Genomic DNA, 112,826 nt, shown 5'->3' on the forward strand with positions numbered 1-112,826 from the left:
AGTTCTCAAGGAACGGTCGCTTCCTTTGTACTCACCCTCTCGGGCTTTCCTCCGGGCGCTTCCCTTCGGTCTTGCGTTTCCGACTCTATCAGATCTTTCCGATCCGATTTCCTCGGTGCTTTCCAGGTTCCCGCTTCCGCGTTTCCCTTTCCGGCGGTTCCGACTCTATCAGATCCTTTCGGGCCTGATCCCCGGTCAGCGGGGTTTGTCTTTGCGGCTGTTGGGCCGTTCCGACGTGTCCAACCTTAGCGCGTCCTCTCGGCGATTCCCAAATCGACGTCGTTGGAGTCGATCAGATCATCGAGTCCCAATTCGAATTGAATTCGGGCGTGCCGAAATCAACCCTGTCGGGAGGTCGAGCTGGTGGTTGGGTGCCGCTGCTGCGGCGGAAGTGCTGTCGAAGAACCGTTACGGCTCGGCGGCAACCCGAAGAACTTTACGGATCCGCCAGGGGGGTGTCAAGCGCCCCCTGTCAAGATCTTTTCGGCCCCGGTGTCAGTCCAGGTCGGTGAGGCGTCCGCCGGCGTCCGGCTGTGCGTGCTCGACCCGGCGCAGCAGGCGCGTGAGCACCTCGCCCAGCGCCGTGCGCTCGTCCGGTGACAGGTCCTGGAGGAGGTCCTCCTCGAAGACCGTCGCCAGGCGCATCGCCTCCAGCCACTTCTCTCGCCCCTCGGATGTCAGCTCCACGATGACGCGTACGCGGTTCGACTCGTCTCGCTCACGGGTCACCAGAGATTCGGCGACCATGCGGTCGATTCTGTGGGTCATCGCGGCCGGGGTGAGGCCGAGGCGCTTGGCGAGGTCGCTGGGGCCCAGGCGGTAGGGGGCTCCGGAGAGGACGAGGGCCTTGAGGACCTCCCACTCCGCGTTGCTGATGCCGAGGGCCGAGGTCTGCCGTCCGTAGGCGACGTTCATACGGCGGTTCAGGCGGGAGAGGGCCGAGACGATCTGCTCGACCTGGGGGTCGAGGTCCTGGAACTCGCGCTGGTACGCGGCGATCTGCTCTTCGAGGGTCGGCTCGCTGGGGCCGTCGGTGTCGCCCATGTGCGCAGTATCGCACGCCCGTTCTTTGCCTTGAAGTCCTTGGGTATGTACTCTTTAGCTTCGAACTTTAGCTTCGAAGTCTTCACTCCTAACTTGTGAGAGAGGTGAACGTGACCAGGGCGATGGGCGCAGCGATGCGCCGGATTCACGTGGGTAACGCACTCAGCGCGTTCGGGCTCGGCTTCACCGTCCCGTACCTGTACGTCTATGTGGCGCAGGTGCGAGGGCTGGGAGCCATGACGGCGGGTCTCGTACTCGCCGTCTTCGCTGTGGCCGCGCTGGTCGTGCTGCCGTTCGCCGGGCGGGCCATCGTCCGGCGCGGCCCGCTGCCGGTGTTGCTCGCCGCCCTGGTCACCGCCGCTCTCGGTGCGCTCAGTCTGGGGATCGCCGGCAGCGCGGCGGCCGTCCTGGTGTCGGCCTCCCTGCTGGGGGCCGGGCAGGCCGTGATGCAGCCGGCGCTCGCGACGATGATCGTCGACTGCTCGTCCGCGGAGACGCGGTCGCGTGCCTTCGCCATGCAGTTCTTCCTGCAGAACCTGGGGCTCGGCGTCGGCGGCCTCATCGGCGGACATCTGGTCGACACCACAAGCGCCGCCTCCTTCACATTGCTCTTCGCGATCGAGGCGGCGATGTTCCTGCTGCTCGTCGTGGTGATGACGACCGTGCGGATGCCGCACGCGCCGCGGATCGAGGGCGCCCCGCAGGCCTCGGGCCGGGGCAGCTGGAAGCAGTTGCTGGGCAACCGGGCCATGGTGCAGCTGTGCGTGCTGGGCTTCGTGCTGTTCTTCGCCTGCTACGGGCAGTTCGAGTCGGGGCTGAGTGCGTATGGGGTCGAGGCGGCGGGGATATCGACGTCCGCGCTCGGGACCGCGCTCGCCGCCAACACGCTGATGATCGTCGTCGCGCAGTTCGCCGTGCTGCGGTTCGTGGAGCGGCGCCGGCGTTCGCGGGTGATCGCCGCTGTCGGGCTGATCTGGGCCGTGGCGTGGGCCGTCGCCGGGTACGCGGGGCTGGGGCACGGGAGCCAGGAGATGGCGACGGCCGCGTTCGTCTCGACGTACGCGCTGTTCGGGCTGGGTGAGGCGATGCTTTCGCCGACCGTGGCCCCGCTGGTCGCGGATCTCGCGCCGGAGGGCATGGCCGGGCAGTACAACTCCGCGTTCGCCCTGGTCAAGCAGTTGGCGCTGGCTGTCGGGCCGGCGGTGGGCGGGCCGCTGGGGGCCTCTCTGCACGCGCCGTACATCGTGGCGTTCCTGGTGTTCTCGCTCGGGATCACCGTCCTGGCCGTGCGGTTGGGGCGGCAGCTGACCGAGATGCAGGACCAGCCGTGGCTCGGGAAGAGCCGGATCGTGGCGCGGGGTGGGGCGCCCGTTTCCGCGGACGTCTGATCGCGGTTCCCCCCGGGGCCTGTCGTCCGGGTCGGGCCCTAGGCGGTCTGGGTGCGGGGCAGGGCGAACTCGCACCAGACCGCCTTGCCGCCGCCGGGGGTGCGGCGGCAGCCCCAGTTCGACGCGATCGTGGCGACGATGGCGATGCCGCGACCCGATTCGTCGCCCGGTTCCGCGCGGCGGCGTCTGGGGAGGTGGTCGTCGCCGTCGGTGACCTCGATGATCAGCCGTCGGTCCGTGCGGCGCAGGCGCAGGCGCATCGGCGGGGTGCCGTGCTGGAGGGAGTTGGCGACCAGTTCGCTGGTGGCCAGGACTCCCAGGTCGTGCAGGTCGGCGGGGAAGCGCCAGCTGGTCAGGACACCGGAGGCGAAGGCACGCGCGCGGGGGGCCGCTTCCACACCGCCCAGCAGTTCCAGGGCGGCGTTGCGGAAGAGCTCGCTGTCCGGGCCGGTGCGCGCGGGATGCTGGAGGACCAGGACGGCCACGTCGTCGTCGTGGTCGGGTGTGACTCCCGCGGAGCGGACCAGGCGGTCGCAGACGACCTGGGGGGTGCCGGTGGCGCCGGCCAGGGCGCGTTCCAGGGCGGCGATGCCCTCGTCCAGGTCCGCGTCGCGCCGCTCGACCAGGCCGTCCGTGTAGAGCACGGCCGTGGAGCCGGGGGCGAGGGGGATCGAACCCGAGGCGTGCATCCAGCCGCCGGTGCCGAGCGGGGGGCCGGTGGGTTCCTCGGCGCGAAGGACCGTGCCCTTCTCGTCGCAGACGAGGATCGGGAGGTGGCCCGCCGAGGAGTAGATCAGCTTGCCCTCGTTCGGGTCGTGGATGGCGTACGCGCACGTGGCGATCTGGTTGGCGTCGATCTCGGCGGCCAGGCCGTCCAGGAGCTGAAGGACCTCGTGCGGCGGGAGGTCGAGGCGGGCGTAGGCGCGGACCGCCGTGCGGAGCTGGCCCATGACGGCCGCCGCGCGGACGCCCCTGCCCATGACGTCTCCGATGACCAGGGCCGTGCGGCCGCCGCCCAGGGTGATGACGTCATACCAGTCGCCGCCGACCGCGGCTTCCGTGCCGCCGGGGTGGTAGGTGGCGGCGATGCGCAGATCGTCCGGCTGTTCGAGCTCCTGGGGGAGCAGGGAGCGCTGGAGGGTGACGGCCGTTTCGCGCTGGCGGCGCTCGCTGGCGCGCAGGCGTTCGGCGGCTTCGGCGTGGTCGGTGACGTCGGTGGCGAAGACGAGGACACCGCGGCCGTCGCTGCCTCCCTTGCCGTCGCCCTGGGCGACCGGGGTGCAGGTGAACGTGTAGGAGCGGCCGTCGGGGGCCTTGCGGGACTTGACCGTACGAGGTCTGCCGCTGCGCTGGACCTGGTCCAGGAGGGGGAACAGACCGAGGGCGTCGAGTTCGGGAAGGGCCTCGCGGGCACGTTCGCCCAGGGGGCGGATGCCGAAGGCGCTGGTATAGGCGTCGTTGACGTAGGCGATGCGGTGCTCGGGCCCGTGGACCAGGGCGACGAGGGACGGGGCGCGGTCGAGGACCTCGCGCACCCGCAGGTCGTCGACGGCGGGAAGGGACGGTACCCCGTCGGTCAGTTGTTCGGCGCGAGCGGCTGGTACGGAGCCGTCCCCCCGCCGGTCCGGGGAGGCCGTCTGCTCGGTCCGCGCTGCGGCGCGGCGCTGCGTTCCGGGGAGCCGGGCGCTCCAGCGCGTGAAGTTCACGAATCCTTGCCTCGTGTAGTGGGCGGCGGCCGGCACCGGAACCGGCCGGGGCCCCGAGGGGCCCGCACCGGGGCGCGTAGTGGCGAGCCCGCGGTGGTGGACCAGTCTGGCAGGGCGCGGACCGGACCGACATCCGTCAGACGCCGGGCCGGCCGCTGGAGTTCCTGGGTCCGGTCAGGACGACCCCTTCGGGTCGTACGGGGGGTCGTGAGAAGGCTTTCCACCGGCCGCGAGTTCGAACTCCGCCCGAGGGTGTTCGAGTGAACCCAGGGAGACGATCTCCCGTTTGAACAGGCCGGCCAGGGTCCATTCGGCCAGCACCCGCGCCTTGCGGTTGAAGGTGGGCACGCGGCTGAGGTGGTAGGCGCGGTGCATGAACCAGGCGGGGTAGCCCTTGAGCTTGCGTCCGTAGATGTGGGCGACACCCTTGTGCAGGCCCAGGGAGGCGACCGAGCCGGCGTAGGCGTGTTCGTACGTCTCCAGTGGTTCGCCGCGCAGGGAGTGCACGATGTTGTCCGCGAGGACCTTGGCCTGCCGGACCGCGTGCTGGGCGTTGGGGGCACACTCACGGCCCGGTTCCCGGGCCGTGACGTCGGGGACGGCGGCGGCGTCTCCGGCGGCCCACGCGTGTGGTGCGCCGTCGACCGACAGTTCGGCCGTGCACGTCAGGCGGCCGCGGCCGTTGCGGGGCAGGTCGGAGGCGGCGAGCACCGGGTGGGGTTTCACGCCCGCCGTCCAGACGACCGTACGGGTGGGGAAGCGGGCACCGTCGCTGAGGACGGCGACCCGGTCGGCGCAGGACTCCAGACGGGTCCGCAGCCGGACGTCGATGTTGCGGCGGCGCAGTTCGGTGACGGTGTAGCGGCCCATCTCCTCGCCGACCTCGGGCAGGATGCGCTCCGATGCCTCGACGAGGATCCACTTCATGTCCTCGGGCTGGACGTTGTGGTAGTAGCGGGCGGCGTAGCGGGCCATGTCCTGCAGTTCGCCGAGTGCCTCCACGCCAGCGAAACCGCCGCCGACGAAGACGAACGTGAGGGCCGCGTCGCGGATCGCGGGGTCGCGGGTGGAGGAGGCGATGTCCATCTGCTCGATGACGTGGTTGCGCAGGCCGATGGCCTCCTCGACGGTCTTGAAGCCGATGCCGTGGTCGGCGAGGCCGGGGATCGGCAGGGTGCGCGAGACGGAGCCGGGGGCGAGGACGAGTTCGTCGTAGGGCAGCCGCTGTCCGCCCGTGCCCTCCTCCTCGGTGGCGAGGGTGGTGACGGTGGCGGTGCGTTTCGCGTGGTCGACGGCGGTGGCCTCGCCGATCAGGATCCGGCACCGGTCGAGGACGCGGCGCAGCGGTACGACTACGTGCCGGGGGGAGATGGCGCCCGCGGCGGCTTCGGGGAGGAACGGCTGGTAGGTCATGTACGGGTCGGGGGTGACGACGGTGATCTCCACCTCGCCCCGGTCCAGCTCCCGTTTCAGTCTGCGCTGCAGGCGCAGCGCCGTGTACATCCCGACGTAGCCGCCACCGACAACGAGAATGCGCGCACGTTCCTTCACCATCCCATGACGCACCCGTCGCTTGCGTTTGTCCACAGCCTCGACGGATTGTGTGACCGGAGCCGGAGAGCGCGCGGAGTTGGCCGGATTAGCGACCTGCAACGCATCAGCGCAGGTCAGAAGGGGTTGTGCAGGGGGCGCGCGGGGGCACATTAGGGACGTATACGGCCCGTACTCCGATCGGTGGGCGCTCCGTGCGGAACCTGCCCCTTCTGAATTGACTCCCTCTCAACTATGTTCGTGTGTCGACGGGGTGTAGGGGGATGCGCTCACCGGGTCCGCGACGGGCGGGCCGCGGACGGGCCGGTTCCCGCGTCCCGGCATCGAATGGCGGGGAGTCTCCGGGGGGAGACGTCATTACCGGGGGAATGCTTATGCATGTTCAGGACTCTCATTGGTCGCCCGCGTCCGCAGTCGCGGCGGGCGGTATGACGATGAGCGCGGCGGCGGGCGGCGGACGCGACGGATCGCGGACGACGCCGCTGCGCGTGGACGCTCAGCGCAATCTGGAGCACGTGCTGCGGGCGGCGCGCGAGGTGTTCGGCGAGCTGGGGTACGGCGCGCCGATGGAGGACGTGGCGCGGCGCGCGCGGGTCGGTGTGGGCACGGTGTACCGGCGGTTCCCGAGCAAGGACGTCCTGGTGCGGCGGATAGCCGAGGAGGAGACCTCCCGGCTCACCGACCAGGCACGGGCGGCGCTCGGGCAGGAGGACGAGCCGTGGTCGGCGCTCTCGCGCTTCCTGCGGACGTCGGTGGCCTCCGGCGCGGGGCGGCTGCTGCCGCCGCAGGTGCTGCGGGTCTCGGTCGAGGACGGCGCCGGTGGACCGCGGGTGCCGCAGCAGCGGACCCAGCCGGCCACGACGGAGCTGCGACTGGTGCCCGACCAGCCCGTCGCGGTGGCCTCGGTGCCTGCGGTCGCGGCCGAGGACGACGCCGGTACGGCTGCGCTGCTGGAGGTCGTGGGCCGGCTCGTGGACCGGGCGCGTGCGGCCGGTGAGCTGCGCGCGGACGTGTCGGTGTCGGACGTGCTGCTGGTGATCGCCACGGCCGCGCCCTCGCTGCCGGACGCGGCCCACCAGGCCGCCGCGTCGGCCCGGCTGCTGGACATCCTGCTGGAGGGGCTGCGCTCGCGACCGGCGTGAGCCGCCGGGACCGGGATCCGGGGCGGGCGAGCCCTGCCCTGGGAGGCTTCCGGGCCCGGGCGTGACGTCCGGGTCCGGAGCAGCGGGAAGCCGCCGGGAACGAGAGGGAGCCTTCCGGCCAACAGGCAGCCGCCCCGGAGCCAAGGGCGCCCCGGAGCGAGAGTTCGCCTTCGCGCCTTCCCCGAACGGCTGACGGCCAGTACTGCCGTGCGGCAAGTCCCCACGGATGAGTGATGATCCGAACTTCGGGGTTCCGACCGGAAATTCCTATGGCACGCTGACCAGGTGGTCTGGACGGATGGGGCGGCTGCCGGGGGCTTTCCGCGATGAGCGTTGACGGGCGGGACGAGTCCGGCGGTGGCGGACACGGCGACGCCGCGGCCGGCGACCCGGCCCCGCCGCAGGTGCCGAGTCAGGGCGGACGTGCGAGCGTGCCGCCCTCCGGGCACCCGGCCGACGGCTCGGTCCCGGCGCAGCGCGACGGACGCGAGGACGGCGCTCTGCCGCCCGAGCTGCCGACCTCCGATGCCGGCCTCATCGACCGGATGCGCGCGGGTGACGACACGGCGTACGAGGAGCTCTACCGGCGCCATGCTCAGGCCGTGCGCCGGTACGCGCGCACCTGCTGCCGCGACGCCCACACGGCGGACGACCTGACCGCCGAGGTCTTCGCCCGGATGCTCCAGGCCGTGCGCGGCGGCGCCGGACCCACGCACGCCGTCCGCGCCTACCTGCTCACCTCCGTCCGGCGCGTCGCCGCCGCCTGGACCAGGTCGGCACGGCGCGAACAGCTCGTCGACGACTTCGCCGTGTTCGCCGCCCAGTCCGCGCACGGGCCCGACGTGTCCGGCGACGACACGCTCGAACTGGGCGCGGACGTACGGGCGATGCACGAGGCCGAGCAGTCCATGGCCATGCGGGCGTTCCGGTCGCTGCCGGAGCGCTGGCAGGCCGTGCTGTGGCACACCGAGGTCGAGGACGAGACCCCCAGCGAGGTCGCCACGCTGTTCGGGCTGGACGCCAACGGCACGCGCGTCCTCGCCAGCCGGGCCCGTGAGGGCCTCAAGCAGGCATACCTCCAGGCCCACGTCAGCGCCACGCTCACCGGCGACAAGGGATGCGCGCGCTACGCCGATCAGCTGGGCACGTACGCCCGCGGTCGGCTGCGCACCCGGGCCGAGCGGGGGCTGCGCAAGCACCTGGAGGAGTGTGCGAAGTGCCGTCTGGCGGCACTGCAGATCGAGGAGGTGGCCGGTGGTATCCCGGCCGTCGTTCCGGTCGCCGTCATTGGCTGGTTCGGGGCCGCCGGGTACGCCAAGGCCGCCGGACTCATCGCCGGGGGTGCGGGAGTGGCCGGTGCGGCGGGGGCGGCCGCGACGGCAGGTGGTGCGGCAGGTGGTGCGGCCACTGCGGGTGGCGGTGCGGCCGGAGGCACTGCGGTGGGTGGCAGTGCGGCCGGAAGCAGTGCGGTGGGTGGCGGGGCGGCCGGAAGCAGTGCGGTGGGTGGCGGGGCTGCGGGTGGCGGGGCGGCCGGTGGTGGCGGTGGTGTGGCGGCCTCCGAGGGGATCGGCGCGCCGGTGAAGGCCGGTATCGCCGCCGGTGTGGTCGCCGTGGGTGTGGTGGCGACGGTGGTGATGGGACTGGCCGGCAACGACAAGCCGAAGGACGAGGCCAAGGCCGACACCGCGTCCCCCGCCCCGTCGTCGGTGGTGCACCCCGGTGACTCCACGCCACCGCCCCCCTCCCCGCCCGAAACCGGTCCACGATCGCGCCCCTCGGGGATCATGCCGCCGCGGGCCACGACACCCACGCCCACACCGACGTCCACGCCCACGTCCACACCGACGCCGACGCCGAGCACCACCCCGAGTCCGGACCCGGACCCGGACCCGGCGACGCCGTCCCCCACTCCGACCCGGACGCCCGGTCCGCCCGCATCGCCCGGGCCCACACCTCCTCCCGACCGCACACCGACGCCCACTCCCTCGCCGTCCCCGCCCGCCCCGGCCGTCTACCGGTGGAGCGAGCTGTCGTACGACGTAAACGGCGACGGCACGAAGCCCGAGATGCGGATCGGGTCGAGCGGCTGGGTCTGGAAGCGGTCCGGCCTGCGGGTCGGCGGCGAGCGGTACGGACACGGCGTCACCGTGCACGGCCGCTCGTCCGTCACCATCGACCTCAACCGCTCCTGCTCGTCGTACGACGCGCTCGTGGGAGTGGACGACATGACGCTGAGGCTCGGCGCGGTGCGCTTCTCCGTCTACGCCGACGGGACCAGGCTGTGGCGGTCCCCGCTGGTCGAGGGCGGCGACGCGGCCGTGCCCGTCCACGTGGACCTCACCGGCCGCAGCACGGTCCGGCTGGTGGTGGAGCCGCGCGGCGTCCTCGACGCCCTGATGGCGGTGGACTGGGCGGAGTCCAGGTTCACCTGCGGCTGACGGCAGGGCGGTTCAGGTCACCCGGCCGGTGGCGTACGCGACGCACGCCTCGTCCAGCTCGCGCAGGACGTCGTCAGCGGTGAGGGCCGCGCCCCGGGCACGCTCCGCCTCGCAGCGGGCCCGGCCCAGGGCGGCACGGGCAGCGGCCTCGGCGCGTTCGGCCGGGGGGATCTCCGGGATGGAGCGCGGACGCCCGGACCGCCAGTGGTCGCCGGTGCCGAGCAGCCGGGCCGCGCGCGGGAAGTCGCCGAGGTCGGCCAGCAGGCCCGCCGCGCCGTCCACGACCGTCGCCCGGACGACGTCCGAGCACCGCTTCTCCACCGCCTCGCGCAGGGCTTCGGTGGCCTTGGCCAGGCCGGAGCCCGGACCGGACTCCTTCGCGCTGATCGCGGCGTCGAGCAGGCGCAGCATCACCATGAACTGCGGCGGCGGTGTGCCGGGGGCGGTGTTGGCGAGGGCCTCCTCCCACCAGGCTCGCGCGCGGGTGGTGTGCCCGTCCTCGAAGGCCATCTGGGTGCGCATCAGCAGGATGTACGCCTTGGAGTCCCGTACGCCGTACCGCTCGGCGGCGGCGGTGGCCTCGTCCAGCGCGGACAGTGCGGCGGGCCGGTCGCCCGCACGGTAGGCGATCTCGGCGAGCCGGGCGATGAGGAACGGCGACTCGGCGTAGGCGCCCACCTCGTAGGCGAGCCGGAGTGCCTCCTCGTACTCTCTTTTGGCCTCGTCGAAGCGGCTGCGCACCATGGCGGCCTCACCGGCCGCACTGCACACCTGGGCGCGCAGCCAGCGGTCACCGGCACGGCGGCTGAGGACCCGCAGTTCCGCGAGGTCGTCGTCGACGCCCTCCAGGCCTCCGGGCCCGTCGACGACGGTGTGCGCGCGGAACATCAGGGCGACGGAGATCTCCCAGTCGCCGCCGTACGCACGGCAGTTGGCGACGGCGGCGTCCAGGACGGTCCGGACCTCGCGCTGGTCGCCCAGGTAGGAGGAGAGGATGGGGCAGACGAGTCCCGGGACACGGGCCGCGTGCGGGCCGCCTTCGGTGTAGTGGGCCCATACCCGCTCCATGTACGGCAGCCGCTCGGCGACGAACGTCTCCATCGGGGCCACTTCGGTCATGAAGAAAAGATGCAGCAGGCGCACGTCCATCCGCAGCGCGTGCAGCGGATGTCCCGCCTCCCCGTCCGACGCGGTGAGGAAGAGGTCTGCCTGGTCGGGCGGCACACGGCCCGACGCGTCCAGGGCCGCGCCCAGCTTCAGCGTCCGCTCGAGCCACTCCACGCCCTCGTGGCGGTAGTTGCGCAGCCACCAGAACCAGCCCATGGCCACGGCGAGGGCGGCGGCCTCCGCCTCGTCCCCCGCGGCGAGGGCCCGGTCGAGGGCCGCACGGATGTTGTCCAGCTCGGTCTCCAGGCGGGAGATCCACGGCAGTTGCGCGGCGGAGCGCAACTGCGGATCGGCCTGCTCGGCGAGCGCGCACGCCCACGCGCGGTGCCGTCGCTCGGCGGCTGCGCGCAGCGGCGGGTCGTCGGCGGCGCGCTCGACGGCGTACTCGTGGATGGTCTCCAGCATGCGGTACCGCATGGCGGGGGGATCCTCGTCAGCGCCGGGCGTCGCCACGACGAGGGACTTGTCGACGAGGGCCCCGATCAGCTCGGCGGCGGGCCCGGAGCACACGGCCTCGGCCGCCCCGAGGTCCCAGCCGCCCGCGAACACGGACACCTCGCGCAGCATCGTCCGCTCGGCGTCGTCGAGCAGGTCCCACGACCAGTCGACGACGGCGCGCAGGGTCTGCTGGCGGGGCAGGACCGTGCGGCTGCCGGAGGTGAGGAGGCGGAAGCGGTCGTCGAGGCGGTCGGCGATCTGCCGGGGGGTGAGCAGCCGCAGCCGGGCCGCCGCCAGCTCGATGGCGAGCGGCAGCCCGTCAAGCCGCCGGCAGATCTCCGCCACGGCCCGCTCGTCGCGGAGCACGGCCTGCGCGTCGGGACGGACGGCTGCGGCGCGCTCCGCGAACAGTCGGCGGGCGTGGTCGGGGCGCAGGGGCTCGACCGGACGGACCACCTCACCCGGCACACCCAGGGGTTCACGGCTGGTGGCCAGGATCGTGAGCCCCGGGCAGCGGGTCAGCAGGGCCTCCGCGAGGTGGGCGGCGGCGTCGATGACGTGTTCGCAGTTGTCAAGGATCAGCAGGAGGTCGCGCGGCGCGCAGAACTCGACGAGCAGCCCGACGGGGTCGTCCTGCACGGCGGTGAGCTCGCTGGTCATCAGCACGGTCTCGCGCAGACCGAGCGCACTGACCACCGCTCCCGGCACCGCCTCCGGCCGGTCGAGCGGGGCGAGCTCGGCCAGCCATGCCTGCGGGAGCCCGGCGGCGGCTTCCTCGGCGAGGCGGGTCTTGCCGGAGCCGCCCGGTCCGGTGAGGGTGACGAGTCGGGCCCCGTGCAGGTCGGAACGGATGGCGTCGATCTCGGGTTCCCGGCCGACGAAAGAGGTCAGGCGGGGGCGGATGGTCCCGGGGCGGACGCGCTCGCGCTCCGGCGCAGCGGGCGGCGGCTTCTCGTCCCTCGGGGCGGGGTCCAGCAGGTCGGCGTGGAGGGCGCGCAGTTCGGGCCCGGGGTCGGTGCCGAGGCCTTCGGCCAGGGCCCGGCGGACGTTCTCGTACGCGGCGAGCGCGTCGGCGTCCCGTCCGGTGTCGCGCAGGGCGCGGACGAGGAGCGCGTGCAGCGGTTCGTCGTAGGGGTGTACGGCGGTCAGTTCCCGCAGTTCCGGTACGACGTCCTGCGCGCGGCCGAGCCGTAGCCGGGCCTCCGCCCTGGCCCGGGTCGCCTCCAGACGCCTGGCCTCCGGGCGGGCGGCGGCGGAGCGGTCGGGGAGGTCGACGAGGGCGGGGCCGTGCCAGAGGGCGAGGGCGGCGTCGAGGTGCCGTTCCGCGCGCGCGGGGTCGTCGCCGGTCAGGGCGTCGGTGCCCTGCCTCACGAGCCGTTCGAAGACGTGGAGGTCGATGTCGTCCGCGGTGGCGGCGAGCCGGTAGCCGCCGGTCTCGGAGGTGACGGCGTCCCTGCCGAGGGCCCTGCGGAGTCGGCCGACGAGGGCCTGGAGCGCGGCCGGGGCGTCCTGGGGCGGGTCCTGCACCCAGACCTCGTCGATCAGCGTCCGGGAGGTGACGACCCGGGACGGGCGCAGGGCGAGGGCGGTGAGCAGTGCCCGGAGCCGCGGGCCGCCGACGGGTACGGCTGTGCCGTGCTCGTCCTCTGCCGTGGTGACGCCCAGGATTCTGTACCGCACCGGGTCATTGTCGCCGGGGTGGGGGCGAGGGGCGGGGGGTTTTCGGCGCGGGGCGTGGCCCCGGGGTCTGAGTGCGGTGCTGGGCGTCGCGTGTGCGGTGCTCGGCGTCGTATGTGCGGTGCCGGCGTCGTCGCAGGGGGTTGGTGGGTCCGCAGCCCGGCCTCGCCGCCGCAGGCCCCCTATAACCGCTGATCCGCCGCCTTCCGCCCGCGCAGGCCCCCTTACAACCGCTAAATCCGCCGCCCCCCACCGGCGCCCGCGCCCAACGCGCCCCGCTGCGGGGCTATGCCCGCCGGGACGGCGCGCTGCCGCGCCGGTGTGCCCGTCCAGCAGGTGCCGCGGCGGGCGAGGAGACGGCGCAGCCACAGTTCCAGGGAGACCAGGTCCGCGAGCCCGTCCAGGGGGAGGACTTCGCCCGCCGCCGCGCCGCGCAGCGCCTTGCGGACCACGCGGGCCTCGACCAGGCCCGCCTCCGCCAGCAGCGGCGTGTCGAACAGGGCGATCAGGGAGTCCGCGGCGACGCGCAGCCCCGTGCGCTCCGCGGCGGCCGTCGTCGCCTGGGTCGGGGCACCCCAGCCGGGCGGCAGTTCCCGGACCCCCGCCCCTTCCAGCACCGTTCGCAGGATCGCCGCACGCGCCCCGGGCCGCACCCGCAGCGCCTCGGGCAGGGCGCGGGCCGCACGGACGACCTGATTGTCGAGGAACGGCGCGTGCAGCCTCTGGAAACGGACCTCCGCCGCCTGTTCCAGCACCCTCAGGTCCGCCGCGTGCCGCGCCAGCGCCGCACGCGCGCGGAAGTCTCCGGGCCGCTGTCCCGGTCCGACCAGCTCCGACCGATGGGTCGACGCCTGAAGACGAACCGATACTTCAGCCAGTGCCTCACCGGTCAGCCAGCGCGCCGCCGGCCCGGGTCTTCCCCAGGTCAGCGCGGCGAGCGAGGCGTCCAGCGCACCGCCCGGCGCGTCGAGCCCGTCGTCGTTGCGGGGGTCGAGCAGGCGCTCGGCGAGGTTCTCCAGGCCCGACCGGTACGGCATGCGGGACAACCGCCGCGCCGCCGCGTACACGCGCGCGGGCACCAGCACCGATCCGTCGGCCTTGGCCAGCGCGGCGACCGGCCGCACGAGATGCCGCCGCCGGCGGTCCATCAGAAGGTCGGCCAGGCGCGCCGGATGGGCGTCCAGGACCTGGCGCGCGCCGTAGCCCGTGAAGTGGTCCGCGCTGCCCGCCGCCAGCCGGGCCCGATGGCGCGCCGCGGACACCAGGCACGGCCCGGGTTCGTCCGTCAGGGGTCCTTCCAGATCGGCGTACGGAAGGGTTCCCTCGTCGCCCGCCACGACGACGTGGTGCAGCCGCGGGTTCGCGGCCAGTGCGCCCGCCCGCTCCAGTTCGGCCTCGCGGCCTCCGACGGCGAGGTCGTTGAACGTGACGGCCAGCAGCCGCTCACCCGCGCCCGTGCCGTGTCCCAGCACGGTGCCCGGCATCCCGGGCAGGCCCGCGGCCAGCAGGGCCAGCGCCCCGGAGGCGGGCCCGCCGGACAGGTCCGCGCCGATCCCGGGCACCGGCATCCCCCGAGCGGCGCGCCGCTCGGCGGGCCCCATGCCGGGCACGGGCCCGGGGTCTATGTCGGCGCCGGGGACGTGCCGCGGCGCGGACAGCCGCGTCCGCACGGCCTCCACGAGCGCGTCGCGCACCGCGTCGACCGCGCTGTCGGGATCGGCCGGAGGCGCCGCCACGGCCAGCGAGGCGACCGGCTCGTACCCGGCGATCTCGCGCGCTCCGGCGCGCAGGATGAGGGCGTGCCCGGGCGGGATGCGCTTCACGCCGTCGTACGGCGTGGAGTCGTGCAGCGCGGCGGGCACATCGGGCGCCGCCAGCAGCGCGGCCAGGTGCCCGAAGTCGAGGTTGGCCTCGATGAGGTCGGCCAGCGGCAGCGCGGCGGTCGCGTACGCCGTACCGCCCGCCCAGGGCGTGTGGAACACCGGTCGTGCGCCCGCGAGATCACCGCAGACGGTGATCCGCCTGCCGACCTGGACGATCGCGGTGTAGCTGCCCGGCCAGGCGGTCAGGTGCCGAAGTGCCCCGCCGCGCGCGGCGAACAGCGCGACGCGCAACTGCTCGTCGGTGGCGCCGCAGATGCCGAGGACGGCGATCCTGGTCCGGTCGTCGGCCTTCACGACGCGCACCTCGTCGGGGCGCCAGTCGCCGACCGCCCACAGTGGATCGGGGTCGCCCCACAGGAGTTGGGACCCCACCGGGTGCAGCGTCTCGCCCTCGCTGCCGGTGGCCCCCGCCGAACCGGCAGCGACGGCTCCCGCGGCGGTGCTGCTCCATCCCACCAACCACCGCATCGCCGCCTCCACAGGCTGTGGACAACCAGTGCACCGTACGAACCGGTTCACCATGCTGCCATGAAGGAAGCGTTCCAGAGGGTGCCGACGCCGCTTGCGCTCCGTTGAATGCGCCCCGGCGGAGCCGCCCGCACCCCCGCGAACTCCCCGAACACCCGCCCGCCACAAGAAGATCCGGGCGGAAAGCCGGACGAATCCACGACGCGCAGCCGGAAGACCAGACGGAAGGGCCGACAAAAGAACCGGCGGAAGACCGGACGGAAGACCGACGGAGGACCGGGTGGAAGGCCACACGGAAGACCCCATGGAAGAACCGGACGGAGAAGAAGCCGGACCATACGCCGCGAAACGCGAAACGGGTGTCGCTGGAAAACCAGGAAGCGGCGAAGAATCAAGGCACGTCAGCGACATGTCTGCGGTACGACTGCGACACGAATGCGCCCCCGTAACGCGCCCCGATCGCGCCCCACGCGCTCTCAAGTGCCGTGGTCGGAGCCCTGATATCCGGCGACCAGCAGGGGCTGTTTTCGGCCAATTCGCCGTCACGCACGCAGCTTCGAACACGCTCCGTACAGGCTCGGCACCCAGTCACCCGGTCGCGCAGTCCGGGAGACGGAGCACGCCTCCCGGACCGTTCCGCCGCCCGCGGGGATGTAGGCGGCGGTGTCCCCCAGCCCACTGGATCCAGTACAGCGGGCCGACCCACGCAATGACCATGGAACCGCTCCCGCGATGGCCGGAGAAGAGCGCACGGACAGGCGCACGGCCACACAGTGGGAGCACGTCGCAACAGCCCGTATCTGAACCGCACTTCAGTACGGACCACAATCCCGCCAACCGGAACAATGCCCCTTAACGCTTGGGATGCGGCGAACTACGCTGGGTTTACGAATGCCGCGTGGTTATGCCAGTGCGGCAGCCGTCTGTGTCGAGGGGTGGCGCATGTCCAGGGAGCAACGCGGGCCGAACGAAAAACTCGGCGCCGTTCTCGCCCTCGCGGGAATCTCCAACGCGGGCCTCGCCCGGCGCGTCAACGACCTTGGCGCCCAGCGCGGCCTGACGCTTCGCTACGACAAGACGTCGGTGGCGCGCTGGGTGTCGAAGGGCATGGTGCCGCAGGGCGCCGCCCCGCACCTCATCGCCGCCGCCATCGGCCAGAAGCTCGGCCGCCCCGTGCCGCTGCACGAGATCGGCCTCGCGGACGCGGACCCCGCACCCGAGGTCGGCCTCGCCTTTCCCCGGGACGTGGGCCAGGCGGTGCGCTCCGCGACCGACCTGTACCGCCTCGACCTCGCCGGCCGCCGGGCCGGCTCCGGCGGCATCTGGCAGTCACTCGCCGGATCGTTCGCGGTGAGCGCATACGCAACGCCCGCCTCACGATGGCTGATAACCCCGGCCGACAGTTCGGTCGCGCGTGACGTGGGCCCCGGCGAGGGCTCCGGCGCACCGCTCAAAGTCGGCCACAGCGACGTACAGAAGCTGCGCGAGGCCGCCGAGGACGCGCGGCGCTGGGACTCCAAGTACGGCGGAGGGGACTGGCGTTCGTCGATGGTCCCCGAGTGCTTAAGGGTGGAGGCGGCCCCCCTGCTGCTCGGCTCCTACTCCGACGAGGTCGGCCGGGCCCTCTTCGGCGCCTCCGCCGAACTCACGCGCCTCGCGGGCTGGATGGCCTTCGACACGGGCCAGCAGGAAGCGGCCCAGCGCTACTACATCCAGGCCCTGCGTCTGGCCCGGGCGGCGGCGGACGTCCCCCTCGGTGGCTACGTGCTGGCCACCATGTCCCTCCAGGCCACGTACCGCGGCTTCGGCGACGAGGGCGTGGACCTCGCCCAGGCCGCCCTGGAGCGCAACCGCGGGCTGGCGACGGCCCGCACCATGAGTTTCTTCCGCCTCGTCGAGGCACGCGCGCACGCACGCGCCAACGACGCCCAGGCAGCCGGCGGCGCCCTGAAGGCGGCCGAGAGCTGGCTGGAGCGGGCCCGCCCGGGCGACAACGACCCGAGCTGGCTCGGCTTCTACTCCTACGACCGCTTCGCCGCCGACGCGGCCGAGTGCTACCGCGACCTCAAGGCACCCCGCCAGGTCCGCCGCTTCACCGAGCAGGCCCTGTCGAAGCCCACGGAGGAGTTCGTCCGTTCGCACGGCCTGCGTCTGGTCGTCTCCGCGGTCGCCGAACTGGAGTCGGGGAACCTCGACGCGGCGTGCGAGCAGGGGGTGCGGGCGGTGGAGGTCGCCGGGCGGATCTCCTCGGCCCGCACCACCGAGTACGTGAAGGATCTCCTGCACCGGCTGGAGCCGTACGGCGACGAGCCGCGGGTGGTCGAGCTCCGTGAGCGTGCCCGCCCCCTGCTGATGGCTCCCGCCTGAGCGGCTTCCGGGTCGCTGTGATCTTGTCCGCGCGGGTCGGCCGTGGCTGATCGCGCGGTTCCCCGCGCCCCTGGGGACGATGGTGCTCCCGGCGTTTGAAGGCGCTGTCAGTGGCACAGTGCACTATCGGTAGCGGGAGGTGGTGCAGGTGCGGACGGCGTACGACTGTGACGTGCTGGTGATCGGCGGCGGCATCGTCGGCCTGTCGACGGCGTACGCGATCACCCGCGCCGCGCCGGGCACACGTGTCACCGTCCTGGAGAAGGAGCCGGGCCCGGCCCGCCACCAGACCGGCCGCAACAGCGGCGTCATCCACAGCGGCATCTACTACCGCCCCGGCTCCCTCAAGGCGCGCTACGCGGTGCGGGGCGCGGCGGAGATGGTCAAGTTCTGCGCCGAGTACGACATCCCGCACGCGGTCACCGGCAAGCTGATCGTCGCCACCGACCGTGCGGAGCTGCCCCGCCTGCACGCGCTCGTGCAGCGCGGCCGGGAGAACGGCATCCCGGTCCGCGAACTGGGCGCGTCCCAGATCGCGGAGTACGAGCCGGAGGTCCGCGGCCTGGCCGCGATCCACGTGGGCACGACCGGCATCTGCGACTTCGTCGCGGTCGCCCGCCGCCTGGCCCACGGCTCGGGCGCGGAGATCCGCTACGGCGCCCGGGTGGTACGCGTCGACCGGCGCCCCGAGCGGGGGGTCGCCGTGCTCACGGCCGCGGGGGACGTCGTACGCGGGCGGGTCCTGGTGAACTGCGCGGGGCTGCAGTGCGACGAGATCGCCCGGCTCACCGGGGACGACCCCGAGGTCCGGATCGTGCCCTTCCGGGGCGAGTACTACGAGCTGGCCCGGCCGGAGCTGGTGCGCGGCCTGGTCTACCCCGTGCCCGACCCGGCGTTCCCGTTCCTCGGAGTGCACCTGACGCGCGGCATCGACGGAGGTGTGCATGTCGGGCCCAACGCGGTGCCGGCCCTGGCCCGCGAGGGATACCGGTGGAGCACGGTGAGACCGCGTGAGCTGGGCTCGACCCTGACCTGGCCCGGCTCCTGGCGGATAGCCCGCAGACACTGGCGGTACGGGGCGGGTGAACTGCGGCGATCCCTGTCCAAGAGGGCGTTCGCGCAGGCGGTGGGCAGGCTGCTGCCCGGGGTGTCCGAGGACGACCTGGTACCGACGGCGGCGGGCGTGCGCGCTCAGGCGGTTCTCCGTGACGGAACCCTGGTCGACGACTTCCTGATCCGCGAGGGCGCCAGGACCGTCCATGTCCTCAACGCACCGTCGCCCGCGGCCACGGCCTCCCTGCCGATCGGGCGGGAGGTGGCACGGAGGGCGCTGAGCGCGCTGTGAGCCGTTCCGAACCGGGCCTCGCCACGCGGGGACGCCCCCGGCGCGGCCCCGGCCCACCACCGCCCGCTTCGTGTCCCACCTCCGCCGTAAAATCAGAGGCACTGTGTCTGAGTCCGCGAACACCCCCGAAGTCCAGAGCCCGCACCCGCACACCCCCGGCGTCTCCGTCCGCCGGACCCGGGCCAAGGGAGAGCCGCGCTTCCCCGACGGCCCCAAGGCAGACCCCGCCGGTTCTCACTTCGAGCGGCGGATCCGGAGTTTCCAGCCGCGGCGCAGCCGTGTCACCGCCGGTCAGGCGGACGCGTTGCAGCGCCTGTGGCCCAAGTGGGGCCTCGACATCGACGGCGGACGGACCCTCGACCTGAACGACCTGTTCGGCAACGACAACCCCGTCGTCCTGGAGATCGGCTTCGGCATGGGCGAGGCCACCGCCCAGATGGCCGCCGCCGACCCCGCCACGAACATCCTCGCCGTCGACGTCCACACCCCCGGCCAGGGCAACCTGCTCAACCTCGCCGACCGCAACGGCCTGTCCAACGTCCGCGTCGGCAACGGCGACGCGATCATCCTGCTGCGCGAGATGCTCGCCCCGGACTCCCTCTCAGGCCTCCGCGTCTACTTCCCCGACCCCTGGCCCAAGAAGCGGCACCACAAGCGCCGGATCATCCAGCCGGACTTCCTCACCCTCGCCGCCCCCCGCCTCCGGCCCGGCGCGCTCCTGCACTGCGCCACCGACTGGGAGCCGTACGCCGAGCAGATGCTCGAGGTCCTCACGGCGCACCCCGACTTCGAGAACACGCAGGCGGACGGTGGTTTCGCGCCGCGTCCCGACTTCCGTCCGCTGACCCGTTTCGAGGGCCAGGGACTGGACAAGGGACATGTCGTGAACGACCTCCTCTTCCGCCGCGTACAGCACGTGGACCAGCCCCCCGCCGGCGCCTGACCACCCCTGGCACCTCTCCAGCCTGCGGACAGCGCCCATCCGTCGTTAGGGTCAATCCCGTGGCCACCAGCCTCCCGCATCCGTCGTACCCGAGCGGTCCCGCCGACGGCGTCCCCTTCACCGGTCCGGGCACGCCCGGCTCCCTGCGGCACGCCCACTGGTGGCAGCGCGCCTGGGTGCGCTACGGCGCGCTGAGCACGCTGCTCGCGATATCCGGCCTGGTCATCCTCGCCCTGGTCCGTGAGGAGACCGGTACGGAGGGGTTCCTGGTCGGGCTGGGGCTTGCCGTCCTGCCGGTGCCCCTGCTGATAGCCGCGTTCCGCTGGCTGGACCGGGTCGAACCCGGCCCCTGGCGGAACCTGGTGTTCTGCTTCGCCTGGGGCGCATGCGCGGCGGCGCTGATAGCGATCGTCGCCAACAGCTTCGCGACGAGATGGATAGCGACGGCGACGGCGGACCCGTCCAGCGCGGACACCCTCGGCGCGACGGTGATAGCGCCGGTGGTCGAGGAATCGGCCAAGGCGGCGGCCGTGCTCCTGGTCTTCCTCTTCCGGCGCCGCGACTTCACCGGCATCGTCGACGGCGTCGTCATAGCCGGGGTGACCGCCACCGGCTTCGCCTTCACCGAGAACATCCTCTACCTGGGCACCGCCTTCGGCACCGACCAGCTGACCGGCGGCAGCGGCATCGCCTCCGTCACGGCGGCGACCTTCTTCGTGCGCATCATCATGTCGCCGTTCGCGCATCCGCTGTTCACGGTCCTCACGGGCATCGGCTTCGGCGTCTCCGCGCTCTCGTCGGCCCGCCGGCCCGTGCGCCGGATCGTCTTCCCGCTGTCCGGGCTACTGCTGGCGATGGGCATGCACGCGATGTGGAACGGCTCGTCGGCATTCGGCGAGTACGGCTTCTTCGCCGTGTACGCGGCGTTCATGGTGCCCATCTTCGGGCTGCTGACGTGGCTGGTGATCTGGACGCGGCAGCGGGAGCTGAAGACCGTCCGGGCGGAGCTGCCCGCCTATGCCGTGGCGGGCTGGCTGACCCCGGCCGAGCCGTACGCGCTCGGCTCGATGCGGGCCCGGCGCATCGCCCGCCAGTACGCCCGACGCCACCTCGGCAGGGCGGCGGCCCGGGAGGTGGCCCGGTACGAGGCGTACGCGACGTCCCTGGCGTTCCTGCGGCACCGGGCCCGGCGGGGCGGCGTCCGGGCGGACTTCGCCGTGCGGGAGGGGGAACTGCTCGGCGAGCTGTGGCGGCGCCGGGAGGTGTCCCGGCCCGCGCTGGACCACGCGGCGCGGATCACCGCCCCTCCGGTCCCGGTGGTGGTCCCGCCCTGGCCGGTCCACGGGGTGTACGGACACGGGTACGGCTACGGCTACGCCCACCAGCCGACGCGCCCGACGCCGTACCCCGCGTACAACCCCTACCGCTCCTAGGACCTGCTCGGACCGGGCCTGCGGCCGATGCCGTACCCGGTTCGCACACCCTGAAGCTCCTGCGGACCGCTCAGGCCGAGGCCTCTGTGAGCCGCTCGGCCTCGGCCTCGGAGAGCGTCAGCTCCCCGACGCCTACCAGGGCGGGCAGCTGCTCCACCGTCCGTGCGGAAGCGATCGGCGCCGCCACGGTCGGCCGGGCGGCGAGCCAGGCGAGGGCCACGGTGGCGACGGGCACGTCGTGCGCCGCGGCGATCCCGTCGAGGGCGGCGAGCACCCGCCGCCCCCGCTCGGTCTGAAGGTGCCCGGCGGCACCGCCCGCCCGCGCGCTCTCCACCGTCGTACCGGGCCGGTATTTGCCGGTGAGGAAACCGGACGCGAGCGCGTAGTAGGGAACGGCCGCGAGACCGGCCCGCTCGGCGAGGTCCTGGAGCTCGCCCTCGTAGGTGTCGCGGGAGACCAGGTTGTAGTGCGGCTGGAGGGCGACGTAGCGGGCGAGCCCCTCGCGGTCGGAGAACTCCAGCGACGCCCGCAGCCGCTCGGCGGAGATGTTGGAGGCGGCGATGTGCCGCACCTTCCCTGCCTTCACGAGGGCGTCGAGCGCGCCGATGATCTCCTCGACGGGCACGTCGGGCTGGTCGAAGTGGGTGTAGTAGAGGTCGATGTAGTCGGTGCGCAGGCGCCGCAGCGAGGCGTCGGCGGCGGCCGTGATGTTGGCGGCGGACAGTCCCCGGAAGTCGGGGTGCCGGCTGACCTTCGTGGCGACGACGACGTCGGAGCGGTTGCCGCGGGCCTCGAGCCACTTGCCGAGGATGGTCTCGGACTCCCCTCCCCGGTTGCCGTCGGCCCACGCCGAGTAGACGTCGGCGGTGTCCACGAAATTGCCCCCGACGGCGGTGTACGCGTCGAGGACGTCGAAGGACCGGGCCTCGTCCGCGGTCCAGCCGAAGACGTTGCCGCCAAGGGCGAGGGGGAAGACCTCGAGGCCGGAGGAGCCGAGCTTGCGAAGAGAAGTCATGCCCCGCCAACGACCGTACGGGAGGACCTCATTCCGCTACGGACGCAAAACTCCCGTAATCACCGCGACCGAAGACCCGCAGCCCTGACGTCGGGGGGTCGTCGTCAGGGCTGCCGGTCTTCGGTCGCCGTGCTTCAACGGATGTGTGCCGCTTACGGGGTCAGTCCCTTGCCGCGCAGCCACGCCATCGGGTCGATGCCGCTCGCGGACCCGCCGGAGTGGACTTCGAGGTGCAGGTGCGCCCCGGTGACATTGCCGGTGGCGCCCACGCGGCCGATCACGTCGCCGGTGCTGACCTTCTGGCCGACGCTGACGCCGATGGAGGACTGGTGCGCGTACCAGATCTCGGTGCCGTCATCGAGGGTGAGGACGGTCTTGTAGCCGTAGGAGCCGTTCCAGCCCGCCTCGGCGATGGTGCCGCTGTGCACGGCCTTGATCGGCGTGCCCGTGGGGGCGGCGAAGTCGAGGCCGGTGTGGTAGCCGGAGGACCAGTAGGCGCCGGCCTGGCCGAACGTCGAGGTGAGGGTGTACGAGGAGGTCGGCAGGGTGAACTGCTTGGCGAGGGCGGCGAGCCGCTCGGCCTCGGCCTTCTTCCTGGCCTCTTCCTCCGCCTTCTTCTTGGCCTCTGCGGCCTTCGCCTTGGCTTCCTGCTCCGCCTTGGCCACCGCTTCCTTGGCCGCCTTCTCGGCGGCGTCCGCGGCGTCCTGGGCGGCCTTGGTCTCGATCTGGTCCTGCTGGTACTCGACCTGGGCCATGATCCGGGCGCGCAGCGCCTCGCCGGCACCGGAGGCGCCCTCGGCCTGCTCGGTGTCCGCCGTGGCGGTGCCGAGGCTGCTGAGCGGGGTTGCGGAACCTTCGGGGGTGTCGTCGTCCGAGATGAGGGAACCCACCGAGGGCAGGTCCGGAACGGAGATGGACACCGGGGGCTTGCCGGTCTGGGCACTGGCCATGCCGCCGGCACCCACGGCAGCTATGACACCGACGCCCAGGACGGTGGAGCTGCGGGCGAGACCTCCGCCGCGCTGCTTGGTGACGCGATGCCGGCCGCGGACGGGACGGATGGACTCCTCGGTGGGGTTCCACTCCTGGAACGGGCCCTCGTCGGTGCGCTGACCGCCGTAGCCGAAGGTGTCGGTGTCGCGCTTCGGCGCGTACGGGGCCGTGGGGGCAGGCCGGTTGGACGCCACGTGGGCGTACTCCTTTCCTTCCTTCTCGCCTACCGGGTTAGCTGACGGGTTCGGAGCAGGAAGGTCTCCTACGCGCGTATACCTGCCGTGCTTCCACGGTGGTATCCGCCCGATTCACCCCAAGTGGTGGTTCCCCGGTTCCCTTTCGGGATTCGGCGCGTGCGCACGGAGCCGCCTTCTGTGACGGCTGGGACGACCGCGCTGCGTTATCGAACGTTAATGGAGGCGCGAGGGGTATTCCAGCGATTCCGCTTGATCATTAACCTTTTTCGCGCGGACCAACCTGCCATGACCGCCTTAAATCGGGCGAGTTGACCACCATACAAGTGACCGAAGGGATTTGACGGTGCGTCAGTTGTTATGCGGAACGGGACGGTTCGCTCACCGACCGTAGCGGCCACCGGGAAAGCACCGAGGGCCGGAATCCTTTTGGATTCCGGCCCTCGGCCTTCAGTAGCGGGGACAGGATTTGAACCTGCGACCTCTGGGTTATGAGCCCAGCGAGCTACCGAGCTGCTCCACCCCGCGTCGTTGTGTCACCAGTGTACGCCATCCGCGGGACCGCTCGCGCACACCCTCCGTCCGGCCCGTGCTCAGCGGGCCAGGTGGCGGTTCGGGGCCTTGGCCCGCTCCTCGTGTTCCGGGAGTACGAGGACCTCCACACCCCGCGCCGACAGGAGGCCGCTGCCGTCGGCGTCCGTCACGAAAGTGTCCGGCTCGCGCCAGGCCGTGACGACCCGCCGCACCCCCGCGTCGAGGATCAGCCGGGCGCAGGGAGCCGGCCGGGACGCGCGGCGGGCGCACGGCTCCAGGCTGCTGTACACCGTCGCGCCGGGCAGCCGCGGGTCGGCCGGGTCGAGCTTCGCGAGGGCCGCCTCCTCGGCATGCACCACCGGGTCGCCGCCCTCGCGGGAGTGGCCACGGGCCAGTTCCGTGCCGTCGTCGGCGACCACGACCGCGCCCACACTGAACGCCGTGTCCGACGGAGGACAGCGCTCGGCCAGTTCGCAGGCGAGGGCCAGCCAGTGGTGATCGGCTGCGGCGGGCAGGGAGCCGGTGCCGGGGGCGGTCGGTTCGTAGCGCATCAGGACGACGTCCTCGATCTGCCGCGACTCCAGCAGCCGGAGCCGGCCGCCCTGGTAGCCGCCGGGGCCGAAGAGGCGGGGCGCACCGGGGTCGCCCACGAAGAGCGGGGCGAGCACCAGCTGGAGTTCGTCGGCCAGGCCCTGGGTGAGGAGCTGGGTGTGGATCAGACCGCCGCCCTCGACCATGAGCCGCCGTACTCCCCGGACGTCGTGCAGGTGCGTGAGCAACCGCCGCCAGTCGAGATCGGCGCCGAGCGGGACGACGTCGGCGGCGAGGCCGAGCGCACGGGCACGCTCGGCGCCCCGGTCGGTCGTGTAGAGGAGCTTCTCGCCGCCGGTGTGCCAGAAGCGTGCGTCCGGGTCGAGGTCGCCCGAGCCGCTGACCGCGACCTTGAGCGGGTACGCGGGCCTGCCCGCGGCCGTGCGGGCGGCCCGGCGCCGTTCCGAGTTCACCAGCAGGCGCGGGTTGTCGGCGCGGATGGTGCCGGCGCCGATCAGGATCGCGTCGACGTCGGCCCGGACCTCGTCGACCCGGTCGAAGTCGGCGGGGCCGGACAGCAACAGGCGGTCGGGCCCGGTGTCGTCCAGGTAGCCGTCGAGGGAGACGGCGGCGGACAGCAGGACGTACGGGTGAGGCATCGGTGCTCCGCGGCTGGTCGGGACTGCGGGACGGGACAGGGCTTGGTTCAAGTTTGAAACAAACCTACACTGGCGGCATGACGACTCGCTGGCTCACCCCCGAGGAGCAGCGCGCCTGGCGCGCCTACATCGCCGCCTCGCTGCTTCTGGAGGACGCGATCGACCGGCAGCTCCAGCAGGACGCCGGCATGCCGCACCTGTACTACTCCATCCTGTCCGTCCTGTCGGAGTCCCCGGACCGGCGGCTGCGCATGACCGATCTCGCCCAGCGGCTGAAGATCACGCGCAGCCGGCTGACATACGCGGTCACACGACTGGAGAAGGACGGCATGCTGCGGCGCGAGGCCTGCCGGTACGACAAGCGCGGCAGTATCGCGGCACTGACCGACGAGGGGTTCGCCGTGCTGGAGCGCGCGGCGCCCGGGCACGTCGAGACCGTGCGCAGCTCCCTGTTCGACCGGCTCAGCGAGGAGCAGGTGGGCCAGCTGGAGGAGATCTCCGCGGCGATCGCCCAAGGACTCCAGGAGGACGGGCCGCGGGCGGCTGTGGACGACGTTCCGTGGCGGCGGAGGTCTTCACCCCCCTGTTCGTGACCCGCGTCACAGAGGTCGGCCTCGCCATTGCTTCAAATTTAAAGCACGAGTAGGGTTCCGGACGTGGATCTGCTTCAAATCTGAAGCAGTACGGCTGTGCAGCCGAACAGGAAACGGACCCCGGAGGCCCCGCATGCCCGACACCCCCGCCGTCGTCGCCACCCCGCGCTCCCGCGTCCGGATCCCGCTGCGCTTCCACGACGGCTACGAGGCGGACGCCGAGCTCGTCACCTTCCACGGGCTGGCCGACGGCCGCGAGCACGTGGCCGTGGTCCTCGGCAAGCCCGGCCCCGTCCCGCTGGTGCGGCTGCACTCCGAGTGCCTGACCGGGGACGTCTTCGGCAGCGCCCGCTGCGACTGCGGCCCGCAGTTGCGCGAGGCGGTCGAGCGCATCGCCGAGCGCGGCGGCGTCCTCCTCTACCTCCGCCAGGAGGGCCGCGGCATCGGCCTCTACAACAAGCTCGACGCGTACGCCCTCCAGGACGAGGGGCTCGACACCTATGAGGCGAACGCGGCGCTCGGACTGCCGGAGGACGCCCGCGACTACACGGCGGCGGCCCAGATGCTCCGGGCCCTGGGCATCGGCGAACTGGACCTGCTCTCCAACAACCCCGACAAGGCGGACCAGTTGCGATCGCTGGGCGTCGACGTCCACGACCGGATCCCCACCGGCGTCTTCACCACCGCCCACAACGTCCGCTACCTGCGCGCGAAAGTGCTCCAGACCCAGCACACACTGCCGCTCGCGGCGCTGGCGGAGCTCAACGCGGGCTGACCGGCCGCCGGTCCGGCCGGGCACTGAACCGGGCTGCTTGCCCTTCGGTTCATCGGGTACAGCCTTTGCAAGAGGGCGACCTCATCAGTACCCACGCCTGTATGGAAGTGACCGTTTGTGACCGATCTCGGCGGCCCCGGCAACCACCGGGCGAAGGGACCGGGCGAGGGCCCGGAGGCCGTCGCAGCGCAGATCACCGATGCCGTGGAGAGCCTGGTGGCGCTGTGGTCGGTCGCCGCCCAGGAGGCGTCCCTGCGGCTGTCACCGCACCAGTTGCGGGCGCTGCGCACCGTGCAGGCCGCGCCCGGGCTGAACCTGACGGCCCTGGCGGACGGCCTGGACATCGGCCTCCCCACGGCCAGCCGTCTCTGCGACCGTCTGGCCGCGGCCGGCCTGCTGGAACGGGCGCCGCATCCCGACACCCGCCGCGAAGTGCAACTGTGTCTTACTTCACACGGACAGCGCGTCCTGGATGACGTCGCCGACCGTCGGACCCAGGCCCTGTCCACGGCACTGGCTGCCATGGAACCGGCCGAACGAGCAGCGCTGAGCAGAGGTTTGCGGGGCTTCCTGGCGGCCCGGACGACATGGTCGACGGACACCGACTGCGACAGCGACACCGACACCGACGAGAACCGCTGAGAAACCGGCCGGGCGCGCGGGCGGACCCGGAAATCGGCGCCAGTCGGCCGCCGTGGGCGTCAGGCGGCCGAGCCGACGCGGCAGCTGCCCCAGTTCGGCGGGCATCATGTACCAAGGCCCTCGCAGCACCCGCCGCCGTAGGGCGTCACGCACCCGCGCCCTCACAGCACCCGCCGCCGTAGGGCGTCACGAACCCGCGCCCTCACAGCACCCGCCGCCGTAGGGCGTCACGCGCCCGAGCCGTGGCGGCTCTCGCCGCCTGCGGTGAGGACCGCCACGCAGGTGTCGTCCCGTACCGGACGGGCCGCGCTCCCCGCGTCCCGGAGCACCACCGCGGCCGCCACCGCCGGGTCGCAGCCGGGCAGGACACCGTCGTCGGGCGGCGTCCAGCGGCTGGGCAGGCCGTCGCTGTGCAGCACCAGCAGACTGCCCGGGTGCCACGGCACACGCTGCACGGGCACGGACGCCGGCATCTGCGCGCCCACGATGCCGGGGTGGGACAGCAACGGCTTCCACGCGCCGTCGGTCCGCAGCCGGGCGCCGACGTTGCCGATCCCGGCGAAGCTCAACTGGGCCTCTCGCAGATCCAGTTGGGCCACCGCGACGGCCGCGCCCCGGGTGGGGCGCAGGGGCCGGCCCAGACTGCGCAGGATCTCGGCCGGCGGCAGGCCGCCCAGGCCGCGCAGCTCCTCCACCGCCGCGGTGGAGGCCTCGGCGGCCTTCGCCCCGTGGCCGAGCCCGTCGGCGAGCAGCAGGGTCAGACGGTCGCCGTGGCGCAGCCGGGCCCAGGCGTCCCCGGACTGCTCGGCCCTGCCCAGGGGGACGTTGACGCCCCCGGCGCGCGGCCCGGGCGGGGGCGGCCCCTGGTTGCGTGCGGCGGGCTCGTGGCCGATCCGGGCCATCACGACGGTGCCCCGGCCCGGCGCGCTGTGCAGGTCGAAGTCGTTCGCTATGCGCCGGCACGTCCCGAGTCCGGCGCCCAGCGAGGCGGCGACGGTCGTGGTGTAGCCGTCGCGCATCGCTGCCGCGACGTCCGGGATGCCGGGTCCGTGGTCGAGCGAGACGAGCTGCACGGCCGGCCGGTGGTCGCCGTCGTGCGCGCGCTCGACGAGGTTGATCAGCACCCGTCCGCCCTCGGCGTGCCGCAGCAGGTTGGTCGCCAGCTCCGTGGCCACGAGCGCGGCGGTCGCGGTCCGGTTCGCGGGCAGGCCGGCGCAGGCGCTGGCCTCCTCGGCCGCCACCCGCACGTCCCGTACCCGCGTGGAGTCGTCCTCCACCGGAACGTCCCAGACCCTGCTCATCACGGCGCCGTCCGGGAGGGCGGCACGACGGTGGCCCAGGCGGTGACGGTGACGGTGGTCCCCTCGCCGGGTCTGCTGTCCACCTCGAACTCCTGCACCAGCCGCCTGGCCCCGCTCAGGCCGAGCCCGAGGCCGCCGCCGCTGGTGTACCCGTCGGTGAGCGCCTGGTCCAGGTCTCGGATGCCGGGCCCGGTGTCGACGAAGGCCAGCCGCAGCCCGTTCGAGGTCCCGGCGGTCAGCGGGGTGATCTCCACATGGCCGCCCCCGCCGTGGACCAGGGTGTTGCGGGCCAGTTCGCTCGCCGCCGTGACGAGCTTCGTCTGCTGCACCAGCCCGAAGCCGAGCTCGGCGGCAGCCTGCCGGACCTGCTGCCGAACCCACGCCAGGTCGGCGTCCGAGCCGATCGGCAGGCTGGCCGGGCCGGCATGGCGGGAAGCCTGCATCATGGACTCCCCTCGCCCCGGCGGGCGGTGACGCCGAGGAGCTCCATCGCGCGTTCGACGTCCAGGGCAGTCCGCAGGCCGGGCAGGGTGAGCCCCAGCTCGACCAGGGTGATGGCCACGGCCGGGCGCATCCCGGCCAGTACCGTGCGGGCCGCCAGCAGCTTGGCTCCCGCGGCGATCTCGGCCAGGACCCGGCCCAGGAACGAGTCGACGATCTCCACCCCGGAGATGTCGATCACCACCCCGGTCACCCGGCTGTGCGAGATCCGGGCGGTGATGTCCTGCTGGAGCTGCTCGGCCATGCCGTCGTGCAACTCCCCCTGGAGGGTGACCAGCAGGACATCGCCCAGCTGGAGGACCGGCACGGTGAAGCCGTGTCCGCCCACGGGCCCGTGTCCCGCGATCCCGGTCACCGCGTGCCCGCGTCCGCCGCCGCGCCGGCCGCCCTCAGCGGTGCGATCTCGACCCCCTGCTGGCTGAGCGCGTAGGCGAGCGCGTCGGCCAGGCTGGAGCGGGTGAGCACCGTGCCGAGGTCGATGCCCAGGTGGACGATGGTCTGTGCGATCGCGGGCCGGATGCCGGAGACGATGCACTCGGCGCCCATCAGCCGTGCCGCCGCCACGGTCTTCATCAGGTGCTGGGCGACCAGCGAGTCGACCGTGGGCACGCCGGTGATGTCGAGGATGGCGTACCGGGCGCGCTCGGCGACGATCGCGTCCAGCAGGCTCTCCATGACGACCTGGCTGCGCGCACTGTCCAGGGTGCCGATCAGCGGTACGGCGACGGTGCTGTCCCACAGCTTGATCACCGGGGTGGCCACTTCGTGCAGCTGCTCACGCTGCCGGGCGATGAGTTCCTCGCCGGCGCTGAGGGTCGTCTCCATCACGACCAGGCGCAGCGTGCCCATGAGCACGGTCAGTGCCAGCACCGCCTCCTGCGCCTGGGGGCCGTCCGGTTCGGCGAACTCGGCGCGCAGCACTTCGGTCACCGGCTCGCGCAGGGCGGCGACCTCGTTGGCGACCCCGTCCGGGTCGATGCCCGTCCGGGCGCGGGACGCGGCCATCCGCCCCAACTGGTCACGCACGGCCTCGAATCCGGACGCACGGATGTCGTCCAGCCGGCCGGACGCCGACACGGCCGCCAGCGCCGCCGCCACGGCCCGGCCCGCCTCCACCGCCTCGTCCCGGGACACGGTGAAGACCGTGCGGAACAGCGCGGCGTCCGCCCACCGTTGGGCGATCTGCTCCCGGCGCCGTTCCAGGAAGGCGCTCACCTGGTACGCGACCGGCTCCTGTTCCGCGTTCTCTTCCGACACCGACACTTGTATCGCTCCCTTGCACGGGCCGGACCGAGGTCACGCGACGGCGCCTCAGCCGTTACTTGCCGTATGACAAACATTAGTGCCGACCTACGGCACCACCAAACAACTGCCGTCTGCCGCCCCTGACCTGCGCCTGCCCCATCCCTTACCGCCCACGCCAGTCCAGACACACCACGAGGGCGTCGTCGTCCGGGGTGGACCGGCCGCGGTGGCCCGTGAGTTCGCGCAGGATGGCCCGGGGCACGTCGGCGGCCGGCAGCAGCCGGGTGGACTGGATGGCCCGGGCCAGGGCGGTGTCCCCGTAGGCCTCGCCGCCCGGGGAGGCGACGCCGTAGACCCCGTCGCTGACGAAGACCAGCCGGTCGCCCGGCTCGACCCGGAACTCCTGGATCACGTAGTCGGTCTCCTCGAACATGCCGAGCGGCAACTGGGCGTCGAACGGCACCCGCTCCACCGCGCCCCGGCGCAGCCGCAGCATCTGCGGCGACCCGGCGTCCACCGCGCGCACCCGCCCGGTGGCCAGGTCGAAGTCGAGCATCAGCACGGAGAGGTAGCAGCCGCCCCGGTAGTGCGCGTACACCGCCTGGTCGGCCAGGGCCGCCTGGTCGTCGAGGGACAGCCCGGCCCGGCGCGCGTTGCGCAGCGCGTTGATCGCCAGGTTCGTCAACAGGGAGGCCTCGATGCCCTCGCCCATGCCGTTGGTGACGTAGAGGCTGAGCCGGTCGGCGGAGGCGGACCAGTCGAAGTTGTCGCCGAAGATCGCGTACGCCGGCTCCAGTTGCGCGCCCAGCTCGTACTCGGGGCGGGCGCAGGAACGGCCCGGCAGCAGCTGCCACTGCATCTCGGCGGCCAGCGTGAGCCGGTCCCGGCGGCGCGCCTGGAGGTACAGGTCGGTGTCGCGTTCGGCCACGACGACCTCGTGCCCGAGCACTTCGGCGATCTCGGCCAGCTCGTCCAGACAGCCCTCGGCGTGCTCCGCGCCCGGCAGGGCCACCGTCAGCACACCGAGGCGGTCGCCGCGCACGGTGACGGGCAGGTGCGCCCGTACGAGGTCGCCGGAAAGGGTCTCCACGTACGGCTGCTGCGCGCCGAAGGCCCGGCCCGCCGGGCTGTTGTGCGCGGACACCGGCTGCAGGGTGTGCGGGAGCACGGACACCGGCTGGAGCACCGTCAGTCCGTAGTCGGCCAGGAAAAGCTCGACGGAGTCCGCCGCGTACTGATCGGTCAGTACACGACGGACCGCGTCCAGCAGTTGATGGGGTGCCGCCGTACGCAGGGCGCGCTCGGCGGCCACGAATCTGCTCGTGATCGTGCTCACGGTGGTCCTTCACCATCCTCGACGGGACGCCGACGCGTCCTCGGAAACGGGTTCTCGTCCACGGGCCGGGAGGGGCCGGGCAGCGTGTTCCGGGCGGTTCACTCCGCGCCTAGTACGCTGACGGCCACCCCGGCGCCTGCGAGAGTGTGACTGTGACTTCCCTGCGATCCCGCCCCGAGCCCACCGAGGTCGCCCGTGTGACCTCCACGGCAGCGGAGTTGCTGGAAGTCCTCTGGGGCCGGGCCTCGACCGCGCCGGCCTCCGCGTCCCAGCTGCGGGTGCTGCTCATCCTCGAACACCACGAGGGCATCAACCTGCGGACGCTCGCCGACTCCCTCGCCTCCACACCGCCCTCGACCAGCCGGCTGTGCGACCGGCTGCAGGCGGCCGGGTTCGTCGAGCGCGAGGTCAGTCCGGCCGACCGACGCGAGGTGCGCCTGCACCTCAGCGGCCGGGGCCGCGCCTTCCTGGACGACCTGCGCGTGCGCCGGGAGGAGGCGCTGCGCGCGGTGCTCGACCAGATGCCCGCGGCGAAGCGGGTCGCGCTGCTGCAGGGGCTGGAGGCGTTCTGCGACGCGGCGGCGGCCCAGATACACGACGACTCCGAAGACTCCCGATCGTCCGGCGCCCGGACTGCCTGACCTACGTGCCGCCACCGAGCGGAATCGAACCTTCCGGCCCCTTCCCCGCGCGGGTTCGGCACGCCTAGGCTGTTGCCCTCCACCTATAGTTGTCAAACGACAACTGTCCGCTCCGCGAGCTTTCCGGTCCTCTCTCGCGCACCCCACCGCCCACCCTCCCTGCCCGTACCGTCGCAGTACCGGTCCGGGTACCCCGCCACCGCCTCGACCTGCGCCGACTGTGGTCAACGTCTCGCCGGGGCATATGCGGGACATGATCCGGGCGAGGGCGGGTAGCGGCGCTTGAGGTGGCCTGTCGGGGGATCGGAGCGGGCCGGACTGACAGGGAGGGCCCGTGACGGCGACCATGCGCATCGGCACGACGACGGATTCCGCCACCGACACCGGTGAGGAGCTGCCGCAGATCGCCGAGCCCCAGAAGCTCGCCCCGCAGGACGCGCGGGAGCTGACCGGACAGTTCCTCGACCGGCTCGCCGTGCTGGAGGAGGGCACGCCCGAACACCAGTACGCCCGCAACACGCTCATCGAGATGAACATGTCGCTGGTGCGCTTCGCGGCCCGCCGGTTCCGCACCAGCGGCCAGTCGATGGAGGACGTCGTCCAGGTCGGCGTCATCGGGCTGATCAAGGCCATCGACCGCTTCGAGGTCTCCCGCGAGGTGCAGTTCACCAGCTTCGCGGTGCCGTACATCATCGGCGAGATCAAGCGCTTCTTCCGGGACACGTCCTGGGCCGTGCACGTGCCGCGCCGCCTGCAGGAGGCCCGTACGGAACTCGCCAAGGCCACCGAGGAACTGGCCTCCCGCCTCGGCCGTGCGCCGAGAGTCTCCGAACTGGCCGCCCTGATGAACCTGTCCGAGGAGGAGGTCGTCGAGGCCCAGATCGCGGCCAACGGCTACGTGTCCTCCTCCCTCGACGCGACGGTCACCGGCGACCCGGACGAGAGCGAAACGACCCTGTCGGAGTTCATCGGCGAGGAGGACCCGGCCCTCGAACTCGTCGAGGACTTCCACGCCTTGGCGCCCCTGGTCGCCGAACTCGACGAGCGCCAGCGCCTCATCCTCCACCTGCGCTTCGTGGAGGAGCTGACCCAGGCGGAGATCGGTGCCCGGCTCGGCATCTCGCAGATGCACGTCTCCCGGCTGATCTCGCGCACGGTGGCACGGCTGCGCTCGGGGATGCTCACCACCGGCTGACCCGGCCCCCACAACGACAAGAGCCCCGGTCCGGATGATCTCCGGACCGGGGCTTTCCCGTAGGCCCTGTGGGACTCGAACCCACAACCAATGGATTAAAAGTCCACTGCTCTGCCAATTGAGCTAAGGGCCCAGGCGATGTTGCCCCCACGAGCATAGCCGGACGACGCCGAGTCTCCGATCGGGTATCCGGGTCCCGGCCGTGGCGAAGGGACGAACAGGGCCGATCAGGGCCCTGGAACGACCGGTTCGGGCGGGTCGGCGCCGTCCCGTGGATTCCGCGCCCCTACGACGGAGCGCCGTGGCCCGCCCGTTGGGAGGGGACCACGGCGCTCCTCATGCGCTGATGTCAGCCGTTGCGCTTCCAGCGCGGCTTGTCCTCGCGGCGCTGGAACGAACCGCCACCGCGGTGGTCGTCACGACGGCCGTAGGGACGCTCGTGCCCGCCGGAGCGGAAGCCCGGACGGTCGTCACGGCGGTCCCGGTTGAAGGGACGGTCGCTGCCCCGGTGCCCACCGCGCTCGTCCCGGCGGAAGCCGCCGCGGTCACGGTCGCGGTTGAAGCCGCCACGGTCGTCACGGCGCTCGAAGGAACGGCCGCCACGGTCGTCACGACGCTCGAACGAACGGCCACCACGGTCACCGCCCCGGTCGCCACGGTCGTCCCGGCGGAAGCCACCGCGCTCGCCCCGGTCGCCGCGGTCGGCCCGGTCGTCACGGCGGAAGCCACCGCGGTCACGGTCGAAGGAACGGCCACCGCGGTCGCGGTCACGGTCGCGGTCGCGGTCGCGGTTGAAGCCACCCCGGTCGTCACGGCGCTCGAACGAACGGCCACCACGGTCGTCACGACGCTCGAACGAACGGCCACCACGGTCGCCGCCCCGGTCGCCACGGTCGTCCCGGCGGAAGCCGCCGCGCTCGTCACGCCGCTCCCGGCGCTCGTACGGGGCGGAGGACTCGGGACGCTCCTCGCGCTCCACGTCCTTCGCGGTCGGCTGCTCGGGCACCGAGACCTCGACGGCGGCCACGGCCTCGCCGGCCTCCCCGGCCACGGCCGCGGGCTCGTCGCCCCGCTCGCGCGCCACCCGCGCCAGCAGCCGGTCGGACTCCTCGCGCAGCTCGTTCGCGCGCCGCTGCGCCCGCTCCAGCTCCTTGGTGAGCTGGGCGACCTCGCGCTCGGCCTGCTGCGCGGCGTTGCCCACGGACTCGGCCTGCACCTCGGTCATCGACCGGGCACCGGTGATCTCGGCGACCTCCGGGTCGAAGGCGCCGGCGCCCTGGATGATGTGGCGCGAGGCGTCGACGCCCGCGTCCTCCATCAGCCGGAAGATCTGACGCCGCTGGTGCGGCAGCGACAGGGACACGACCGTGCCGGAGCGGCCCGCGCGAGCGGTACGGCCGGAGCGGTGCAGGTAGTCCTTGTGGTCACCGGCCGGGTCGACGTTCAGCACCAGGTCGATGCCGTCGACGTGGATACCGCGCGCGGCGACGTCGGTGGCGACGAGGACGTTGACGTACCCGTCCTTGAAGTCGGCCAGGGTCCGCGTCCGGGCGCCCTGGGTCATGCCGCCGTGCAGCGCGTCGGCCTTCACCCCGGCGTCGCGCAGCTGCTCGGCGACGCGGTCGGCGCCCAGCTGGGTGCGGACGAAGATGATCGTGCGGCCCTTGCGGGAGGCGATGGCCGCGGTGACCGGCGCCTTGTCCTTGGGCTTCACGATGAGGATGTGGTGCGACATGGTCGTCACCGCGCCCTGCGCCGCGTCCACCTCGTGCGAGACAGGGGCGTTCAGGTAGCGGTCGACCAGGGTCTTGATCTCGTTCTCCATGGTGGCGGAGAAGAGCATCCGCTGACCGCCCGCGGGGATCTGGTCGAGCAGCTCCGTCACCTCGGGCATGAAGCCCAGGTCGGACATCTGGTCGGCCTCGTCGAGCACGGCGATCTGCACGTTCTCCAGCGAGCAGGCGCCGCGGTTGATGATGTCGCGCAGCCGGCCCGGGGTCGCGACCAGGATGTCGACGCCCCTCTCCAGGGCGTAGATCTGGTTGCCCATGGACGTACCGCCGCAGACGACCTTCATCTTCAGGCCGAGGACGTCGCCGTAGGGCTGGAGCGCGTCGGCGACCTGCATGGCGAGCTCACGCGTGGGGGTCAGGATGACGGCACGCGGCTTGTGCTTCTCGGTCCGGCCGCCGGCCAGCGTGGCCAGGGTCGGCAGACCGAACGACAGGGTCTTGCCGGAGCCGGTGCGGCCACGGCCGAGGATGTCCTTGCCGGCCAGGGCGTCCGGGATGGTCGCGGCCTGGATCGGGAAGGGGGTGGTCACGCCGTTCTGGGCGAGCTTGCGCACGACGCCCTCGGGGAGACCGAGGTCCGCGAAGGTGACCTCGGGAGCGTCCTCGGCCGCCTCGTTCTCGGGCACGACGACGTGATCAGTACTGGCAATGGACATGCGAATGCGAAACCTTCCGGAGTCTCAGTCGGCACGCGCCCGTCAACTCCGTGATTCGCGATTCGCAATACGACCGCCTCAATGCGGTCCACCACGGCAAGGGAGAGTACGCGCCACACGGCGCGCTCTGCTGTGGCGCCGGGCAAGATGGGATCAAACGATCTGCCACCATACGCACTCCGGGCCCCGTAAGGCAAACCGGACTGTGCAGGCGACGGCGGAACACCGCCCGACGGCCGGACGGCTTCCGCCCTGCTCCAACCACCCTCCGGCCGGGGTTCTTCCCGCCCCGGAGGAAATGTGTCCCACGCCACCGGACCTCCCCAGGACACGGGGTGTGTCGTCGGTCGGGTCGCGGGGAACCGACGGCACCTCACGGCCGCGATCCGCTCCGGACGGCACACCCAGGGCCTGTCGTTTGGATCACGCCGGCGTGACGGGGCTCGGGTCGGCGGAGAGGCGCAGTCACGGCCGACCCGATCCAAACGACAGGTTCCAGGTCGTGTCCGCACAGTCCCGTCGTCCGCCCGGAGGGCGGACCGCACGGCGTCTGGTGCGTGCTCTCGGCGTGCCGGGCGGAGACCCTCGTACTGGACGTACTCGGGGCTTCGCCCGGTGCGGCGAGAGGGCGTGCCAGGCGTCGCGCGGCAGGCGGGACTCCCGGGACAGCACACCTAGGCCGGTGCCCCCGCCTCCGGTGCCGGTTCCCGCTGCTCGAGCTGCGGTCCCGGCGGCTCGTGGGCCGACGACGACGGCTCCGGCGTCGGCTCGGGAGACGTCGTCGGCTGCTGCGGAGTGGGGGTGGGCTCGGGTTCGGCGGTGCGGGTGGGCGTCGACTGCGCCGGCGGCTTCGGCGTCGGCCGGGCCGTGTTCCCCGGCTTGTCACGCCCCGGCGCGTCCGGGCTCGCCTCGGAACTCGGTGACGCCTCGGGGGCCGCCGGCTCCGCGCGACCGCCCTTGCCCTTGCCCTTGCCGCCCTTCTTGCCTTTCCGGCCCTTGCCGTGCCCGCGCTCGCCGTCGGGCCCGGCCGCGCCCCACCCGGCGCCGCCCCCCGACACCGCCGAGCCGCCGCCGGAGGCCTCGCCGGCCCGCTGCCCGGCGGAGTGCGACGGCTTGACACTCCCGCCCGCGTCGTCGTCGCCGACACTCATGCAGCCGGCGGCAGCGGCGACCGCCACGACCGTGGCGGCCAGTCGGACGGGTACGTACAAGGGGCGCACGGGGCCACCTCCGGAAGGGGTGATGGAGTCAACATCTCCAACTCCCGCCGCCCACAAGAGGACACGCGCCCCGTATTCACAACCCGGTCAGCCGTAGCCCAGGGCGTGAAGGCGCGCGTCGTCGATGCCGAAGTGATGCGCGATCTCGTGCACCACGGTGATCTCCGTCTCCGCGACCACGTCCTCCCGCGACTCGCACATCCGCAGCGTCGGGTTCCGGTACACGGTGATCCGGTCCGGCAGCACACCGGCGTACCACTCGCCCCTGTCGGTCAGCGGAGTCCCCTCGTACAGCCCGAGCAGCTCGGGATCGTCCGCGGGCGGTTCGTCCTCGACGAACACCGCGACGTTGTCCATCAGTCGCGTCAACTCCGGCGGGATCCGGTCGAGCGCCTCGGCGACCAGCTCCTCGAACTCCTCGCGCGTCATCTCCAGCACAGGCCCATTGTCGGCCACGACCCCGCCGGACGAGAGCCTCCCGGCGCCGCATATCCCGCCGCCGACTTGGGCATACGGGACCAATGGCCCGCGTCCCCGCCGCAGTCCTGAGTGTCCTGAACCCGATTCGCAAGGCCCCGCACGGCCTCGCCCGCCGCTATCGCTCCCGCCAGGCGCCCACCACGATCGAACTCGTGGCCCAGCCACACCCGTGGTCGCGTGCCGTGGGGCTCGTGGCCGTCGTCCTGTGCGGCGCGTGGCTGGGACTGCTGGTCGTGGGCAACGTGCGGGTCCCGGTCGGCCCCATGGACACCACGATGACGCTGCGCCCGTCGTTCACCGGCGGCACCCGGATCAACGTCTCGCCCCTCGGCGCCCTCCAGCTGGACAGCCACATCGCCCCCGTCCGCCTGGACGTGAACGTCGACCAGCTCGACCCCGACCGCTCCCAGGCCCTCGTCGACCACCCCGAACGCCTCTCCGGCCTCCAGGACGAGGTCACCCGGGACGTCGGCCGCGGCACTCTCGACCTGGCCGTACGCTCCGGTGTCGCCGTCGTCGCCGGGGCCACCGCCCTCGGTCTCGTCGTCTACCGCCGCCCGCGCCGCGCCCTGGCCGCCGGCGGCCTGGCCCTCACCCTCCTCGCCGCCTCGGGCGGCACGGCGTACGCCACCTGGCGCCCCGACTCCGTCCTGGAACCCAAGTTCTCGGGCCTGCTCACCTCGGCCCCCTCCCTGGTCGGCAACGCGCGCAGCATCGTCACGGAATTCGACGTCTACCAGAAGGAGTTGGCCCGCCTGGTCACCAACGTGACCAAGCTCTACGACGCCACCTCGACGCTCCCGGCCTACGCGCCCGACCCCTCCACGATCCGGGTCCTGCACGTCTCCGACATCCATCTGAACCCGGCGAGCTGGAAGATCATCGCCTCGCTCGTGGAGCAGTACAAGATCGACGTGATCGTCGATTCGGGCGACACGATGGACCACGGCACCGCCGCCGAGAACGGCTTCCTGGACCCCGTCGAGGACCTCGGGGCGCCCTACGTCTGGGTCCGCGGCAACCACGATTCGATGATCACCCAGCGCCATCTGCAGGGCCTGAAGAACGTCCACGTCCTGGACGACGGCAAAGCCCGGACGATCAAGGGATTGCGCTTCGCGGGCATCGGCGATCCGCAGTTCACCCCCGACCGCTCGCAGCAGACCGGCGCCCGGCAGTCCCAGGAACTGGCCGGCGCGCGTCTGGCCACGGCCCTGCGCGACCAGAGCACGGCCGGCACTCCGGTGGACGTCGCCGTCGCCCATGAGCCCGCCGCCGCCCGTGAGGTGGACGGCGAGGTCCCGCTGGTCCTGTCGGGCCATCTGCACCACGACGAGATGGAGATGCTGCCCTACGGCACCCGGCTCCGCATCGAGGGCTCCACGGGCGGCAGCGGCCTGCGCGCCATCGAGGGCAAGCATCCCGATCCCATCGAGACGTCGGTCCTGTACTTCGACCGGGACACCCGCCGCCTCCAGGCCTGGGACGAGATCGAACTGGGCGGCCTCGGCCTCACGACGGCGGAGGTCAGCCGCCACCTCCCGGCGGAGAACCAGCCCGGCGCGACCCCCTCCCCCGGCACCCCCGCGGAGGGCACCCCGCCGACCTCGCCCTAAACCGTTTTGGCGATAGCTCCCGCCATCCCATATGCTTCTCACGTCCCCGACGCGCTGAGAAGCGCCCAGGCGGGCCGATAGCCCTCATCGTCTAGCGGCCTAGGACGCCGCCCTTTCAAGGCGGTAGCACGGGTTCGAATCCCGTTGGGGGCACGCACCACCCTGTGCGACACTGTCGTACGAAGCTTGGTCCTGTGGAGCAGTTTGGAGTGCTCGCCACCCTGTCAAGGTGGAGGCCGCGGGTTCAAATCCCGTCAGGACCGCTGAGGTTTCACGTGAAACCTCGTGGCTGGGTAGCTCAGTTGGTACGAGCGTCCGCCTGAAAAGCGGAAGGTCGCCGGTTCGACCCCGGCCCCAGCCACAACCGCCCTCACCAGGGCCTGAGCCCCTCTCCGGGATTTCGGAGAGGGGCTCTTTCGTGTCTTCTGCCCGCTGCCCCCGCCCACCGGCGCTGATGATCTTGGACGTTAGAATCGGGCGCCCCTCACCCGACCCGAGGGGTTCACGCTGCGACGCGTGATGAAGGACGGGGAACGACATGAAGAAGACAGTCGGCAGGATCGCCATCGCTCTCGCCATGGCCATCGGCGGCGTGGTGGCCACCGGCGGATCCGCGAGCGCCTACGGCACCGGCGAGTGCAAGTACTCGAAGGAGAGGACCGCCTCCGGCCACGGGGACACGGTCATCCTGCAGATCTGGCGCTGCCCGGACGGGCACGACTACGCCAAGGGCATCATCTCCGGCAGCGCCAGTGCCACCAAGGCGCGGGTGTGGATGGACGACTCGATCAACGGCGGGAGGAGCTGGACCGCGCGCCAGTACACGACCAGCCCGTCGAGGTCGACGCAGACGCCGCAGAACAACCTGCTGTACGACGGCTCGCCGCACAAGGTGCGGGCCTGCGGGGACACCAGCGGTCACAAGACCATCTGCACGGCCTGGTACTGACCGGACCGGAACCGGCCGGACAGCCGGCCGACAGCGGATACGCACCACGAAGCCGCCGTTCACCTCTCGTGAGCGGCGGCTTCGTGCCGGCCGGACCCGGCCCCACGGCCCGCGCCGCACGAGACGCTCCCCACGCCTCGCGCCCCACGGCCCGCGCCGCACCGCCGACACTCCACGGTCGGCGGCAAAAGCGTTAGCCATGAAATTCGCCGGGATGAGATCCTGGACCGCGTATGTCTACGCACCCCGCCCCCGCCCTCGGCGCCCTCGCCCCCCGCCTGACCGAGCTCTCCCTGCGCGACGCGCACCGGCTCGGGCGCAGGCTCGAAGGCGCGCGCAAGATCCGCAAGCCGGAGGCGCGGGCCGCCGTGCTCGCCGAGATCGAGGCGGAGGTCGGCAGGGCCGAGGAGCGCATGGCCGGCCGCCGTGCCCTCGTGCCCGAGGTCACCTACCCCGAGCAGCTGCCGGTCAGCCAGAAGAAGGACGCGATCGCCGAGGCCATTCGCGACCACCAGGTCGTGATCGTCGCCGGTGAGACCGGCTCCGGCAAGACGACGCAGATCCCCAAGATCTGTCTCGAACTGGGGCGCGGCGTGCGCGGCATGATCGGGCACACGCAGCCGCGCAGGATCGCGGCCCGCACCGTCGCCGAGCGCGTCGCCGAGGAGCTGGACACCCCGCTCGGTGAGGCCGTCGGCTGGAAGGTCCGCTTCACCGATCAGGTCGACCCGGACGCCACCTTCGTCAAGCTCATGACCGACGGCATCCTGCTCGCCGAGATCCAGACCGACCGCGAGCTGCGCGCCTACGACACGATCATCATCGACGAGGCCCACGAGCGGTCCCTCAACATCGACTTCCTGCTGGGCTACCTCGCCCAGCTGCTGCCCAAGCGCCCCGACCTCAAGGTCGTCATCACCTCTGCCACGATCGACCCCGAGCGCTTCTCGCGGCATTTCGGCGACGCCCCGATCATCGAGGTCAGCGGCCGTACGTACCCGGTGGAGGTCCGCTACCGGCCGCTGCTGGAGGAGGACGGCGACGACGCCGACCGCGATCAGATCACGGCGATCACCGATGCCGTGGAGGAGCTCCAGAAGGAGGGCAAGGGCGACATCCTCGTCTTCCTCTCCGGTGAGCGGGAGATCCGGGACACGGCCGACGCGCTCACGAAGAAGCAGTACAGATTCACCGAGATCCTGCCCCTCTACGCCCGGCTCTCCCACGCCGAGCAGCACCGCGTCTTCCAGCCGCACACCGGTCGCAGGATCGTTCTGGCCACGAACGTCGCAGAGACCTCGCTGACCGTCCCGGGCATCAAGTACGTCATCGACCCCGGCTTCGCGCGGATCTCCCGCTACAGCCATCGCACCAAGGTCCAGCGGCTGCCCATCGAGCCGGTCTCGCAGGCCAGCGCCAACCAGCGCAAGGGCCGCTGCGGCCGTACGTCCGACGGCATCTGCATCCGCCTGTACAGCGAGGACGACTTCAACGCCCGGCCGGAGTTCACGGACGCGGAGATCCTCCGCACCAACCTCGCCTCCGTCATCCTGCAGATGACCGCCGCCGGCCTCGGCGACATCGAGAAGTTCCCCTTCATCGACCCGCCGGACCACCGCAACATCCGCGACGGTGTCCAGCTGCTCCAGGAGCTGAACGCCCTCGACCCGGCGCAGAAGGACCCCCGCAAGAGGCTGACGGACACCGGCCGCAAACTGGCCCAGCTGCCCGTCGACCCGCGGCTCGCCCGGATGGTCCTGGAGGCCGACAGGAACGGCTGTGTGCGCGAGGTGATGGTCATAGCCGCCGCGCTGTCCATCCAGGACCCGCGTGAGCGCCCCGCCGACAAGCAGACCCAGGCCGATCAGCAGCACGCCCGCTTCAAGGACGAGACCAGCGACTTCCTCGCCTACCTCAACCTCTGGCGTTACCTCCGCGAGCAGCAGAAGGAACGCGGGTCGTCCTCGTTCCGCCGGATGTGCAAGCAGGAGTACCTCAACTTCCTTCGCATCCGCGAATGGCAGGACATCTACTCGCAGTTGCGCACGGTCGCGAAGCAGATGGGCATCCATCTCAACGAGGACGACGCCCCGGCCGACCGCATCCATCTCTCCCTCCTCGCCGGCCTCCTGTCGCACATCGGCATGAAGGACGTGAAGGAGGGCGCGAAGAACGAGTATCTGGGCGCGCGCAACGCCAAGTTCGCGGTCTTCCCGGGTTCGGCCCTCTTCAAGAAGCCCCCGCGTTTCGTGATGTCCGCCGAGCTCGTCGAGACCTCCCGCCTCTGGGCCCGCGTCAACGCGAAGATCGAGCCCGAGTGGGTCGAGCCCCTCGCCGCGCACCTCGTCAAACGCACCTACAGCGAACCGCACTGGGAGAAGGACCAGGCCGCGGTGATGGCGTACGAGAAGGTCACGCTCTACGGCGTGCCGATCGTCGCCCAGCGGAAGGTCAACTACGGGCGGGTCGACCCCGAGATCAGCCGTGAGCTGTTCATCCGGAACGCACTGGTCGAAGGCGACTGGCGCACGCACCACAAGTTCTTCTCGGACAACCGCCGCCTCCTCACCGAGGTCGAGGAGCTGGAGCACCGCGCCCGGCGCCGGGACATCCTGGTCGACGACGAGACCCTGTACGACTTCTACGACCAGCGGATCCCCGAACACGTCGTCTCCGGAGCCCACTTCGACTCCTGGTGGAAGCGCAAGCGGCACGAGCAGCCCGACTTCCTCGACTTCGAGCGCGAGATGCTCATCAACGAGAAGGCGGGCGAGGTCACCAAGGCCGACTACCCCGACTCGTGGCGCCAGCGGAACCTGAAGTTCCGGGTGACGTACCAGTTCGAGCCGGGGGCGGACGCCGACGGCGTGACCGTGCACATCCCCCTCCAGGTCCTCAACCAGGTCACGGACGAGGGCTTCGACTGGCAGATCCCGGGCCTGCGCGAGGAACTGGTGACGGAGCTGATCCGGTCCCTGCCCAAGCCGATCCGGCGCAACTACGTCCCCGCGCCCAACTTCGCGAAGGCGTTCCTGGACCGGGCCGTCCCTCTCCAGGAACCCCTCACCGCGACCATGACCCGCGAGCTGCGGCTCATGGTCGGTGTGCCCTTCGAGGCGGACGACTTCGACCTGTCCAAGGTCCCCGACCACCTGAAGATCACGTTCCGGATCGTTGACGAGCGGCGCCGCAAACTGGCCGAGGACAAGGACCTGGAGGCGCTGAAGCTGAAGCTGCGCCCGAAGGCCCGCAAGGCCCTCTCCCAGGCCGCCGCGGCGACCGCGGAGCGCTCCGGTGGCGAGTCCCTGGAGCGCTCGGGCCTGACCGACTGGACGATCGGCACACTCACCCGCGTCTTCGAGACCCGCCGGGCCGGTCAGCCGGTGAAGGCGTACCCGGCCCTGGTCGACGACGGCGACACGGTCTCCGTGCGCCTCTTCGACACGGAGGTGGAGCAGGCGCAGGCCATGTGGAAGGGCACCCGTCGGCTGATCCTGCGCAACATCCCGGTCAACCCGGCGAAGTTCGCGTCCGAGAAGCTGACGAACGCGCAGAAGCTGGCCCTGTCCGCCAACCCGCACGGCTCGATCCAGGGCCTGTTCGACGACTGCGCGATGGCCGCCGCCGACAAGCTCATCGGGGATTTCGGCGGCCCGGCGTGGGACGAGGAGTCGTACCGCAAGCTGTACGACAAGGTGCGCGCCGAGATCGTCGACACGACGGTGCGTACGGTGGGGCAGGTGCAGCAGGTCCTGGCCGCCTGGCAGGCCTGTGAGCGCCGCCTGAAGGCCGTACGCAGCCCCGCGCTGCTGCCGAATCTCCAGGACGTGCGGGGTCAGCTGGACGCCCTGGTGAAGCCCGGCTTCGTGACGGAGGCGGGCCTGCGCCGGATGCCGGACCTGATGCGCTATCTGGTGGCCGCCGACCGGCGTCTGCAGCAGATGCCGACGAACGTGCAACGGGACACCACGCGGATGCAGAAGGTCCACGAGATGCGGGACGAGTACGCCTGGCTGCTGGAGCAGCTGCCGCAGGGCCGGCCCGTCCCGTCCTCGGTGCTGGACATCCGCTGGATGATCGAGGAGCTCCGGGTCAGCTATTTCGCCCACGCGCTGGGCACGGCGTACCCCGTCTCCGACAAGCGGATCGTGAAGGCGATCGACGCGGCCGTGCCGTAACGGGAACAGCACGCAGGGTGAGTTCGACCAGGGGCCCACCCTCCTGTACAGTCTCTTCTCGCAGCGCAACGCACGAATGGCGCCGCGAAACCTGGTCCTGTGGAGCAGTTTGGAGTGCTCGCCACCCTGTCAAGGTGGAGGCCGCGGGTTCAAATCCCGTCAGGACCGCAGCGAAAGAGCCCGGATCTTCGGATCCGGGCTCTTCGCATTGCTCCCGGGTCTTCATGGCCCGCTCTCACCCGCGTCCCGGTCCACGGATCCCCGGCTCTTTCATGTGCCTGGCCTCAGCATCCGTCTCCGGTGCGATACACGCCGTCTTGACGGTCCCTCAATCCCTCGGTACCCCAGAACCAGGGCCGTTCTCCCTACGGCCTCCGGAGGTGGCGTATGGCGGCAGTGGCCAGGCACGAGACGCGGGCTCTGCTCCGCGCGCACCTGTCGGCCGCGTCGTCGTACCGGCACCTCACACGGCACTGCCCGATATGCCATCGCCTGCTGCGGCTGGCGATGGAGTCCGCACCGCGTGCCACCGGGACCGCGGCCCCGCCTCAGGAGGACGAGAGCCCGGCGCCGGCATGACCCACCTGCGGCCCCAACACCCGTGCCTACGCGGGCTGCTGGCAAGAGCGGCTTCTCTACCGCACCCCGGGCGGAGCTAACAAGCCGCTTGGTATGTGACGGGTGTCACCGCATGAGTTTCGGGAAGTGCGGTACTTACGCCCCACCTACAAAGGGTCAATTTAATATGTGCAATTGCACCCTGTCCGGGGTCTCACCCCCAGGGGATCCGACACCCCTCCCCAGGCTCCTACAAGGCCGCGCACAGCAGCCTCGGCAGACCCACCGCGGGCGCACAAAAAAGATCGCGCTGGACCCGGCGGAGTCCAGCGCGATCGACGACGCACCCTGTTGTATGCCTGGAGAGCTCTGAGTGGCTTGGGCGTGGGGCCTGTTGGGGCAGGACCCGCGTCGCTTGGAGCTGCGGTTCCGGGCGCCGCGGCCAGTGGGGGCCGACCGGTTTGCCCGGTTATTCAGTTGTTCAGGCCTCGCTGCGCTGCTGCGGGATACCCGCGAGCAGAGCGCGGACCTCAGCCTCGCGGTAACGCCGATGCCCGCCGAGCGTGCGGATCGACGTGAGCTTGCCGGCCTTCGCCCACCGCGTGACCGTCTTCGGGTCCACACGGAACATGGTGGCGACCTCAGCCGGGGTCAGCAGCGGCTCGGCATCAGGGGTGCGAGCGGTCATGAGCGGCCTCCTCGGGAGAACCGAACCTTCTCGGTTCTTTCCTCTAAATTCTGCACCTTGACCCGCGTTGCCCGAAATGGCGGACGCGAGTCGAGTCGGTTATAGGACGAACGGCTTGTCCTCGGCACTACAACTACACCATCTGTCCAGCCGCGTCGGCCAAACCGATGGAATTGCCCCTCCAGGTGTTCATCAGCGACGGAAGCCGATGGACCATGCCATAGCGGACAGTCACACCGCTGTGACGATCAGTCACAGGGTGATCAGGAAGTCACCAGACCCCCCCAAAGCGTGCAATGCTGAGATTCCGCCCATAGTGCAGCACCATAGGACGGAAGGAGCCCTCCCCGGACTCCTTGTCCTATTTTGGCATGAGGAGGGGCAAGGGACGCAAGAGCCTCGTACGTGTACTCCGTCACGCTTGGCCTACTTGAGAGATCTGCCCGGATCGGGTCCTACGTCCCTTGTTGACGAAGCCTCAGGAAGAACACGGCCCGCTTCAGGAACTCGGTGCGAGGACGAAACCCCAAATCGGGCGGTTCGTCAAACGTCAGTTCGTGACCGAATGCGAGCGGTGTGTACGGACATCAAGGTCAGGGGTCAGTTGGCCGACCGCAGATCCCGTACGGAACGCCAGCGCTCCACGAGCCGGGCGTACGCCTTCCCCGCGGCCTCCCCGTCGCCCCTGCGCAGCGCGGCGATCCCCTCGGCCACGTCCGCGGCCGAATGATCGTCCTCCAGCGCCCCGGCGGGCACCGCGTGCACCAGGCCGCCGTAGTCCAGTTCCACGAGCGAACGCGGGTGGAACTCCTCCAGCCAGCGTCCGACGTCCGTCAGCCCGTCGATCAGCGGCCCTTCGTCCATGGCCTCCCGCAGGGCACGCAGGCCCCGGGCCACCCGCCGGCGGGCCTGGACCATGGGGGTGCGGTAGCGCAGCACGGGCGGGCTGTCGGCCGACGCCCCCTTGTCGTACTCGCGCTCATCGTCGGAGACCAGCACGAACCAGTTGATCGGCACCTGCCAGGTGGCCGTACGGATCCACGGCCGGGCGTCCGGGTTGATCGCCAGCCAGCGCTCGTAGTCCTGGGCCGCCTGGCGCCGCAGGACGGGCGGCAGGACCGTGTCCATGACCGGCCGGGGCAACTCCTCGGACAGCTCCTCCAGGGCCAGCCAGCCGCGCAGCCGGGTGCGCCAGGGGCAGACGCAGACCACGCCGTCGACCTCCAGCACGAAGGCGTCCTCGCTCTCGTGCACCGGCACCGGGACCGGCGGGGTGGGCGCCAAGTCGGTCAGGGCACGGCGGAGTTCGTCCTGGTACGAGGGGCGGTCCGTGCGACGGGCGTAGCGGGCCCACTGGCTGCGCTCCGGCTCGGGGAAGGCGGCCAGCGGTTCGTACACGCGCAGATAGGTCGCGTAGGGGACGATCACCGAGGTCACCTTGGGCACGCCTGCTCCCTCCCCCGCGCTCCGCCGCGAAAACCTGCCGGACCCGCTCACGATCGCGCGGGAAATCTATGCAAATCGTCGCACGGGTGTACTCCGGTCGGAGGGGATCCTGTGCACGGTGCGGCCGGCGGGGCCACCAGGCTCTAATCTCATGCTCAACAGTCCCCGCCACCCGTACGGGGCCTGCTCTCCACCCGCCGCAACTTACTCAGGAGTCACCACAGTGACCGACGTAACCGGCGCACCTGCTGATGTACTGCACACCCTGTTCCACTCGGACCAGGGCGGACATGAGCAAGTCGTGCTCTGCCAGGACCGCGCGAGCGGCCTCAAGGCCGTCATCGCCCTCCACTCCACCGCCCTGGGCCCCGCGCTCGGCGGTACGCGCTTCTACCCGTACGCGACCGAGGCCGAAGCCGTCGCCGACGCGCTGAACCTCGCCCGCGGGATGTCGTACAAGAACGCCATGGCCGGTCTGGACCACGGCGGCGGCAAGGCCGTGATCATCGGCGACCCGGACACGGTCAAGAGCGAGGAGCTGCTCCTCGCCTACGGCCGGTTCGTCGCGTCGCTGGGCGGCCGCTACGTGACCGCCTGCGACGTCGGCACGTACGTCGCCGACATGGACGTGGTGGCCCGCGAGTGCCGCTGGACGACCGGCCGCTCCCCCGAGAACGGCGGCGCCGGGGACTCCTCCGTCCTCACCGCCTACGGCGTCTACCAGGGCATGCGCGCCTCCGCACAGCACGTGTGGGGGGACCCCTCGCTGCGGGGCAAGCGCGTCGGCATCGCCGGTGTGGGCAAGGTCGGCCACCACCTGGTCGAGCACCTGCGGGCGGAGGGCGCCGAGGTCGTCATCACCGATGTGCGCGAGGAGGCCGTGGGCCGGATCCTCGCGGCGCACCCGACGGGCGTGACGGCCGTCGCCGACACCGCGACCCTGATCCGCGCCGAGGGCCTCGACATCTACGCCCCCTGCGCGCTCGGCGGGGCCCTGAACGACGACACCGTGCCGGCGCTCACCGCCAAGGTGGTCTGCGGCGCCGCCAACAACCAGCTCGCCCACCCGGGCGTGGAGAAGGACCTCGCCGACCGCGGGATCCTCTACGCGCCGGACTACGTGGTGAACGCGGGCGGGGTCATCCAGGTCGCCGACGAGCTGCACGGCTTCGACTTCGACCGGTGCAAGGCGAAGGCGTCGAAGATCTTCGACACCACGCTGGCCATATTCGCACGTGCGAAGGAGGACGGCATTCCGCCGGCCGCGGCGGCCGACCGGATCGCCGAGCAGCGGATGCACGACGCGGCCCTGGCCCGCCGGGCCCGGTGATCCCGGGCCGGCCCCGGCGTCTCGCACGTTTGACCGGTACCCGTCGGTGGGCAGTTAGAGAGAACTCTCACTTCTACCGGCGGGTCGACCGTCGATAAGTGGTTAAAATCGCGGTTGACCAGCGAGGACGGGGCGCCTCGAAGGTCCTGGGCGCGGGCACGTCATGCGGGCGACGTACCGTATGGGCGCGGGCTCAGGTACCGTGGAAGCCCTACGGACACGGTCTCTCTGCGGAGAGTCCGTGCCGGACCATGAACGCGTGTCAAGACTCTGGGGCCGTCGAGCCCCGTCGTTGAGGGGGTCGAGCCATGGGGCGCGGCCGGGCCAAGGCCAAGCAGACGAAGGTCGCCCGCCAGCTGAAGTACAACAGCGGTGGGACTGACCTCTCACGCCTGGCCGAGGAGCTGGGTGCATCGCCTTCGAATCCGCAGCCGCCTAACGGCGAGCCGTTCGAAGACGATGAGGACGACGACCTGTACGCACGGTACGCCGACCTCTACGAGGACGACGACGACGAGGACGGCCAGTCTTCGCAGCATCGTCGCGGCGCTTGACCCTGCACTGACGCACTCACCCGGTCGGTGGCCGAAGGTCACCGACCGGGTTCTGTGCTGCCCGCAGGGTCATGAACCCGTGGCTCAGCTCGCGTAGTCACCGATCAGGGCGGCACCGGTGGTGTGCTCGCCCCGGTCCGTGATCTCTCCGGCCACCCAGGCGTCCACGCCGCGGTCGGCGAGGGTGGCGAGGGCCACCTCCACGGACTCCTGGGGCACGATCGCGATCATGCCGACGCCCATGTTCAGGGTCTTCTCGAGCTCCAGGCGTTCGACGCTGCCGGTGCGGCCGACGAGGTCGAAGATCGGGGCCGGGGTCCAGGTGGAGCGGTCCACGATCGCGTGCAGCTCGTCCGGGATGACCCGGGCGAGGTTCGCCGCGAGTCCGCCGCCGGTGATGTGGCTGAAGGCGTGCACCTCGGTGGTGCGCATCAGGGCCAGGCAGTCCAGCGAGTAGATCTTCGTCGGCTCCAGCAGCTCCTCGCCGAGGGTGCGGCCGAGCTCCTCCACGTGCGCGTCCAGGGCCAGACCGGCCTGGTTGAGCAGGACATGGCGGACGAGCGAGTACCCGTTCGAGTGAAGCCCGGAGGACGCCATGGCGATCACCGCGTCGCCCGTCCGGATGCGATCGGCGCCGAGCAGCCGGTCGGCCTCCACGACGCCCGTACCGGCACCGGCGACGTCGAAGTCGTCCTCGCCCAGCAGGCCCGGGTGCTCGGCCGTCTCGCCGCCGACCAGGGCGCAGCCGGCCAGCACACAGCCTTCGGCGATGCCCTTGACGATGGCGGCGACCCGCTCGGGGTGGACCTTGCCGACGCAGATGTAGTCGGTCATGAACAGCGGCTCGGCGCCGCAGACCACGATGTCGTCCATGACCATGGCGACCAGGTCGTGGCCGATGGAGTCGTAGACGCCCAGCTGGCGGGCGATGTCGACCTTGGTGCCGACGCCGTCCGTGGCGGATGCGAGCAGGGGCCGCTCGTAGTTCTTCAGGGCGGAGGCGTCGAAGAGACCGGCGAAGCCGCCGAGGCCGCCGAGGACCTCGGGGCGCTGGGCCTTCTTCACCCACTCCTTCATCAGTTCGACGGCGCGGTCGCCCGCTTCGATGTCGACGCCCGCGGCTGCGTAGCTGGCACCAGTTGTGTCAGGCATGACGATGAAACCTTCGTGTCGTACGGCAGGTGTTACGGGCCGTCTACGGACGGCGGATCGCGTCGGCGGCGGCCGTGGCGGCCGGGCCGGCGGCCAGCTCCGTTTCCAGCAGCTGCTTGCCGAGCAGCTCGGGGTCCGGGAGCTCCATCGGGTACTCGCCGTCGAAGCAGGCGCGGCACAGGTTCGGCTTGGCGATGGTGGTCGCCTCGATCATGCCGTCGATGGAGATGTAGGCCAGGGAGTCGGCGCCCAGGGACGTGCCGATCTCGTCGATCGTCATGCCGTTGGCGATGAGCTCGGCGCGGGTCGCGAAGTCGATGCCGAAGAAGCAGGGCCACTTCACGGGCGGCGAGGAGATCCGGATGTGGACCTCGGCGGCGCCCGCCTCGCGCAGCATGCGGACCAGGGCCCGCTGGGTGTTGCCGCGCACGATCGAGTCGTCGACGACGACCAGGCGCTTGCCCTTGATGACTTCCTTCAGCGGGTTCAGCTTCAGACGGATGCCCAGCTGGCGGATGGTCTGCGAGGGCTGGATGAAGGTGCGCCCGACGTAGGCGTTCTTCACCAGGCCGTTGCCGAAGGGGATGCCGGAGGCCTCCGCATAGCCGATGGCGGCGGGGGTGCCGGACTCCGGCGTCGCTATCACCAGGTCGGCCTCGACCGGGGCCTCCTTCGCCAGCTTGCGGCCCATCTCCACGCGGGAGAGGTAGACGTTCCGGCCGGCGATGTCGGTGTCGGGGCGGGCCAGGTACACGTACTCGAAGACACAGCCCTTGGGCTTCGCGTCCGCGAATCGGGAGGTCCTGAGGCCGTTCTCGTCGATGGCGACGAACTCGCCCGGCTCGATCTCGCGGACGTAGCTGGCGCCGCAGATGTCGAGGGCGGCGGACTCGGAGGCGACGACCCAGCCGCGCTCCAGCCGGCCGAGGACCAGCGGGCGGATGCCCTGCGGGTCGCGGGCCGCGTACAGGGTGTGCTCGTCCATGAAGACGAGCGAGAAGGCGCCTCTGACCTGCGGGAGGACCGTGTGTGCGGCCTCCTCGATGGTCAGCGGCTTGCCGTCCTCGTCGACCTGGGCCGCGAGGAGCGCGGTGAGCAGGTCGGTGTCGTTGGTCGCCGCGACGCGCGGGGTGCGGCCGCCTTCCTGCTTGGGAAGGTCGGCGACCATCTCGGCGAGCTGGGCCGTGTTGACGAGATTGCCGTTGTGGCCGAGCGCGATGGATCCGTGTCCGGTCGCGCGGAAGGTCGGCTGGGCGTTCTCCCAGACGGAGGCACCGGTGGTCGAATAGCGGGCGTGTCCGACCGCGATGTGACCCTGGAGCGAACCGAGGGAGGTCTCGTCGAAGACCTGGGAAACCAGGCCCATGTCCTTGAAGACGAGGATCTGTGAGCCGTTGCTGACCGCGATTCCCGCGGATTCCTGGCCTCGATGCTGGAGGGCGTAGAGCCCGAAGTACGTGAGCTTGGCGACCTCTTCGCCCGGAGCCCAGACACCGAAGACGCCACAAGCGTCCTGGGGGCCCTTCTCACCGGGGAGCAGGTCGTGGTTGAGTCGTCCGTCACCACGTGGCACGCCACCGAGTGTAGGCGAGGTCGACCACTGGTCCGAATTGGGGATACCGGACTTTCCGGTGGATCACCGCTCGGCGACCGCTCGCACACTCGTACCGTTTTCGCTGGTCAGCGTGAGAGTTTGGTGATCGACTGCGTACGTCAGCCTTCCGTCGAAAAGACGCAGCAGCTTCTTCTCGTCGTCCATGAGTGAGTCTTCGCACATCATTCGGGTCGTGGCGGGAGGGCCGAGGGTGATATTGCCGTCGCTGACCGTGGCCTCGGCGTTCACCTTGTTGCAGCCGAGGCTGCCGGTGACGGTGCCCTTCTTCTCGTCGAAGGTGAGGTGGGCCCGGCCGTCCGCGTCCGGGGTCGTGACGGTCCACTTGGTGCCGGCCAGCGGGGCGTCCTTCGCCTCGCTCAGGCGGACGGTGTCGCCCCGTTCGGTGGTGAGGGTGAGACGGTCGTCGTCCACCGTCGCCGTCAGCTCCTGGCCGGAGAGGGCGCGCGCGAGGGTCGTCTCGAACTCCATGGGCTTGTTCTCGCAGGCCATCTCGGTGGCCCTGGTCTTGCCGAGCCGGACGCGGTCGCCGTCGACGGTGGCCTCGGCGCTGAAGTTGTTGCAGCCGAGGCTGCCCTCGGCGCGGCCCTTGTCGATGGTCACGTGGGCACCGGTGGGGGCCTTCTGCGTCCTGCCGTCCGCGGTGACGCTGTCCACGCTCCACCGCACGCCGGTGACCGGCTTGCCGGCGCCGACCGAGCCGCTGCCGCCGTCCGCCTTCTCGCTGCCGCAGGCCGCCATGAGCGGGACGAGCATGGCGGCGGCCGTCAGGGTGATGCGCTGCTTCTGCCTGTCCATGCCACTTCGACGGGGGACCCGGGGGGATCGGTTCCCCTTAGCGCAGCAGGGGCAGGCAGCCCGACAGGTCGGCCCGCTCCCCGCTGGCGCTGACCTTGGCGTCCTGGAGTGCCGACGCCCATGTGACCCGTCCGGTCGCCAGTCGGATCCAGGTCAGCGGGTCCGTCTCCACGACGTTGGGCGGGGTCCCCCGGGTGTGCCGCGGTCCCTCCAGGCACTGCACCACCGCGTACGGCGGCACCCGCACCTCCGTCGATCCGCCGGGCGCCTTCGCGGCGAGCGCGTCGGCCAGGAGCCGGGTGCAGGCCGCGAGGGCCTGACGGTCGTAGGGGATGCCCAGGCCGGGGACGGCGGCGTTGAGGTCGTCGGTGTGGACGACGAGTTCGACGGTGCGCGTGACGAGGTAGTCGGCCAGGGTCAGGGCGCCGGCGCTGGTGGCGAGGAGCCGGGTGCCGGGGTGGGCGTCGAGGCCGGCGGTGAAGCGCTCCTCGGTGGCCGCGAGGTGGGCGGGCAGATCCGGGTGGGCCGCCGCCAGTTCGCGGGCGTGGGCGGCGATGTCCGGTGCGTCGGCCGCGATCGCGGAGGGCCAGTCGAGGAGTGTGCCGTCCTGTTTGGCCGGTTCCGGCAGTCCGGTCAGCCGGGACACCGCCCCGAGGCTCATCCCGACATGGGCCGTCAGGTCCCGTACGGTCCAGTCGCCCAGCCGGGTGGGCAGGGCGAACTGCTCGGGGGTGAGGCCGGCGACGGCGTCCCGTACGTGCCCGAACTGTGCGAGCACCGCCGCGCGGATCTTGACGGGGTCGTAGCTGCGGGTGCGCTTCTTGGCCGGTGGCATGGGCGTCAGCCTAGGTGCGGGCGGTGACAGGCGGAGCCGCCTCGAAGACCTCCCCGTTCCGGGGTACCCCGATGCCCCGCCAGGTGAAGGGGACGCCCCGGGCCGCGTCCGGGTCGGGGCCGTCCATCAGCTGGAAGTGCAGGTGCGGCTCGGAGGAGTTGCCGGAGTTCCCGCAGCGGGCGACGACCTGCCCGGCCCGCACCCGGTCGCCCTCGCGGACGGTGAGGGAATCGCGCCGGAGATGGGCGTAGGCGGCGTAGGTGCCGTCGCCGAGGTCGAGGACGAGGTGGTTGCCGAGGAGGCGGTGGACCCCCGACATCTCGCGTATCGAGCCCTCGACGAGCATCAGGTACAGCAGGCCCGGCAGGGAGGTGCGGCTGAGGTGATCGCGCTGCCCGTCGGCGACCCGTACGACCGTGGCGTCGGCGACCGCGAGGACGGGGGCGCCGAACGCCGGGAAGTCCCGGGGCCGGCGGGCGAGCGGCCGGAACCAGCCGAAGGACGGGCGGGCGCCCGGCTCGGGCTCGGCGAGGACGTCGATGGCGTACGTCTGCCCGTGGGCGTGCACACCGTGGCTCGGGGTGCGGTCGGCCGGACTGTTCAGCGCGGACCAGCGCCCGGTGACGGGCACGGCGACCTCGAGGGGCTCACGGGCGACGCCGGGGTCGTCCGGTGTACCGCCCCAGCGGTTGGTGACGGTGACCACGACGTAGGCCAGGACCAGGGGCAGGAAGTCCCACCACACCGCGTAGTCCCAGCCGGTCAGGACATGGACGATCACCATGCCGACGAAGGTCAGGTGAAGCCCTCGGAAGACCGTCGTGCCGAGCTTGCGTGCGGACATGTCCGTCCCCCTCGTTCCGTCGCTGTCACGGGCGGGTGGTCGCCAGGGCCACCAGCAGCGGTACGACCCGGGCCGGTGGCACCTCGTGGCGGCCGCGGCCGGTCGTGTGGAGCCAGCCCGTGGCGATGAGCTGGCGCAGGTGGTGGTAGATCTGGCCGGTCGTGCCGACCTCGTCCATCTCGGCGAGTTCGGCGGCGGTGCGCCGGCCGCCGAGGATCTCGCGCAGCAGCCGGAGACGGACCGGGTGGCCGAGGGCCGCGAACGACTCGGCGCCCGTCGTCCAGTCGCCCTCCAGCAGGTCCTCCGTGAGGACGGTCATCTGCCAGGAGTACTCCTCTCCCGTCGGCAGGCCCACGGAGCCCGTGTAGAGGACACCGCCGTCGGCCGCTTCCGCCTCGGACAGCTGCTCCTGCAACCCGTTCAGCGCCCAGAAGTCGCCCCCGACGACGCGCGGGCCGGTGCTTCGGGTGCCCTCAAGGGCCGCCAGACGGCGTTCGAGCTCTGCGACGCGTTGTTCCAGGTCCACGTCTCAGAGATTACGGAACTACGTAATTACGCACAAGGGTGAGGGCGCAACCTCCGTCCGGACACGGCGAAGCCCCCGCCCGGTGGACCGGGCGGGGGCTTGCCTGCGGTTGCCTACTTCAGCAGGGCCGGGATCGTGCCCTCGTGTGCCTCACGCAGCTCGGACAGGGGCAGGGCGAACTCGCCCTGTACGTCCACGGTGTCGCCGTCGACGACGCCGATGCGGGTGGCCGGCAGGCCCCGCGCACCGCACATGTCGTTGAAGCGGACCTCTTCCGAGCGCGGTACGGCCACGACCGCGCGGCCCGCCGACTCGGAGAAGAGGAAGGTGAAGGCGTCCAGACCGTCCGGGACGATCAGACGGGCGCCCTTCTCCCCGAGCAGGGCCGACTCGACGACCGCCTGGATCAGGCCGCCGTCGGACAGGTCGTGCGCGGAGTCGATCATGCCGTCGCGGGACGCGGAGATCAGGATCTCGGCCAGCAGCCGCTCCCGCTCCAGGTCGACCTTGGGCGGCAGACCGCCGAGGTGGTCGTGGACGACCTGCGACCAGGCCGAGCCGCCGAACTCCTCACGCGTGTCGCCCAGGAGGTAGAGCAGCTGGCCCTCCTCCTGGAAGGCGACCGGGGTGCGGCGGGCCACGTCGTCGATGACGCCCAGGACCGCGACGACCGGGGTCGGATGGATGGCCGCCTCGCCCGTCTGGTTGTAGAGGGAGACGTTGCCGCCCGTGACCGGCGTGCCGAGCTGCAGGCAGGCGTCCGCCAGACCGCGCACGGCCTCCGCGAACTGCCACATCACCGCCGGGTCCTCGGGCGAGCCGAAGTTCAGGCAGTCGGAGACGGCGAGCGGCTTGGCACCGGTGGTGGCGACGTTGCGGTACGCCTCCGCCAGGGCCAGCTGGGCGCCGTGGTACGGGTCGAGCTTGGCGTACCGGCCGTTGCCGTCCGTGGCGATGGCCACGCCGAGGCCGGTCTCCTCGTCGATCCGGATCATGCCGGAGTCCTCGGGCTGGGCGAGGACGGTGTTGCCCTGCACGAAGTGGTCGTACTGGCTGGTGATCCAGGACTTGGAGGCCTGGTTCGGGGAGGCGACCAGCTTCAGGACCTGGTCCCTCAGCTCCTCGGAGGTCACCGGGCGCGGCAGCTTGTTCGCGTCGTCCGCCTGGAGGGTGTCCTGCCAGTCGGGGCGGGCGTACGGGCGCTCGTAGACCGGGCCCTCGTGCGCGACCGTGCGCGGGTCGACGTCGACGATCTTGCCGCCGTGCCAGTAGATCTCCAGGCGGTCGCCGTCGGTCACCTCACCGATGACGGTGGCGATGACGTCCCACTTCTCGCAGATCTCCAGGAAGCGGTCGACCTTCTCGGGCTCGACGACCGCGCACATGCGCTCCTGCGACTCGCTCATGAGGATCTCCTCTGGCGAGAGCGTGGAGTCGCGCAGCGGGACGTCGTCCAGGGTGACGCGCATGCCGCCGGAGCCGTTGGAGGCCAGCTCGCTCGTGGCGCAGGACAGACCCGCGGCGCCGAGGTCCTGGATGCCGACGACCAGCTTCTCGGCGAAGGCCTCCAGGGTGCACTCGATGAGGAGCTTCTCCTGGAAGGGGTCGCCGACCTGCACGGCCGGGCGCTTCGAGGGCTTGGCGTCGTCGAAGGTCTCGGAGGCCAGGATCGAGGCGCCGCCGATGCCGTCGCCGCCGGTGCGGGCCCCGTACAGAATGACCTTGTTGCCCGCGCCGGACGCCTTGGCGAGGTGGATGTCCTCGTGTCGCATGACGCCGATGGCACCGGCGTTCACCAGCGGGTTGCCCTGGTAGCAGGCGTCGAAGACGACCTCGCCGCCGATGTTGGGCAGGCCCAGGCAGTTGCCGTAGCCGCCGATGCCCGCGACGACACCCGGCAGCACGCGCTTGGTGTCGGGGTGGTCGGCCGCGCCGAAACGCAGCGGGTCGACGACCGCGACCGGGCGGGCGCCCATCGCGATGATGTCGCGGACGATGCCGCCGACGCCGGTGGCCGCGCCCTGGTAGGGCTCGACGTACGACGGGTGGTTGTGCGACTCGACCTTGAAGGTGACCGCGTAGCCCTGGCCGACGTCGACGACACCGGCGTTCTCACCGATGCCGACGAGCATCGCGTCGGACTCGGGGGCCTTCTCACCGAACTGGCGCAGGTGGACCTTGCTGCTCTTGTACGAGCAGTGCTCCGACCACATCACCGAGTACATGGCGAGCTCGGCCCCGGTGGGCCGGCGGCCGAGGATCTCCACGACCCGCTCGTACTCGTCCTTCTTCAGGCCCAGTTCGGCCCAGGGCAGCTCGACGTCGGGGGTCGCGGCCGCGTGCTCGACCGTGTCCAGAGGCGTCCGGCTCATGCGTTGACCAGCTTCTTGAGGATCGAGGTGAAGAACGGGAGGCCGTCGGTGCGGCCGGTGCCGATCAGCGGCTCGACGGCGTGCTCGGGGTGCGGCATGAGGCCGACCACGTTGCCGGCCTCGTTGGTGACGCCGGCGATGTCGCGCTGCGAGCCGTTGGGGTTGAAGTCGAGGTACCGGAAGGCCACCCGGCCCTCGGCCTCCAGCTTGTCGAGCGTGTACGCGTCGGCGACGTACTGCCCGTCGTTGTTCTTCAGCGGGATGTGGATCTCCTGGCCGGCCGAGTAGTCGGTGGTCCAGGCGGTCCGGGCGTTCTCCACCCGCAGCTTCTGGTCGCGGCAGATGAAGTGCAGGTGGTCGTTGCGCAGCATCGTGCCGGGCAGCAGGTGGGCCTCGGTGAGGATCTGGAAGCCGTTGCAGATGCCGAGCACCGGCAGACCGGCCTTCGCCTGCTCCAGCAGGGGCTCCATCACCGGCGAGAAGCGGGCGATGGCCCCGGCGCGCAGATAGTCGCCGTAGGAGAAACCACCGCACAGCACCACGGCGTCGACCTGCTTGAGGTCCTTGTCCTTGTGCCACAGGGCGACCGGCTCGGCGCCCGCGACGCGGATCGCGCGCCGGGTGTCACGGTCGTCCAGGCTGCCGGGAAAAGTGACGACGCCAATACGAGCGGTCACTTCGCGGCCTCCGCGACTTCCTCGACCCGGATCGTGAAGTCCTCGATCACGGTGTTCGCGAGGAAGGACTCCGCAAGATCATGAATGCGGGCGAGGGCGGCCTCGTCGACCGGCCCGTCAACTTCCAGTTCGAAACGCTTTCCCTGGCGGACGTCCGAGATCCCGTCGAAACCCAGCCGCGGCAGTGCGCGCTGCACCGCCTGGCCCTGGGGGTCGAGGATCTCCGGCTTGAGCATGACGTCGACTACGACGCGTGCCACTGGCACTCCCGGTGTGTGGTGCTGAGCAGGTTCCTTCAGACTACCCGCACAAAATTTCTACGCGCGTTGACTTGTAGGAAACTACGTGACCGTCATCACGATCCCGCATCGACGGACCCACACACGAAATTTTCGGGAAAGATTCCGGATCGACACCCGGCACCTATTGCCTTCTGACACGCGGAAGGATTTAGTCGGGCTTCACAATGTATTGCCAGGCACTGTACAAATGAATTGGCAAAGTGCCGCATGAAGGGACCGATATTCGTGGCGCAGAAGGTCGTGGTCACTCTCTTTGACGACATCGACGGCTCGGAAGCGGCGGAAACGATCGCCTTCGGACTGGACGGCAAGTCGTACGAGATCGACCTGAGCGAAGGCAACGCCGGAGAGCTGCGGAAGGCACTCGAGCCCTACGTGGAGGCCGGCCGCAAGCGGTCCCGCTCGGGCAAGGCGTACCGGCAGACGGAGGTCGCCCCCGACCCGTCGGCCGTGCGCGCCTGGGCGCAGGCCAACAAGATGGAGGTCCCCGCACGCGGGCGCATCCCCAAGAAGGTCTACGAGGCGTTCACCGCGGCCCAGTGACGCCCCGTCGGGCCCGGACCGGTGCCGGTCACCCGCCCCTCGCGGCAGCCGACTTGCGCAGCACCCCTGCTGATCAGCTAGAGTCTGGAGCACGCCGAGGGGCGAGGCCGAAAGGCCCAGCTCACGGAAACATGCGGGTGTAGTTCAGTAGTAGAACATCCCCCTTCCAGGGGGAAGGCGCAGTGTGCGATTCCTGTCACCCGCTCTGCATCGCCGTACCGGCCACCACGGTGGATCAGGTAGGCTGGTGCCCGCACCGGTCAGTGAAAGCTGATCGGGAGCAAATGCGGACGTAGCTCAGTTGGTAGAGCGCAACCTTGCCAAGGTTGAGGTCGCGAGTTCGAACCTCGTCGTCCGCTCGGGAAAGAAGCCCCGGTCCATCAGGACCGGGGCTTCTTCGTGCGCGCTCCCCGCCTCTGACATTTGTCATGCCGAGTGATGACAGCGCGCACTGCCTCCGGTCCCGCCCGGCCGGGACGCTTGACGCATGGAAACCAGCGGACACGAACACGTGATTGAGGTCACCGACCTGCGACGTGTGTACGGGGGCGGGTTCGAGGCGGTACGCGGAATCAGTTTTTCCGTCCGGCGCGGGGAGATCTTCGCGCTGCTCGGCACCAACGGCGCGGGCAAGACCTCGACCGTCGAACTCCTGGAGGGACTCGCGCAGCCCGCCGGCGGACTGGTACGGGTCCTCGGACACGACCCCTACGCCGACCGGGCCGCCGTGCGGCCCCGCACCGGCGTGATGCTCCAGGAAGGCGGCTTCCCCTCCGAGCTCACCGTCGCCGAGACCGCCCGGATGTGGGCGGGATGCGTGAGCGGGGCCCGGCCGCCGGCGGAGGTATTGGCGCTGGTCGGCCTGGAATCCAAGGCCGGCACGCGGGTCAAACAGCTGTCCGGCGGCCAGCGGCGCCGCCTCGACCTGGCGCTCGCCCTGCTCGGCGACCCCGAGGTGCTCTTCCTCGACGAGCCGTCCACCGGGCTGGACGCCGAAGGCCGCAGGGCCACCTGGGAGTTGGTGAGCGCGCTGCGCGACGGCGGGACGACCGTGCTGCTGACCACGCACTACCTGGAAGAGGCCGAGATCCTCGCCGACCGGCTCGCGATCATGCACGAGGGCCGGATCGCGACCACCGGTACCCCGGCCGAGGTGACGGCCGCCGAGCCGTCCCGGATCTCCTTCGAACTGCCCGACGGCTACTTCGTCGGCGACCTCCCGCCGCTCGGCGAACTGGGCGTCACCGGCCACGAGACCGACGGCCGGATCGTCCGGCTGCGCACCCATGAACTGCAGCGGTCGGCGACCGGCCTGCTGATGTGGGCCGCGCAGGCCGGGGTCGAGCTGCGCCGCCTGGACGTGCGCTCGGCCTCGTTGGAGGAGGCGTTCCTCAACATCGCCAAGAGCGTCTCCGCGGAGCGGGCCGACGGCGTGACGACGAAGGAGTACGCGGCATGAGCGCCATCCGCACGACGCCCCGCCCGGCAGCGGCGGCGACGACCCCGTTGAGCCGGATGACCGCACTCGCCCGCGCCGAACTGACGCTCCTGGGGCGGACCCGGGGCGCGCTCGTCGCCGCGTTGTTCGTACCGCTGGTGATGCCGGTCAGCGTGCGGTCGGCGGCGGAGGAGATGGACCTCGCCGGGGCGGGGCTGAGCACCGGCACGCTGGTGCTGCCCGCCGCGGTCGGCTTCTCCCTGCTGTTCGCCGTCTACTCGGTGCTCGTCGGCGTGTTCGTCGTCCGGCGTGAGGAGCTCGTCCTCAAGCGGCTGCGCACCGGCGAGCTGACGGACGTCGAGATCCTGGCCGGTTCCTCACTGCCGGCCGCCCTCACCGGGCTGGCCCAGTGCCTGCTGCTGACGGCGGGCTGCGTCGCACTGCTGGACCTGTCCGCGCCGTCGGCACCCCATCTGGTGGTGCTCGGCCTGCTGTTGGGGCTCGTGATGTGCTCCGCGCTCGCCGCGGCCACCGCGAGTTTCACCCGGACCGGCGAGAGCGCCCAGGCCACGCCCATGCCGCTGCTGCTGGTCTCGATGATCGGCTCCGGCATGTTCTGGCCGCTGGAGCTCATGCCGGAACGCCTGGCGTCCGTCTGCGAGCTGCTGCCCCTGACGCCGGTCGTCACACTGGTGCGCGGGGGCTGGACCGGAGACCTTTCCGCGTACGAGGCACTGGGCGCGCTCGCGACCGCCGTGGCCTGGATCCTCATCGCGGTGTTTGCTGTACGGCGGTGGTTCCGCTGGGAACCGCGCCGCTGACCGAGGGGGAGTGACGGGCCGATGCGCATGCCGGGCAGGTGGTGGCGGCACAAGAGCACGCCGGAGAAGGTCGAGACGTACACACGGTGGTCGTTCCACTTCTTCGCGGTGATGGAGTTCTTCTCCGTCGGGCTCACGTCAGTGGCCCCGCTCGGGGCGCGCCTCGGCGGTGCCGTCATGCTGGTGGTCGCCGTGCACGCCGCCCTCTGCTTCGTGACCGTGTCACGGGCGGTCGACTGGACGCGCGGGCGCAGGCCGCAGCCCACCGGACTGATGTGGACGCTGGGCGCCGTCACCGCCGCGATCGCCGCCGCCGCGCTCGCCCTCGCCGAGCACGGACCCCGCCGCGAGGAGGTCGACACCGCCGCCGGTGGGGTCTTCGGGGTGATCCTGATCTTCGGTCCGGGCATCATCGCGCTCGGCGTCCGCTCACGCCGGCGCGCGTTCGGCGTCTCGGGCGGTTTCGCGGCAGGCACCCTGGTGGTGGCCCTGGTCCTCGGCGCCCCCGCCCTCACCGCGCTCTTCACGGCGCTGATCGTGCTGATCGGCGGCATGTTCATCGCTTTCACGGCCGTCTTCTCGGTGTGGCTGCTGAACGCCGTCTACGAACTCGACGAGGCCCGCGAGACCCGGGCCCGGCTCGCCGTCGCCGAGGAGCGGCTGAGGTTCGGGCGGGATCTGCACGACGTCATGGGGCGCAACCTCGCCGTGATCGCCTTGAAGAGCGAGCTGGCCGTCCAGCTGGCCCAGCGGGGACGCCCCGAGGCCGTGTCGCAGATGGTCGAGGTGCAGCGGCTCGCGCAGGAGTCGCAGCGGGAGGTGCGGGAGGTCGTGCGCGGCTACCGGGAGGCCGACCTCGGCTCGGAACTCGCCGGGGCGCAAGGGGTGCTGGCGGCGGCCGGCATCGACTGCACGGTCGGCGGGGCGACGGCGGCCGGATTGCCGACTGCGGTGCAGTCCGCCCTGGGGTGGGTGGTGCGGGAGGCCGCGACGAACGTCCTGCGGCACGGGGACGCGCAGCGGTGCGAGGTGCGATTGCAGGTGCTGGAGGGGCGGGTGGTGTTGTCCGTGGAGAACGACGGGGTGAGCGAGGCGGGGACGGAGTCCAAGGCCGGCCCGGCCGGTTCGGGGCTCGCCGGGCTGCGGGAGCGGCTGGCGGTGATCGACGGGACGCTGGAGGCCGGGCCCGCGGGGCAAGGGCGGTTCCGGCTGACGGCGGAGATCCCGCTGCCGTCCCGGCCCGGCCCCTCCGGCGTCGTTCCGGCCGCCGTCGCCGCGCGTGCGGTGAGCGAGGTCACGCCATGACGGCCGTGGAGCCCGTGCGGCTGCTGCTCGCCGACGACGAGCACCTCATCCGAGGGGCGCTGGCCGCCCTGCTGTCGCTGGAGGACGACCTCGTCGTCGTCGCCGAGGCCGCCACCGGCCCCGAGGCGCTGGCCATGGCCCGGGCCCACAAGCCCGACGTCGCCGTGCTGGATCTCCAGATGCCCGGGGCCGACGGTGTGAAGGTCGCCACATCCCTGCGGGCCGAACTCGCTGGCTGCAAGGTGCTCATCGTCACCAGCCACGGGCGGCCCGGCCATCTGAAGCGGGCCCTGGCGGCGGGGGTGCGGGGGTTCGTGCCGAAGACCGTGAGCGCGCAACGGCTGGCGGAGCTCATCCGGACCGTGCACGCCGGGAACCGTTACGTCGACCCGGAGTTGGCCGCCGACGCGATCGCCGCCGGGGACTCGCCGCTGACCGCGCGGGAGGCCGAGGTGCTGGAACTCGCCGCGGACGGTGCGCCCGTCGCGGAGATCGCCGAGCGGGCCGCGCTGTCGCAGGGCACCGTGCGGAACTATCTGTCGTCGGCCGTGTCGAAGCTCGGTGCGGAGAACCGGCATGCCGCGGTACGGCTCGCGCGGGAGCGAGGTTGGGTATAGTGGTTCTCGCGCCACGGCGCATGCGAACGTAGCTCAGTTGGTAGAGCGCAACCTTGCCAAGGTTGAGGTCGCGAGTTCGAACCTCGTCGTTCGCTCCATCGAAGAAGCCCCCCGGTTCCGCCGGGGGGCTTCTTCGTGTCCTACGACCAGCTCGTGCCGGTCAGGCGCTCGTACGCCTCGACGTACTTGGCGCGGGTGGCGTCGACGACCTGCTGGGGCAGGGCGGGCGGGGGCTGCTCGCTCTTGCGGTCCCAGCCGGACTCCGGCGAGGTCAGCCAATCGCGGACGAACTGCTTGTCGTACGACGGCTGCGCCCGGCCCGGCTGCCACTGGTCGGCCGGCCAGAAACGGGAGGAGTCCGCGGTGAGGACCTCGTCCGCGAGGACCAGGTCGTCGCCGTCGAAGCCGAACTCGAACTTGGTGTCGGCGAGGATGATGCCCCGTTCCCGGGCGATGTCCCGGCCGCGGGAGTAGACCGCGAGGGTCGCCTGGCGCAGCCGGGCCGCCGTCTCCGCGCCGACCTGGCGGGCGACCTCCTCGTAGGAGACGTTCTCGTCGTGCTCGCCGACGGCGGCCTTGGTGGCCGGGGTGAAGATCGGGGCGGGCAGTTCGCTGCCGTCGGTCAGGCCCTCCGGCAGGGCGAGCCCGCAGACCGTGCGCGTCTCGTTGTACTCGGCGAGGCCCGAGCCGGTGAGGTAGCCGCGGGCCACGCACTCCACGGGGACCATCTGCAGCGACTTGCAGATCAGCGTGCGGCCCGCCCAGTCGGCGGGGGCGCCCTCGGGCAGATCCGTGCTCAGGACGTGGTTCGGGGCCAGGTCGGCGAGCCGCTCGAACCACCACAGGGAGAGCTGCGTGAGGATCCGGCCCTTGTCGGGGATCTCGGTCGGCAGCACCCAGTCGTAGGCGGACATGCGGTCGCTGGCGACCATCACGAGGTCGCCCGCCTCGTTCCGGTACAGCTCGCGCACCTTGCCGGTGTGCAGATGCACCAGGCCCGGAACCTGGATCGGCTCGGGCTTTTCGACGAATCCGGACACGGTTCCTCCCCGTGGTTCTGTCCAAGTGGCTCGATTCTCCCGTATACGAGCCCGATCCCGGACATGGGGTCAGTCGCGTTTGCAGATGCGGTCCAGCAGATTCGCCGTGGCGCGCTGGATACGCGTGTCGACGTGGCCGGGGCGGTCCAGGGCGGGGGACCAGGCGAACGTCCCTGCTGCGAAGACCCAGGCGCCGGAGGGAGCGCGGTACAGGGACGTCTCCTGGTGGCGCGCGACGCCCTCCTTGTCGGTGTACGGGGAGTGGGCGAGCAGGATCCGCTCCTCGTGCTCGGGCAGCGAGGTGCGCGGGAAGTAGCGGTCGGCTTCGCCCGCCACCAGGTTCTCGATCTCGTCGCCCTCGTGCGCCCCCGTGGCCTCCCACAGCCAGTGTCCGGCGTTGCGCACGATCAGCGGGTGCGGCTCGGGGACGGGCCCGGCGTACTGGATGCCCAGGAGCTGCTGTTCCGCCCGGTCGATCTCCCGCCACAGCACCGGCTTGCCCGGGCCCCGGCGCTTGCGGCAGGTCAGCAGCCGGTCGGGAACGCCGGAGGGGGACGGGCCGAGCTCCACCTGCCAGTACATGGAGTTGGCGGAGAGGAAGACCAGCGAGGTGCCGGCGTCGCGGCCGAGTTCCACCGTGGTGCGCATGGCGGCCGACCAGTACTCGTCGTGGCCCGGGAAGACCAGGCCGCGGTAGCGGGCGGGGTCGACGTGGCCCGCGTGCAGGTCACTGGCCGTGGCGTAGGCGACGTCGTAGCCGTAGCGCTCGGCCCAGCGGATGAAGTCGTAGGCGTGGCCGACGTGGAGCGGGAGGCCCGCGCCCGCGTAGGGGCGGTCGAACGACACCGTCGTGGCCGCCTCGGACTCGCCCAGGAGCCGGCCCTCGGCGTCCCACGCGTGGTAGAGGCTGGCGCCCGTGCGGCCGTCCTCCGGGTAGAGGTTGTACGCCTGCCAGGTGACGTCGGGCAGCACGAGCAGCAGGTCGGCGGGCTGGTCGTGGCGGACCGTGAACGGGACGTGGGAGCGGTAGCCGTCGGCGGTGGTGAGGACGGCGACGTACGCGCCGACGTTCCAGTACGAGGGGACCTGCAGGCGCCAGGACAGCCACCAGTGGTGGCAGGAGACCGTACGGTCGGCGGCGAGCGGCGCGGGCTGGACGATGCCGGACAGCCGCGGGCTGGTGGTGATCTTCGCGGCACCGTCACCGCCGTAATGGCCGATGCGGTAGATGTCGACGGCGAACTGCTGCGGCGGGTCCACCGTGATGTGGAAGTCGATGGCCTCACCGGGCGCCACCGCGCCGGTGGAGGTGAAGCCCTTGATCTGACGGTGCACGTCGTCGGCCGCGCGGGGGCCGCCCGACCGGCTGCCCCACTTCGACGGGTGGGGGGTGTCCTGGTCCACGTACCAGGGGACGACCTGGCCCGAGTCGTCGAAGTACGTCACGTTGCCGCGCAGCCACGGAACGGGGCCCTGTCCGAAGGGGTCCGTCACGGCGTGCGCCAGCGCCCCCGACTCCCAGCGGCGGATCTGCTCCGAGCCCATGGTCGTCTCCCCTCCCCATCGCCCCCGTGGTGGTGCCTGCCGGTGTGGTGATGCCTGCTGGTGTGGTGCGTGCGACGCGTTCACGCCTATGTGTTTGTCGTATGTCGCACGCGCTTGCCATGCACGCGAACGGTCCAAGCACATCACATAAAGCACGCGTTTCGTCACTGTTCGTTTTGAATTGGCCAGAACCGGAAGTGGGTGCTCCGGTGGGTCAGCCGAGGCGGACGGGCTTCTCCGGGCGTATGCCGAGCTGGGACAGCCAGATCCGCAGAGACGTGGCGTCGCCGTCCTCGATGAGCGACAGGACCATGGGGGCCAGATCGGCCGTGCGCTCGCCGTCGACGAGGAGGGTCGGGCCGTCCAGCCAGTCCAGGCCGGGCGTGGCACCGGCGGTGTCCATCGCGGCGCAGCAGACCATCGCGGTGAGGTGGTCCGCGAGCAGTTCCCTGGCGGTGCGCGGGGGCTGGAGGGGGAAGAGGGGGAGCGCCCGGTCGTCCCAGAGGGCCGCGGGATCCGGGGCGGGGGCCGCGGCGGTGGCGGGGGGCTGTGAGGCCGGTGAGGGGTTCGCCGGGGTGGGGGCGGCCTCCTCCCGGGCCAGTTCGGCGCTGAGCCGGGCCGCGAGCGTGGCGCTGGGGGCCGTCGTACCGGAGAGGTCCTCGTCGTCGAGGGCGTCCGGGGGGTCCGTGTCCGGTCCGGCAGCGGGCGGGGGCGCTGACGGGTGCGTCGGGGGGTGCGTCGCAGGGGCAGCGGCCGGGTGGTCCGCTGAGGCAGCGGCCGGGTGGTCCGCGGCGGCAGCGGCCGGGTGGTCCGCTGAGGGGCTGCCGGCTCCGGTGCGGGTCTTGGCCTCGGTCCGGTCCGCGGAGGTCGTGGCCGTGAGGTGGTCGAGGACGCGGGAGAGGGTCGGGGCGTCGGTGGCGGCGGTCGTGGGGCCCGGGGCGGGGCGGACGCCCATCGCGTCCAGGACGCGATGGAGGCGGGCCGCGTCCAGGCGCCACTTGCGGTCCACGACCTCTTCCGGATACTCGCTCCAGTCCACCGGCGACCAGTCGGGCCCGGGCCCGGCGGGGCCGCCGTGGAAGAGGCGGGCGGCGAGCAGGGACGCGGCTTCGTCGACCGCGCCGGGCTCCTCCAGCAGGTCGCAGGCCGGCCGCTCGCCCAGCCGGGACGCGAAACCCTCGGCCAGGCGGTCCCGCCGGGACAGCTCCGTGAGCGCCGCGACCACACCTGCGTCCAGCCGGGAGGGCCAGCGGCCCATCCGCCAGGCGGGCAGCGCCACCCGGGTCAGCAGCCGGTCCCAGCCCGCGTAGGCCAGACCCACCTGCTCCTGGGCGACGATCCGCAGCCCGTAATCCACAGCCTGTGCACGCTCCGCGGCCGCGGCCGCCACGCCCCGCTCCATCTCGGCGGCGTGGATCCGGCAGCTGCGCAGCAGAAGCCGGGCGACCCGGCCGACCCCGGCGAGCACCCAGCGCGACACCGGATCGCGGCGGGGCGCGGATGCCACGGCCACGGCGGCGTCCAGGCCCTGGATGAAGCGCCGGGCGGCGGCTATGTCCGGGTGGGCCGAGGGGCCCGTGCCGGCGATCACCGGGGCGAGGACCGCACGCAGCTCGCCGACCCGCATCCACCACAGGAACGGGGAGCCGATGACGAGGACCGGCGCGACGGGCTGCCCGCGCTGTGCCTGCTTGCCCGCCCCCGCCATGTCGTGGTGCTTCTCGGCCGGGGGCCGCGCGTGGGAGCGGTGGGTGCGGTCCTCCAGCCAGCTGTCGCAGTCCGGGGTGAGCGCTATCGCGGACGGCGCGGGGACGTCGAGGCGGTCGGCCAGGTCCCGCACCATCCGGTAGAGGTCGGGGGCCGCCTCCTCGGCGACCGGGACGGTCGGGCTCATGGCGGGCCGGGCGCGGGCGACGACCAGGGCGATCCCGGCGGCGGCGAGCAGCACGAGGGCGGCGAGCGGCGTCAGAACCGCCCGGGCGGTGTCCCACCCCGGCCCCTGGAGGCGGTCACCGGCGGCGCCGGCGAGCAGGATCACGGCGACGGCGGCCGGCAGCAGGGCGACGGCCAGGGCCCGACTGCGGATGCGCAGCACGGCCAGTGCTCGTGCCCGCGCGATCTGCGCGCCCGCTTCCACACCCGTTCCGGTCACGACCGACCTCACCCCCTCCCCGTTGACCCGACGCTTCCCTTGCTCACTCCCCCACTGTGGCACCCGTCTCCGACATCGCAATGCCGGTGGGCCAAGTGCCGGAACGCTTGCGCCGCACCTTAGTTGGGGCTCCACCCCCCGTCAGCCGGATACGGCATCGGTCACTCGATGGAATGGCTCTGGGGAGAGGTGGATGACGGAAAACGAGCGTCGGGCTCCCGTCTCTCGTATACGAACCTCCGCGCCTACGCATGGTTCAGGCCCCGGATCCTGAGACGGATCCGGGGCCTGGGGGGTTCATCGGCGGCGGGGTGGTTTCCCGCTCCGGCCGCACGAGAAGGGGCCTTTACGCCCCCGCCGCCTTCGCCGCGATGTCCGTGCGGTGCTGGGAGCCGTCGAGGCGGATGCGGCCGACGGCCGTGTAGGCGCGGTCGCGGGCCTCGCTGAGATCCTTGCCGGTGGCGGTCACGGACAGGACGCGGCCGCCCGCGCTGACGACGGCGTCCCCCTCCTGGCGGGTGCCGGCGTGCAGCACGTACGCGTGCGGGGCGTCCTGCGCGGCGACCTCGTCCAGGCCAGTGATCGGGTCGCCGGTGCGCGGGGTGCCGGGGTAGTTGTGCGAGGCGACGACCACCGTCACGGCCGCGTCCTCGCTCCAGCGCAGCGGCTCCAGGTGGGCGAGGTTGCCGGTGGCCGCGGCCATCAGCAGACCGGCCAGCGGCGTCTTCAGCCGGGCCAGGACGACCTGCGTCTCGGGGTCTCCGAACCGGGCGTTGAACTCGATCACGCGGACGCCCCGGGAGGTGATCGCGAGACCGGCGTAGAGCAGGCCGGAGAACGGCGTGCCGCGCCGGTGCATCTCGTCCACGGTCGGCTGCAGCACGGTCTGCAGCACCTCGTCGACCAGCTTCGGGTCGGCCCAGGGCAGCGGGGAGTACGCGCCCATGCCGCCGGTGTTGGGTCCCTCGTCGCCGTCCAGCGCGCGCTTGAAGTCCTGGGCGGGCTGGAGCGGTACGACCGTCTCGCCGTCGGTGACGGCGAACAGGGACACCTCGGGGCCGTCGAGGTACTCCTCGATGACCACGCGCTCGCAGGCCGCCGCATGGGCCCGGGCCGCTTCGAGGTCGTCGGTGACGACGACGCCCTTGCCCGCGGCGAGCCCGTCGTCCTTCACGACGTACGGCGCGCCGAAGGCGTCGAGGGCCGTGTCGACCTCGTCCGGCGTGGTGCAGACGTACGACCGGGCCGTGGGCACCTCGGCCGCCGCCATGACGTCCTTCGCGAAGGCCTTTGAGCCCTCGAGCTGTGCGGCCCGGCCGGACGGGCCGAAGACCGGGATGCCCGCGTCGCGCACGGCGTCGGCGACACCGGCGACCAGCGGGGCCTCCGGGCCGACGACCACGAGCTCCGCGCCGAGGCGGGTGGCCAGCTCGGTGACGGCGGCGCCGTCCAGGGCGTCGACCTGATGCAGCTCGGCGACCTCGGCGATGCCGGCGTTGCCGGGGGCGCAGTGCAGCGCCGTGACGTCGGGGTCGTGGGACAGGGAGTGGCACAGGGCGTGTTCGCGGGCGCCGCTGCCGATGACGAGGACCTTCACGGGGGTCAGCCTAACGGGAACCGCCCGGTTCTCCTTGTGCGGGCTGCCGAAGGGAGGACCGATCTTGAGCTGGAGATTCCTCCAAGGGGCCCGGCTTCCTGCTCACTTCTTGAAGGGGGCCCGGCTTTCCGCTCCCGTCCTAAAGGCGGGCCCGGCCCCCCATTCCGCCCTGAAGGGGGCCCGGCCTTCCGCTGCCGCCCTATTCGTTCGTGAACTCCTCGACCACCGTCGCCCCCAGCTCCCGGACGATCAGCTCCTGGCCGGAGAGGGCCGACTCGTCGAGGTCGGGGTCGTCGTCCTCCGGGATGTCCTCCTCGACGGAGACGTGGCGCCGCTGCGGGGCGGACGGCTGGGGAACGGAGGCGGCGGTCGGCGGGGCCGCCGGAGTGGAGGTCGCGGCGGAGCCGGAGCCGTGCTGGGCGGGAGGGGCCGGGGACGCCGACGCGGCGGGGGCGGGGCGCTGGGCCGTCGCCGTACCGCCGCTCGCGTTGTAGCCGCCGCCGGAGTTGTAGCCTCCACCGCCGGCGCCGGGACCCCCACCGGGGTTGTAGCCACCGCCGGCGCTCGGGCCGCCGCCGGTGTGGTGGACGCCACCGCCGCCGAGGCCGGAGGGGCCGCCCGGCGCGGGGGACGCGGAGCCGCCCGACGGGTCGACGATCGCCTCGATCTTCCACTGGACGTTGAACTGCTCGCCCAGCGCCTGCCGCAGCACGTCCTCGCTGCCGCTGCTCAGGAAGTTGTCCCGGGCGCCCGCGTTGACGAAGCCGAGCTGCAGGGTCGTGCCGTCGAAGCCCGCCACCTGGGCGTTCTGGCTGAGCAGGATCCAGGTGAAGCGCCGGCGGTTCTTGACCGCGTCCAGGATGTTCGGCCAGAGCATCCGGGGGTCGAGACCGCCGCCGCCCATGGGAGCGGGGGCGGGAGCCGGGGCCGGGGCCGGCGTGGTCCGGGCCGGAGTGTGGGGCGGGGAAGCCGGTGGGTTGTCGGGGCCGGGGGCGGGGGCCGGGGGGGTGTTCGGGGCCGGGGCACCCGAGGCCGCGGTGGGCCAGCCTCCGGGGCGACGGGCGCCGCTTCCCGCGGAGGCGGCGGTGGGCCAGGCACCGGGGGCGGCCGGGGACGGCTGGGCGGGTCCGGTGGGGGCGGGAGCGGATGCGGCCGGGGCTTCAGCGGGGGGCATGGCGGTGCCCGGCCCCTCGGAAGCGGAGGGCCCGCCTTGGGCGCCGGCTGCCGGGACGGGAGACGCGGGAGGCGCGGGAGGGCCTTGTGGCGACGGCGGAGCGCCCTGGCCCGCCGGCGCGGGGGCGGGGCCGGTCGCGGCCGCCGCATGGCCGCCTCCGCCCGCACCACTGCCGCCGTTGCCCGGTGCTCCGGAGGCGCGGACCGCCGCGCGGGCAGCGGCCGGGCCGCCACCCGGCGCCACCGGTACGCCACCACCCGCCTGGGCCTGGGCGGCGGGGCCACCTGCCTGGGCCTGGGCGGGGCCGCCCGCCTGGCCTGGTGCGGCCGCCGCGCCCGCGTGGCCCTCCGGCCCGGGTACGTATCCCATGGCGGGCATACCGGCGGGCCCCGCGGAGAAGTTCACACCGCGCTCGATCCTGTCGAGGCGGGCCATCACGGAGCGCTCGTCTCCGTAGGCGGCGGGCAGCAGGACGCGGGCGCAGATCAGTTCGAGCTGGAGGCGGGGCGAGTTCGCGCCGCGCATCTCGGTCAGGCCCTCGTTGACGAGGTCGGCAGCGCGGCTCAGCTCGGCAGGGCCGAAGGTGCCTGCCTGGGCCTGCATGCGGTCGATCACATCGGCGGGGGCGTCGATGAGCCCCTTCTCCGCCGCGTCCGGCACGGCGGAGAGGATCACCAGGTCGCGCAGCCGCTCCAGGAGGTCGGCGACGAAACGGCGGGGGTCGTTGCCGCCCTCGATCACACGGTCCACGACCTCGAAGGCCGCGGCACCGTCGCCGGTGGCGAAGGCCTCGACGACGGAATCGAGGAGGGAGCCGTCGGTGTACCCGAGCAGGGCGGTGGCCATGGCGTACGTCACACCGTCGGCCGCAGCGCCCGCGAGGAGCTGGTCCATGACGGACATGGAGTCACGCACGGACCCGCCGCCCGCCCGCACGACGAGCGGGAGCACACCGTCGTCGACGGGGATGGTCTCCTTCTCGCAGACCTGCCCGAGGTACTCCCGGAGGGTGCCGGGGGGCACGAGCCGGAAGGGGTAGTGGTGAGTCCGGGACCGGATCGTCCCGATGACCTTCTCGGGCTCGGTGGTCGCGAAGATGAACTTGAGGTGCTCCGGCGGCTCCTCGACGACCTTCAGCAGCGCGTTGAAGCCGGCCGACGTGACCATGTGGGCCTCGTCGATGATGTAGATCTTGTACCGGCTGCGGGCCGGACCGAAGAAGGCCTTCTCCCGCAGGTCACGGGCGTCGTCCACGCCACCGTGGGAAGCGGCGTCGATCTCGATGACGTCGATGGAACCGGGGCCGTTGCGGGCGAGGTCCTGACAGGACTGGCACTCGCCGCACGGCGTGGGCGTGGGCCCCTGCTCGCAGTTCAGACAGCGGGCCAGGATCCGCGCGCTGGTCGTCTTGCCACAGCCGCGCGGCCCGCTGAACAGGTACGCGTGGTTGACCCGGTTGTTCCGCAGCGCCTGCTGCAGCGGGTCGGTGACATGCTCCTGCCCGATGACCTCGGCGAAGGTCTCGGGGCGGTAGCGGCGGTACAGAGCGAGAGACGACACGCATACGAGGTTATAGGCGCCCAGTGACATCGGGGCCGGCCCCGACCCGGCCCGGCAGATCCGCCCTGGACATCCGTCGGGCAGACGCCCTCGGCATCCCCGCGGGACATCCGTCCGGATCCCCGCGGGACATCCGTCCGGCGGGCCGCCCGCAACCGCCCTGGACATCCGTCCGCGAGATCGTCCGGGAACGCAGACGCCCCCCACGCACCCGCCAGAGCCAACCTACCCTTGCTGCCTTCCGGCCCTGGGGGAGTTCAGTCAGATAGCGCCGCGTGAGGGGCTGCGCCAAGGCTACCTGATGTCTGGGCCGGGGAACGAGTTCGCGAGCACTCCTCTCGGTCATGTAATGTTCCCAGCGGAGGATTCGCCTAGAGGCCTAGGGCGCACGCTTGGAAAGCGTGTTGGGGGCAACCCCTCACGAGTTCGAATCTCGTATCCTCCGCCAGTGCCTCACCGGGCACGATGTCGAAGGGCCCCACCGTTCGCGGTGGGGCCCTTCGACGTTGTCCGTCTCAGTTTCCGTCTCAGTTGGTTTCCGGGAGCTCCCACAGCGCGTCGCCGACTTGCTGCGCGACCTTGCGGAGCATGGTCCCCGTCACATGCATGTACCGAGCGCGCATCCGGGCCGCTCCCCCGGGCTCCCAACCCATGATCGAGTCGATCACGACGCCCGGGGACGCCGAGGATCAGCAAGACGGTGGCTGCGGTGTGGCGAGCGTCATGGAGACGGCCGACCCGCACGCCCGCGTCCCGCAGGAGCCGCTTCCAGATGTGGCAGTCGGTGTTGGGGCTCAGCGGCCCGCCGGTCGGCGAGGCGAAGACGTACCCCTTGCCCTCCCAGTCGACCCCGGCCTCGATCCGTTCCCGTTCCTGCGTCTCCTGGTGCTGGCGGAGAATTCTTGATCAGCGGGTCGGGCAGGTCGATGGTGCGCCGCCCGGCGCGTGACTTGGTGGACTTGTGCTCGCGGCGGGTCTGCTGCTTCTGAGGGCAGTAGCCAGCCTTCCGCCCGCACGGATCGTCCCCACAGCCGTGGGCGTACTTGGGGCGTAGACGGTTCTTCCGGATGCGGACGTATCCCGCGTCCAGGTCGACGACTTCCCAGTGGAGCCCGAGCGCCTCCCCTTGCCGGAGGCCGAGCGCTAGGGCGACGACCCAACGCGCGCTGTTGCGGAGCTTGGCGGTCTCCACCAGGACGCTCTGAACCTCTTAGATCGTGAACGGCTCGATGTCCTCTTCTTCGAGTCTCGGGGCCTTGGCGATCTCAGCCGCGTTGGTGGCGACATGCCCACGTCGCTTGGCCTCACCCAGGGCGACCCGGATCGTCCGGTGAGCGTGGTGAGCGGTGCCGGCGAAACTCCCGGCTTCCTGCATCCGCTGGTAGAAGCGCTCCAGATGTTCCGGCTCCAGGCGGTCGAGCTTGTGGGCGCCGAGGCCGGGGACCAGGTGCACGCGCACGTCAACCTCGTAGCCGTCGTACGTGTTCTCGGAGACGTACGGCTTGGCGATGTTCTCGACCCAGTGCTCAAGCCAGGCCTGGACCGTCCAGCTCTGCCCCGGCTTCCTGAGCTTCTTCTCGTCTCGCGCCCGCTCCATCTCGCGGACCCGCAATGATCAACTGGCTCGTGCCCATCACAGCCGAGGGCGTCCAGGCTCGGTCCGGCTATCCAGCAAGAGCGAGGTTGTGCAGACGGGCGATGCCAAGCATGGCGTAATGCACGCCGTCGCCTTTCAGACGGCAGTCGCGAAGGATCTTCCAGCTCTTCATGCGGGCAAAGGTGTGCTCCACGTGGGCCCGGACCTTGCGGTGTGAGCGATTGTGTTCCTCTTTCCAAGCCGGAAGTTCGGCCTGGCCGCGGTCGCGGCGGTGCGGCATCACCAGGCCGGTGCCGCAGTAGCCGCCGTCGGCGATCACCGTGGTGTTGCCGACAGCTGACCAACCGGGTATCGGCGTCGATCACGACCTGGTGATTGGTGGAGTACCGGTAGTTCTTCGACTGCTCAGCCACCATGTGGTCACGTGTGGGCACCAAGGTGCCGTCCACGATGAGCACGGTGCCCTTGTGGAACCGTTGGCGCGGCTGCAACGTGAGCAGCGGCCCGAGACGGTGAGGGATGCGACCGGCTGCGGACGTCGAGTTTCCGAACAGCGGAGCGAGCTGGCGCAGCGTCAAGTTGGTGCGCCAGTACGCCGCGACAAGCCAAATGCGGTCCTCCAGGGGCAGGCTCCACGGCCGGCCTCGGCGGGCCACGTCCGCTCCCTCGCGGCGCATGGCGGTCACGAGCTTGCCGAAGCAGCGCGGGCTCAGCCCGGTGAACGGCCCTATCCAGGACGGCTGCGACGCCGTGATCACACCAGCCATGCCAGGGCAGAACTCCTCACCGACCTTCCGGACCGTCGGCCAGGCGGCGCCGCCACCAGCGGTCAGAACGCCACTGACGATGAGCCGCGAACTGATCCGGCAGTGTGCGCTCGACATACCTGACGTCCAGGGCATGCACTCGGTCTTTGAGCTCGGCCTGTGGCCTGGGTGGCAACTGCCGCAAGACTTCCTCAAGCACATCGCGGGCGTGTCGGACGTCCTCGAAGGAACAGCCACGGCATGAACACCCCGTCTCCTGCGGATACAGGGGTCGTCGGCCCGGTGGTTGCAGGAACGCTCTATATCGCCGCAGCGCGCGGTCGGTAGCGCCGGGGTAGAGGTAGTAGTCGTCCGAGAGTCTCTCTACCTGATCTATCGCCACGCTGGTTCGGGACGAGAGGCCGTGGATCCGGTCTGGGGGCAAGCTCCAAGGGACACGAGGAGACTGTTCAGCGCGTAGCGCGCCGGGCCGTCTACGCGGCATCGGCCTTTCGGTACAAGGTCATGAGCATCATCATGCCAGCATCTGCTGTCCGATGACGGCCAGGCAGCCGCGCCCGATATCGGGGCCTATCGTCCCAGCACTCAACCCTGGGCCTGCCCAGGGCGGAGTAGCGGGACAGCCCTTAGGAAACTATCCGGCCATATTGAAATGCAGCCGCAAACGGGGCGTAACGCCCGCACGTCACTCCGAGGCTGCCCAGCCAAGTCTGTTGGTGGCGCGCTGGGGGTCCCGTTCTCAGCGTCAGCGTTCTTCCGTAGAGGGCGCTTCCTCTGCGCCTCGCGCGTCAAGGACAGTGATGTCCATGATTTCCTGGACTCGCCGCATGAGAGACTGCGACAGTTCCGACCGGGCACGCACCACCTGAGCAGCACCCTCGCGGATCCAGTCTTCCCCCCAAGCGACTTCGGTGTCCTCATCCAAGGGGTAGGTCATTTTGTAGAGCAACCGCCCCGTCATCTCATCGAGCGCGTCCAAGATCAACGGAGGGCCGCCTGGTGTCCCTGGGGGGCCAGTGGCCTCTGTGAGGGGGATGTGCAGCCCATCATTGAGGGCGTCGTAAATCGCGGTGGTTGTGACTTCTCGCGCTCGTTCAACGCGCTCCCGAAACCCCTCGACATCTACCTCGTTCCCGCGGTCCAGGCGCCTCGCTGCCTCTTCGATAAGGTGACACCACGCGCTGACTGTTTTGCGAACTAGCGCCACCCTCGCCACCTGCGCTCGCTGCCGCTCGGCTTGCCGTGCCTCAGCCGCTTCCGCCCGGGCCTGTCCTCGTTCGCGCTCTGCATCGCGCCGTGCTTGCTTCTGAACTTGTAGCGGACCCCAATACGTGGCAGCAGCAGCGATAACCGCACCGCCAATGCCCCCCAGCAATCCGTACACGGCTTCCTGCATAGCCTCCCCCAGACAACAGACCAGGTGATGAGCAACCCGGCACTGCCAGGCCATCAGTATCCGCCTGACCGCTGAGGGTTGCGTGCCACTTTCCTGAGTTCGTTAGGCGGCCCAGCGGCCCGGAGACTTGCCCGCCGAGCAGGATCGCTCTTGCGTCCCACCCGCAACGTTGGCCGGCGGATCGCGAGGCACGTACAGCAGCGAAGTACCGCAACCGCAGAAACCATCCACGCCCGATAGCGCCCCTTCAGGGCCGTGAAGCGACCGGAATGACCGTCGCTGACCGATCCGGCTAGAGCTACGGATCAGAAGGGCACAGCAAGTGGACCGTCCGACCTCCCGCCGGGCAGCCCATTGCTCTCAGACGCTCCCGCTTCTCCGTGTGAGGGAGGACGTTGCTCTCTCGGCTGTTACCGGCCCGGCTTCCAGTCCGCATCGAGGATGGCAGCATGCACAGCGGCGACGATCATCGTGATGGCGAGGACGCCACCCACCCAGTTCTTCGGGTTACCGAGAACCGATCCCAGGACAGCCGGAAACCAACACAGTTGGAAAGCGTGTTGGGGCAACCCCTCACGAGTTCGAATCTCCTATCCTCCGCCAGCCCAGAGGGCCGGACCGCGAAAGCGGTCCGGCCCTCTGGCGTTTTTCTGGGGTGGCTTCCCTGACCGGGCTGTGAGGGGGCTCACCCGCCGTATGCCTGCTTCCAGCGGGTCCTGTGGTGGGAGTCGCCCTGGCCCCGGCCGTTCAGGGCTGTGAGGGAGAGGAGGGGAGTGCCGTTGTTCCACAGGCCCAGGTGGTCGCGGTGGACGGCGAGGATGCCGTGCTGCACGGCGAACCTCTCGGAGGGGCGGCTGAAGCGGGTGGTCGTGACGAACACGGCCACGTCGGCACCGAAGTGCACCTTCGCGCCCAGCAGGTCGCGCAGTTCACGGCTGGCGATCGTGCTGCTCGGCGTATAGCGCTTGCACTGGATCACCACGCTCCGGCCGTCCGGGAGACGGCCGACGACGTCGGCGCCGTTGTCGTTCGCTCCGCCCACCCGCCGGACCTGCGTCCACCCGTCCCTCCGGCACAGGCGTGCGACCAGTTCCTCGAACTCCGTACCGGTCATCGCGTCCACCTCGGCGAGCGTCCGGTGCCCGGCCTTCACCGCTTCCTCGTGCCGCCAGAGGCGGTCCCGGCCGCGCACGAGCCGGTCCGTCCGCCACAGCCACCAGCCCACCGCTCCTACGCCGCCCACCACCAGCGCACCGGTGACGTACGGCCACACGGTCGACCAGGACAGCACCAGCAGGATCAGCAGCGAACCAGCGCCTGCCGCCAGTGCCTTCAGTCGTGCCGCCCGCCTTCTGCGGGCAGCCGTTCCCCGTCCGCGTGCACGCCCAGCCATGACCGACGCTCCTCCCCCACCGTCCGTGTACGGCAGTCTCAGCAGCCGGGGGCGGTGGGAGTAGGGCGCGAGTCGGCCATGGCCGGATCGGGCCGCGTTCCGGCCCTGTGTCAGCGACCTGCGAGCAGTTCGAGCGTGTCGATCACACGGTTCGAGAAGCCCCACTCGTTGTCGTACCAGGCGACCACCTTGACGTGGCGGCCGTCGACGCGGGTGAGGGCCGAGTCGAAGATCGAGGAGGCCGGGTTGCCGACGATGTCGGACGACACGAGCGGGTCCTCCGAGTACTCGAGGACGCCGGCGAGCGGCCCCTGCGCCGCCTTGCGGTACGCCTCCAGCACGTCCTCACGCGTCACGTCTCGGGCGACGGTGGTGTTGAGTTCGACGATCGAGCCCACCGGGACCGGCACGCGGATCGAGTCGCCCGACAGCTTGCCGTCGAGGTTCGGCAGCACCAGGCCGATCGCCTTGGCCGCTCCGGTCGTGGTCGGGACGATGTTGACGCCGGCGGCGCGGGCACGGCGGGCGTCGCGGTGCGGGCCGTCCTGCAGGTTCTGCTCCTGCGTGTAGGCGTGCACCGTCGTCATGAAGCCGTGCTCGATGCCCGCGAGCTCGTCGAGGACCGCGGCCAGAGGCGCGAGGGCGTTGGTGGTGCAGGAGGCGTTCGACACGATCGTGTGGACGTCCGGGTCGTAGGCCTCGGTGTTGACCCCGAACGCCAACGTCACATCGGCACCGTCCGACGGCGCGCTGACGAGCACCTTCTTCGCGCCGGCGTCGAGGTGGGCGCGGGCCGCCTTCGCCGAGGTGAAGCGGCCGGTGGCCTCCAGGACGATGTCGACGCCGAGTTCGGCCCAGGGCAGCCGCGCCGGTTCGCGCTCGGCCAGCACCTTGATCCGCCGGCCGTCGACGACGAGGGCGTCCCCGTCGGCGGTCACCGGGCGGCCGAGCCGGCCGGCCGTCGAGTCGTAGGCGAGCAGCCGGGCCAGGGTGGCGGGCTCCGTCAGGTCGTTGACGGCGACGACGTCGAAGTCGCTGTCGCGTTCGAGCAGGGCGCGCAGCACATTGCGTCCGATGCGGCCGAATCCGTTGATCGCGATGCGCGTCATCAGTGGTGTCCCTTTCGGTCTCTGCGGTTCGCCACCAGCGTCGCGCCCGGCGTCCGCACGTGACAGCGGCGGGATCGCCAGGGTTCAAAAGGATCGCGCCAGCAGGATCGCGCCAGCCCCGCGCGCCGGGACCACCGGTCCGCACGCGGTGCGCGGCCCCGCCGGTGGATCACTCGCCGCGGGCGAAGGTGTGGCGGTATTCGCTCGGGGTCGTGCCGAGGATGCGCTGGAAGTGCAGCCGCAGATTCGCGCCGGTGCCGAGGCCGACGTCGGCGGCGATCTGCTCCACGCTGAGTTCCGAACGTTCGAGCAGCTCACGGGCCACGTCGATGCGGGCGCGCATGACCCACTGCATCGGTGTGTACCCCGTGTCCTCGACGAAGCGCCGCGACAGCGTGCGCGCCGAGACCCCGGCGTGCCGTGCGAGCCCGTCGAGGCTGAGGGGCTCACCGAGCCGGTGCAGTGCCCACTCCCGGGTGGCGGCGAACCGCTCGCCGAGGGGTTCGGGCACGCTGCGCGGCACGTACTGCGCCTGGCCACCGCTGCGATAGGGGGCGGCGACCAGGCGCCGGGCCGCGTGGTTCGACGCGGCGACGCCGAGGTCGCCGCGCAGGATGTGCAGGCACAGGTCGATGCCGGAGGCGGCGCCCGCCGAGGTCAGCACGCTGCCCTCGTCGACGAACAGGACGTTCTCGTCGACCCGGACGAGCGGGTGTTTCGCCGCGAGCGCCCGGGTGTAGTGCCAGTGGGTCGTGGCACGTCTGCCGTCGAGCAGGCCCGTGGCGGCGAGGGCGAAGGCGCCCGTCGAGATGGCGGCGAGCCGCGCACCCCGGGTGTGGGCCGCGATCAGCGCGTCGACGACGGCCCGCGGCGGGTCGTCGCGGTCCGGGAACCGGTAGCCGGGCAGGAAGACGATGTCGGCCCAGGTGAGCGCGTCCAGGCCGTGGGCGACGGCGTACGACAGTCCGTCGCCGCCGGTGACCAGGCCGGGTGCCGCCCCGCACACGCGCACCTCGTACGGCATGCTCGCGCGGGTCGTGAACACCTGCGCGGGGATGCCGACGTCGAGCGGTTTCGCACCGGGGAGGACGAGGACGGCCACGCGATGCAGGCGGGAGGACGGCACCGGGACAGCGTACGAGGAGCAGCGGCGATGGGCCGCGCCGGAGCCGAGCCGGGCCCTCCCGGCCGTCCTGCCCCGCCCTCCCGTGCGGGGCATCCGCTCAGGCGGTAGCTGAGGCGATCACGCAGGCCGTCGCTCAGGTCGTCGCTCACGCATTCACGCAGGCCGTCACGCAAGCGGTGACGCAGGCCGTCGCTCAGGTGGATTTCGCCGCAGCCCGCTTCGTAGCCCTGCTCCTGCCGCTGCCCCTGCCGCTGCCCGTGCCCGAGGCGGTCGGCTCTTTCGGCGCCTCCTTGCGACGGGGCTTCTCCGCCGGTGTGTCGGTGCTTGGCCGCTTCGCCCGCGACCGTGCCGTCGCCCACTTCAGTTCGATCTCGAGTTCGATCTCCCCGTCGCCGATCTCCACCTCCATCTCGCTGTGCAGGTCGTCGGGGATCCGCAGGCCCAGCGTTCCGGGGCCGAATTCCAGCTCCGTGTCCCCGCCTTCCCGCAGCGCGTCCGCGAGCGCCGTGAGCTGGTCGGCTGCCTCTTGGCGCGACAGCGAGCGCTTCTGCTCGAACTTGAGGTCCTTCATGGGGCCCTCCGATATGGCAGAAAACAGTGGATACATCCATAGTGGCGTGCCGCGTGGGCTCGCGCGTCAGCCGCCCGCCTCCGGGCCCCAGTGCTCGGGTCCCACTCCGCGCCAGTCGATCCACGGCACCTGCGCCACGTCCGACGGCTCGATCTCCAGGCCCGCGCGGCGGAGGAACTCCGCGACATCGGTCACGTTGTGGGCGAGTCCGAGGATCTCGCCGTCCACGCGGACGCGGCGGCCGCCCGAGGGCGAGGGTGGGTGCACGACCACCCGTATCGGTCCGGACATGCCTTCAGGATCATCCGGGACGTACGGTCCCGCAGTCCGGGGCGTCACCGGTGGAGCCGCTCGGACGCGTCCCCCGCCGCCCGCCCCAGCTCCCGCAGCTCCCACCACGCCGCCGGGCTCGGCCTTCGCTGCTCCCAGTAGGGATGGAAGTACGCCCGTACCGACAGCCGGTGCAGACGCCTGCGCAGCTCGGTGCGGCCGGGCCGGTCGGCGAGCTGCCGGTAGGTGGCACTCCACTCCCGCTGCGCCCGGACGAGGTCGTCGGGAAACGTTCGCATGCTCGAATTCAAGCATGTGTTCGATTTTTTCGGCCAGTGGAGCCCCCGCACCGCCCCGGCCCGGGCACCCGGTTCTGACACCGGTCATGGACAGCCGCAGCGCGGAAGCGGCCAGGAGGCGCATACTGAGGCGGATGACAAAGCCTGCTGCTCCCAAGCGTCATTTGCCCACCAGCCCCTTCAAGGCTCCGGTGGCCCCCGCTCCCAAGCACTTCGCCGTGGGTGACCAGGTCACCCACGACATGTACGGGCTCGGCCGGGTCATCGGCATGGAGGAAGGGATCGCCGCGCTCGTGGACTTCGGTTCGGCGCACATGCGGATCCCCAGCCCGTACGCCAAGATGACCAAGCTGTAGGACCTCCGTGCCCGGTCGGGGCACGCCTGGCCCGGACCGGGCCAGTACCGGAAAAGAGACGTCTCATCGAACCGACTTCGCTGTTCTCCGCCGTGGAAGGGCAACCCCGCCGTTCCGGCGCGGCCTCGCCGACCCCGGCGACCAACCCCTTCCAGGCCCCGGACTTCGGGGAGGACGAGAGCTTCACGCCGGAGGACGTGACGGAACAGCCCTCCACGTCCAGGCGGCCGGCGCGCCGCAGGGCGGCCTAGCCCCACGGGCCGGCCCCGGATCCGGCCCACCGCCTCCGGGGTGCCCGTCAGTCCCGGGAGGACTCCTCGCCCGCCCGGTCGGACGTCGGCCAGACGTACGGCAGGTCGTCGCGGACCCCCGGGAAGAGAGCCGCGTAGGTCGTGGGGTCCTTGCGGACCAGGGCCGAGCGATGGCTCTCGTGGAAGGGGCCGTCGCCGAGCCAGGGCGGCAGCTCGCCGTCGGCGGCCAGCCGGTGCTGATCCCGGATCGGGGCGTGCGGGCGGGTCGCCGCCAGGTCGGCCACGAGCGTCGCCGCGCAGGTGTCCTGGTGACCCTGTTCGCGCCAGACGCGGCAGACCTCCAGGCCGTAGCGCACCAGGGCCTCCTCGTAGCCGAGCCACATGCGCACGGCCGGGTGGTGGCGCCACCCGTAGCCGGGGACGACCAGGCCGCGCAGGACCTGCAGCGCCTCGACCCGCTGCTTGCCGAGCCGGCGACGGTCCAGGGCCTGGGCCGTGGTGCGGAAGTCGGGGTAGGGCAGGAAGGTCTGCATGCCGTCCTCGGTGTTCCTTACCGTGCGTCCGGGTCCGTGCCGCCCCTGCCGAGGGCCAGGGCCAGGCCGATCATGGCGATGCCCAGGGCGAAGTGGAGCCAGTCGTCCGCGGAGTTCAGCGGCACGAAGTTGGCGTCGCTGTCGTGCCCTACGGACAGGCCGTACACCCACAGGACCAGGTAGACGGCGCCGCCCACCAGCAGGTACGAGTACGCCCCGGCGGCCGTGCCGGCGAGCATCAGGCCCGCGAGACCGAAGACCAGGTGCACGAGGTTGTGCAGGATCGACACCTGGAACAGGCCGAACAGTTCGGCGTCCGACTCGTGGGAGGCGAAGTCCAGCGAGCCGTAGTCCGTGGTGATACCGGGGACGAAGCCCAGCACGCCGAACACGAGGAAGACCAGGCCGGCCAGCAGAGCGGCCTGCTGGACGGGGGCGCGGGCGGCCCGGTGGGAGGCGGGTGGGGTCATCGGCGGCGGCTCCTCACGCGGGGGACAGGTTCTGTTCCGCCCAGATGGTCTTGCCGGTGCCGCTCTGGCGGGTGCCCCAGCGCTCGGTCAGCTGGGCGACCAGCAGCAGGCCGCGGCCGCCCTCGTCGTAGGTGCGGGCGCGCCGCAGGTGAGGGGCGGTGCTGCCGCCGTCGGACACCTCGCAGATCAGGGTCGAGTCGTGGATCAGGCGCAGCTGGACCGGTGGCTCGGCGTGCCGGATGGCGTTGGTGACGAGCTCGCTGACGACCAGTTCCGTGACGAACACGGCGTCGGACAGCCCCCAACGTTCCAGTTGCGCCACCACGTCCTTGCGGGTCTGCGCGACCGCGGACGGGTCCGAGGGCACCGCCCAGGTGGCGACCTGCCGCTCGTCGAGCGCGCGGGTGCGGGCGATGAGCAGGGCCACGTCGTCGGCCGGCCGCGGCGGCAGCAGGTCGGCGAGGACCGTATCGCACAGGGCGTCCAGCGAGGGTGCGGGACGGGCCAGGGCCTCCCGCAGCCGGTCGACGCCGGTGCCGGGGTCCCGGTCGGGGGCCTCGATCAGCCCGTTGGTGTAGAGGGCGAGCAGGCTGCCCTCGGGGACGTCGACCTCGGTCGCCTCGTACGGCAGGCCGGCCACGCCGAGCGGCGGCGCGCTCGGGAGTCCGACGAGTTCGACGGCGCCCTCGGGGCTCACCACGGCGGGCACGGGATGCCCGGCCCCGGCGAAGCAGCAGCGCCGCGTCACCGGGTCGTACACGGCGTACAGGCAGGTGGCCCCCAGATCACCGGCGTGCGGAGCGCGGCCCCTCCCGGCCGTCTCGGCGGAGCCCGCCCCGGCCATCTCGGCGGAACCCGCCCCGGCCATCTCGGCGGAACCCATTCCTGCCGTCTCGGCGGAGCCCGCCCCGGCCATCTCGGCGGAACCCGTCCCAGCCGTCCCGGTGGAACCCGCCCCGGCCATCCCGGCGGAACCTGCCCCGGCCGTCCCGGCGGAACCGGCCCCCGCCGTCTCGGCGGATCCCGTGCCGGCGGTTTCCGTGGCACCCGGTGGCCGCCGCTCGGCGGCGCTCTCCTCCTCCGTGTTCAGGCGGGCGACCAGGTCGTCGAGGTGGGTCAGCAACTCGTCGCAGGGCAGGTCGATGTCGGCCAGCGTGCGGACCGCCGTGCGCAGCCGCCCCATGGTCGCCGACGCGACCAGCCCGTGGCCGACCACGTCCCCCACGACCAGCGCGACCCGCGCCCCCGAGAGCGGGATGACGTCGAACCAGTCCCCGCCCACCCCGGCGTGCCCGCCCGCCGGAAGGTAGCGGGAGGCGACCTCGACGGCGGCCTGCCGGGGCAGCCGCCGCGGCAGCAGGCTGCGCTGGAGCGTGACCGCGGTGGCCCGTTCGCGGCTGTAGCGGCGGGCGTTGTCGATGCTGACCGCGGCCCGGGCCACCAGTTCCCCGGCCAGGACCAGGTCGTCGTGCCGGAAGGGTTCCTGGGTGCGGTGCCGGACGAAGAAGGCGACGCCGAGGGTGGTGCCCCGGGCGGTCAGGGGCACGGCCATCACGGAGTGGATGCCGAAGGCGCGGACCCGGGCCGCACGCGCCGGGTCGCGGGCGAGCCACGCGGTGAACGCGGGGTCGGTCACCTCGTGCAGCTCGGGCCGTCCCGTGCGCAGGCTCTCGAAGGGCATCGAGCCCGGCGGGTAGGCGTCCACCGCGCCGGCCGCGACGGCCGACTCCGGGGCGCCCGGGGTCACCGACCGCAGGGCGGCCCGGCGCAGCAGCAGCGGCCCGTCCGCCGGAACCGGCCGTGCGGGCGGCTCGGGCGCGTCGTCCAGGGCGGCCAGCAGGTCGACACTGGCGAAGTCGGCGAGGACCGGGACGGTGACGTCCGTCAGTTCCTGGGCCGTGCGCGTCACGTCGAGCGTGGTGCCGATGCGCCGGCCCGCCTCGGCGATCAACTGGAGGCGCTTGCGGGCCCAGAACTGCTCCGTCATGTCGTGCGCCGACAGGCAGACGCCCCGGATGGTGCCCTCGTGGTCGCGCAGCGCGGACACGAAGACCGACCAGGCGTGCTCGTGGTCCTCGCCGGGGGCGCGCAGGTAGTTCTCCTCGTACTGAGGCTCACCGGTCCGCAGGACCCGGAGCATGCCGAGTTCCGCCCGCCGGCCGGCGTCCTCGTCGACGATCTCGGACACGCGCAGGCCCCGCATCTCCTCCTCGGTGAGCGCCGTTGCGCGCTCCATGTCGGCATTGGCCCTGCGCAGCCGCAGCCGGGTGTCGTAGATCGCCTGGGCGCAGCACGGGGACTGGGCGAAGCTCCAGCTCACGAGGGATTCGTCGAGCCCGGCCGGTGGCTGCCGGCCGGGCAGTGCGGAGAGGACGAGCCAGGCGGGACCGTCGCCGCCGGGTGGCCGGTGGTGGGCGAGGATCCTGACCGTCAGCTTCCGGCCGTCCCGGTGCCGCAGCGCGACGTCGCCGTTCCAGCGGGGCAGTGCGGCCAGCGTGGGCAGACCGCCCCGCACCGGGATCGGCTCGGCCAGCAGGTCCGCGGCACGGCGACCGGTCAACTGCCCTGCCGTATAGCCCAGGAGCCGCTCGGCGCCCGCGTTCCAGCCGGTCACGAGGCCGTGTTCGTCGAGGGTGACACGGGCCGTGAGGGATGCGCCGACGAGGGCTTCGAGCCCTTCCGGTTCTTCTCCGAACGACCGGGTGGCCCAGTCGGCGGTGACGGGCTGCTCCATGATCGGTCATCTCACTCTCGGGGGAATCAGCCGTAACCCCGGATATGCACAGATATCAACCTGGTTACCCCGATTGCTCCGGGTCTCACCGTGCCGCCCCGTCGAGAAGCCGAGCCTGCCGCGGCCGGGCCCGGGTAACCGCTCCCCCATGGGTCAGATCCTGGTGGGCACGTGTTCCTGGACCGACCGGGCACTGGTGGGCAGCGGCTGGTACCCCCCGGGCCGGCGGGACGCCGAGGGCCGGTTACGGCACTACGCCGGGCAGTTCGGTGTGGTCGAGGTCGACGCCTCCTACTACGCGCTGCCGGGCGAGCGGAACAGCCGGTTGTGGGCCGAGCGGACACCGGACGGGTTCGTCTTCGATGTGAAGGCGTTCTCGCTGCTCACCGGGCATCCCACCCGGCAGGCGGTGATGCCGGAGGGGCTGCCTGCCGAGCACCGGGACCCGGCGGTGCTCGACCGGGTGTGGGCCAGGTTCGCAGCCGGGATCGAGCCGCTTCGGGCAGCCGGGCGGCTCGGGAGCGTGCTGTTCCAGTTCCCGCCCTGGTTCCGGCCCGGGCAGCGGGCGGAGGCGTTCCTTCGGGAGTGCGCCGAGCGGGCCGCGGGCTGGCCGCTCGCCGTGGAGTTCCGGCATCCCTCCTGGTGGGAGCCGGGACAGGCCGAGGCGACGGGTGCGCTGCTCGCCCGGCACGGCATGGCCGCGGTCGCCGTCGACATGACGCAGACGCTCGCGTCCTCCGTGCCGCCCGTCACCCCGGTGACCTCGCCCCGGCTATCCGTCGTGCGGTTCCACGGCCGCAGCACGGCGTGGGGGACCGGCAGCAAGGAGGACCGGTTCCGGTACGCGTACGGCGAGGAGGAACTCGCCGAGTGGCTGCCCCGCGTGCGGCGGCTGGCCGAACGTACCGAGCAGGTCCACGTGCTGTTCAACAACTGCTGCGGGGACGCCGCCGTCCGCGCCGCCGAGGCCATGGCCCGGCTCCTCGACCGGGACCCCCCGGCGGCACGGCTCCCTAGGGCGCGATCCGCACCCGGCGCTCCACCGACACCTGATCCACGTCCGACACCCGCACGGTCGTCTTCATCGTCCAGTTCCCGGCGAGCGGCAGGTTGACGGAGTTGGTGCTCCAGTAGCCGCCCCGGTCGACGAGCTCGGCGTCGATCGGGCCGACCTTCCGGGAGGGCAGGCTGAAGGTGATGCGGACCTCGGGGACGACGGTCAGGCCCTTGTCGGAGCCGGCGACCACCGCCTGGATGCCGTTCTCGCCGACGCGGGCCGGGTCCAGGGTGACCTGGACCGTGCCGCGTCCGCTCACGGATGCGGTGCCGGTGTCGTAGGGCACGGTGACCAGGGTGGTGGGGGGCAGCGCGCCCGCCGGGGCCTGCCGGGCCGCCTCGGCCTGGGCGCGGGCCGGGAGGGTCCCCGTGAGCACGGTGGTGACCATCAGCACCACCGCGGCGACGGCGACCTCCACCAGGACGGACCGGCGCAGCAGGCGCCGGGCGTCCGGACCGGCTCCAGGCACGTAAGGCTCCTCGGCCCCCTTGTCCGGCGTCCCCTTGTCCGGCGTCCCGGGCTCCCCGGCGCCCAGGCCGTCCGCCGGTTCCCCGGGCTCCTTGGGGCCCTTGGCGTCCGCCGGTGCCCCGACCGGCTGCGGGACCCGCTCCCGGACGGCGGCCGCCCGGGTGACGGCCGCGGGGGCCGCGATCCGTGCCGTCCAGCGCCGTGAGTATCGGGCCGCCAGCAGCAGCACGGCCACCCCGGCCAGTTTGGCGAGCAGCAGACGGCCGTACGACGTGCCGGACAGCGCGGACAGGGAGCCGAGGCCGCGCCAGGACTGGTAGACGCCCGTGACGGCCAGGACGGTCACCGCGGTGAAGGCGATCCGGGAGAAGCGGGGGACGACCTCGGCCAGGTCGTCCGCCGGGTCGCCGCCGGAGGAGCGGCGCAGGGTCAGCAGCAGCGCCACCAGGCCGCCGAGCCAGACGCCCGTCGCCAGCAGGTGCAGCACGGACGATGTCATCGCCAGCGGCACCTGGATCCCGGCGGAGGCGTGCTCGGCCGCAGCCCAGGTCAGGGCCAGGGCCGCGGCCAGGGCGGTGCCGCCGGCCAGGACGAGCGGCCGCTGTCCGGCGTCACGGCGCCTGGACAGCCACATCAGGAAGGCCGCGGTCAGCAGGAGGACGGCCAGCCGGGCGAGCAGGGCCTGGCCCGGGCGGCCGGTCACGGTTCGGCCGAGGGCGTCGGCGTCGAACGCGGCGGCCGGGCCGGTGCCCGCCTCGTACGGGGCGCGCAGCAGGAGCAGGACGACCGTCGAGCCCAGCAGCGTCCACCAGGCCGCCACCAGCGGCCGGCGCAGCGCGGTGGTGTCCGCGGGCCGGCAGAGCAGGGCGAACGCGGCCAGGCCGACGAGCAGCGCGCCGGCGAGATAGGCGAGGTAGCGGGCGGCGTCGTTGAGGCCGCCCGTCAGCGGGTCCTCGGTGGGACCCGTGTCGATCCGGGTGGTCGTCGCCGAACGCTTCCCCACGGAGAAGGAGAAGGCGCCGGAGACCGGGTGGCTGTCGGCGGAGACCACCCGCCAGGCCACTGTGTAGGTGCCCTGGGCGAGCTTGCGGGGCAGACCGATCCGGGCGGTGTCGGAGCGGCCGTCGGCGTGCGTGGCCTCGCCGGTGTGGACCCGGCGCTGGTCGGGGCCGAACACCCGGAAGGAGTCGTCGAGCAGGCCCACGGACTCGGTGAAGGTCAGGGTGACGTGACGGGGGGCCTTCCGGACGAGGGATCCGTCGTCGGGATCGGTGCCGCGCAGGGCGGCGTGAGCGGAGGCGGGGGCTGCTCCGGCGAGGAGCAGCACCAGCACGGTGCCGAGCAGCACCAGGGCCTGGAATCGCCGGGGGCGTCCGACATTGCGATCCTCGTTCCGCCGTTGGTCCACGTGGTTCTCCGGGGTCGGGCTGGACGGCTCCGGGTTGAGTACGGACGGGATCGGTGCAGTGCTCAACGGGCTCGGGACGCAGGCCCGGTCAGTCCTGCGATCCTCTGGTCAGTCCTGCGATCTTGTCGGCCACCGCCGGGTAGCCGGCCGTCAGTTCCGCGGCGTCCCCGTGCTCGTAGCCGTCGAAGGTGAAGCCGGGCGCCATCGTGCAGCCGAACAGGGTCCACTGCCCGGCTCCGTGCACCGTCCCGCCCATCCACGTGCCCGCGGGAACCGTGAACTGGACGTGCTGTCCGTGCAGGACGTCCGGCCCGAGCACCACCGTCCGCGCGGTGCCGTCCGGGTCGAGCAGCAACAGTTCCAGGGGATCGCCCCGGTAGAAGTGCCAGATCTCGTCCGTCGGCAGGCGGTGGAGGGCGGAGAAGTCGTCCGCCGTCAGCAGCGCGACGATCGCCGTGCCCTCCGGCCTGCCGTCGGCTCGTTCGGGGCCGGCCCAGGTCTGGCGGAACAGGCCGCCTTCACGCGGGATCGGCTCCAGGCGGTAGTGGGCGATGAGGTCCTCGGGGGTCACCCGGGGAACAGTATCTCCCGCTCCAGGAAGGCGAGCCGGGCCTTCTTCTCCGGCAGGTACACGTCCGGCAGGTCGATCTCGGGCAGGACCACGACCGGGCCGGGAGTGAAGCCGAGCCTGAGGAAACGGTCGATCGCCTTCTCGTTGCGCAGGTCCGGGTCGACCACGATGCGCCGGCGGTCCATACCGCGCAGGACGTACCCGGCGATGGCCGTCACCAGCCCGGCGGTCCAGCCGTGCCGTCCGCCGCCCGGGCCCGCGGGAGCGAGGAGCAGGTGGATGCCGATGTCGCCGGGGCGGACCTCGTAGCACTCGCTCACGCGGTCGGCCTCCGGCTCGTAGGTCTGCAGGAGCGCGACCGGTTCGCCCTGCCGGACGACGAGGTGGGCGTGGTGCGTGTCGAGCGTGGCCATGTGGGCGTAGACGTCCGCGACCTGTCGTTCGGTCAGGTCGGTCATGCCCCAGAAGACGGCCCGGTCCTCGCGCACCCAGCGGTGGATCACGGCGGCGTCCGCGCCGGGGTCCAGCGGCAGGACACGGACGGTGCCGAAGCCGTCGGTCATCTCCTCGTGGACACAGGGGCGGGAGGCGTACGGGTCAGACATCGGTTTCCTTCTTCAGCAGGGACCAGTCGGTGACGACCGGGACGAGGTCTCCCGCGAGCCACAGCGGGAGCTGGTCGCGGTGGTGGGGCGAGCCGGGGACGCCCGAGGCGCCGAGCGGGACCACCCAGCGGCTGTCCTCGCGCCGGGCCAGGTCCCAGACGTACCGGGCGGCCGGGCCCCGGGCGGCGCGGTCGGTGAGGCCCGGCACGCCCGAGGTGCACAGCACGCAGTCGTGGTCGCCGGACAGCCCCGGTTCGTCGTAGGGCTGCTCCGGCTCCAGGGCCCGCCAGGGGGTGAGGCGGTGGGTGTCGCCCCAGACCCCGGCCGGCGGACGCAACGCCACCTCCTCGATCGCCGCGCGGACGGCCGCCGGACGGTCGATGCCGTACAGGTCCCCGGCCCGCAGCAGGTGTTCGAGGGCGAAGCCGACCCGCGGGACGAGGGCGAGCCAGGGCTGGAACACCTCCGGGTAGGCCGGCGGGGTGGTGAGCGCGGCGAACGCCGGGTGCGCCGCGAGCCGCCGTACGACCGCTCCGCGCACGGCGGCGTAGAGGGCCGCGTCGGCGCTGCCTGCGTCCATGCGGCGGTCCCAGCGCTGGAGCCGGTCCCGGAGGGCGGCGGCCTCGGGGGTGAGACCGTCGAGGGCGTCCAGGCGGTCCAGGAGCGGGGACGCGGAGGCCAGGTGGGTGTCGGTGTGCAGGGCGGGCATGTCGGCGGCGGACCAGCGCTCCTTTCCCGCGAGCAGCGCGGTGATGCGGTCGGCGCGGTGCGGCGGGGCGAACTCGACGCCCAGGGGTTCGGCCGGGCCGCGCTGGTTGGCCATGACGGCGATGCCGTCGGTGAGCCCGGCACGCGGTGACACGTCCCAGCCCCGCCACTCGTGCCCGGGCTCCCACGCGGGCACCAGGCGCAGCCGGTTGGCCTGGGCGCGCAGCGGCACCCGCCCGGCCACGCGGTGCAGGACACCGCCCTCGGTGTCGGCGGCCTGCACGACGTTGACCGGCTCGGCCCAGCGGTCGAAGGCCCGGTCCACATCGCCGACGTGACGGGCCCGCAACAGCGGCAGCAGCGCACTGAAGCCGAGGTCGCCGGTGACCCTGGGCGGGTAGCGCAGACTGACCGCCACGGGCACGCCCGGAGGGCCGGCCGGGTGGTCCGGGCCGCCCGGCCGCGGCGAGCCCGCCGGGGCATCCGCGCCCGCCAGGTCACCGCCCGGCTCCCGCGGGCCTGCCGGGTCTCCCGGCGCCGCCGGCTCCGGCGGACCGTCCTCGCGCGCCGGGTCCGCCGGATCGCCGTCGATGCCCTCGGGGCCGCCGATGATCAGAGGACCCCGGTCCGTCTCGATCACCTCGACCTCGACCGGCTCCTCGCCCGCCACCTCGATCGTCTCGGTGTGCCGGGACGCCCGCCGCCAGACACCGTCCGGGCCGAGGGCCTCCACGCCGGCGCCGGTGCGTCGCAGCCGCTCCCGGTAGAGGTCCTGGTAGTCGGCCATGGCGTTGGTGATCGCCCAGGCGACCGTGCCGGTGTGCCCGAAGTGGGCGATGCCGGGAACGCCGGGGACGGCCAGGCCCACGACGTCGAACTCGGGGCAGGACAGGTGGATCTGCTGGTAGACGCCGGGGTCCTCGATCCAGCGGTGGGGGTCGCCCGCGATGACGGCCCGCCCGGTGACCGTCCGCCCGCCGCCGACCAGCCAGCCGTTGCTGCCGGAGGTGCCGGGGCCGTCGGTGGCGAAGAGGCCGACGGCGTCCTCGCCCAGGTGTGCGGCGACCTGCTCGCGCCAGAGCTTGGCCGGGAACCCGGCGAACAGGATGTGGGTGGCGAGCCAGACGCCCAGCGGGGTCCAGGGCTCCCAGCGGCCGGGGGTGAGACCGGTGCGGGCGAACTCCGGGGCGCCGGCGTCCGCGAGCCCCTCGTTGACCCCGTCGACGTACGCCCGCACCCAGCGCGCCGTCCCGGGGTCCCGTCTCTCCAGGTCCGCGAAACAGCGTCGCGCGGTGTCGTCGAGTCGGGCCCGTCGCGCGAACCGGTCCCAGGCCAGGGCGCTCCCGCCGAGGAAGGACGCCGAGGTGCCCTGCGCCCTGTGGCGCTCGACCTCCAGTTGCCAGGCCCGGTCGCGGGCGGTCACGAGGCCCTGCGCCCGGGCGAGTTCGGCCGCGCTGCCCGCACGCAGGTGCGGGATGCCCCAGGCGTCACGGTAGATCCCGACGGTCACGCTGTACCTCACTATCCTTTAGGTTAGCCTTGCCTAAGTCGGAGCTGTGGCCGGAATCGTACGCGAAAGGCTGAAACGCGATGGGGCAGGGGCGGGGTTGGGAGGGCGCGGTCCTCAAACTGCTGCGCGGCAAGGACTTCGAGTTCACAGTGACGGAGGTCGAGGACGTCACCCCGCACTACCGGCGGCTCCACTTCACCGACGGCGGTCTGCTGGCCGCGACCGGCGTGCACCCCACCATGTGGGTACGGCTGTGGTTCGACAACGCGGGCAAGCCGCACCAGCGGGCCTACACCCTGGTCGACCCCGACGCCGAGGCCGGCACCTTCGGCCTGGAGTTCGCCCTGCACGAGGGCTGCGCCAGCGACTGGGCGAGGGCGGCCGAGCCGGGCGACACCATCGAGGCGACCGTCCAGGGCACCGGCTTCGAGCACCCGAGCCCCGCCCCCTCGCACGTCTTCGCCGTCGGTGACCCGGCCTCGCTCCCGGCCATCAACTCCCTCCTGGACGCCCTGGGCTCCGCACCGGCCACCGTCTGGTTCGAGGGCGGCGACGACGCGCTGCCCTTCCGCACCGACCCGGACCGCCACGAACTGCGCGCGGTGCCGCGCCGGGACTCCGGCGCCCACCTGGTCGACCGCGTGAAGTCGGACCTGCCCGGCCTGCTCCGGGAGACGGCCGACCCCTTCGTCTGGATCGCCTGCGACACCGCGACGACCCGGACCCTCGCGGCGTACGTCCGCAAGGAGCTGGGGCTGCCCAGGCAGCGGGTGCACGCGCTCGGCTACTGGCGGGCGACCTGAGCAGCGGCCGGGCCCGCCCCGGGGGATGATCGGGGCATGGACGTCACTCTTCACCTCGCCCAGGACCCCGAGGCCGACGCGCTGCTCGGCCGCAGCCCGCTCGCCGCGCTGGTCGGCATGCTGCTGGATCAGCAGGTCCCCATGGAGTGGGCGTTCAAGGGCCCGGCGACGATCGCCCGGCGGCTCGGCGCGGACGACCTGGACGCGCACGAGATCGCCGCGCACGAGCCGGAGGCCTTCGCCGCGCTGCTGTCCGAGAAGCCGGCGGTGCACCGCTACCCGGGCTCCATGGCCAAGCGGATCCAGCAGCTGTGCCAGTACCTCGTCGAGCACTACGACGGTGACGCCGAGGCCGTCTGGAAGGACGTCGGCACCGGCAAGGAGCTGCTGAAACGCCTCGCCGAACTGCCCGGCTTCGGCAAGCAGAAGGCCCAGATCTTCCTGGCCCTGCTGGGCAAGCAGCTCGGCGTACGGCCCACGGGCTGGCGCGAGGCCGCGGGCTCCTACGGCGAGCCGGACTCGTTCCGCTCGGTCGCCGACATCACGAGCCCGGAGTCGCTGGTCAAGGTGCGGGCGCACAAGCAGGAGATGAAGGCGGCGGCGAAGGCGGCGAAGGCAGCGGGCAAGTAGGCCGCACCCCGCGCTCCTGGCAACGCGCACGCCAGCCGGTTCCTGGCGGCGCGCACACCAACCGCCCAGCCCGTTCCTGGCGGCGCGCACGTCGGCTGCCCGGCCCGTTCCTGGTGTGGCGGGCGTGTGCGGCCCGGTAGCGGCATGAAGCGTGTCCGGGCCCCGCAGATGCCCAGCCTCGCCGCACCACCCGCACGGCATGGGCCGTGCGGGCGGATCTCGTCGCCGGTGCGATGAACGGCGTGGCCGCCGCGGGCAGTGACCTCCCGTGACCCCCGCACCGCAGCCGGTCCCCCGCGCCCCGCGCCGGCACGTCCGGCTGCGGGTGCTCGTCCTGCTGCTCGCCCTCCTCCTGCCGGGCGCCCACGCCGAGGCGTACACCGGGGTGACGGCGCCCGTCCCCGCGGAGCACACCACCGTCGAGTGCGACCTCCTCGACACCGCCCCGCGCCCGGCACCCCGGGCCGCGCGCCGTGTCACCGACCCGCCGGCCCCCGCCCTGCCGACCGGCTCCGGACCCACGCGCCCGGCGCGGCGCTCCACGCCCGTACCGCCGAGCCCGCCGCACGACCCTCGCCCCCTGCGTTCCGAGGTCCTGCGCTGCTGACCGGACCGGCCACGCCCCGGCCCGTCCGTCAGTCCCGCAGATCCGACCCGACCAGGAACGACGAGGAACCAGTGATGCTCCAAGACCCGTACGCGGTCCTGCGCGCCCTCCTGCGCGCGGAAGCCGCCCGCAGCACCCCCAAGCCCCCCTCCCGGCCGGACACGCGGAAGCCGCCGCAGTCTCCGAAGGGGCAGGGCCGCGGCTGACCCAGCGACACGGCGGAGGCGCCCCCACGTCTCCGCCGTGCGGAGGCACTTCCTCTGACGTGTGACTCCTGCGGAAGGGCGGCGGCACGCCCGGGCACCTGCGGGGCGGCGGCGGGCGGTGTGGTCTCGCGGTCCGGCATGTTCACGCCCCTGTTCCGGGTTCATACCGCCTTGTGGGGTTTTTTTCAGCGCCGCACCTCGCCGCCATGGCTGCGCCCGGAAGGTCTTGACCGGTAGGCTTTCCGTGTGATCTTCAAGCGCATCGGAAACGGCCGGCCGTACCCCGACCACGGCCGGGAAAGCACCCGGCAGTGGGCGGACGTCGCGCCGCGCCCGGTCCGCCTCGATCAGCTCGTGACGACCAAGGGTCAGCTCGATCTGGAAACACTGCTCGCCGAGGACTCGACGTTCTACGGCGACCTCTTCGCGCACGTCGTGAAGTGGCAGGGCGATCTGTACCTGGAGGACGGACTGCACCGCGCGGTGCGGGCGGCACTCCAGCAGCGCCAGGTGCTGCACGCGCGCGTGCTCGAACTCGACTGATCCCCGGCGGTCGCGGGTTGGCCCTTTCGGGTTCCGCCGGGCGACGTCGAATGATCATCTAGTAGGCATCGTCGCCCAGGCGCACTACGCTGCGCTCATGAGCATGCTGACTCCCCCCGGCATGGGCGGCAAGTACCGCATCACGGGCAACAAGTACCCAAAGATGCGCCGGCCCCGGCGGCGCGGCAGGCTCGTCGTCCTGACCGTCGCGTCCGTCGTCGTGCTCGGCGTGGGCGGCTGGGGCACGCTGCAGCTCATCGACGTCTTCACCGGCGGCGGCCGAAAGGCCTCGGCGGCCGGTGACGCGTCGGACTGCGGCGTCACGACCAAGGCGAGCCCCTCGCCCAGCGCCAAGCCCCTGCCGCAGCCACGCACGATCACCGTCAACGTGCTCAACGCGACCACGCGCGGCGGCCTGGCGAAGAAGACCGCCGACGAGCTCAAGAAGCGCGGCTTCAAGATCGGCGACGTGGGCAACGCGACCAAGGAGTACGACAAGAAGGTCAAGGGCACCGGCCTGCTGCTCGGTCCGGCCGCCGCGCTCGACACCTCGCTGCCCGTGCTCGGCACGCAGCTCCCGGGCGCCGAACGGCGCACCGAGGCGGCCCGCAAGGGCGCCACCGTCGACCTCGTCATCGGGGACGGTTTCAAGGAACTGGCGAAGAAGCCGGACGCCGACCGGGCGCTGACCGAACTGGCCAGGCCCGAGCCGGCCCCCGAGCCGAAGAAGGGGTGCTGAGGGCCCGTCCGGCCTACTCGGCGGCCCCGTACATCCGGTCCCCCGCGTCCCCGAGGCCCGGCACGATGTAGCCGTGCTCGTTGAGCCGCTCGTCGACCGACGCGGTCACGACCGTCACCGGCGTGCCCGCCAGCTCCCGTTCCATGATCTCGACGCCCTCGGGGGCGGCCAGCAGCACCACGGCGGTCACGTCGTCGGCGCCGCGCCGGATCAGCTCCCGGATCGCCGCGACCAGCGTGCCGCCGGTGGCGAGCATCGGGTCGAGCACGTACACCTGACGGCCCGACAGGTCTTCCGGCATCCGCGTCGCGTACGTGGAGGCCTCCAGGGTCTCCTCGTTGCGGATCATGCCGAGGAAGCCCACCTCGGCGGTCGGCAGCAGCCGGACCATGCCGTCCAGCATGCCGAGGCCGGCCCGCAGGATGGGCACCACCAGCGGCCGCGGGTGGGAGAGCTTGACGCCCGTGGTCTGCGCGACCGGCGTCTGGATGTCGACCTGTTCGGTGCGCACGTCCCGCGTGGCCTCGTAGGCGAGCAGGGTGACCAGCTCGTCGGCGAGACGGCGGAAGGTCGCGGAGTCGGTGCGCTGGTCGCGCAGCGTGGTGAGCTTGTGGGCGACCAGAGGGTGGTCGACGACGTGGAGACGCATGTCCACCACAGTAACCGGGCGGGGTGCCCCGGCCTGCACGGCAAGCCCGCCGTACGGCCGTCACCCGGACGCCGGCGTCAAACCGTCCGTCCGGGGAAGGTGGGAAGGACGGACTGGGGGTGGTGAACCTGATGCCCGACCGGAAATTCCGAGACGATCCGTTGCCGCGCACCTGGCCAGGGACGGGCCCGACGCCCGACCGGCCGGACGGGACCGACGAGTCCGACGCCGAGCGGCGCCGCCGTCGCGCCCGCTTCCTGCGCGACCTGGCCGAGGCCCGGGCGCTGCGCGACCGCGTCCAGCCGCGCCGCGCCAAGACGGCCCGGCTGCGGCACGCGATGCGCATGCGCACCTTCCGCTGGTAGGAAACGGGTGCGGAAACCTCCGGCAAAGATCACGAACCGCGCGGAGGTTGTCGCGGGTGACCGTGCGTGCAGCAGGGCAAATCCGCGTACGATCCGCAGGTGGCGGCAACGAGCGTGCGGGCAGAACTGCCGGACACAGGGAGCCGAAGACGTCCCCTGAACGCCTTGTTTCTGCCACGATTCCGAGTGGGTGGGGCTCGGACGAGCACTCCCCGCCCGTAACCTCCGCCGGGGGGACCCCCAACCGGCACGCCTATGACCAGTGGGAGAGTCACGGTGTACTTCGCCGCACTGCTCGCGCGCACCGAAGACGGGTGGGAAGCGAGCGACACGGAGCTCGACGATGTGGAAACCCTGTCGGATCTCGCCGACCTGGCCCGTGAAGCCTCCCCCGACGAGGACACGGTGCTCGTGCTCATCGAGCAGGAGGACGCCTGGTTCGGCGTCGTCCGCGTCGACGGCGAGGAGGATCCTCGCATCTACGTGTCGGACGCCGCCGCCGCTGCCCGCAGCAGCTACGGCGAGATCCTGCTCACCGACGAGCTGCTGGGCCGCGATCCGGACGACGGGGACGACCTCGACGCCCTCGACCTCGACGGCACGGAGGACGGTGAGTCCGACGAGGACGACGACGCCGAGGACGGTGCCGGGGCCGCCGGCTCCGCCGAGTCCGTGCCGCACGGACCGGTCGGCGACGCCCTGATCCTCGACGACCTCGGCGTCAGCGAGAAGGAGCTGCGGCTGATGTCGACGGACGCCGTCACCGAGATCGCCGAGTCCCTGGGCGCCTCGGAGACCCTGGAGACCGTCCGCTGACCGGTCGTACCGGCGCGGACGCGGGAGTCCCGGATCCGGTCCGGGACCCCTGGCGGCCCGCCATGCGGCGCGCCCTGGACGAGGCCGCCGAGGCCGTACGGGGCGGGGACGTCCCCGTCGGCGCCGTCGTCCTGGCCCCGGACGGCACGACCGTGCTCGCGGCCGGGCACAACGAACGCGAGGCCGGTGGCGATCCGACGGCCCACGCGGAGCTCCTCGCGCTGCGGCGGGCCGCGGCCTCCCTCGGGGCGTGGCGACTGACCGGCTGCACCCTCGTGGTCACGCTGGAGCCCTGCACGATGTGCGCGGGCGCGATCCAGCAGTCCCGCGTGGAGCGGCTCGTCTACGGCGCCCGCGACGAGAAGGCCGGCGCGGCCGGCTCCCTCTGGGACCTCGTCCGCGACCGGCGGCTCAACCACCGGCCCGAGGTGATCGAGGGCGTGCTCGCCGAGGAGTGCGCCGGGCTGCTCACCGCGTTCTTCCGCGGCCGCTGAATACCGATTTCAAAGCACGCGGCACCTTGCTGTAAGGTCTCCCTCGGTAGCGTGTCCGAGCGGCCGAAGGAGCTCGCCTCGAAAGCGAGTGTGGCGCAAGTCACCGAGGGTTCAAATCCCTCCGCTACCGCTTCAGAAGGGCCCCGTCGTCAGGCGGGGCCCTTCGTGCGATCTGCCTCTTCGGGTGATCCGCCCTTCGTGCGATCATGTGCGCTGCATGGGACACCAGTGACAGGGGAGGCCGCGATGGCGGTGAACGCCAAGAAGGTCGCCGTCTACGCCGTCGTGGTCTTCGCGCTGTACGTGATCATCACGGACCCGGCCAAGGCCGCCGACTACGTGCAGATAGGCTTCCAGGGCATTTCGGACGCCGCCAAGGCCCTCGGCGACTTCGCCACATGGGTCGCCAACGGAGGAAAGTGATGATCCGCCACCTGGTGCTCTTCAAGCTCAACGAGGGCGTCGAGCGTGACGACCCCCGCGTAGTGAAGGGCGTCGAGGCCTTCCGCGCGCTCGGCGACACCATCCCGGAGCTGCGCCACTGGGAGCTCGGCTGGAACGTCAGCGACCGCCCCATCGCGTACGACTTCGCCATCAACTCGGCCTGCGACGACGCGGACGCGCTGCGGCGGTACGTGGAGCACCCGGACCACCAGGCGGGGGTCGCCCTGTGGCGGGAGTTCGCCACGTGGGTGATCGCGGACTACGAGTTCTGAGACCGGTTCCGAGACCGGCCACTCCGGGCCCCCTGTCGCTTCGACCGGGGGCTCTTCTGTTGCCCGCGTTAACTTGCGGGGCTTTCATCACTCAACACGTAGTTATGGGGTGCTTGCACACAGTGCACATGTCTTGTGATGCTATGACCGCTTTTGATGGAAGAGTTGACGGATGAGTTGACGATGACGAGGTGGAGTTGACCGTGCTGGCCAGTACCGCACCTCAGGCACCGTCCGCTCAGGCACCCTCCCCTCAAGCACCGGCCCCTCAAGCACCAGCCGCTCAAGCACCGGCCGCCCAAGCACCGGCCGCCCAAGCACCGGCCGCTCAAGCTCAAGGTGCGCCGGCTCAGGCCGCGTCGCCGGAAGCCGCTCCGGCGGTGGCCCAGCGGAGCAGTCGTGGCGCCGACACCCGGGCCCTCACCCAGGTCCTCTTCGCGCAGCTCAAGGAGCTCCAGCCGGGCACCCCGGAGCACGACCGCGTACGCGGGGCGCTCATCGAGGCGAACCTCCCGCTCGTGCGCTACGCGGCCGCCCGGTTCCGCTCCCGCAACGAGCCGATGGAGGACGTCGTCCAGGTCGGCACGATCGGGCTCATCAACGCCATCGACCGCTTCGACCCGGACCGCGGCGTGCAGTTCCCGACGTTCGCCATGCCGACCGTGGTCGGCGAGATCAAGCGGTACTTCCGCGACAACGTCCGCACGGTGCACGTGCCGCGCCGGCTGCACGAGCTGTGGGTGCAGGTCAACAGCGCGACGGAGGACCTGACGACCTCCTTCGGACGGACCCCGACGACCACGGAGATCGCCGAGCGGCTGCGCATCACCGAGGACGAGGTGCTGTCCTGCATCGAGGCCGGGCGGTCGTACCACGCGACGTCCCTGGAGGCCGCGCAGGAGGGTGACGGCCTGCCGGGACTGCTGGACCGGCTCGGCTACGAGGATCCCGCGCTGGACGGCGTGGAGCACCGCGACCTCGTACGGCACCTGCTGGTCCAGCTGCCCGAGCGGGAACAGCGGATCCTGCTGCTGCGGTACTACAGCAATCTCACGCAGTCCCAGATCTCCGCGGAGCTCGGCGTCTCGCAGATGCACGTGTCGCGGCTACTCGCGCGTAGCTTCCAGCGGTTGCGGTCTGCGAACCGCATCGACGCATAACCGCAAACACTGGCGAGAGGTCACCGTCGGGAGGGAATCGCCCATCAGGGCGGTTGCCGACAGTTGAGAGCCGAAAAGTCGTCAGACCCCTTGTTTGCAGGGCGAATTCGCGTCTCAGATGTCGACATGTCACTACAGCGTGTTGCCGACATGTGACATTCTGCGGGAAGCGCGTTTGCCGGAGCTCCGGCTCCGGTATTCAGGTGAAGGCTGCGTTCCTCAAGCGGGGGCGTTCGCCGCGACCGTCCCGCGACCCAAAGGGGGTGGCATGTCCGCAGAACAGGGCAGCTCGAAGGTGCTCACGCTCGCGGAGAGCGAGACAGCTCCCCATGCTCTCGACTCACTCGGCTCCATCGATGACGTGCCGGCCCCCGCGGCCGAGCCCGTTCCGGTCCTTCCGGCTGCGGGCGCCATCGACACCCGCACCCTGTCCCGCTCCCTGTTCCTGCGACTGGCCGCGCTCGACGAGGACAGCCCCGAGCGGGCGTACGTCCGCGACACGCTGATCGAGCTGAACCTGCCGCTCGTGCGCTACGCCGCCGCGCGGTTCCGGTCGCGGAACGAACCGATGGAGGACATCGTCCAGGTCGGCACGATCGGGCTGATCAAGGCGATCGACCGGTTCGACTGCGAACGGGGCGTGGAGTTCCCGACGTTCGCGATGCCGACGGTGGTCGGGGAGATCAAGCGGTTCTTCCGGGACACGTCGTGGTCGGTGCGGGTGCCGCGCAGGCTGCAGGAGCTGCGCCTCGCGCTCACCAAGGCGAGTGACGAGCTGTCACAGAAGCTGGACCGGTCGCCGACGGTCACCGAACTGGCCGCCGTGCTCGGGGTGTCCGAGGAGGACGTCGTCGACGGGCTGGCGGTGGGGAACGCGTACACGGCGTCCTCGCTGGACTCGCCCGCGCCGGAGGACGACGGCGGTGAGGGGTCGCTGGCGGACCGCCTGGGGTACGAGGACACCGCGCTGGAGGGTGTGGAGTACCGGGAGTCCCTGAAGCCGCTGCTGGCGAAGCTGCCGCCGCGGGAACGGCGGATCATCATGCTGCGGTTCTTCGCGAACATGACGCAGTCGCAGATCGGCGAGGAGGTCGGCATCTCGCAGATGCACGTCTCGCGACTGCTGACGCGAACGCTGGCGCAGCTGCGGGAAGGTCTGATCTCGGACTGACCGGGTCCTCACCGACCCAGAGGGCTGGGGGCGCGGCCGTTCGGGCCGCGCCGTCCGCCTGCGCCTGTCCCGGCGTACGTCTTACGACAGCGCCAGCCAAGCCACCGCCGCGACGATCGCCACGGCGACGACCACGCCGAGGATGACGCCGACACGCGGGCCGCTGTTGGTGGATGCCGCCGCCTGACGGCCCTGCGGGGCCTCGTCGACGAACGCGCGGAACATCTGGGTGCTGCCGGCGGGGTCGTGATTGCCCTGCGGGGCCTGGTTGTTAGCCATGGCCCGAGACCCTAGCGAAAACGGCGGGGCTCCCCAAGTGGGGGTTGGGGTTCCGTTTGGACCCGAGCGACCCCTGCCGCCGGGCTCACCACCAGCACGTTTACTCCCGCAATACTTGCCTTTGCCAAGTTTTTATGCCGCACCCGCCGCTTTTATTTGCCTGTAGCAACCAACAGCTCCTATGGTTGCCCTAAGCAACGAAAGCGGGAGGTGTCATGGCCGAAAAGGCGCAGTACGAAGAGCTGGTCCGCCAGTTCAGCGCCTTCGGTGCCGTGAAGCGGGAGCTCGGCCGGATCATGCCCGCCGAGTGCCCCGGCGGGTCGGCAGCCGTTCTGACGCTGCTGGGACGCCACGGCGACATGCGCATGAGCAAGCTCGCCGAACTGCTGGCGGTGGACATGTCGGTCACCAGCCGGCACGTCGCGCACGTCGTGGACCGGGGCTGGATCGAACGCTCCCCCGACCCGGCGGACAAACGCTCACGCATCCTGCGCCTCACACCCGCGGGCCACGCACAGCTCGACGAGCTGTCCCGGCGGACCACCGAAGTCCTCGCCGAGCGCCTGAGCGACTGGACCGACGAGGACGTCGGCCGGCTCACGGACCTCATGGCCCGGCTGCGGGAGAGCTTCGACTGCCGGCCCGGGACCCGGGCCGCACCGGCCGCTTTCGGCCAGACCACCCGTACACCCGCAAGCACGTAAGAAAAGGAAGCCCATGGCAACGACCACACCAGCCGGTGTGCGGGCTCATGCCAAGCACGGGGGAGGCTCCCACGGCTCCTCCGGCGACGGCGCTCCGATGACGCACCGGCAGATCATGGAGGCCCTCACCGGCCTGCTGCTCGGCATGTTCGTCGCGATCCTGTCGTCGACGATCGTCTCCAACGCCCTGCCCCGGATCATCGGCGACCTCGGCGGCGGCCAGAGCGCCTACACCTGGGTCGTCACCGCGTCCCTGCTGACGATGACCGCCTCCACCCCGCTGTGGGGCAAGCTCGCCGACCTGTTCTCCAAGAAGCTGCTGATCCAGCTCGCGCTGGTCGTGTTCGTACTGGGGTCGGCGGCGGCCGGCATGTCGCAGAACCCTGGCATGCTCATCACGTTCCGCGCCGTCCAGGGCATCGGGATGGGCGGGCTGTCCGCGCTGGCCCAGATCATCATGGCGGCGATGATCTCGCCGCGTGAGCGCGGGCGTTACAACGGCTACCTCGGTGCCGTCTTCGCCACCGCCATGGTCGGCGGCCCCCTGGTCGGCGGTGTCATCACCGACACCGACTGGCTCGGCTGGCGCTGGTGCTTCTACGTCGGCGTGCCCTTCGCCGTGATCGCCCTGATCGTGCTGCAGAAGACTCTGCACCTGCCCGTCGTGAAGCGGAAGGTCAAGGTCGACTGGGCCGGCGCCTTCTTCATCACCGCGGCCGTCTGCCTGCTGCTCATCTGGGTGACCTTCGCCGGCGACAAGTACGACTGGATCTCCTGGCAGACGTACGCGATGGTCGGCGGGTCCGTGGTGCTGCTGGCACTGTTCGTCCTCGTCGAGGCGAAGGCCAGCGAGCCGATCATCCCGCTGCGGCTGTTCCGCAACCGCACCATCACGCTGGCCTCCGTGGCCTCCCTGTTCGTCGGCGTCGCGATGTTCTCCGGCACCGTCTTCTTCAGCCAGTACTTCCAGCTGGCGCGGGACAAGTCCCCGACGATGTCCGGTGTGATGACGATCCCGATGATCGCGGGTCTCTTCGTCTCCTCCACCGTCTCCGGGCAGGTCATCACCCGGACCGGCCGCTGGAAGGGATGGCTGCTGGCCGGCGGTGTGCTGGTGACGGCCGGGCTCGGGCTGCTGGGCACGATCCGGTACGACACCGAGTACTGGCACATAGCGATCTTCATGGCGCTGATGGGCCTCGGCATCGGCATGATGATGCAGAACCTGGTGCTCTGCACGCAGAACCAGGTGGAGCCGGGCGACCTGGGCGCCGCCAGCTCCACGGTGACCTTCTTCCGGTCCCTGGGCGGTGCCATGGGCGTCTCGGCGCTGGGCGCGGTCCTGGGCAACAAGATCACCGACTACGTCAAGGACGGCCTGGCCGACCTCGGCGCGAAGGGCGCGGCCCTCGGTCATGCCGGTACCGGCGGTGGCGGCATCCCCGACCTCGACACGATGCCCGCGCCGATCCGCACCATCGTGGAGAGCGCCTACGGCCACGGTGTCGCGGACGTCTTCCTCTACTCGGCCCCGATGGCACTGCTCGCCCTGCTGGTGTCGCTGTTCATCAAGGAGGTCCCGCTGAAGACGAAGGGCGGGCTGGCGCAGGCCGCCGAGCCCGAGGCGCCTGCCGTGGCTCCCGTCGAGGCCGTCGCCGTCGAGGCTCCCGCCGCGGAGAAGGCCGCGCCGAGCTGGGCCGTGGCCGACACCGAGGTCGCCGGCGGGGCCGGACGCGAGGGGACGCAGCGGCTCGCCGCCGTCGCCACCGCGGAGCGTCCGGAGGAGACCTCCGGTGGTGTCCCGGTCCGCGGCTTCGTCCGCGGCAACGAGTCCGCGCCCGTGCCGCAGGCCGCCGTCACGCTGATCTCGCTGGCCGGACGCCAGCTGGGCCGGTCCGTGGCGCAGGCCGACGGCTCGTACACGGTGGACGCCCCGGGCTCCGGTTCGTACGTCCTGATCGCCTCCGCCGACGGCTTCCAGCCGCAGGCCTCCACGGTCGTCGTGAACGGCGAGCCGGTCGCCTACGACATCCTGCTCAGCGGCACCAGCGGGCTGACCGGCCTGGTGCGCTCCGCCGAGGGCGGGCAGCCGGTCAAGGACGCCATGGTCATCGTGACGGACGTGCGCGGGGACCTGCTGGCCAACGGGATCACGGGTGAGCAGGGCGAGTTCTCCTTCGCCGAGCTGGTGCCGGGGGCGGTGACCGTCGCGGTGAACGCCGCCGGGTACCGGCCGCGCGCCCTGCCCGTCGAGGTGGGCGGCGCCGGGGTCACCCGGGTCGAGATCGACCTGGACGCGGGCGCCCGTGTCCAGGGTGTCGTCCGCGCCCCGCACGGCCCGCTGGCCGATGCCCGGGTGACCCTGGTCGACCAGGCGGGCAACGTCGTCGGCTCGGCCACGACCGGGACGGACGGGGCGTACGCCTTCACCGATCTGGACGGCGGCGAGTACACCGTGATCGCCACGGGTTACCCGCCGGTGGCCACCGCCCTGACCGTCACGGGCGCCGGCACCGACGCCCACGACATCGAACTCGCCCACCCCGGCGAGTAGCCACGACCCCGGCCCGTGACAGGGGTGGGCGCGCTCTGAGCGGAGGTGCGCCCCCTGTCACGGGCCGGTTTCTTTCTGAGGAGCAGCAGAGATGGGACTGACCGCGAGGATCCGTACTCGCGACGGATGGGCCGTGTCGCACGCGGTCGTCACGGTCGCGGACATGACCGGCGCGCAGGTGCTGCGGGCCGAGGCCGACGCGGAGGGCGCCGTGCGGGACACGACGCCGATGGAGGCGGGGGCGTACACCGTCATCGTCACGGCGGTGGGCTACGCGCCCGCGGCCTCCAGCGTCATCGTCACAGCGAGCGGAAGGGCCGAGGTCGGCACCGTGACGCTCGCCCGCCCGGGCGGCACCGAGCTGCCGCCGCCGGGGCCGTGGACCGTCGACCCGGTGCACTCCAGCGTGGCCACCGTGGCCCAGCACCTGGGCATCTCCAGCGTGCACGGCCGGTTCACGGAGTTCTCCGGCGCGATCGAGATCGCCCCGGACGACGTCACCAAGTCGCGGGTGGAGGCGGTGATCCGGGCCGCGTCGATCGACACCGGCAACGGCATGCGCGACGGGCACCTGAAATCACCGGACTTCCTGGACGTCGAGCGGTTCCCGGAGATCACCTTCCGGTCGACGGGACTGACCGCGACCGGCTCCGACCGGTGGACCGTCCACGGCGAGCTGGGCATGCACGGGGTCGTGCGGCCCGTGGACCTGGACCTGGCGTACCTGGGCACGGGTCCGGACCCGTGGGGCGGCACCCGGGCGGCGTTCCGCGCCACGGCCGAACTGCACCGCGAGGACTTCGCGATGAACTACAACCAGGTCCTGCAGGCCGGCATCGCCGCCATCGGCACCACGCTGAAGGTGGAGCTGGACATCCAGGCCGTGCAGGGCGAGTCACTTCCCGCGGCGTGAGTCCGGGGCGGCCACCCGCGCCACCAACTGGCCGCACAGATCGCGGAGCTTGACGTTCCGGTCCTGCGAGGCCCGGCGCAGCCGCTCCAACGCGATCCGCGCGTCGATCCGCTCCCGGGCCATCAGGATTCCGATCGCCTGGTCGATGACGCTGCGGGAGAGCAACGCGGTGCGCACATCGGCGGCCGACTGGCGCCGGCGCTCGATCCGCAGCGCCACATCGATGGCGTCCCCGGCCCGGGCCGCGAAGGCACGGGCCGCGTCCCGGCCCGGGTCCAGGGCCCGCGCCCGCACCCCGTAGAAGTTGAGCGCGGCGCCCTTCTCGCCCTCCACTGCGACGGGCACCGCCAGCGCGCAGCGGACGCCCACGGACAGCGCGTACTCCCGGTACGCCGGCCAGCGGGACTCCTCGGCGAGGTCCGGGGCGTACTGCTCCTCGCCGGTGCCGGCCGCGTCGACGCAGGGACCCGAGCCGTTCTCGTACTGGCGCAGGTCGAGGCCGCTGGGCATGCCGTCGCTGCCGGCCAGGGTGAGCAGCCGGCCGGCGCGGCGCACGGTGATGCTGCACGCGTCGGCACCGGGCACCTCCTGCACCGCTCGGTCGGTCAGATCCCGCAGCATCGGGTCGAGACCGCTGCTGCGCACCATCGCCTGGTCCAGCGTGTCGGACGTCTCGGAGCTCATGACCGTACGGGTATCCCGTCACCGGCCGAACACGCCCCCGGCGTGACTCCCGCCGCCTCAGGGCGAGTTGTCGCCCACGATCCGGCGGGCGAGGTCGCGCAGTTTCACGTTCTCCCGCTGGGAGGCCCGCACCAGGCTCTCGAAGGCCGCGGCCGCGTCGATGCCCTGGCGTTCCATGAGGATGCCGGTGGCCTGGCCGATCAGGTCCCGGGTGTGCATGGCCTCGGTGAGCTGCTCGCGCACGGTGGCGGAGTCCAGGGCGATGCTGACGTGCGCGCTGAACAGCCGGCCGACGCGCGTCGCCTCCTCGTCGAAGGCGCCCGGTTTGCGCGCGTAGGCCGTGAGCACGGTCAGCCGGCGGCGGTCGGCGCGCAGCCGCAGGGACAACGCCGAGCGCAGTCCCAGTTCCGCCAGCACGTCCCAGCCGTCGTCCGCCTCGCTGTCCGTTATGCGTGCGATCGGGTTGTTCCACAACTGGTCCCACAGCCCGTGCTGTTCGCGGCCGGTGTGCCGGGCCTCGGCGGCGCGTACGACCTCGTCGGTCCAGGCCAGTGTGCGGAGCTTGTTGCCGCGCTCGATCACGGAGATGCCGGCGTGCTCGGCCCCCGGCATGAGATGCACGGCCAGGCGGACCGCCGTGCGTAGCGCGCTGTGCGGCGTGAGGGTTTCGTGCAGTTGCTGAGACGCCACCGTCAGCGCTTCGGCCAGCTCGATGCCGACCGGAAAACGGGGCAAATCAGGAAACTCGGACGCAGCCACCACGAACCTCTTCGGCATGCACGGCCATTGGCCGTGCGCAGGAGAGCTCCGCAGCACATTCCCGACTGCGAGCACAGGACGGACAGCACTCTAACTGCTCGGTTGCCTCCGAGTGACGTCCGGCCGACGCCGCCCCGAGAGCTTCCACCGCGCGCCCCCCGCATGGTGGAATGGCCTCCGGGTCAGGAAGCGGCCTTACCGGAATCCGGACGAACGTCTGCCAGGTGAGCCGTGACACTCTTCACGAATCCCACAGAACCGCGCGACCTTCCCGGCCGCGTCCACCTGACCCTGCCCGCCGAGATCGACTACTGCAACGCGGCGGAGCTGCTGCCGCTCGTCATGTCCGCCGTCCGCGCCCGGGGCGACCGGCTGGAGGTCCTCGTCCTGGACCTGACCGCGACCTCCTTCATGGACTCCCAGGGCATCCGCCTCATCAACGATGTCCGGCAGCGGCTGCACCCGGGTGCCACGCTGCGTCTGGCGGCCCGGCCCGAGGGGATCACAAGCCGCATCCTGGAGCTGACCGGGCTGCGCCGGGACGTGCCCGTGTACGACGACCTCGCCGAAGCCCTGGCGTCGTAGGCTGCCGCCCATGGCACCGAACATCGCGACGAACACCCGCGTCTCCCTGGACGAGTTGCTCGACTTCGTACGCCCCCGGCACCACGCCATCCTGCTGACCCGCCGCGCCGACGGCGCCCCGCAGGGCTCCCCGCTGACCTGCGGCGTCGACGACTCCGGCCGGATCGTCGTCTCCACCTACCCGGAGCGCGCCAAGACCCGCAACGCCAAGCGGGACCCCCGGGTGAGCGTCCTCGTGCTCAGCGACGACTGGAACGGCCCCTGGGTGCAGATCGACGGCACGGCCGAGGTCGTCGACGCCCCCGATTCCGTCGAACCGCTGGTGGAGTACTACCGGAACATCGCCGGGGAGCACCCCGACTGGGACGAGTACCGCGCGGCCATGCTCAAACAGGGCAAGTCGATCATCCGGATCACGCCGGAGCGGTGGGGGCCGGTGGCGACCGGGGGGTTCCCGGCCCGCCTGGTGGAAGGGGACTAGTCCCCGGGCGGGCCGCTCTCGCGGCAGTCCCCGGTAGGGCCGCTCTCGCGGGTGACCATCGCCTCGATGCCCGCGATCAGCAGTTCCAGCGCGAACTCGAAGTCGCGCTCCAGCATCTCGGCGACCGTGTCGCCGCCGCGCGCCGCCATGATCTCCCGCGACTCCCGCAGGACGTCGGCCGCCTGCGGGGCCGCGGTCACGGCGTTTAGGGCTTGTTGGAAGTACTCGTCCACGCTCATCCCGCCGGACGCGGCCCGGGAGGCGAGGTGGCCCTCCAGGGTGCCGTAGCCGTAGACGAACTGGAAGACGGCCGAGATCGTGCTCGTCATGCGCTTCGCGGGCAGCCCGGTCCTGCGGACGACGCGCTGGACGACCCGGGAGAACGCCAGGCTGTTGGGACCGATGTTGAGGAAGACGCCGACCAGCGCGGACACCCAGGGGTGGCGCACCAGCAGCGTCCGGTACTCCCGGGCGAGCGCCCGCACCTGGTCCCGCCAGTCCTCCCCGGCGTCCGGGTCGGGCAGCCGCACCCCGCCCATGACCTCGTCCAGAGCGAGTTCGAGAAGGTCGTCCTTGGTGTCGACGTACCAGTAGACGGACATGGCGGTGACGTTCAGCTCACCGGCCAGCCGCCGCATGGAGAACTTGGCCAGTCCGTCGGCGTCCAGCAGCCGCACGGTGGCCTCGATGATGCGCGCCCGGTCCAGCCCCGACGGCTGCCCGCCACCGCGCCGCCGGTGCGCCTTGCCCTCCAACCAGACGCTGGACCGCGGCTGCCCCTCCCGGGCGGCTTTCGCCATGGCGCACCTTCCTCGATCTTTCAACGCCGCTCATGCTAGACGCGCCGTCTTTCAGGGGCGGGGGCTGTTTCATTGTGCTGCTCCGCCGCGTGGACGCGATCAGCCACAACGACCCGCAGCCGCCCTACTGCCCGGCTGCCCGGCTGCCCGGCTGCCCGAACTCTAGGCGGACTCAGCCCGCTCGGCCCGCCGAAGCAACGCGGCCGCGACCAGCCCGCCCGCCAGCACAGCGACCGCACCGACCAGCTGACTGGTCTCCAGGCCGGAGGCGAACGCGTCGGAGATCCGGGCCTTCTCCTCGGCCGAGCCGGCGGAGGCCAGCGCCGCCGGCAACGACGCCGCGGACACGGCGACCAGCGAGGCGAACCGGGAGTTGAGCACCGCACCCAGCACGGCGACGCCGAGCCCGTTGCCGAACTCGGCGAGGGTTCCGTTGATCCCCGCTCCGACCCCCGCCTTCTCCGGCGGGATCGCCCCCATGATCGCGTTGGCCATCGCCGGCATGGACAGCGCCACACCCGCCCCCATCACGACCAGCCCGAGCAGCATCCCGCCGTACCCGTGCCCACCGAGCAGCGCGATCGCCGCGAGCCCCGCGGACACCAGGGTCATGCCGAGCGCGATGGCCGCCGGCGTCCCGGCCTTCAGCACCAGCTTCGCCCCGACCCCGGTGAAGTTGAGCGCGACGACGGTCAATGCCAGCGGCGCCGTCCGCAGCCCGGCGTCCAGCGGCTCGTAACCGAGGACGAACTGCAGGTGCTGGGTGAGCAGGAACAGCGACCCCGTCATGCCGAAGGCCACGAGGATCGCGCCCGCGACCGCGCCCACGAACTTCTGGTTGCGGAAGAAGTGCATGTCGAGCATCGGGTGCTCGGTCCGCAGCTCCCACAGCACGAACATGCCGAGTACGGCCACGCCGATCACCGCGGAGACCAGCACCTGGGCGGAGGTCCAGCCGTGCTCGGGGCCGGTGATGATCGCGTACACCACGGCCGTCATGCCGATGGTCGACAGCACCGCGCCGACCAGGTCGGGCCGGTCACCGGCCTTGTGCTTCGACTCGGGCACCAGCGCGGCGACCGCGACCAGGCCGAGCAGGGCGACAGGGATGTTGATGAGGAAGATCGCGCCCCACCAGAAGTGGTTCAGCATCACACCGCCGATCAGCGGCCCGGCGGCGAAACCGAGCGAACTGACCGTCGACCACAGCGCGATGGCCTTCACGCGCTCCTGGTCGTCGAAGATCTGCACGACCACGGCCAGGGTCGTGGTCATCAGCAGCGCACCGCCGACGCCCATGCCCGCGCGGGCCGCGATCAGTTGGCCGGGGCTCTGGGACAGCCCCGCCGCGAGCGATCCCACGCCGAAGATCGCGAGGCCGGACATCAGCATCAGCTTGCGGCCGTAGCGGTCGGCGGAGTTGCCCGCGGTGAGGAGCAGGCCGGACTGCACCAGGGAGTAGGCGTTCATCATCCACTGGACGTCGGCGGTCGAGGCGTCCATCTCGCGGGTGAGCGAGGGGATGGCCACGTTCAGGATCGTGTTGTCGAGCAGCACGGTGAGCTGCGCCAGGCAGATGACACCGAGGATCAGCCAGCGCTGTGGGTGACCGCCCTGCGCGGTGAGGGGTGGGGCCTTTTCCTGGGGGGGCGTCGTCATGCTGTACACCGTAGAATAGTTCCTATACGGCGTACAACGGAGTTTCGGCGCGGACGGCGCAAGGGCGGTGGCTTTCGGCCACCGCCCTCCGGTCCCGTCGGGGACGTGTCAGCTGCTCGCCTTCTGTGTGAGGTCGTAGAAGGTGGACGAACCGACCGTGACCTTCTTGAAGTTGGCCTCGACCCAGGAGGTGATCCGGGAGGAGGTGCTGTCGCTGTTGCCGCCCATGCGGCCGCCCATGCCGCCCGAGGCGATGAAGTAGTGGATCCTTCCGTCCGCCACGTACTGCTTGAACTGGGCGAGGGTCGGGGACGGGTCGGTGCCGTTGAAGCCGCCGATGGCCATCACCGGGTCGCCGGTGGACAGCTGGTAACTCGCCGCGTTCTGGGCTCCGATGGCCGCGGCGGCCCAGGTGTACCGGTCGGCGTCGGTCTCCAGCAGCTTCCTGGCCTCCGCACTGACGCCGGCGCCGTTGAGCAGACCGCCGGCACCGCCACCGCCGCCGCCCATCCCGCCCGGGCGGCCCGTCCCGTCGCCGTTCTGCTGGTTCTGACCCTGGCCCTGGCCCTGCTGGTTCTGGCCGCCCGGGAGGCCGCCGCCGGGGAAGCCGTTGCCCTGCTGCCCCTGGGTGTTGCCGTTGCCGTTCGGCTGGCCCTGCTGGTTCTGGCCCTGCTGGTTCTGGCCACCGCCAGGGAAGCCGCCTCCGCCGGGACCGCCACCGCCCGGACCACCACCACCGCCCGGGCCGCCACGGCCGCCCGCGACCGCCGGGCCCGCCGTGACGATCGAGCCGGTGTGCCCCTCGTTCACGGTCGTGAGGGTGTACGCCACCGGACCGGCCAGCGCGGCGACAAGGCCCAGTCCGGCCGCCCCCAGCGCCAGCCGGCGTCCGAGCCGGCCGGCGAAGATCAGGCCGAGGGCCGCCGTCAGGCCGCCGACCAGGACGAGCCACTTCAGCCAGGGCAGGTAGCCGGAGGAGCGGTTGAGCAGGACGTACCCCCACGCCGCGGTCGCGGTCATCGCGGCGGCCAGGGTCAGCGAGGCCCACGCCCGTTCGCGCTTCTCCCAGAGCAGGGCCGCGCCCATGCCGACCAGCGGCGCGATGTAGGGCGCGAGGGCCACCGTGTAGTACTCGTGGAAGATGCCCCGCATGTAGCTGAAGACCAGCATGGTGGTCAGCAGTGCGCCGCCCCAGACGAGGAAGGAACCGCGGGTCACCGAGGTGCGCCCGGCTTTGCGGGTGGCCACCAGCCCCGCGACCAGCAGGATCAGCGCGGCCGGGATCAGCCAGGAGATCTGGCCGCCGACGGAGGAGCTGAACAGCCGGTCCCAGCCGGTCTCGCCCCAGGCGCCGCCCCCGTTGCCGCCACCGCCGCCTCCGACGCTGCCGGTCTCGTCGCCGTTGAGGCGGCCCAGGCCGTTGTAGCCGAAGGTCAGCTCCAGGAAGCTGTTGTTCTGCGAGCCGCCGATGTACGGGCGGGAGGACGCGGGCCAGAGTTCGACGATCGCGACCCACCAGCCACCGGAGACGACGATCGCGGCCAGGGCGGCGGCGAGCTGACCGATCCGCTTCCGCACCGGCACGGGAGCGCAGACGCCGTACACGAGGGCGAGCGGCGGCAGGATCAGAAAGGCCTGGAGGGTCTTGGCGAGGAAGGCGAAGCCGACCGCGGCACCGGCCCACAGCAGCCACTTCGTGCGGCCGTCCTCCAGGGCACGGATGACGAAGTAGCAGGCCGCGGCCATCAGCAGCGCCAGCAGCGCGTCGGGGTTGTTGAAGCGGTACATCAGCGCCGCCACGGGGGTGAACGCGAGCACAGCGCCCGCGATCAGACCGGCCGCGGGGCTGAAGCGGCGGCGCACGGCCGCGTGGACGACGGCCACCGTGCCGACGCCCATGAGGACCTCGGGCGCGAGGATCGCCCAGGAGCTGAGGCCGAAGAGCCGCACGGACAGGGCCATGGGCCACAGGGCGGCCGGCGGCTTGTCGACCGTGATGGCGCTCGCCGCGTCGAGCGAGCCGAAGAAGAACGCCTTCCAGGACTGGCTTCCGGCCTGCACGGCCGCGGAATAGAAGGAGTTGGCGTAGCCGGAGGCGCTCAGGTTCCAGAAGTAGAGCACGGCCGTCGCCAGCAGCAGGGCGAGGAAGGCCGGACGGGCCCAGCGGGGGTCCTCCGGGTGGCCGCGCCACAGCCGCTGCGGGAAGGGTGGCCGGGGGGCGCCGCCGGCGTGCGATGCCGGTGCGGCTTCCGGGGGCCGTGTCCGAGGGCCGGGGCTCGTGGCTCTGCCGGAGATCTGCCGGTCGAAGTGGACGGTCATCGCAAGTCCCTCGCATCGGTGTCGTGCGGGCGCACCGGCAGCAACTGCACGGTGGTGTCCCGCCAGGGGTCCGCGGCGTCACGGGCGCGGAAAGGGGCGCTGTCGTACGGGGCGGCACTCCGCGCGTCGTACGGGGCGGCACTCCGCGCGTCGTCCTCGCGCCGCTCCGGGAACACCCACGCCCGGAAGAGCAGGAAACGCAGCACGGTCGCCGCGAGGTTGGCCGCGACGAGCACGGCCAGTTCGGTGGAGTGCGCGGGTTCGGAGGCCGCCGCGTTCAGCGCCGCGAGCGAACCGCTGGTCAGGGCGAGTCCGATACCGAAGACGACCAGGCCCTGCGCCTGGTGCCGTACGGCCCCGCCGGGCCCGCGCACCCCGAAGGTGAGCCGCCGGTTGGCCGCGGTGTTGGCGACCGCCGAGACCAGCAGGGCGAGGGCGTTGGCGATCTGGGAGCCGGCGAAGACCCGGAAGCCGCTGTAGAGCAGCAGGTAGAAGAGGGTGGACAGGGCGCCGACCACGCAGAACCCGACGAGCTGGCGGGCCAGTCCCTTCGGCACGTCCTCGAGGTCACGGTCGCGCGGGTCGTCGCCGAAGGGCCGGGCGAGCCGGTCCAGCGGCAGCGAGCCGGTGGCCAGGGCCCTGCCGACCCGCCACACGCCCTTGAGGTCGTCGGTCGCGGTCCGGACGATGTGCACGGTCGAGTCGGGGTCGTCGACCCAGTCGACCGGCACCTCGTGGATCCTGAGGCCCGCCCGCTCGGCGAGCACCAGCATCTCGGTGTCGAAGAACCAGCCGGTGTCCTCGACGAGCGGCAGCAGCACCTGGGCCACGTCCCGGCGGATCGCCTTGAACCCGCACTGGGCGTCCGAGAACCGCGCCTGGAGCGAGCCGCGCAGGATGAGGTTGTAGGCCCGGCTGATCAACTCCCGCTTGGGCCCGCGCACCACCCGCGAACTGCGGGCCAGCCGGGAGCCGATCGCGAGGTCCGAGTGGCCGGAGATCAGCGGAGCCACCAGCGGCAGCAGGGCGTTGAGGTCGGTGGACAGGTCCACGTCCATGTAGGCGAGGACCGGGGCGTCCGAGGCCGACCAGACGGCCCGCAGCGCCCGGCCGCGCCCCTTCTGGTCGAGCCGGACGGTGGTGACCTCGGGAAGCTCCGCCGCCAACCGCCCGGCCACCTGCGGGGTGGTGTCCGTGGAGGCGTTGTCCGCGATCGTGATGCGGAAGGCGTACGGGAACGTCCGGTCGAGGTGCTCGTGCAGTCTGCGGACGCACGGCTGGAGGTCCTTCTCCTCGTTGTAGACGGGGATCACTACGTCCAGGACAGGCGTACCGGCTGGTGCGGCCGGGAGGTGCTCCCGCGCCGGCAGGGTGCCGGGAGAAGAGTCGGTTCGCATGGAACCGACTTTCGTCAGACGCCCTGTTGTGCCCGTGTGGTGAGGCTGTGGCGTGCCTGTGAGTGCTGCCG

General features: G+C 71.8%; 99 protein-coding genes, 11 tRNA genes, 1 other RNA gene, 2 pseudogenes and 1 riboswitch (1 of these 114 running past the window's edge). Of the genes and pseudogenes, 54 read left to right on the plus strand and 59 right to left on the minus strand.

Translation table 11 applies throughout. From position 1 onward, the window contains the following. Positions 1-495 precede the first annotated feature (495 nt). Positions 496-1,044, minus strand: a complete 549-nt coding sequence (locus tag ACIQU3_RS09285) for a MarR family transcriptional regulator (RefSeq protein WP_366716199.1) — start codon at positions 1,042-1,044, stop codon at positions 496-498. A 122-nt stretch (positions 1,045-1,166) separates the two neighbouring features. Here ACIQU3_RS09285 and ACIQU3_RS09290 point away from each other — a divergent pair, with 122 nt between their 5' ends. Then, a complete protein-coding gene (locus ACIQU3_RS09290) occupies positions 1,167-2,432 on the plus strand; it encodes an MFS transporter (RefSeq protein WP_403924699.1) in 1,266 nt (421 codons plus the stop codon). A 38-nt stretch (positions 2,433-2,470) separates the two neighbouring features. On the opposite strand, the gene ACIQU3_RS09295 is transcribed toward ACIQU3_RS09290, so the two are convergent. Both ACIQU3_RS09295 and ACIQU3_RS09300 read right to left on the minus strand, forming a co-directional pair. Further along, positions 2,471-4,138: a SpoIIE family protein phosphatase gene (locus ACIQU3_RS09295; protein WP_403743001.1), complete on the minus strand. Its 1,668-nt coding sequence runs from the start codon at positions 4,136-4,138 to the stop codon at positions 2,471-2,473. Between the two features lie 174 nt (positions 4,139-4,312). Then, the gene (locus ACIQU3_RS09300; protein ID WP_403742994.1) at positions 4,313-5,692 is read right to left on the minus strand and encodes an NAD(P)/FAD-dependent oxidoreductase; all 1,380 of its coding nucleotides are present in this window, start codon (positions 5,690-5,692) and stop codon (positions 4,313-4,315) included. Between the two features lie 371 nt (positions 5,693-6,063). Here ACIQU3_RS09300 and ACIQU3_RS09305 point away from each other — a divergent pair, with 371 nt between their 5' ends. Further along, complete coding sequence (locus tag ACIQU3_RS09305) at positions 6,064-6,831, plus strand: TetR/AcrR family transcriptional regulator (protein WP_403924191.1); 768 nt, start codon at positions 6,064-6,066, stop codon at positions 6,829-6,831. Positions 6,832-7,157: 326 nt separating this feature from the next. After that, positions 7,158-9,269 carry a sigma-70 family RNA polymerase sigma factor gene (locus ACIQU3_RS09310; protein WP_403924194.1) on the plus strand — a complete coding sequence of 704 codons (2,112 nt, stop codon included), beginning with the start codon at positions 7,158-7,160 and terminating at the stop codon, positions 9,267-9,269. A gap of 12 nt (positions 9,270-9,281) precedes the next feature. Here the strand turns inward: ACIQU3_RS09310 and ACIQU3_RS09315 are convergent, their stop codons facing one another. Both ACIQU3_RS09315 and ACIQU3_RS09320 read right to left on the minus strand, forming a co-directional pair. Beyond that, entirely contained in the window at positions 9,282-12,554 is a 3,273-nt protein-coding gene (locus tag ACIQU3_RS09315) for a BTAD domain-containing putative transcriptional regulator (protein ID WP_403924196.1), read from the minus strand. 230 nt (positions 12,555-12,784) lie between these two features. Further along, positions 12,785-14,902 carry an asparagine synthase-related protein gene (locus tag ACIQU3_RS09320; protein WP_403742976.1) on the minus strand — a complete coding sequence of 706 codons (2,118 nt, stop codon included), beginning with the start codon at positions 14,900-14,902 and terminating at the stop codon, positions 12,785-12,787. Positions 14,903-15,844: 942 nt separating this feature from the next. Between ACIQU3_RS09320 and ACIQU3_RS09325 the strand changes: the two genes are divergently transcribed. From ACIQU3_RS09325 to ACIQU3_RS09340, 4 genes are all read left to right on the plus strand, one after another. Beyond that, on the plus strand, positions 15,845-17,269 hold the full coding sequence (locus tag ACIQU3_RS09325; protein WP_053669959.1) for a hypothetical protein: 1,425 nt from the start codon (positions 15,845-15,847) through the stop codon (positions 17,267-17,269). 139 nt (positions 17,270-17,408) lie between these two features. Next, positions 17,409-18,614, plus strand: a complete 1,206-nt coding sequence (gene lhgO, locus ACIQU3_RS09330; RefSeq protein WP_403742972.1) for an L-2-hydroxyglutarate oxidase — start codon at positions 17,409-17,411, stop codon at positions 18,612-18,614. A gap of 103 nt (positions 18,615-18,717) precedes the next feature. Further along, positions 18,718-19,557: a tRNA (guanosine(46)-N7)-methyltransferase TrmB gene (gene trmB / locus ACIQU3_RS09335; protein WP_403742969.1), complete on the plus strand. Its 840-nt coding sequence runs from the start codon at positions 18,718-18,720 to the stop codon at positions 19,555-19,557. Positions 19,558-19,616: 59 nt separating this feature from the next. Continuing rightward, complete coding sequence (locus tag ACIQU3_RS09340; protein ID WP_403924199.1) at positions 19,617-20,990, plus strand: PrsW family intramembrane metalloprotease; 1,374 nt, start codon at positions 19,617-19,619, stop codon at positions 20,988-20,990. A 70-nt stretch (positions 20,991-21,060) separates the two neighbouring features. Here ACIQU3_RS09340 and ACIQU3_RS09345 read toward each other — a convergent pair whose 3' ends face one another. The 4 genes from ACIQU3_RS09345 to ACIQU3_RS09360 all read right to left on the minus strand — a co-directional run bounded on the left by ACIQU3_RS09345 (position 21,061) and on the right by ACIQU3_RS09360 (position 24,916). Further along, positions 21,061-22,005: an aldo/keto reductase gene (locus ACIQU3_RS09345; protein ID WP_403924202.1), complete on the minus strand. Its 945-nt coding sequence runs from the start codon at positions 22,003-22,005 to the stop codon at positions 21,061-21,063. Positions 22,006-22,157: 152 nt separating this feature from the next. Then, positions 22,158-23,192: a M23 family metallopeptidase gene (locus tag ACIQU3_RS09350; protein WP_403924205.1), complete on the minus strand. Its 1,035-nt coding sequence runs from the start codon at positions 23,190-23,192 to the stop codon at positions 22,158-22,160. 11 nt (positions 23,193-23,203) lie between these two features. After that, positions 23,204-23,360: riboswitch (cyclic di-AMP (ydaO/yuaA leader) on the minus strand. A gap of 286 nt (positions 23,361-23,646) precedes the next feature. Further along, positions 23,647-23,720, minus strand: a tRNA-Met gene (locus tag ACIQU3_RS09355). Between the two features lie 65 nt (positions 23,721-23,785). Beyond that, complete coding sequence (locus ACIQU3_RS09360; RefSeq protein WP_403742958.1) at positions 23,786-24,916, minus strand: dihydrofolate reductase family protein; 1,131 nt, start codon at positions 24,914-24,916, stop codon at positions 23,786-23,788. A gap of 77 nt (positions 24,917-24,993) precedes the next feature. Between ACIQU3_RS09360 and ACIQU3_RS09365 the strand changes: the two genes are divergently transcribed. The 3 genes from ACIQU3_RS09365 (at position 24,994) to ACIQU3_RS09375 (ending at position 26,926) form a co-directional block, all read left to right on the plus strand. Further along, positions 24,994-25,509 (plus strand): MarR family winged helix-turn-helix transcriptional regulator, encoded by a 516-nt coding sequence (locus tag ACIQU3_RS09365; RefSeq protein WP_403742955.1) that lies wholly within the window; start codon positions 24,994-24,996, stop codon positions 25,507-25,509. Positions 25,510-25,642: 133 nt separating this feature from the next. Beyond that, complete coding sequence (gene ribA / locus ACIQU3_RS09370; protein WP_403924208.1) at positions 25,643-26,284, plus strand: GTP cyclohydrolase II; 642 nt, start codon at positions 25,643-25,645, stop codon at positions 26,282-26,284. A 117-nt stretch (positions 26,285-26,401) separates the two neighbouring features. Then, a complete protein-coding gene (locus ACIQU3_RS09375; RefSeq protein ID WP_403742945.1) occupies positions 26,402-26,926 on the plus strand; it encodes a MarR family winged helix-turn-helix transcriptional regulator in 525 nt (174 codons plus the stop codon). A 227-nt stretch (positions 26,927-27,153) separates the two neighbouring features. On the opposite strand, the gene ACIQU3_RS09380 is transcribed toward ACIQU3_RS09375, so the two are convergent. The 5 genes from ACIQU3_RS09380 to ACIQU3_RS09400 all read right to left on the minus strand — a co-directional run bounded on the left by ACIQU3_RS09380 (position 27,154) and on the right by ACIQU3_RS09400 (position 31,285). Then, positions 27,154-28,227 (minus strand): SpoIIE family protein phosphatase, encoded by a 1,074-nt coding sequence (locus ACIQU3_RS09380; protein ID WP_403924211.1) that lies wholly within the window; start codon positions 28,225-28,227, stop codon positions 27,154-27,156. Next, positions 28,227-28,670, minus strand: a complete 444-nt coding sequence (locus tag ACIQU3_RS09385) for an anti-sigma regulatory factor (protein ID WP_403743028.1) — start codon at positions 28,668-28,670, stop codon at positions 28,227-28,229. Before ACIQU3_RS09385 ends, ACIQU3_RS09380 begins: the two co-directional genes overlap by 1 nt. Then, positions 28,670-29,083: an STAS domain-containing protein gene (locus ACIQU3_RS09390; RefSeq protein WP_403742939.1), complete on the minus strand. Its 414-nt coding sequence runs from the start codon at positions 29,081-29,083 to the stop codon at positions 28,670-28,672. Before ACIQU3_RS09390 ends, ACIQU3_RS09385 begins: the two co-directional genes overlap by 1 nt. Next, positions 29,080-29,991, minus strand: coding sequence for an STAS domain-containing protein (locus ACIQU3_RS09395; RefSeq protein WP_403742937.1), 912 nt, complete (start codon positions 29,989-29,991; stop codon positions 29,080-29,082). Before ACIQU3_RS09395 ends, ACIQU3_RS09390 begins: the two co-directional genes overlap by 4 nt. Before the next feature lie 145 nt (positions 29,992-30,136). Beyond that, positions 30,137-31,285, minus strand: coding sequence for a PP2C family protein-serine/threonine phosphatase (locus ACIQU3_RS09400; protein WP_403743025.1), 1,149 nt, complete (start codon positions 31,283-31,285; stop codon positions 30,137-30,139). A 170-nt stretch (positions 31,286-31,455) separates the two neighbouring features. Between ACIQU3_RS09400 and ACIQU3_RS09405 the strand changes: the two genes are divergently transcribed. Together ACIQU3_RS09405 and ACIQU3_RS09410 are read left to right on the plus strand one after the other, a co-directional pair. Then, positions 31,456-31,950, plus strand: a complete 495-nt coding sequence (locus ACIQU3_RS09405) for a MarR family transcriptional regulator (protein WP_403742934.1) — start codon at positions 31,456-31,458, stop codon at positions 31,948-31,950. A gap of 346 nt (positions 31,951-32,296) precedes the next feature. Next, positions 32,297-33,145 carry an RNA polymerase sigma factor SigF gene (locus tag ACIQU3_RS09410; protein WP_403743023.1) on the plus strand — a complete coding sequence of 283 codons (849 nt, stop codon included), beginning with the start codon at positions 32,297-32,299 and terminating at the stop codon, positions 33,143-33,145. A 60-nt stretch (positions 33,146-33,205) separates the two neighbouring features. Here ACIQU3_RS09410 and ACIQU3_RS09415 read toward each other — a convergent pair. The 4 genes from ACIQU3_RS09415 to ACIQU3_RS09430 form a co-directional block, all read right to left on the minus strand. Further along, positions 33,206-33,278, minus strand: a tRNA-Lys gene (locus tag ACIQU3_RS09415). A 216-nt stretch (positions 33,279-33,494) separates the two neighbouring features. Next, positions 33,495-35,594 carry a DEAD/DEAH box helicase gene (locus ACIQU3_RS09420; protein WP_403924213.1) on the minus strand — a complete coding sequence of 700 codons (2,100 nt, stop codon included), beginning with the start codon at positions 35,592-35,594 and terminating at the stop codon, positions 33,495-33,497. Positions 35,595-36,268: 674 nt separating this feature from the next. Continuing rightward, positions 36,269-36,814 carry a hypothetical protein gene (locus ACIQU3_RS09425; RefSeq protein WP_403924216.1) on the minus strand — a complete coding sequence of 182 codons (546 nt, stop codon included), beginning with the start codon at positions 36,812-36,814 and terminating at the stop codon, positions 36,269-36,271. Positions 36,815-36,901: 87 nt separating this feature from the next. After that, a complete protein-coding gene (locus ACIQU3_RS09430) occupies positions 36,902-37,252 on the minus strand; it encodes a metallopeptidase family protein (protein WP_356662038.1) in 351 nt (116 codons plus the stop codon). Between the two features lie 83 nt (positions 37,253-37,335). Between ACIQU3_RS09430 and ACIQU3_RS09435 the strand changes: the two genes are divergently transcribed. The 8 genes from ACIQU3_RS09435 (at position 37,336) to ACIQU3_RS09470 (ending at position 44,616) form a co-directional block, all read left to right on the plus strand. Then, positions 37,336-38,910, plus strand: a complete 1,575-nt coding sequence (locus ACIQU3_RS09435; RefSeq protein WP_403742924.1) for a metallophosphoesterase — start codon at positions 37,336-37,338, stop codon at positions 38,908-38,910. Between the two features lie 80 nt (positions 38,911-38,990). After that, positions 38,991-39,063, plus strand: a tRNA-Glu gene (locus ACIQU3_RS09440). Positions 39,064-39,098: 35 nt separating this feature from the next. Then, positions 39,099-39,173: transfer RNA gene (locus tag ACIQU3_RS09445), tRNA-Asp, on the plus strand. A 24-nt stretch (positions 39,174-39,197) separates the two neighbouring features. Then, positions 39,198-39,271, plus strand: a tRNA-Phe gene (locus ACIQU3_RS09450). A gap of 177 nt (positions 39,272-39,448) precedes the next feature. Next, positions 39,449-39,859: a hypothetical protein gene (locus tag ACIQU3_RS09455; RefSeq protein WP_403742921.1), complete on the plus strand. Its 411-nt coding sequence runs from the start codon at positions 39,449-39,451 to the stop codon at positions 39,857-39,859. Between the two features lie 233 nt (positions 39,860-40,092). Beyond that, a complete protein-coding gene (hrpA, locus tag ACIQU3_RS09460) occupies positions 40,093-44,037 on the plus strand; it encodes an ATP-dependent RNA helicase HrpA (RefSeq protein WP_403742918.1) in 3,945 nt (1,314 codons plus the stop codon). Positions 44,038-44,130: 93 nt separating this feature from the next. Next, positions 44,131-44,205, plus strand: a tRNA-Asp gene (locus tag ACIQU3_RS09465). 219 nt (positions 44,206-44,424) lie between these two features. Next, complete coding sequence (locus ACIQU3_RS09470) at positions 44,425-44,616, plus strand: DUF6274 family protein (RefSeq protein ID WP_403742915.1); 192 nt, start codon at positions 44,425-44,427, stop codon at positions 44,614-44,616. A gap of 460 nt (positions 44,617-45,076) precedes the next feature. On the opposite strand, the gene bldC is transcribed toward ACIQU3_RS09470, so the two are convergent. Together bldC and ACIQU3_RS09480 are read right to left on the minus strand one after the other, a co-directional pair. Continuing rightward, complete coding sequence (gene bldC, locus ACIQU3_RS09475) at positions 45,077-45,283, minus strand: developmental transcriptional regulator BldC (RefSeq protein ID WP_003949541.1); 207 nt, start codon at positions 45,281-45,283, stop codon at positions 45,077-45,079. Positions 45,284-45,883: 600 nt separating this feature from the next. Beyond that, entirely contained in the window at positions 45,884-46,729 is an 846-nt protein-coding gene (locus ACIQU3_RS09480) for a hypothetical protein (protein WP_403742912.1), read from the minus strand. Positions 46,730-46,952: 223 nt separating this feature from the next. Between ACIQU3_RS09480 and ACIQU3_RS09485 the strand changes: the two genes are divergently transcribed. After that, positions 46,953-48,059, plus strand: a complete 1,107-nt coding sequence (locus tag ACIQU3_RS09485; RefSeq protein ID WP_403742909.1) for a Leu/Phe/Val dehydrogenase — start codon at positions 46,953-46,955, stop codon at positions 48,057-48,059. Between the two features lie 308 nt (positions 48,060-48,367). Continuing rightward, positions 48,368-48,613, plus strand: a complete 246-nt coding sequence (locus ACIQU3_RS09490) for a DUF3073 domain-containing protein (protein ID WP_053669978.1) — start codon at positions 48,368-48,370, stop codon at positions 48,611-48,613. A gap of 84 nt (positions 48,614-48,697) precedes the next feature. Here the strand turns inward: ACIQU3_RS09490 and purM are convergent, their stop codons facing one another. The 9 genes from purM to purS all read right to left on the minus strand — a co-directional run bounded on the left by purM (position 48,698) and on the right by purS (position 57,689). Beyond that, positions 48,698-49,765: a phosphoribosylformylglycinamidine cyclo-ligase gene (gene purM, locus ACIQU3_RS09495; protein WP_403742905.1), complete on the minus strand. Its 1,068-nt coding sequence runs from the start codon at positions 49,763-49,765 to the stop codon at positions 48,698-48,700. A 43-nt stretch (positions 49,766-49,808) separates the two neighbouring features. Continuing rightward, the gene (purF, locus tag ACIQU3_RS09500) at positions 49,809-51,338 is read right to left on the minus strand and encodes an amidophosphoribosyltransferase (RefSeq protein WP_361122548.1); all 1,530 of its coding nucleotides are present in this window, start codon (positions 51,336-51,338) and stop codon (positions 49,809-49,811) included. Between the two features lie 63 nt (positions 51,339-51,401). Next, a complete protein-coding gene (locus ACIQU3_RS09505; RefSeq protein WP_403742900.1) occupies positions 51,402-52,175 on the minus strand; it encodes an META domain-containing protein in 774 nt (257 codons plus the stop codon). Positions 52,176-52,212: 37 nt separating this feature from the next. After that, positions 52,213-53,010: a sterol carrier family protein gene (locus ACIQU3_RS09510; RefSeq protein WP_403742897.1), complete on the minus strand. Its 798-nt coding sequence runs from the start codon at positions 53,008-53,010 to the stop codon at positions 52,213-52,215. Between the two features lie 10 nt (positions 53,011-53,020). Further along, positions 53,021-53,854 carry a M23 family metallopeptidase gene (locus ACIQU3_RS09515; protein ID WP_403742893.1) on the minus strand — a complete coding sequence of 278 codons (834 nt, stop codon included), beginning with the start codon at positions 53,852-53,854 and terminating at the stop codon, positions 53,021-53,023. Positions 53,855-53,879: 25 nt separating this feature from the next. Next, entirely contained in the window at positions 53,880-54,380 is a 501-nt protein-coding gene (locus ACIQU3_RS09520; RefSeq protein ID WP_403924219.1) for an ArsR/SmtB family transcription factor, read from the minus strand. A 113-nt stretch (positions 54,381-54,493) separates the two neighbouring features. Next, positions 54,494-56,752, minus strand: a complete 2,259-nt coding sequence (purL, locus tag ACIQU3_RS09525) for a phosphoribosylformylglycinamidine synthase subunit PurL (RefSeq protein WP_403742885.1) — start codon at positions 56,750-56,752, stop codon at positions 54,494-54,496. Beyond that, positions 56,749-57,429 carry a phosphoribosylformylglycinamidine synthase subunit PurQ gene (gene purQ / locus ACIQU3_RS09530; RefSeq protein WP_403742882.1) on the minus strand — a complete coding sequence of 227 codons (681 nt, stop codon included), beginning with the start codon at positions 57,427-57,429 and terminating at the stop codon, positions 56,749-56,751. Before purQ ends, purL begins: the two co-directional genes overlap by 4 nt. Continuing rightward, on the minus strand, positions 57,426-57,689 hold the full coding sequence (purS, locus tag ACIQU3_RS09535; protein ID WP_031137820.1) for a phosphoribosylformylglycinamidine synthase subunit PurS: 264 nt from the start codon (positions 57,687-57,689) through the stop codon (positions 57,426-57,428). Before purS ends, purQ begins: the two co-directional genes overlap by 4 nt. 267 nt (positions 57,690-57,956) lie before the next feature. On the opposite strand from purS, the gene ACIQU3_RS09540 reads away from it, so the two are divergent. From ACIQU3_RS09540 to ACIQU3_RS09575, 8 genes are all read left to right on the plus strand, one after another. Continuing rightward, positions 57,957-58,274 (plus strand): Lsr2 family protein, encoded by a 318-nt coding sequence (locus ACIQU3_RS09540; protein WP_403743018.1) that lies wholly within the window; start codon positions 57,957-57,959, stop codon positions 58,272-58,274. A 133-nt stretch (positions 58,275-58,407) separates the two neighbouring features. Beyond that, positions 58,408-58,479: transfer RNA gene (locus ACIQU3_RS09545), tRNA-Gly, on the plus strand. Positions 58,480-58,560: 81 nt separating this feature from the next. Next, positions 58,561-58,633 (plus strand) — tRNA-Gly (locus ACIQU3_RS09550). Between the two features lie 128 nt (positions 58,634-58,761). Next, the gene (locus ACIQU3_RS09555) at positions 58,762-59,733 is read left to right on the plus strand and encodes an ABC transporter ATP-binding protein (protein ID WP_403742878.1); all 972 of its coding nucleotides are present in this window, start codon (positions 58,762-58,764) and stop codon (positions 59,731-59,733) included. After that, positions 59,730-60,533: an ABC transporter permease gene (locus ACIQU3_RS09560; protein WP_403742873.1), complete on the plus strand. Its 804-nt coding sequence runs from the start codon at positions 59,730-59,732 to the stop codon at positions 60,531-60,533. The genes ACIQU3_RS09555 and ACIQU3_RS09560 overlap by 4 nt, the downstream gene beginning before the upstream one ends. Positions 60,534-60,554: 21 nt before the next feature. Further along, entirely contained in the window at positions 60,555-61,838 is a 1,284-nt protein-coding gene (locus tag ACIQU3_RS09565) for a sensor histidine kinase (RefSeq protein WP_403924221.1), read from the plus strand. Next, positions 61,835-62,455 (plus strand): response regulator, encoded by a 621-nt coding sequence (locus ACIQU3_RS09570; RefSeq protein WP_403742865.1) that lies wholly within the window; start codon positions 61,835-61,837, stop codon positions 62,453-62,455. The genes ACIQU3_RS09565 and ACIQU3_RS09570 overlap by 4 nt, the downstream gene beginning before the upstream one ends. Before the next feature lie 22 nt (positions 62,456-62,477). Continuing rightward, a tRNA-Gly gene (locus ACIQU3_RS09575) sits at positions 62,478-62,553 on the plus strand. Positions 62,554-62,595: 42 nt separating this feature from the next. Here ACIQU3_RS09575 and ACIQU3_RS09580 read toward each other — a convergent pair. The 6 genes from ACIQU3_RS09580 to ffs all read right to left on the minus strand — a co-directional run bounded on the left by ACIQU3_RS09580 (position 62,596) and on the right by ffs (position 71,811). Next, a complete protein-coding gene (locus ACIQU3_RS09580) occupies positions 62,596-63,495 on the minus strand; it encodes a phosphoribosylaminoimidazolesuccinocarboxamide synthase (protein WP_403742862.1) in 900 nt (299 codons plus the stop codon). Between the two features lie 69 nt (positions 63,496-63,564). Next, positions 63,565-65,040 (minus strand): N,N-dimethylformamidase beta subunit family domain-containing protein, encoded by a 1,476-nt coding sequence (locus ACIQU3_RS09585; protein WP_403742857.1) that lies wholly within the window; start codon positions 65,038-65,040, stop codon positions 63,565-63,567. A 214-nt stretch (positions 65,041-65,254) separates the two neighbouring features. Further along, positions 65,255-67,192, minus strand: coding sequence for a hypothetical protein (locus ACIQU3_RS09590; RefSeq protein WP_403742854.1), 1,938 nt, complete (start codon positions 67,190-67,192; stop codon positions 65,255-65,257). Positions 67,193-67,538: 346 nt separating this feature from the next. Continuing rightward, positions 67,539-68,789: a phosphoribosylamine--glycine ligase gene (gene purD / locus ACIQU3_RS09595; protein ID WP_403742851.1), complete on the minus strand. Its 1,251-nt coding sequence runs from the start codon at positions 68,787-68,789 to the stop codon at positions 67,539-67,541. Positions 68,790-68,988: 199 nt separating this feature from the next. Beyond that, positions 68,989-71,523 (minus strand): DNA polymerase III subunit gamma and tau, encoded by a 2,535-nt coding sequence (locus tag ACIQU3_RS09600; RefSeq protein WP_403924224.1) that lies wholly within the window; start codon positions 71,521-71,523, stop codon positions 68,989-68,991. 191 nt (positions 71,524-71,714) lie between these two features. Continuing rightward, an RNA gene (gene ffs, locus ACIQU3_RS09605) (signal recognition particle sRNA small type) lies at positions 71,715-71,811 on the minus strand. Between the two features lie 72 nt (positions 71,812-71,883). Between ffs and ACIQU3_RS09610 the strand changes: the two genes are divergently transcribed. Next, positions 71,884-71,971, plus strand: a tRNA-Ser gene (locus ACIQU3_RS09610). A gap of 79 nt (positions 71,972-72,050) precedes the next feature. On the opposite strand, the pseudogene ACIQU3_RS09615 reads toward ACIQU3_RS09610, so the two are convergent. Together ACIQU3_RS09615 and ACIQU3_RS09620 are read right to left on the minus strand one after the other, a co-directional pair. Then, positions 72,051-73,129 (minus strand): annotated as a pseudogene (locus ACIQU3_RS09615) (tyrosine-type recombinase/integrase); the annotation flags it as partial. Between the two features lie 58 nt (positions 73,130-73,187). Then, positions 73,188-73,887: pseudogene (locus tag ACIQU3_RS09620) on the minus strand (transposase). Between ACIQU3_RS09620 and ACIQU3_RS09625 the strand changes: the two are divergent. Continuing rightward, on the plus strand, positions 73,796-74,131 hold the full coding sequence (locus tag ACIQU3_RS09625; protein WP_403742846.1) for a hypothetical protein: 336 nt from the start codon (positions 73,796-73,798) through the stop codon (positions 74,129-74,131). The pseudogene ACIQU3_RS09620 and the gene ACIQU3_RS09625 overlap by 92 nt on opposite strands. Before the next feature lie 1,837 nt (positions 74,132-75,968). Here the strand turns inward: ACIQU3_RS09625 and ACIQU3_RS09630 are convergent. From ACIQU3_RS09630 to ACIQU3_RS09655, 6 genes are all read right to left on the minus strand, one after another. After that, positions 75,969-76,676, minus strand: coding sequence for a restriction endonuclease (locus tag ACIQU3_RS09630; protein ID WP_403742844.1), 708 nt, complete (start codon positions 76,674-76,676; stop codon positions 75,969-75,971). A gap of 110 nt (positions 76,677-76,786) precedes the next feature. Continuing rightward, on the minus strand, positions 76,787-77,785 hold the full coding sequence (gap, locus tag ACIQU3_RS09635; protein ID WP_403924227.1) for a type I glyceraldehyde-3-phosphate dehydrogenase: 999 nt from the start codon (positions 77,783-77,785) through the stop codon (positions 76,787-76,789). Positions 77,786-77,954: 169 nt separating this feature from the next. Further along, on the minus strand, positions 77,955-78,911 hold the full coding sequence (locus ACIQU3_RS09640; protein WP_403742838.1) for a GlxA family transcriptional regulator: 957 nt from the start codon (positions 78,909-78,911) through the stop codon (positions 77,955-77,957). Between the two features lie 193 nt (positions 78,912-79,104). Then, entirely contained in the window at positions 79,105-79,482 is a 378-nt protein-coding gene (locus ACIQU3_RS09645) for an amphi-Trp domain-containing protein (RefSeq protein ID WP_403742835.1), read from the minus strand. 66 nt (positions 79,483-79,548) lie between these two features. Further along, on the minus strand, positions 79,549-79,773 hold the full coding sequence (locus ACIQU3_RS09650; RefSeq protein ID WP_403742832.1) for a hypothetical protein: 225 nt from the start codon (positions 79,771-79,773) through the stop codon (positions 79,549-79,551). A gap of 44 nt (positions 79,774-79,817) precedes the next feature. Next, entirely contained in the window at positions 79,818-80,051 is a 234-nt protein-coding gene (locus tag ACIQU3_RS09655) for a hypothetical protein (RefSeq protein ID WP_403742829.1), read from the minus strand. 134 nt (positions 80,052-80,185) lie between these two features. Here ACIQU3_RS09655 and ACIQU3_RS09660 point away from each other — a divergent pair, with 134 nt between their 5' ends. Then, positions 80,186-80,407 (plus strand): CarD family transcriptional regulator, encoded by a 222-nt coding sequence (locus tag ACIQU3_RS09660; protein ID WP_234848543.1) that lies wholly within the window; start codon positions 80,186-80,188, stop codon positions 80,405-80,407. Between the two features lie 92 nt (positions 80,408-80,499). Continuing rightward, positions 80,500-80,658: a hypothetical protein gene (locus ACIQU3_RS09665; protein ID WP_403924230.1), complete on the plus strand. Its 159-nt coding sequence runs from the start codon at positions 80,500-80,502 to the stop codon at positions 80,656-80,658. Between the two features lie 47 nt (positions 80,659-80,705). Here ACIQU3_RS09665 and ACIQU3_RS09670 read toward each other — a convergent pair whose 3' ends face one another. The 3 genes from ACIQU3_RS09670 to ACIQU3_RS09680 are packed head-to-tail and all read right to left on the minus strand — an operon-like array spanning position 80,706 to position 84,395. After that, positions 80,706-81,191, minus strand: coding sequence for an MSMEG_6728 family protein (locus tag ACIQU3_RS09670; protein WP_403924233.1), 486 nt, complete (start codon positions 81,189-81,191; stop codon positions 80,706-80,708). A 17-nt stretch (positions 81,192-81,208) separates the two neighbouring features. Then, positions 81,209-81,661 carry a DUF4383 domain-containing protein gene (locus ACIQU3_RS09675; protein ID WP_403924236.1) on the minus strand — a complete coding sequence of 151 codons (453 nt, stop codon included), beginning with the start codon at positions 81,659-81,661 and terminating at the stop codon, positions 81,209-81,211. Between the two features lie 13 nt (positions 81,662-81,674). Further along, positions 81,675-84,395, minus strand: a complete 2,721-nt coding sequence (locus ACIQU3_RS09680) for a SpoIIE family protein phosphatase (protein ID WP_403924239.1) — start codon at positions 84,393-84,395, stop codon at positions 81,675-81,677. A gap of 148 nt (positions 84,396-84,543) precedes the next feature. Between ACIQU3_RS09680 and ACIQU3_RS09685 the strand changes: the two genes are divergently transcribed. After that, positions 84,544-85,509 (plus strand): DUF72 domain-containing protein, encoded by a 966-nt coding sequence (locus tag ACIQU3_RS09685; RefSeq protein ID WP_403742815.1) that lies wholly within the window; start codon positions 84,544-84,546, stop codon positions 85,507-85,509. On the opposite strand, the gene ACIQU3_RS09690 is transcribed toward ACIQU3_RS09685, so the two are convergent. The 4 genes from ACIQU3_RS09690 to ACIQU3_RS09705 form a co-directional block, all read right to left on the minus strand. Next, the gene (locus ACIQU3_RS09690) at positions 85,409-87,268 is read right to left on the minus strand and encodes a copper resistance protein CopC (RefSeq protein ID WP_403743015.1); all 1,860 of its coding nucleotides are present in this window, start codon (positions 87,266-87,268) and stop codon (positions 85,409-85,411) included. The genes ACIQU3_RS09685 and ACIQU3_RS09690 overlap by 101 nt on opposite strands. Positions 87,269-87,416: 148 nt before the next feature. Beyond that, positions 87,417-87,899 (minus strand): cupin domain-containing protein, encoded by a 483-nt coding sequence (locus ACIQU3_RS09695; RefSeq protein WP_403742812.1) that lies wholly within the window; start codon positions 87,897-87,899, stop codon positions 87,417-87,419. Further along, positions 87,896-88,504 (minus strand): GNAT family N-acetyltransferase, encoded by a 609-nt coding sequence (locus ACIQU3_RS09700; protein WP_403742809.1) that lies wholly within the window; start codon positions 88,502-88,504, stop codon positions 87,896-87,898. Before ACIQU3_RS09700 ends, ACIQU3_RS09695 begins: the two co-directional genes overlap by 4 nt. Continuing rightward, entirely contained in the window at positions 88,497-90,722 is a 2,226-nt protein-coding gene (locus ACIQU3_RS09705) for a penicillin acylase family protein (protein ID WP_403924242.1), read from the minus strand. The genes ACIQU3_RS09700 and ACIQU3_RS09705 overlap by 8 nt, the downstream gene beginning before the upstream one ends. An 80-nt stretch (positions 90,723-90,802) precedes the next feature. On the opposite strand from ACIQU3_RS09705, the gene ACIQU3_RS09710 reads away from it, so the two are divergent. The 6 genes from ACIQU3_RS09710 to ACIQU3_RS09735 all read left to right on the plus strand — a co-directional run bounded on the left by ACIQU3_RS09710 (position 90,803) and on the right by ACIQU3_RS09735 (position 94,250). Continuing rightward, positions 90,803-91,525: a siderophore-interacting protein gene (locus ACIQU3_RS09710; RefSeq protein WP_403742802.1), complete on the plus strand. Its 723-nt coding sequence runs from the start codon at positions 90,803-90,805 to the stop codon at positions 91,523-91,525. A gap of 36 nt (positions 91,526-91,561) precedes the next feature. Next, positions 91,562-92,155 carry an HhH-GPD-type base excision DNA repair protein gene (locus ACIQU3_RS09715; RefSeq protein ID WP_403742798.1) on the plus strand — a complete coding sequence of 198 codons (594 nt, stop codon included), beginning with the start codon at positions 91,562-91,564 and terminating at the stop codon, positions 92,153-92,155. A gap of 268 nt (positions 92,156-92,423) precedes the next feature. Beyond that, positions 92,424-92,762, plus strand: coding sequence for a hypothetical protein (locus tag ACIQU3_RS09720; RefSeq protein WP_403924245.1), 339 nt, complete (start codon positions 92,424-92,426; stop codon positions 92,760-92,762). Positions 92,763-92,836: 74 nt separating this feature from the next. Then, positions 92,837-92,968, plus strand: a complete 132-nt coding sequence (locus tag ACIQU3_RS09725) for a hypothetical protein (protein WP_403742792.1) — start codon at positions 92,837-92,839, stop codon at positions 92,966-92,968. 246 nt (positions 92,969-93,214) lie between these two features. Then, positions 93,215-93,511: a type II toxin-antitoxin system VapB family antitoxin gene (locus ACIQU3_RS09730; RefSeq protein ID WP_003999914.1), complete on the plus strand. Its 297-nt coding sequence runs from the start codon at positions 93,215-93,217 to the stop codon at positions 93,509-93,511. A 121-nt stretch (positions 93,512-93,632) separates the two neighbouring features. Further along, entirely contained in the window at positions 93,633-94,250 is a 618-nt protein-coding gene (locus tag ACIQU3_RS09735) for a LytR C-terminal domain-containing protein (protein WP_403743012.1), read from the plus strand. Between the two features lie 13 nt (positions 94,251-94,263). On the opposite strand, the gene upp is transcribed toward ACIQU3_RS09735, so the two are convergent. Continuing rightward, on the minus strand, positions 94,264-94,899 hold the full coding sequence (gene upp, locus ACIQU3_RS09740) for a uracil phosphoribosyltransferase (protein ID WP_234848532.1): 636 nt from the start codon (positions 94,897-94,899) through the stop codon (positions 94,264-94,266). 131 nt (positions 94,900-95,030) lie between these two features. On the opposite strand from upp, the gene ACIQU3_RS09745 reads away from it, so the two are divergent. From ACIQU3_RS09745 to ACIQU3_RS09780, 8 genes are all read left to right on the plus strand, one after another. Beyond that, the gene (locus tag ACIQU3_RS09745) at positions 95,031-95,264 is read left to right on the plus strand and encodes a hypothetical protein (protein WP_234848531.1); all 234 of its coding nucleotides are present in this window, start codon (positions 95,031-95,033) and stop codon (positions 95,262-95,264) included. Between the two features lie 276 nt (positions 95,265-95,540). Then, positions 95,541-96,080, plus strand: a complete 540-nt coding sequence (locus ACIQU3_RS09750; RefSeq protein ID WP_403743007.1) for a hypothetical protein — start codon at positions 95,541-95,543, stop codon at positions 96,078-96,080. A gap of 62 nt (positions 96,081-96,142) precedes the next feature. Then, the gene (gene tadA / locus ACIQU3_RS09755; RefSeq protein ID WP_403924247.1) at positions 96,143-96,574 is read left to right on the plus strand and encodes a tRNA adenosine(34) deaminase TadA; all 432 of its coding nucleotides are present in this window, start codon (positions 96,143-96,145) and stop codon (positions 96,572-96,574) included. 45 nt (positions 96,575-96,619) lie between these two features. Next, a tRNA-Ser gene (locus ACIQU3_RS09760) sits at positions 96,620-96,704 on the plus strand. Between the two features lie 116 nt (positions 96,705-96,820). Continuing rightward, a complete protein-coding gene (locus tag ACIQU3_RS09765) occupies positions 96,821-96,997 on the plus strand; it encodes a hypothetical protein (RefSeq protein ID WP_366715726.1) in 177 nt (58 codons plus the stop codon). Next, positions 96,997-97,290, plus strand: coding sequence for a Dabb family protein (locus ACIQU3_RS09770; protein ID WP_234848528.1), 294 nt, complete (start codon positions 96,997-96,999; stop codon positions 97,288-97,290). Before ACIQU3_RS09765 ends, ACIQU3_RS09770 begins: the two co-directional genes overlap by 1 nt. A 191-nt stretch (positions 97,291-97,481) precedes the next feature. Further along, positions 97,482-98,450 carry an RNA polymerase sigma factor SigF gene (locus ACIQU3_RS09775; RefSeq protein WP_403924250.1) on the plus strand — a complete coding sequence of 323 codons (969 nt, stop codon included), beginning with the start codon at positions 97,482-97,484 and terminating at the stop codon, positions 98,448-98,450. A 268-nt stretch (positions 98,451-98,718) separates the two neighbouring features. Continuing rightward, positions 98,719-99,621, plus strand: a complete 903-nt coding sequence (locus ACIQU3_RS09780) for an RNA polymerase sigma factor SigF (protein ID WP_403924252.1) — start codon at positions 98,719-98,721, stop codon at positions 99,619-99,621. A gap of 81 nt (positions 99,622-99,702) precedes the next feature. Here the strand turns inward: ACIQU3_RS09780 and ACIQU3_RS09785 are convergent, their stop codons facing one another. Next, positions 99,703-99,900, minus strand: a complete 198-nt coding sequence (locus tag ACIQU3_RS09785; protein ID WP_403742774.1) for a hypothetical protein — start codon at positions 99,898-99,900, stop codon at positions 99,703-99,705. 215 nt (positions 99,901-100,115) lie between these two features. Between ACIQU3_RS09785 and ACIQU3_RS09790 the strand changes: the two genes are divergently transcribed. The 3 genes from ACIQU3_RS09790 to ACIQU3_RS09800 all read left to right on the plus strand — a co-directional run bounded on the left by ACIQU3_RS09790 (position 100,116) and on the right by ACIQU3_RS09800 (position 104,071). Continuing rightward, the gene (locus ACIQU3_RS09790; RefSeq protein ID WP_403742771.1) at positions 100,116-100,604 is read left to right on the plus strand and encodes a MarR family winged helix-turn-helix transcriptional regulator; all 489 of its coding nucleotides are present in this window, start codon (positions 100,116-100,118) and stop codon (positions 100,602-100,604) included. Between the two features lie 13 nt (positions 100,605-100,617). Next, entirely contained in the window at positions 100,618-103,158 is a 2,541-nt protein-coding gene (locus ACIQU3_RS09795) for an MFS transporter (protein ID WP_403924255.1), read from the plus strand. Positions 103,159-103,249: 91 nt separating this feature from the next. Continuing rightward, complete coding sequence (locus ACIQU3_RS09800) at positions 103,250-104,071, plus strand: YceI family protein (protein ID WP_403742767.1); 822 nt, start codon at positions 103,250-103,252, stop codon at positions 104,069-104,071. Here the strand turns inward: ACIQU3_RS09800 and ACIQU3_RS09805 are convergent. Beyond that, positions 104,054-104,755: a GAF and ANTAR domain-containing protein gene (locus tag ACIQU3_RS09805; RefSeq protein WP_403924258.1), complete on the minus strand. Its 702-nt coding sequence runs from the start codon at positions 104,753-104,755 to the stop codon at positions 104,054-104,056. The genes ACIQU3_RS09800 and ACIQU3_RS09805 overlap by 18 nt on opposite strands. Positions 104,756-104,812: 57 nt before the next feature. Then, complete coding sequence (locus tag ACIQU3_RS09810) at positions 104,813-105,532, minus strand: GAF and ANTAR domain-containing protein (RefSeq protein ID WP_403742761.1); 720 nt, start codon at positions 105,530-105,532, stop codon at positions 104,813-104,815. Between the two features lie 213 nt (positions 105,533-105,745). Between ACIQU3_RS09810 and ACIQU3_RS09815 the strand changes: the two genes are divergently transcribed. Both ACIQU3_RS09815 and ACIQU3_RS09820 read left to right on the plus strand, forming a co-directional pair. Then, positions 105,746-106,099, plus strand: coding sequence for an STAS domain-containing protein (locus tag ACIQU3_RS09815; protein WP_403742758.1), 354 nt, complete (start codon positions 105,746-105,748; stop codon positions 106,097-106,099). A gap of 10 nt (positions 106,100-106,109) precedes the next feature. After that, entirely contained in the window at positions 106,110-106,580 is a 471-nt protein-coding gene (locus ACIQU3_RS09820; protein ID WP_403742755.1) for a PPOX class F420-dependent oxidoreductase, read from the plus strand. Here ACIQU3_RS09820 and ACIQU3_RS09825 read toward each other — a convergent pair. The 5 genes from ACIQU3_RS09825 to ACIQU3_RS09845 form a co-directional block, all read right to left on the minus strand. Further along, on the minus strand, positions 106,577-107,380 hold the full coding sequence (locus ACIQU3_RS09825) for a TetR/AcrR family transcriptional regulator (RefSeq protein WP_403742752.1): 804 nt from the start codon (positions 107,378-107,380) through the stop codon (positions 106,577-106,579). The genes ACIQU3_RS09820 and ACIQU3_RS09825 overlap by 4 nt on opposite strands. A gap of 162 nt (positions 107,381-107,542) precedes the next feature. Continuing rightward, positions 107,543-109,039: an MFS transporter gene (locus tag ACIQU3_RS09830; protein WP_403742750.1), complete on the minus strand. Its 1,497-nt coding sequence runs from the start codon at positions 109,037-109,039 to the stop codon at positions 107,543-107,545. A 108-nt stretch (positions 109,040-109,147) separates the two neighbouring features. After that, positions 109,148-111,358 carry an ArnT family glycosyltransferase gene (locus tag ACIQU3_RS09835; RefSeq protein WP_403924260.1) on the minus strand — a complete coding sequence of 737 codons (2,211 nt, stop codon included), beginning with the start codon at positions 111,356-111,358 and terminating at the stop codon, positions 109,148-109,150. After that, positions 111,355-112,755 carry a glycosyltransferase gene (locus tag ACIQU3_RS09840; RefSeq protein ID WP_403924263.1) on the minus strand — a complete coding sequence of 467 codons (1,401 nt, stop codon included), beginning with the start codon at positions 112,753-112,755 and terminating at the stop codon, positions 111,355-111,357. Before ACIQU3_RS09840 ends, ACIQU3_RS09835 begins: the two co-directional genes overlap by 4 nt. A gap of 14 nt (positions 112,756-112,769) precedes the next feature. Further along, a protein-coding gene (locus ACIQU3_RS09845) for a sensor histidine kinase (RefSeq protein WP_403742741.1) crosses the window boundary here: on the minus strand, positions 112,770-112,826 show its 3' portion. 1,551 nt of this gene lie beyond the right edge of the window; only the last 57 of its 1,608 coding nucleotides appear in the window; its start codon lies beyond the right edge, outside the window; it ends in the stop codon at positions 112,770-112,772.

Origin of the sequence: Streptomyces sp. NPDC101110 (assembly GCF_044759525.1) — a bacterium.
GTDB lineage: Bacteria > Actinomycetota > Actinomycetes > Streptomycetales > Streptomycetaceae > Streptomyces.

Bases quoted from the DNA above. Each gene is read 5' to 3' on its own strand.
- ACIQU3_RS09285 (WP_366716199.1), bottom strand. From the start codon at position 1,044: ATGGGCGACACCGACGGCCCCAGCGAGCCGACCCTCGAAGAGCAGATC.
- ACIQU3_RS09290 (WP_403924699.1), top strand. From the start codon at position 1,167: ATGGGCGCAGCGATGCGCCGGATTCACGTGGGTAACGCACTCAGCGCG.
- ACIQU3_RS09300 (WP_403742994.1), bottom strand. From the start codon at position 5,692: ATGGTGAAGGAACGTGCGCGCATTCTCGTTGTCGGTGGCGGCTACGTC.
- ACIQU3_RS09305 (WP_403924191.1), top strand. From the start codon at position 6,064: ATGCATGTTCAGGACTCTCATTGGTCGCCCGCGTCCGCAGTCGCGGCG.
- ACIQU3_RS09310 (WP_403924194.1), top strand. From the start codon at position 7,158: ATGAGCGTTGACGGGCGGGACGAGTCCGGCGGTGGCGGACACGGCGAC.
- ACIQU3_RS09320 (WP_403742976.1), bottom strand. From the start codon at position 14,902: ATGCGGTGGTTGGTGGGATGGAGCAGCACCGCCGCGGGAGCCGTCGCT.
- ACIQU3_RS09325 (WP_053669959.1), top strand. From the start codon at position 15,845: ATGTCCAGGGAGCAACGCGGGCCGAACGAAAAACTCGGCGCCGTTCTC.
- ACIQU3_RS09345 (WP_403924202.1), bottom strand. From the start codon at position 22,005: ATGACTTCTCTTCGCAAGCTCGGCTCCTCCGGCCTCGAGGTCTTCCCC.
- ACIQU3_RS09360 (WP_403742958.1), bottom strand. From the start codon at position 24,916: ATGCCTCACCCGTACGTCCTGCTGTCCGCCGCCGTCTCCCTCGACGGC.
- ACIQU3_RS09365 (WP_403742955.1), top strand. From the start codon at position 24,994: ATGACGACTCGCTGGCTCACCCCCGAGGAGCAGCGCGCCTGGCGCGCC.
- ribA (WP_403924208.1), top strand. From the start codon at position 25,643: ATGCCCGACACCCCCGCCGTCGTCGCCACCCCGCGCTCCCGCGTCCGG.
- ACIQU3_RS09380 (WP_403924211.1), bottom strand. From the start codon at position 28,227: ATGAGCAGGGTCTGGGACGTTCCGGTGGAGGACGACTCCACGCGGGTA.
- ACIQU3_RS09385 (WP_403743028.1), bottom strand. From the start codon at position 28,670: ATGCAGGCTTCCCGCCATGCCGGCCCGGCCAGCCTGCCGATCGGCTCG.
- ACIQU3_RS09410 (WP_403743023.1), top strand. From the start codon at position 32,297: ATGCGCATCGGCACGACGACGGATTCCGCCACCGACACCGGTGAGGAG.
- ACIQU3_RS09420 (WP_403924213.1), bottom strand. From the start codon at position 35,594: ATGTCCATTGCCAGTACTGATCACGTCGTCGTGCCCGAGAACGAGGCG.
- ACIQU3_RS09435 (WP_403742924.1), top strand. From the start codon at position 37,336: ATGGCCCGCGTCCCCGCCGCAGTCCTGAGTGTCCTGAACCCGATTCGC.
- ACIQU3_RS09455 (WP_403742921.1), top strand. From the start codon at position 39,449: ATGAAGAAGACAGTCGGCAGGATCGCCATCGCTCTCGCCATGGCCATC.
- hrpA (WP_403742918.1), top strand. From the start codon at position 40,093: ATGTCTACGCACCCCGCCCCCGCCCTCGGCGCCCTCGCCCCCCGCCTG.
- ACIQU3_RS09470 (WP_403742915.1), top strand. From the start codon at position 44,425: ATGGCGGCAGTGGCCAGGCACGAGACGCGGGCTCTGCTCCGCGCGCAC.
- bldC (WP_003949541.1), bottom strand. From the start codon at position 45,283: ATGACCGCTCGCACCCCTGATGCCGAGCCGCTGCTGACCCCGGCTGAG.
- ACIQU3_RS09490 (WP_053669978.1), top strand. From the start codon at position 48,368: ATGGGGCGCGGCCGGGCCAAGGCCAAGCAGACGAAGGTCGCCCGCCAG.
- purM (WP_403742905.1), bottom strand. From the start codon at position 49,765: ATGCCTGACACAACTGGTGCCAGCTACGCAGCCGCGGGCGTCGACATC.
- ACIQU3_RS09505 (WP_403742900.1), bottom strand. From the start codon at position 52,175: ATGGACAGGCAGAAGCAGCGCATCACCCTGACGGCCGCCGCCATGCTC.
- ACIQU3_RS09510 (WP_403742897.1), bottom strand. From the start codon at position 53,010: ATGCCACCGGCCAAGAAGCGCACCCGCAGCTACGACCCCGTCAAGATC.
- ACIQU3_RS09515 (WP_403742893.1), bottom strand. From the start codon at position 53,854: ATGTCCGCACGCAAGCTCGGCACGACGGTCTTCCGAGGGCTTCACCTG.
- purL (WP_403742885.1), bottom strand. From the start codon at position 56,752: ATGAGCCGGACGCCTCTGGACACGGTCGAGCACGCGGCCGCGACCCCC.
- ACIQU3_RS09555 (WP_403742878.1), top strand. From the start codon at position 58,762: ATGGAAACCAGCGGACACGAACACGTGATTGAGGTCACCGACCTGCGA.
- ACIQU3_RS09560 (WP_403742873.1), top strand. From the start codon at position 59,730: ATGAGCGCCATCCGCACGACGCCCCGCCCGGCAGCGGCGGCGACGACC.
- ACIQU3_RS09565 (WP_403924221.1), top strand. From the start codon at position 60,555: ATGCGCATGCCGGGCAGGTGGTGGCGGCACAAGAGCACGCCGGAGAAG.
- ACIQU3_RS09570 (WP_403742865.1), top strand. From the start codon at position 61,835: ATGACGGCCGTGGAGCCCGTGCGGCTGCTGCTCGCCGACGACGAGCAC.
- ACIQU3_RS09585 (WP_403742857.1), bottom strand. From the start codon at position 65,040: ATGGGCTCGGAGCAGATCCGCCGCTGGGAGTCGGGGGCGCTGGCGCAC.
- ACIQU3_RS09625 (WP_403742846.1), top strand. From the start codon at position 73,796: ATGGCGGTCACGAGCTTGCCGAAGCAGCGCGGGCTCAGCCCGGTGAAC.
- ACIQU3_RS09630 (WP_403742844.1), bottom strand. From the start codon at position 76,676: ATGGCTGGGCGTGCACGCGGACGGGGAACGGCTGCCCGCAGAAGGCGG.
- gap (WP_403924227.1), bottom strand. From the start codon at position 77,785: ATGACGCGCATCGCGATCAACGGATTCGGCCGCATCGGACGCAATGTG.
- ACIQU3_RS09645 (WP_403742835.1), bottom strand. From the start codon at position 79,482: ATGAAGGACCTCAAGTTCGAGCAGAAGCGCTCGCTGTCGCGCCAAGAG.
- ACIQU3_RS09650 (WP_403742832.1), bottom strand. From the start codon at position 79,773: ATGTCCGGACCGATACGGGTGGTCGTGCACCCACCCTCGCCCTCGGGC.
- ACIQU3_RS09655 (WP_403742829.1), bottom strand. From the start codon at position 80,051: ATGCGAACGTTTCCCGACGACCTCGTCCGGGCGCAGCGGGAGTGGAGT.
- ACIQU3_RS09660 (WP_234848543.1), top strand. From the start codon at position 80,186: ATGACAAAGCCTGCTGCTCCCAAGCGTCATTTGCCCACCAGCCCCTTC.
- ACIQU3_RS09670 (WP_403924233.1), bottom strand. From the start codon at position 81,191: ATGCAGACCTTCCTGCCCTACCCCGACTTCCGCACCACGGCCCAGGCC.
- ACIQU3_RS09675 (WP_403924236.1), bottom strand. From the start codon at position 81,661: ATGACCCCACCCGCCTCCCACCGGGCCGCCCGCGCCCCCGTCCAGCAG.
- ACIQU3_RS09680 (WP_403924239.1), bottom strand. From the start codon at position 84,395: ATGGAGCAGCCCGTCACCGCCGACTGGGCCACCCGGTCGTTCGGAGAA.
- ACIQU3_RS09685 (WP_403742815.1), top strand. From the start codon at position 84,544: ATGGGTCAGATCCTGGTGGGCACGTGTTCCTGGACCGACCGGGCACTG.
- ACIQU3_RS09700 (WP_403742809.1), bottom strand. From the start codon at position 88,504: ATGTCTGACCCGTACGCCTCCCGCCCCTGTGTCCACGAGGAGATGACC.
- ACIQU3_RS09710 (WP_403742802.1), top strand. From the start codon at position 90,803: ATGGGGCAGGGGCGGGGTTGGGAGGGCGCGGTCCTCAAACTGCTGCGC.
- ACIQU3_RS09715 (WP_403742798.1), top strand. From the start codon at position 91,562: ATGGACGTCACTCTTCACCTCGCCCAGGACCCCGAGGCCGACGCGCTG.
- ACIQU3_RS09725 (WP_403742792.1), top strand. From the start codon at position 92,837: ATGCTCCAAGACCCGTACGCGGTCCTGCGCGCCCTCCTGCGCGCGGAA.
- ACIQU3_RS09735 (WP_403743012.1), top strand. From the start codon at position 93,633: ATGGGCGGCAAGTACCGCATCACGGGCAACAAGTACCCAAAGATGCGC.
- upp (WP_234848532.1), bottom strand. From the start codon at position 94,899: ATGCGTCTCCACGTCGTCGACCACCCTCTGGTCGCCCACAAGCTCACC.
- ACIQU3_RS09745 (WP_234848531.1), top strand. From the start codon at position 95,031: ATGCCCGACCGGAAATTCCGAGACGATCCGTTGCCGCGCACCTGGCCA.
- tadA (WP_403924247.1), top strand. From the start codon at position 96,143: ATGCGGCGCGCCCTGGACGAGGCCGCCGAGGCCGTACGGGGCGGGGAC.
- ACIQU3_RS09765 (WP_366715726.1), top strand. From the start codon at position 96,821: ATGGCGGTGAACGCCAAGAAGGTCGCCGTCTACGCCGTCGTGGTCTTC.
- ACIQU3_RS09770 (WP_234848528.1), top strand. From the start codon at position 96,997: ATGATCCGCCACCTGGTGCTCTTCAAGCTCAACGAGGGCGTCGAGCGT.
- ACIQU3_RS09780 (WP_403924252.1), top strand. From the start codon at position 98,719: ATGTCCGCAGAACAGGGCAGCTCGAAGGTGCTCACGCTCGCGGAGAGC.
- ACIQU3_RS09785 (WP_403742774.1), bottom strand. From the start codon at position 99,900: ATGGCTAACAACCAGGCCCCGCAGGGCAATCACGACCCCGCCGGCAGC.
- ACIQU3_RS09790 (WP_403742771.1), top strand. From the start codon at position 100,116: ATGGCCGAAAAGGCGCAGTACGAAGAGCTGGTCCGCCAGTTCAGCGCC.
- ACIQU3_RS09795 (WP_403924255.1), top strand. From the start codon at position 100,618: ATGGCAACGACCACACCAGCCGGTGTGCGGGCTCATGCCAAGCACGGG.
- ACIQU3_RS09800 (WP_403742767.1), top strand. From the start codon at position 103,250: ATGGGACTGACCGCGAGGATCCGTACTCGCGACGGATGGGCCGTGTCG.
- ACIQU3_RS09805 (WP_403924258.1), bottom strand. From the start codon at position 104,755: ATGAGCTCCGAGACGTCCGACACGCTGGACCAGGCGATGGTGCGCAGC.
- ACIQU3_RS09810 (WP_403742761.1), bottom strand. From the start codon at position 105,532: ATGCCGAAGAGGTTCGTGGTGGCTGCGTCCGAGTTTCCTGATTTGCCC.
- ACIQU3_RS09820 (WP_403742755.1), top strand. From the start codon at position 106,110: ATGGCACCGAACATCGCGACGAACACCCGCGTCTCCCTGGACGAGTTG.
- ACIQU3_RS09825 (WP_403742752.1), bottom strand. From the start codon at position 107,380: ATGGCGAAAGCCGCCCGGGAGGGGCAGCCGCGGTCCAGCGTCTGGTTG.
- ACIQU3_RS09830 (WP_403742750.1), bottom strand. From the start codon at position 109,039: ATGACGACGCCCCCCCAGGAAAAGGCCCCACCCCTCACCGCGCAGGGC.
- ACIQU3_RS09835 (WP_403924260.1), bottom strand. From the start codon at position 111,358: ATGACCGTCCACTTCGACCGGCAGATCTCCGGCAGAGCCACGAGCCCC.
- ACIQU3_RS09840 (WP_403924263.1), bottom strand. From the start codon at position 112,755: ATGCGAACCGACTCTTCTCCCGGCACCCTGCCGGCGCGGGAGCACCTC.